General features: G+C 71.7%; 119 protein-coding genes, 3 tRNA genes and 1 pseudogene (2 of these 123 only partly in view). 47 read left to right on the top strand and 76 right to left on the bottom strand.

Going from position 1 to position 109,951, the window contains the following annotated elements; genetic code table 11:
* The 7 genes from AB0J55_RS10585 to AB0J55_RS10555 form a co-directional block, all read right to left on the bottom strand.
* Nucleotides 1–252: the 5' portion of a bifunctional uroporphyrinogen-III C-methyltransferase/uroporphyrinogen-III synthase gene (locus AB0J55_RS10585; protein ID WP_364245635.1), read on the bottom strand. Its footprint begins 1,281 nt before the window's first position; only the first 252 of its 1,533 coding nucleotides appear in the window; its start codon is at nt 250–252; the stop codon falls past the left edge of the window.
* A gap of 82 nt (nt 253–334) precedes the next feature.
* A complete protein-coding gene (gene hemC / locus AB0J55_RS10580; RefSeq protein WP_364246024.1) occupies nt 335–1,264 on the bottom strand; it encodes a hydroxymethylbilane synthase in 930 nt (309 codons plus the stop codon).
* A 20-nt stretch (nt 1,265–1,284) separates the two neighbouring features.
* A complete protein-coding gene (locus tag AB0J55_RS10575; RefSeq protein ID WP_364245632.1) occupies nt 1,285–2,592 on the bottom strand; it encodes a glutamyl-tRNA reductase in 1,308 nt (435 codons plus the stop codon).
* Nucleotides 2,589–3,512 (bottom strand): redox-sensing transcriptional repressor Rex, encoded by a 924-nt coding sequence (locus AB0J55_RS10570; protein ID WP_364245629.1) that lies wholly within the window; start codon nt 3,510–3,512, stop codon nt 2,589–2,591. The genes AB0J55_RS10575 and AB0J55_RS10570 overlap by 4 nt, the downstream gene beginning before the upstream one ends.
* Nucleotides 3,513–3,752: 240 nt before the next feature.
* Nucleotides 3,753–5,309: a molybdopterin-dependent oxidoreductase gene (locus tag AB0J55_RS10565; RefSeq protein WP_364245626.1), complete on the bottom strand. Its 1,557-nt coding sequence runs from the start codon at nt 5,307–5,309 to the stop codon at nt 3,753–3,755.
* A gap of 57 nt (nt 5,310–5,366) precedes the next feature.
* Nucleotides 5,367–5,606 carry a glutaredoxin family protein gene (locus AB0J55_RS10560; protein WP_103351881.1) on the bottom strand — a complete coding sequence of 80 codons (240 nt, stop codon included), beginning with the start codon at nt 5,604–5,606 and terminating at the stop codon, nt 5,367–5,369.
* 10 nt (nt 5,607–5,616) lie between these two features.
* Complete coding sequence (locus AB0J55_RS10555) at nt 5,617–7,128, bottom strand: long-chain fatty acid--CoA ligase (protein ID WP_364245623.1); 1,512 nt, start codon at nt 7,126–7,128, stop codon at nt 5,617–5,619.
* Nucleotides 7,129–7,441: 313 nt separating this feature from the next.
* On the opposite strand from AB0J55_RS10555, the gene AB0J55_RS10550 reads away from it, so the two are divergent.
* From AB0J55_RS10550 to AB0J55_RS10535, 4 genes are all read left to right on the top strand, one after another.
* Nucleotides 7,442–8,134: a sigma-70 family RNA polymerase sigma factor gene (locus AB0J55_RS10550; protein WP_364245620.1), complete on the top strand. Its 693-nt coding sequence runs from the start codon at nt 7,442–7,444 to the stop codon at nt 8,132–8,134.
* A 115-nt stretch (nt 8,135–8,249) separates the two neighbouring features.
* Nucleotides 8,250–9,323: a DUF5667 domain-containing protein gene (locus AB0J55_RS10545; protein ID WP_364245617.1), complete on the top strand. Its 1,074-nt coding sequence runs from the start codon at nt 8,250–8,252 to the stop codon at nt 9,321–9,323.
* A gap of 88 nt (nt 9,324–9,411) precedes the next feature.
* Entirely contained in the window at nt 9,412–10,299 is an 888-nt protein-coding gene (locus AB0J55_RS10540) for an HAD-IB family hydrolase (protein WP_364245614.1), read from the top strand.
* A gap of 102 nt (nt 10,300–10,401) precedes the next feature.
* Complete coding sequence (locus tag AB0J55_RS10535) at nt 10,402–11,298, top strand: type II CAAX endopeptidase family protein (RefSeq protein ID WP_364245611.1); 897 nt, start codon at nt 10,402–10,404, stop codon at nt 11,296–11,298.
* A 22-nt stretch (nt 11,299–11,320) separates the two neighbouring features.
* On the opposite strand, the gene AB0J55_RS10530 is transcribed toward AB0J55_RS10535, so the two are convergent.
* From AB0J55_RS10530 to AB0J55_RS10475, 12 genes are all read right to left on the bottom strand, one after another.
* Entirely contained in the window at nt 11,321–12,307 is a 987-nt protein-coding gene (locus tag AB0J55_RS10530) for a lysophospholipid acyltransferase family protein (RefSeq protein ID WP_364245608.1), read from the bottom strand.
* 101 nt (nt 12,308–12,408) lie between these two features.
* The gene (locus tag AB0J55_RS10525) at nt 12,409–13,452 is read right to left on the bottom strand and encodes an NAD-dependent epimerase/dehydratase family protein (protein ID WP_364245605.1); all 1,044 of its coding nucleotides are present in this window, start codon (nt 13,450–13,452) and stop codon (nt 12,409–12,411) included.
* A 256-nt stretch (nt 13,453–13,708) separates the two neighbouring features.
* Entirely contained in the window at nt 13,709–13,810 is a 102-nt protein-coding gene (locus AB0J55_RS10520; RefSeq protein ID WP_007030867.1) for an AURKAIP1/COX24 domain-containing protein, read from the bottom strand.
* Nucleotides 13,811–13,965: 155 nt separating this feature from the next.
* Nucleotides 13,966–14,181, bottom strand: a complete 216-nt coding sequence (locus tag AB0J55_RS10515) for a helix-turn-helix domain-containing protein (protein ID WP_013222402.1) — start codon at nt 14,179–14,181, stop codon at nt 13,966–13,968.
* A 193-nt stretch (nt 14,182–14,374) separates the two neighbouring features.
* Nucleotides 14,375–15,187 carry a pyrroline-5-carboxylate reductase gene (gene proC, locus AB0J55_RS10510; RefSeq protein WP_364245603.1) on the bottom strand — a complete coding sequence of 271 codons (813 nt, stop codon included), beginning with the start codon at nt 15,185–15,187 and terminating at the stop codon, nt 14,375–14,377.
* A 221-nt stretch (nt 15,188–15,408) separates the two neighbouring features.
* Complete coding sequence (locus tag AB0J55_RS10505) at nt 15,409–16,227, bottom strand: thioesterase family protein (protein ID WP_364246021.1); 819 nt, start codon at nt 16,225–16,227, stop codon at nt 15,409–15,411.
* 142 nt (nt 16,228–16,369) lie between these two features.
* The gene (locus AB0J55_RS10500; protein WP_364245600.1) at nt 16,370–17,182 is read right to left on the bottom strand and encodes a sugar phosphate isomerase/epimerase family protein; all 813 of its coding nucleotides are present in this window, start codon (nt 17,180–17,182) and stop codon (nt 16,370–16,372) included.
* Between the two features lie 69 nt (nt 17,183–17,251).
* Entirely contained in the window at nt 17,252–18,889 is a 1,638-nt protein-coding gene (locus tag AB0J55_RS10495; RefSeq protein WP_364245597.1) for a hypothetical protein, read from the bottom strand.
* A 157-nt stretch (nt 18,890–19,046) separates the two neighbouring features.
* On the bottom strand, nt 19,047–20,030 hold the full coding sequence (locus AB0J55_RS10490; RefSeq protein ID WP_364245594.1) for a Ppx/GppA phosphatase family protein: 984 nt from the start codon (nt 20,028–20,030) through the stop codon (nt 19,047–19,049).
* A 113-nt stretch (nt 20,031–20,143) separates the two neighbouring features.
* The gene (locus tag AB0J55_RS10485) at nt 20,144–20,833 is read right to left on the bottom strand and encodes a response regulator transcription factor (RefSeq protein WP_329052728.1); all 690 of its coding nucleotides are present in this window, start codon (nt 20,831–20,833) and stop codon (nt 20,144–20,146) included.
* A complete protein-coding gene (locus AB0J55_RS10480; RefSeq protein WP_364245591.1) occupies nt 20,830–22,071 on the bottom strand; it encodes an ATP-binding protein in 1,242 nt (413 codons plus the stop codon). The genes AB0J55_RS10485 and AB0J55_RS10480 overlap by 4 nt, the downstream gene beginning before the upstream one ends.
* Nucleotides 22,072–22,217: 146 nt before the next feature.
* Complete coding sequence (locus AB0J55_RS10475) at nt 22,218–23,078, bottom strand: oxidoreductase (protein WP_364245588.1); 861 nt, start codon at nt 23,076–23,078, stop codon at nt 22,218–22,220.
* Between the two features lie 67 nt (nt 23,079–23,145).
* Here AB0J55_RS10475 and AB0J55_RS10470 point away from each other — a divergent pair, with 67 nt between their 5' ends.
* Together AB0J55_RS10470 and AB0J55_RS10465 are read left to right on the top strand one after the other, a co-directional pair.
* Complete coding sequence (locus AB0J55_RS10470) at nt 23,146–23,784, top strand: DNA-binding response regulator (RefSeq protein WP_364245585.1); 639 nt, start codon at nt 23,146–23,148, stop codon at nt 23,782–23,784.
* Nucleotides 23,781–24,662: a hypothetical protein gene (locus AB0J55_RS10465; protein ID WP_364245583.1), complete on the top strand. Its 882-nt coding sequence runs from the start codon at nt 23,781–23,783 to the stop codon at nt 24,660–24,662. Before AB0J55_RS10470 ends, AB0J55_RS10465 begins: the two co-directional genes overlap by 4 nt.
* Before the next feature lie 43 nt (nt 24,663–24,705).
* Here the strand turns inward: AB0J55_RS10465 and AB0J55_RS10460 are convergent, their stop codons facing one another.
* The 7 genes from AB0J55_RS10460 to AB0J55_RS10430 all read right to left on the bottom strand — a co-directional run bounded on the left by AB0J55_RS10460 (nt 24,706) and on the right by AB0J55_RS10430 (nt 31,937).
* Complete coding sequence (locus AB0J55_RS10460) at nt 24,706–25,455, bottom strand: phosphoglyceromutase (RefSeq protein WP_364245580.1); 750 nt, start codon at nt 25,453–25,455, stop codon at nt 24,706–24,708.
* A gap of 434 nt (nt 25,456–25,889) precedes the next feature.
* Nucleotides 25,890–26,753 (bottom strand): DUF4349 domain-containing protein, encoded by an 864-nt coding sequence (locus tag AB0J55_RS10455; protein WP_364245578.1) that lies wholly within the window; start codon nt 26,751–26,753, stop codon nt 25,890–25,892.
* A 71-nt stretch (nt 26,754–26,824) separates the two neighbouring features.
* Complete coding sequence (locus AB0J55_RS10450; RefSeq protein WP_364245575.1) at nt 26,825–27,337, bottom strand: YbjN domain-containing protein; 513 nt, start codon at nt 27,335–27,337, stop codon at nt 26,825–26,827.
* Nucleotides 27,334–28,638, bottom strand: a complete 1,305-nt coding sequence (gene mshA / locus AB0J55_RS10445; protein WP_364245573.1) for a D-inositol-3-phosphate glycosyltransferase — start codon at nt 28,636–28,638, stop codon at nt 27,334–27,336. Before mshA ends, AB0J55_RS10450 begins: the two co-directional genes overlap by 4 nt.
* Before the next feature lie 19 nt (nt 28,639–28,657).
* Complete coding sequence (locus tag AB0J55_RS10440) at nt 28,658–29,473, bottom strand: alpha/beta hydrolase (protein WP_364245570.1); 816 nt, start codon at nt 29,471–29,473, stop codon at nt 28,658–28,660.
* 3 nt (nt 29,474–29,476) lie between these two features.
* The gene (locus tag AB0J55_RS10435) at nt 29,477–30,655 is read right to left on the bottom strand and encodes an Ig-like domain-containing protein (protein WP_364245567.1); all 1,179 of its coding nucleotides are present in this window, start codon (nt 30,653–30,655) and stop codon (nt 29,477–29,479) included.
* Nucleotides 30,656–30,881: 226 nt separating this feature from the next.
* On the bottom strand, nt 30,882–31,937 hold the full coding sequence (locus AB0J55_RS10430) for a UDP-N-acetylmuramate dehydrogenase (RefSeq protein ID WP_364245564.1): 1,056 nt from the start codon (nt 31,935–31,937) through the stop codon (nt 30,882–30,884).
* 24 nt (nt 31,938–31,961) lie between these two features.
* Here AB0J55_RS10430 and AB0J55_RS10425 point away from each other — a divergent pair, with 24 nt between their 5' ends.
* The 5 genes from AB0J55_RS10425 to purU all read left to right on the top strand — a co-directional run bounded on the left by AB0J55_RS10425 (nt 31,962) and on the right by purU (nt 35,368).
* Complete coding sequence (locus tag AB0J55_RS10425; RefSeq protein WP_364245562.1) at nt 31,962–32,468, top strand: DUF2505 domain-containing protein; 507 nt, start codon at nt 31,962–31,964, stop codon at nt 32,466–32,468.
* Complete coding sequence (locus AB0J55_RS10420; protein WP_364245559.1) at nt 32,447–33,247, top strand: class I SAM-dependent methyltransferase; 801 nt, start codon at nt 32,447–32,449, stop codon at nt 33,245–33,247. Before AB0J55_RS10425 ends, AB0J55_RS10420 begins: the two co-directional genes overlap by 22 nt.
* A 63-nt stretch (nt 33,248–33,310) precedes the next feature.
* Nucleotides 33,311–34,012: a VTT domain-containing protein gene (locus AB0J55_RS10415; protein ID WP_364245557.1), complete on the top strand. Its 702-nt coding sequence runs from the start codon at nt 33,311–33,313 to the stop codon at nt 34,010–34,012.
* Nucleotides 33,909–34,478: a maleylpyruvate isomerase family mycothiol-dependent enzyme gene (locus AB0J55_RS10410; RefSeq protein WP_364245554.1), complete on the top strand. Its 570-nt coding sequence runs from the start codon at nt 33,909–33,911 to the stop codon at nt 34,476–34,478. Before AB0J55_RS10415 ends, AB0J55_RS10410 begins: the two co-directional genes overlap by 104 nt.
* A gap of 23 nt (nt 34,479–34,501) precedes the next feature.
* Entirely contained in the window at nt 34,502–35,368 is an 867-nt protein-coding gene (gene purU / locus AB0J55_RS10405) for a formyltetrahydrofolate deformylase (RefSeq protein WP_364245552.1), read from the top strand.
* Between the two features lie 20 nt (nt 35,369–35,388).
* Here the strand turns inward: purU and AB0J55_RS10400 are convergent, their stop codons facing one another.
* On the bottom strand, nt 35,389–36,438 hold the full coding sequence (locus AB0J55_RS10400; protein WP_364245549.1) for an NAD(P)-dependent alcohol dehydrogenase: 1,050 nt from the start codon (nt 36,436–36,438) through the stop codon (nt 35,389–35,391).
* 85 nt (nt 36,439–36,523) lie between these two features.
* Between AB0J55_RS10400 and AB0J55_RS10395 the strand changes: the two genes are divergently transcribed.
* Nucleotides 36,524–37,135 carry a TetR/AcrR family transcriptional regulator gene (locus tag AB0J55_RS10395; protein WP_364245546.1) on the top strand — a complete coding sequence of 204 codons (612 nt, stop codon included), beginning with the start codon at nt 36,524–36,526 and terminating at the stop codon, nt 37,133–37,135.
* Nucleotides 37,136–37,151: 16 nt separating this feature from the next.
* On the opposite strand, the gene AB0J55_RS10390 is transcribed toward AB0J55_RS10395, so the two are convergent.
* Nucleotides 37,152–37,490 (bottom strand): helix-turn-helix transcriptional regulator, encoded by a 339-nt coding sequence (locus AB0J55_RS10390; RefSeq protein WP_364245543.1) that lies wholly within the window; start codon nt 37,488–37,490, stop codon nt 37,152–37,154.
* Nucleotides 37,491–37,560: 70 nt separating this feature from the next.
* Between AB0J55_RS10390 and AB0J55_RS10385 the strand changes: the two genes are divergently transcribed.
* On the top strand, nt 37,561–38,184 hold the full coding sequence (locus tag AB0J55_RS10385) for an HAD family hydrolase (RefSeq protein ID WP_364245540.1): 624 nt from the start codon (nt 37,561–37,563) through the stop codon (nt 38,182–38,184).
* Here AB0J55_RS10385 and AB0J55_RS10380 read toward each other — a convergent pair.
* Both AB0J55_RS10380 and AB0J55_RS10375 read right to left on the bottom strand, forming a co-directional pair.
* Nucleotides 38,181–39,188: an NADP-dependent oxidoreductase gene (locus AB0J55_RS10380; RefSeq protein WP_364245537.1), complete on the bottom strand. Its 1,008-nt coding sequence runs from the start codon at nt 39,186–39,188 to the stop codon at nt 38,181–38,183. The genes AB0J55_RS10385 and AB0J55_RS10380 overlap by 4 nt on opposite strands.
* Before the next feature lie 96 nt (nt 39,189–39,284).
* Nucleotides 39,285–39,719: an SRPBCC family protein gene (locus AB0J55_RS10375; RefSeq protein WP_364245534.1), complete on the bottom strand. Its 435-nt coding sequence runs from the start codon at nt 39,717–39,719 to the stop codon at nt 39,285–39,287.
* 220 nt (nt 39,720–39,939) lie between these two features.
* On the opposite strand from AB0J55_RS10375, the gene AB0J55_RS10370 reads away from it, so the two are divergent.
* Complete coding sequence (locus tag AB0J55_RS10370) at nt 39,940–40,410, top strand: MarR family transcriptional regulator (protein ID WP_364245531.1); 471 nt, start codon at nt 39,940–39,942, stop codon at nt 40,408–40,410.
* A gap of 29 nt (nt 40,411–40,439) precedes the next feature.
* Nucleotides 40,440–41,216: a class I SAM-dependent methyltransferase gene (locus tag AB0J55_RS10365; protein ID WP_364245529.1), complete on the top strand. Its 777-nt coding sequence runs from the start codon at nt 40,440–40,442 to the stop codon at nt 41,214–41,216.
* 100 nt (nt 41,217–41,316) lie between these two features.
* On the opposite strand, the gene AB0J55_RS10360 is transcribed toward AB0J55_RS10365, so the two are convergent.
* Nucleotides 41,317–42,237: an ABC transporter substrate-binding protein gene (locus AB0J55_RS10360; RefSeq protein WP_364245526.1), complete on the bottom strand. Its 921-nt coding sequence runs from the start codon at nt 42,235–42,237 to the stop codon at nt 41,317–41,319.
* Nucleotides 42,238–42,375: 138 nt separating this feature from the next.
* Between AB0J55_RS10360 and AB0J55_RS10355 the strand changes: the two genes are divergently transcribed.
* Both AB0J55_RS10355 and AB0J55_RS10350 read left to right on the top strand, forming a co-directional pair.
* Nucleotides 42,376–43,068 carry an ABC transporter permease gene (locus tag AB0J55_RS10355; RefSeq protein WP_364245523.1) on the top strand — a complete coding sequence of 231 codons (693 nt, stop codon included), beginning with the start codon at nt 42,376–42,378 and terminating at the stop codon, nt 43,066–43,068.
* A complete protein-coding gene (locus AB0J55_RS10350) occupies nt 43,065–43,775 on the top strand; it encodes an ABC transporter permease (protein ID WP_364245520.1) in 711 nt (236 codons plus the stop codon). The genes AB0J55_RS10355 and AB0J55_RS10350 overlap by 4 nt, the downstream gene beginning before the upstream one ends.
* A 242-nt stretch (nt 43,776–44,017) precedes the next feature.
* On the opposite strand, the gene AB0J55_RS10345 is transcribed toward AB0J55_RS10350, so the two are convergent.
* On the bottom strand, nt 44,018–44,581 hold the full coding sequence (locus AB0J55_RS10345; protein ID WP_364245517.1) for a cadmium resistance transporter: 564 nt from the start codon (nt 44,579–44,581) through the stop codon (nt 44,018–44,020).
* Between the two features lie 60 nt (nt 44,582–44,641).
* On the opposite strand from AB0J55_RS10345, the gene AB0J55_RS10340 reads away from it, so the two are divergent.
* The gene (locus tag AB0J55_RS10340) at nt 44,642–45,319 is read left to right on the top strand and encodes a hypothetical protein (RefSeq protein WP_364245514.1); all 678 of its coding nucleotides are present in this window, start codon (nt 44,642–44,644) and stop codon (nt 45,317–45,319) included.
* A gap of 426 nt (nt 45,320–45,745) precedes the next feature.
* On the opposite strand, the gene AB0J55_RS10335 is transcribed toward AB0J55_RS10340, so the two are convergent.
* From AB0J55_RS10335 to AB0J55_RS10310, 6 genes are all read right to left on the bottom strand, one after another.
* On the bottom strand, nt 45,746–47,194 hold the full coding sequence (locus AB0J55_RS10335; protein ID WP_364245512.1) for an aromatic amino acid lyase: 1,449 nt from the start codon (nt 47,192–47,194) through the stop codon (nt 45,746–45,748).
* The gene (locus AB0J55_RS10330) at nt 47,191–48,198 is read right to left on the bottom strand and encodes an ornithine cyclodeaminase family protein (RefSeq protein WP_364245510.1); all 1,008 of its coding nucleotides are present in this window, start codon (nt 48,196–48,198) and stop codon (nt 47,191–47,193) included. The genes AB0J55_RS10335 and AB0J55_RS10330 overlap by 4 nt, the downstream gene beginning before the upstream one ends.
* Nucleotides 48,195–48,737 (bottom strand): YbaK/EbsC family protein, encoded by a 543-nt coding sequence (locus AB0J55_RS10325; protein WP_364245508.1) that lies wholly within the window; start codon nt 48,735–48,737, stop codon nt 48,195–48,197. Before AB0J55_RS10325 ends, AB0J55_RS10330 begins: the two co-directional genes overlap by 4 nt.
* A 235-nt stretch (nt 48,738–48,972) precedes the next feature.
* The gene (locus tag AB0J55_RS10320) at nt 48,973–49,266 is read right to left on the bottom strand and encodes a DUF2516 family protein (protein ID WP_364245505.1); all 294 of its coding nucleotides are present in this window, start codon (nt 49,264–49,266) and stop codon (nt 48,973–48,975) included.
* An 84-nt stretch (nt 49,267–49,350) separates the two neighbouring features.
* Nucleotides 49,351–50,040, bottom strand: coding sequence for a hypothetical protein (locus AB0J55_RS10315; protein WP_364245503.1), 690 nt, complete (start codon nt 50,038–50,040; stop codon nt 49,351–49,353).
* Nucleotides 50,037–50,435: a helix-turn-helix transcriptional regulator gene (locus tag AB0J55_RS10310; protein WP_364245500.1), complete on the bottom strand. Its 399-nt coding sequence runs from the start codon at nt 50,433–50,435 to the stop codon at nt 50,037–50,039. Before AB0J55_RS10310 ends, AB0J55_RS10315 begins: the two co-directional genes overlap by 4 nt.
* A 143-nt stretch (nt 50,436–50,578) precedes the next feature.
* On the opposite strand from AB0J55_RS10310, the gene AB0J55_RS10305 reads away from it, so the two are divergent.
* Nucleotides 50,579–51,727 carry a methyltransferase domain-containing protein gene (locus AB0J55_RS10305; RefSeq protein WP_364245499.1) on the top strand — a complete coding sequence of 383 codons (1,149 nt, stop codon included), beginning with the start codon at nt 50,579–50,581 and terminating at the stop codon, nt 51,725–51,727.
* Here the strand turns inward: AB0J55_RS10305 and AB0J55_RS10300 are convergent.
* The 3 genes from AB0J55_RS10300 to AB0J55_RS10290 are packed head-to-tail and all read right to left on the bottom strand — an operon-like array spanning nt 51,720 to nt 53,074.
* Nucleotides 51,720–52,334 (bottom strand): AAA family ATPase, encoded by a 615-nt coding sequence (locus tag AB0J55_RS10300; RefSeq protein WP_364245496.1) that lies wholly within the window; start codon nt 52,332–52,334, stop codon nt 51,720–51,722. The two genes, AB0J55_RS10305 and AB0J55_RS10300, sit on opposite strands and share 8 nt — an antisense overlap.
* 1 nt (nt 52,335) lies before the next feature.
* Nucleotides 52,336–52,698, bottom strand: a complete 363-nt coding sequence (locus AB0J55_RS10295; RefSeq protein WP_364245493.1) for a zf-TFIIB domain-containing protein — start codon at nt 52,696–52,698, stop codon at nt 52,336–52,338.
* Nucleotides 52,699–52,705: 7 nt separating this feature from the next.
* Complete coding sequence (locus AB0J55_RS10290) at nt 52,706–53,074, bottom strand: VOC family protein (protein ID WP_364245490.1); 369 nt, start codon at nt 53,072–53,074, stop codon at nt 52,706–52,708.
* An 82-nt stretch (nt 53,075–53,156) separates the two neighbouring features.
* On the opposite strand from AB0J55_RS10290, the gene AB0J55_RS10285 reads away from it, so the two are divergent.
* Nucleotides 53,157–53,618, top strand: a complete 462-nt coding sequence (locus AB0J55_RS10285; protein ID WP_364245488.1) for a CGNR zinc finger domain-containing protein — start codon at nt 53,157–53,159, stop codon at nt 53,616–53,618.
* A gap of 213 nt (nt 53,619–53,831) precedes the next feature.
* Here AB0J55_RS10285 and AB0J55_RS10280 read toward each other — a convergent pair whose 3' ends face one another.
* The gene (locus AB0J55_RS10280) at nt 53,832–55,130 is read right to left on the bottom strand and encodes a DUF445 domain-containing protein (RefSeq protein WP_364245485.1); all 1,299 of its coding nucleotides are present in this window, start codon (nt 55,128–55,130) and stop codon (nt 53,832–53,834) included.
* Nucleotides 55,131–55,159: 29 nt separating this feature from the next.
* On the opposite strand from AB0J55_RS10280, the gene AB0J55_RS10275 reads away from it, so the two are divergent.
* Both AB0J55_RS10275 and AB0J55_RS10270 read left to right on the top strand, forming a co-directional pair.
* Nucleotides 55,160–56,326, top strand: a complete 1,167-nt coding sequence (locus tag AB0J55_RS10275) for a pyridoxal phosphate-dependent aminotransferase (RefSeq protein ID WP_364245483.1) — start codon at nt 55,160–55,162, stop codon at nt 56,324–56,326.
* 826 nt (nt 56,327–57,152) lie between these two features.
* Complete coding sequence (locus tag AB0J55_RS10270; protein WP_364245480.1) at nt 57,153–58,304, top strand: hypothetical protein; 1,152 nt, start codon at nt 57,153–57,155, stop codon at nt 58,302–58,304.
* Nucleotides 58,305–58,797: 493 nt separating this feature from the next.
* Here the strand turns inward: AB0J55_RS10270 and AB0J55_RS10265 are convergent, their stop codons facing one another.
* Nucleotides 58,798–60,249: a PLP-dependent aminotransferase family protein gene (locus tag AB0J55_RS10265; RefSeq protein WP_364245477.1), complete on the bottom strand. Its 1,452-nt coding sequence runs from the start codon at nt 60,247–60,249 to the stop codon at nt 58,798–58,800.
* Nucleotides 60,250–60,310: 61 nt separating this feature from the next.
* Here AB0J55_RS10265 and AB0J55_RS10260 point away from each other — a divergent pair, with 61 nt between their 5' ends.
* Nucleotides 60,311–60,949, top strand: a complete 639-nt coding sequence (locus AB0J55_RS10260) for a hypothetical protein (RefSeq protein WP_364245475.1) — start codon at nt 60,311–60,313, stop codon at nt 60,947–60,949.
* Here the strand turns inward: AB0J55_RS10260 and AB0J55_RS10255 are convergent.
* Nucleotides 60,928–61,455 carry a Clp protease N-terminal domain-containing protein gene (locus AB0J55_RS10255; protein ID WP_364245472.1) on the bottom strand — a complete coding sequence of 176 codons (528 nt, stop codon included), beginning with the start codon at nt 61,453–61,455 and terminating at the stop codon, nt 60,928–60,930. The genes AB0J55_RS10260 and AB0J55_RS10255 overlap by 22 nt on opposite strands.
* Nucleotides 61,455–61,664, bottom strand: a complete 210-nt coding sequence (locus AB0J55_RS10250; RefSeq protein WP_004559389.1) for a sigma factor-like helix-turn-helix DNA-binding protein — start codon at nt 61,662–61,664, stop codon at nt 61,455–61,457. The genes AB0J55_RS10255 and AB0J55_RS10250 overlap by 1 nt, the downstream gene beginning before the upstream one ends.
* A gap of 91 nt (nt 61,665–61,755) precedes the next feature.
* Between AB0J55_RS10250 and AB0J55_RS10245 the strand changes: the two genes are divergently transcribed.
* Both AB0J55_RS10245 and AB0J55_RS10240 read left to right on the top strand, forming a co-directional pair.
* Nucleotides 61,756–62,541 (top strand): protein phosphatase 2C domain-containing protein, encoded by a 786-nt coding sequence (locus AB0J55_RS10245; RefSeq protein ID WP_364245470.1) that lies wholly within the window; start codon nt 61,756–61,758, stop codon nt 62,539–62,541.
* 36 nt (nt 62,542–62,577) lie between these two features.
* Nucleotides 62,578–63,144, top strand: a pseudogene (locus AB0J55_RS10240) (DUF998 domain-containing protein); the annotation flags it as partial.
* Between the two features lie 78 nt (nt 63,145–63,222).
* Here AB0J55_RS10240 and AB0J55_RS10235 read toward each other — a convergent pair.
* Nucleotides 63,223–64,251 (bottom strand): D-cysteine desulfhydrase family protein, encoded by a 1,029-nt coding sequence (locus tag AB0J55_RS10235; RefSeq protein ID WP_364245468.1) that lies wholly within the window; start codon nt 64,249–64,251, stop codon nt 63,223–63,225.
* 84 nt (nt 64,252–64,335) lie between these two features.
* On the opposite strand from AB0J55_RS10235, the gene AB0J55_RS10230 reads away from it, so the two are divergent.
* The 3 genes from AB0J55_RS10230 to AB0J55_RS10220 are packed head-to-tail and all read left to right on the top strand — an operon-like array spanning nt 64,336 to nt 67,120.
* Complete coding sequence (locus tag AB0J55_RS10230) at nt 64,336–65,712, top strand: amidase (RefSeq protein WP_364245465.1); 1,377 nt, start codon at nt 64,336–64,338, stop codon at nt 65,710–65,712.
* Complete coding sequence (locus tag AB0J55_RS10225; protein ID WP_364245462.1) at nt 65,679–66,254, top strand: TetR family transcriptional regulator; 576 nt, start codon at nt 65,679–65,681, stop codon at nt 66,252–66,254. Before AB0J55_RS10230 ends, AB0J55_RS10225 begins: the two co-directional genes overlap by 34 nt.
* Nucleotides 66,254–67,120, top strand: coding sequence for an oxygenase MpaB family protein (locus AB0J55_RS10220; RefSeq protein ID WP_364245459.1), 867 nt, complete (start codon nt 66,254–66,256; stop codon nt 67,118–67,120). Before AB0J55_RS10225 ends, AB0J55_RS10220 begins: the two co-directional genes overlap by 1 nt.
* A 247-nt stretch (nt 67,121–67,367) precedes the next feature.
* Here the strand turns inward: AB0J55_RS10220 and AB0J55_RS10215 are convergent, their stop codons facing one another.
* Nucleotides 67,368–67,943 (bottom strand): CGNR zinc finger domain-containing protein, encoded by a 576-nt coding sequence (locus AB0J55_RS10215; RefSeq protein ID WP_364245456.1) that lies wholly within the window; start codon nt 67,941–67,943, stop codon nt 67,368–67,370.
* A 53-nt stretch (nt 67,944–67,996) separates the two neighbouring features.
* On the opposite strand from AB0J55_RS10215, the gene AB0J55_RS10210 reads away from it, so the two are divergent.
* From AB0J55_RS10210 to AB0J55_RS10190, 5 genes are all read left to right on the top strand, one after another.
* The gene (locus tag AB0J55_RS10210) at nt 67,997–68,851 is read left to right on the top strand and encodes an alpha/beta hydrolase (RefSeq protein WP_364245454.1); all 855 of its coding nucleotides are present in this window, start codon (nt 67,997–67,999) and stop codon (nt 68,849–68,851) included.
* Nucleotides 68,852–68,946: 95 nt separating this feature from the next.
* The gene (locus AB0J55_RS10205) at nt 68,947–70,344 is read left to right on the top strand and encodes a hypothetical protein (protein WP_364245451.1); all 1,398 of its coding nucleotides are present in this window, start codon (nt 68,947–68,949) and stop codon (nt 70,342–70,344) included.
* A complete protein-coding gene (locus tag AB0J55_RS10200; protein ID WP_364245448.1) occupies nt 70,341–70,733 on the top strand; it encodes a FixH family protein in 393 nt (130 codons plus the stop codon). The genes AB0J55_RS10205 and AB0J55_RS10200 overlap by 4 nt, the downstream gene beginning before the upstream one ends.
* 11 nt (nt 70,734–70,744) lie before the next feature.
* On the top strand, nt 70,745–71,887 hold the full coding sequence (locus tag AB0J55_RS10195; RefSeq protein WP_364245446.1) for a hypothetical protein: 1,143 nt from the start codon (nt 70,745–70,747) through the stop codon (nt 71,885–71,887).
* On the top strand, nt 71,880–72,425 hold the full coding sequence (locus tag AB0J55_RS10190) for a hypothetical protein (RefSeq protein WP_364245443.1): 546 nt from the start codon (nt 71,880–71,882) through the stop codon (nt 72,423–72,425). Before AB0J55_RS10195 ends, AB0J55_RS10190 begins: the two co-directional genes overlap by 8 nt.
* A gap of 117 nt (nt 72,426–72,542) precedes the next feature.
* Here the strand turns inward: AB0J55_RS10190 and AB0J55_RS10185 are convergent, their stop codons facing one another.
* On the bottom strand, nt 72,543–72,797 hold the full coding sequence (locus AB0J55_RS10185; RefSeq protein ID WP_103354900.1) for a DUF397 domain-containing protein: 255 nt from the start codon (nt 72,795–72,797) through the stop codon (nt 72,543–72,545).
* Between the two features lie 300 nt (nt 72,798–73,097).
* On the opposite strand from AB0J55_RS10185, the gene AB0J55_RS10180 reads away from it, so the two are divergent.
* Both AB0J55_RS10180 and AB0J55_RS10175 read left to right on the top strand, forming a co-directional pair.
* Nucleotides 73,098–73,220, top strand: a complete 123-nt coding sequence (locus AB0J55_RS10180) for a hypothetical protein (RefSeq protein ID WP_364245441.1) — start codon at nt 73,098–73,100, stop codon at nt 73,218–73,220.
* Nucleotides 73,221–73,223: 3 nt separating this feature from the next.
* Entirely contained in the window at nt 73,224–73,478 is a 255-nt protein-coding gene (locus AB0J55_RS10175) for a hypothetical protein (RefSeq protein ID WP_364245438.1), read from the top strand.
* A 193-nt stretch (nt 73,479–73,671) separates the two neighbouring features.
* On the opposite strand, the gene AB0J55_RS10170 is transcribed toward AB0J55_RS10175, so the two are convergent.
* The 4 genes from AB0J55_RS10170 to AB0J55_RS10155 form a co-directional block, all read right to left on the bottom strand.
* The gene (locus tag AB0J55_RS10170; protein WP_364245435.1) at nt 73,672–74,280 is read right to left on the bottom strand and encodes a class I SAM-dependent methyltransferase; all 609 of its coding nucleotides are present in this window, start codon (nt 74,278–74,280) and stop codon (nt 73,672–73,674) included.
* Entirely contained in the window at nt 74,277–75,125 is an 849-nt protein-coding gene (locus tag AB0J55_RS10165; protein ID WP_364245433.1) for an SAM-dependent methyltransferase, read from the bottom strand. Before AB0J55_RS10165 ends, AB0J55_RS10170 begins: the two co-directional genes overlap by 4 nt.
* Nucleotides 75,122–75,949 (bottom strand): SAM-dependent methyltransferase, encoded by an 828-nt coding sequence (locus AB0J55_RS10160; RefSeq protein WP_364245430.1) that lies wholly within the window; start codon nt 75,947–75,949, stop codon nt 75,122–75,124. The genes AB0J55_RS10165 and AB0J55_RS10160 overlap by 4 nt, the downstream gene beginning before the upstream one ends.
* A gap of 102 nt (nt 75,950–76,051) precedes the next feature.
* Complete coding sequence (locus tag AB0J55_RS10155; protein ID WP_013222333.1) at nt 76,052–76,915, bottom strand: helix-turn-helix transcriptional regulator; 864 nt, start codon at nt 76,913–76,915, stop codon at nt 76,052–76,054.
* Between the two features lie 235 nt (nt 76,916–77,150).
* Here AB0J55_RS10155 and AB0J55_RS10150 point away from each other — a divergent pair, with 235 nt between their 5' ends.
* Nucleotides 77,151–78,071: an MBL fold metallo-hydrolase gene (locus AB0J55_RS10150; RefSeq protein ID WP_364245428.1), complete on the top strand. Its 921-nt coding sequence runs from the start codon at nt 77,151–77,153 to the stop codon at nt 78,069–78,071.
* A gap of 86 nt (nt 78,072–78,157) precedes the next feature.
* Complete coding sequence (gene gndA, locus AB0J55_RS10145; RefSeq protein ID WP_364245425.1) at nt 78,158–79,597, top strand: NADP-dependent phosphogluconate dehydrogenase; 1,440 nt, start codon at nt 78,158–78,160, stop codon at nt 79,595–79,597.
* 123 nt (nt 79,598–79,720) lie between these two features.
* On the opposite strand, the gene AB0J55_RS10140 is transcribed toward gndA, so the two are convergent.
* The 6 genes from AB0J55_RS10140 to AB0J55_RS10115 are packed head-to-tail and all read right to left on the bottom strand — an operon-like array spanning nt 79,721 to nt 85,202.
* Nucleotides 79,721–80,458, bottom strand: a complete 738-nt coding sequence (locus AB0J55_RS10140) for a Clp protease N-terminal domain-containing protein (protein ID WP_364245423.1) — start codon at nt 80,456–80,458, stop codon at nt 79,721–79,723.
* 52 nt (nt 80,459–80,510) lie between these two features.
* Complete coding sequence (locus tag AB0J55_RS10135; protein WP_364245420.1) at nt 80,511–81,683, bottom strand: 4-hydroxybenzoate 3-monooxygenase; 1,173 nt, start codon at nt 81,681–81,683, stop codon at nt 80,511–80,513.
* Nucleotides 81,680–82,894, bottom strand: coding sequence for an FAD-dependent oxidoreductase (locus AB0J55_RS10130; RefSeq protein WP_364245418.1), 1,215 nt, complete (start codon nt 82,892–82,894; stop codon nt 81,680–81,682). The genes AB0J55_RS10135 and AB0J55_RS10130 overlap by 4 nt, the downstream gene beginning before the upstream one ends.
* A 54-nt stretch (nt 82,895–82,948) precedes the next feature.
* Nucleotides 82,949–83,731, bottom strand: a complete 783-nt coding sequence (locus AB0J55_RS10125) for an IclR family transcriptional regulator (protein ID WP_364245416.1) — start codon at nt 83,729–83,731, stop codon at nt 82,949–82,951.
* A gap of 11 nt (nt 83,732–83,742) precedes the next feature.
* A complete protein-coding gene (locus AB0J55_RS10120; protein WP_364245413.1) occupies nt 83,743–84,063 on the bottom strand; it encodes an NIPSNAP family protein in 321 nt (106 codons plus the stop codon).
* The gene (locus AB0J55_RS10115) at nt 84,063–85,202 is read right to left on the bottom strand and encodes a 5-methyltetrahydropteroyltriglutamate--homocysteine S-methyltransferase (RefSeq protein ID WP_364245411.1); all 1,140 of its coding nucleotides are present in this window, start codon (nt 85,200–85,202) and stop codon (nt 84,063–84,065) included. The genes AB0J55_RS10120 and AB0J55_RS10115 overlap by 1 nt, the downstream gene beginning before the upstream one ends.
* Nucleotides 85,203–85,321: 119 nt before the next feature.
* Between AB0J55_RS10115 and AB0J55_RS10110 the strand changes: the two genes are divergently transcribed.
* Complete coding sequence (locus tag AB0J55_RS10110) at nt 85,322–86,644, top strand: nucleobase:cation symporter-2 family protein (protein ID WP_364245408.1); 1,323 nt, start codon at nt 85,322–85,324, stop codon at nt 86,642–86,644.
* Here the strand turns inward: AB0J55_RS10110 and AB0J55_RS10105 are convergent.
* Nucleotides 86,631–87,170: a TetR/AcrR family transcriptional regulator C-terminal ligand-binding domain-containing protein gene (locus tag AB0J55_RS10105; RefSeq protein WP_364245406.1), complete on the bottom strand. Its 540-nt coding sequence runs from the start codon at nt 87,168–87,170 to the stop codon at nt 86,631–86,633. The two genes, AB0J55_RS10110 and AB0J55_RS10105, sit on opposite strands and share 14 nt — an antisense overlap.
* Before the next feature lie 87 nt (nt 87,171–87,257).
* On the opposite strand from AB0J55_RS10105, the gene AB0J55_RS10100 reads away from it, so the two are divergent.
* The gene (locus AB0J55_RS10100) at nt 87,258–87,710 is read left to right on the top strand and encodes a pyridoxamine 5'-phosphate oxidase family protein (RefSeq protein WP_364245403.1); all 453 of its coding nucleotides are present in this window, start codon (nt 87,258–87,260) and stop codon (nt 87,708–87,710) included.
* Here AB0J55_RS10100 and AB0J55_RS10095 read toward each other — a convergent pair.
* The gene (locus AB0J55_RS10095) at nt 87,697–88,233 is read right to left on the bottom strand and encodes a hypothetical protein (RefSeq protein WP_364245400.1); all 537 of its coding nucleotides are present in this window, start codon (nt 88,231–88,233) and stop codon (nt 87,697–87,699) included. The two genes, AB0J55_RS10100 and AB0J55_RS10095, sit on opposite strands and share 14 nt — an antisense overlap.
* 169 nt (nt 88,234–88,402) lie before the next feature.
* Here AB0J55_RS10095 and AB0J55_RS10090 point away from each other — a divergent pair, with 169 nt between their 5' ends.
* Together AB0J55_RS10090 and AB0J55_RS10085 are read left to right on the top strand one after the other, a co-directional pair.
* Entirely contained in the window at nt 88,403–89,149 is a 747-nt protein-coding gene (locus AB0J55_RS10090) for a rhomboid-like protein (protein WP_364245397.1), read from the top strand.
* A gap of 40 nt (nt 89,150–89,189) precedes the next feature.
* Entirely contained in the window at nt 89,190–91,514 is a 2,325-nt protein-coding gene (locus tag AB0J55_RS10085) for an EAL domain-containing protein (RefSeq protein WP_364245394.1), read from the top strand.
* On the opposite strand, the gene AB0J55_RS10080 is transcribed toward AB0J55_RS10085, so the two are convergent.
* The 8 genes from AB0J55_RS10080 to AB0J55_RS10045 all read right to left on the bottom strand — a co-directional run bounded on the left by AB0J55_RS10080 (nt 91,508) and on the right by AB0J55_RS10045 (nt 95,071).
* Nucleotides 91,508–92,299, bottom strand: a complete 792-nt coding sequence (locus tag AB0J55_RS10080; protein ID WP_364245392.1) for an arylamine N-acetyltransferase — start codon at nt 92,297–92,299, stop codon at nt 91,508–91,510. The two genes, AB0J55_RS10085 and AB0J55_RS10080, sit on opposite strands and share 7 nt — an antisense overlap.
* A 33-nt stretch (nt 92,300–92,332) precedes the next feature.
* Nucleotides 92,333–92,683: a YciI family protein gene (locus AB0J55_RS10075; protein WP_364245389.1), complete on the bottom strand. Its 351-nt coding sequence runs from the start codon at nt 92,681–92,683 to the stop codon at nt 92,333–92,335.
* Between the two features lie 97 nt (nt 92,684–92,780).
* Nucleotides 92,781–93,353, bottom strand: coding sequence for a class I SAM-dependent methyltransferase (locus tag AB0J55_RS10070; RefSeq protein ID WP_364245387.1), 573 nt, complete (start codon nt 93,351–93,353; stop codon nt 92,781–92,783).
* 147 nt (nt 93,354–93,500) lie between these two features.
* Nucleotides 93,501–93,574: transfer RNA gene (locus AB0J55_RS10065), tRNA-Phe, on the bottom strand.
* A gap of 31 nt (nt 93,575–93,605) precedes the next feature.
* Nucleotides 93,606–93,679: transfer RNA gene (locus AB0J55_RS10060), tRNA-Asp, on the bottom strand.
* 21 nt (nt 93,680–93,700) lie between these two features.
* A tRNA-Glu gene (locus tag AB0J55_RS10055) sits at nt 93,701–93,773 on the bottom strand.
* A 99-nt stretch (nt 93,774–93,872) separates the two neighbouring features.
* Nucleotides 93,873–94,667: a hypothetical protein gene (locus AB0J55_RS10050; protein ID WP_364245384.1), complete on the bottom strand. Its 795-nt coding sequence runs from the start codon at nt 94,665–94,667 to the stop codon at nt 93,873–93,875.
* 149 nt (nt 94,668–94,816) lie between these two features.
* Complete coding sequence (locus AB0J55_RS10045; RefSeq protein WP_003097372.1) at nt 94,817–95,071, bottom strand: hypothetical protein; 255 nt, start codon at nt 95,069–95,071, stop codon at nt 94,817–94,819.
* 1,191 nt (nt 95,072–96,262) lie between these two features.
* Here AB0J55_RS10045 and AB0J55_RS10040 point away from each other — a divergent pair.
* Nucleotides 96,263–96,703 carry a hypothetical protein gene (locus AB0J55_RS10040; protein ID WP_364245381.1) on the top strand — a complete coding sequence of 147 codons (441 nt, stop codon included), beginning with the start codon at nt 96,263–96,265 and terminating at the stop codon, nt 96,701–96,703.
* A 77-nt stretch (nt 96,704–96,780) separates the two neighbouring features.
* Here the strand turns inward: AB0J55_RS10040 and AB0J55_RS10035 are convergent, their stop codons facing one another.
* Nucleotides 96,781–96,984, bottom strand: a complete 204-nt coding sequence (locus tag AB0J55_RS10035; protein ID WP_003097368.1) for a cold-shock protein — start codon at nt 96,982–96,984, stop codon at nt 96,781–96,783.
* Nucleotides 96,985–97,453: 469 nt separating this feature from the next.
* Between AB0J55_RS10035 and AB0J55_RS10030 the strand changes: the two genes are divergently transcribed.
* From AB0J55_RS10030 to AB0J55_RS10015, 4 genes are all read left to right on the top strand, one after another.
* Nucleotides 97,454–98,653, top strand: a complete 1,200-nt coding sequence (locus AB0J55_RS10030; RefSeq protein WP_364245378.1) for an Ig-like domain-containing protein — start codon at nt 97,454–97,456, stop codon at nt 98,651–98,653.
* A gap of 159 nt (nt 98,654–98,812) precedes the next feature.
* Nucleotides 98,813–99,121 (top strand): hypothetical protein, encoded by a 309-nt coding sequence (locus AB0J55_RS10025; RefSeq protein ID WP_364245375.1) that lies wholly within the window; start codon nt 98,813–98,815, stop codon nt 99,119–99,121.
* Between the two features lie 4 nt (nt 99,122–99,125).
* A complete protein-coding gene (locus tag AB0J55_RS10020; protein WP_033263345.1) occupies nt 99,126–99,680 on the top strand; it encodes a SigE family RNA polymerase sigma factor in 555 nt (184 codons plus the stop codon).
* A 5-nt stretch (nt 99,681–99,685) separates the two neighbouring features.
* Nucleotides 99,686–100,153, top strand: a complete 468-nt coding sequence (locus tag AB0J55_RS10015) for a hypothetical protein (RefSeq protein WP_364245371.1) — start codon at nt 99,686–99,688, stop codon at nt 100,151–100,153.
* A gap of 79 nt (nt 100,154–100,232) precedes the next feature.
* On the opposite strand, the gene AB0J55_RS10010 is transcribed toward AB0J55_RS10015, so the two are convergent.
* On the bottom strand, nt 100,233–101,567 hold the full coding sequence (locus AB0J55_RS10010; protein WP_364246019.1) for an MFS transporter: 1,335 nt from the start codon (nt 101,565–101,567) through the stop codon (nt 100,233–100,235).
* A gap of 237 nt (nt 101,568–101,804) precedes the next feature.
* Here AB0J55_RS10010 and AB0J55_RS10005 point away from each other — a divergent pair, with 237 nt between their 5' ends.
* The gene (locus AB0J55_RS10005; protein WP_364245368.1) at nt 101,805–102,398 is read left to right on the top strand and encodes a PaaI family thioesterase; all 594 of its coding nucleotides are present in this window, start codon (nt 101,805–101,807) and stop codon (nt 102,396–102,398) included.
* Between the two features lie 54 nt (nt 102,399–102,452).
* Here the strand turns inward: AB0J55_RS10005 and AB0J55_RS10000 are convergent, their stop codons facing one another.
* From AB0J55_RS10000 to AB0J55_RS09975, 6 genes are all read right to left on the bottom strand, one after another.
* On the bottom strand, nt 102,453–105,092 hold the full coding sequence (locus tag AB0J55_RS10000) for a tetratricopeptide repeat protein (RefSeq protein WP_364245365.1): 2,640 nt from the start codon (nt 105,090–105,092) through the stop codon (nt 102,453–102,455).
* A gap of 55 nt (nt 105,093–105,147) precedes the next feature.
* Nucleotides 105,148–106,122, bottom strand: coding sequence for a glutamate ABC transporter substrate-binding protein (locus tag AB0J55_RS09995; protein ID WP_364245362.1), 975 nt, complete (start codon nt 106,120–106,122; stop codon nt 105,148–105,150).
* Entirely contained in the window at nt 106,119–107,534 is a 1,416-nt protein-coding gene (locus AB0J55_RS09990) for a hypothetical protein (RefSeq protein ID WP_364245359.1), read from the bottom strand. The genes AB0J55_RS09995 and AB0J55_RS09990 overlap by 4 nt, the downstream gene beginning before the upstream one ends.
* A 237-nt stretch (nt 107,535–107,771) precedes the next feature.
* On the bottom strand, nt 107,772–109,037 hold the full coding sequence (locus AB0J55_RS09985; protein WP_364245356.1) for a GAF domain-containing protein: 1,266 nt from the start codon (nt 109,035–109,037) through the stop codon (nt 107,772–107,774).
* Nucleotides 109,038–109,123: 86 nt separating this feature from the next.
* Complete coding sequence (locus AB0J55_RS09980; RefSeq protein WP_364245353.1) at nt 109,124–109,870, bottom strand: thiamine pyrophosphate-dependent enzyme; 747 nt, start codon at nt 109,868–109,870, stop codon at nt 109,124–109,126.
* On the bottom strand, nt 109,867–109,951 hold the 3' portion of the coding sequence (locus tag AB0J55_RS09975) for an NAD(+)/NADH kinase (RefSeq protein ID WP_364245350.1). It continues 950 nt past the right edge of the window; the window shows 85 of its 1,035 coding nt (coding positions 951–1,035); the start codon falls outside the window, past its right edge; its stop codon occupies nt 109,867–109,869. Before AB0J55_RS09975 ends, AB0J55_RS09980 begins: the two co-directional genes overlap by 4 nt.

The following is a 109,951-nucleotide window of genomic DNA, read 5'->3' as shown; positions in this document are numbered from 1 at the left end:
GCGCAGCACCAGCCGGCCGGCCTTGGCCTCGGTGGTGAGGTCCTTGGCGACCTCGGCCGCCTCGCCGACGGCGGGCCGGACCTCGGCACCCTCGGCGGCCATGGCCAGCACGGCCTGCGGCACGTCGGGGTCGGTCACCACGACCTCGGCCTTGGTCAGCAGCTCCTGGGCACGGACCGTGAGCAGGCCGGCGTCGCCGGGGCCGGAGCCCACGAACGCTACGCGCCCGGTGGTCTTTCGCGCGGGGGTCATCTGTGCGTTTCTCCTCTTGCGGCGGCCGTGCCCGATCGCCTGGCCGCAGGTCTCCTACGTCTTGAAAGCGCTCGCGAGAGCGCTACTGAGCGGGGCCGGAGAAGGCTCCGGCTCCCAGGTCCAGCAGCTCGGCGGCCAGGTCCTTGCCCAGCTGGGCGGCCTGGTCCTTGTCGGCCAGCGCGGAGGCCCGGACCATGTCCACCGCGCCGTTCTCGCCTTCGGCCGCGGCGGTGCCGCGCAGCGAGATCCGTTCCACGACCTTGCCCTCGGCGTCGAGATCTTCGACGATCTCGGCCAGCGCGCCCACCGGCGCACTGCACCCCGCCTCGAGCGCGGCCAGCAGAGCCCGCTCGGCCGTCACCGCGGCCCGCGTGCCCTCGTCGTCCAAAGTGGACCGCAGCAGCTGCTCCAGGTCCACGTCGGCGGTCCGGCACTCCACCGCCAGCGCGCCCTGGGCGGGCGCGGGCAGCATCTGGATCGGGTCGAGGGTCTCGGTGATCGCCTCGACCAGGCCGACCCTGGCCAGACCGGCACGCGCCAGCACCACGGCATCCAGCTCGCCGTCGGTCACCTTCCGCATGCGGGTGTCGATATTGCCGCGAATCGGCACGATTTCCAAACCGAGACCCAGCGCGCGCAGCTGCGCGGTGCGCCGGGCGGCGCCCGTGCCCACCGTGGAACCCGGCGGGAGCTCGCCCAGAGTCAGCCCGTCGCGCGCGATCAGCGCGTCCCGCGGGTCCTCGCGCGGCGGCACCGCGGCCAGCGTGATGCCGGGTTCCGGGGCCGTCGGCAGGTCCTTGTAGGAGTGGACGATGACGTCGACCTCGTTGCGCAGCAAGGCTTCCCGCAGCGCGGAGGTGAACACGCCGACCCCGATCGTCGCGATCGGCGCGAGCGACTTGTCACCGGGCGTGGTCACCTTGACGATCTCGACCTCGACGCCGGTGGCGCGCAGGGCGTCGGCCACGGTCCCGGTCTGGGTGAGCGCGAGCTTCGAACCGCGCGTGCCCATGCGAATGACTCTGGTCACCACTACTTCTTCTCTGAGGGGGGCTTCGGGCTCGCCACCGCGGCGGGGGCCTGCGGGTCGAGGCAGAACAGTTCGCGCAACGCGTTGGCGTAGTCGGTCTCGGCCGTCTCGGCGGCCAGCTGCTTGACCCGCACCGTCGGCGCGTGCAGCAGCTTGTCGACCACCCGGCGGACCGTGCGGCCGACCTCTTCGCGGACGGCGCCGTCCAGGTCCGGCAGCCGGTTGTCCAGCCGGAGCAGCTCGGCGTCGACGACCTCGGCCGCGCGGCGGCGCAGCGCGGTCACCGTCGGCGTCACCTCGGCGCTGCGCTGCCCGGCGAGGTAGTCGCGGACCTCGTCGAGGACGATCCCGGTCGCCTTGGCCGTCTGGCGTTCGGTGGTCGGCGTGCCCGCCTCGCGCATCCGGCGCTGGATGGTGGCCAGGTCGACGACCCGGACGCCGGCCAGCTCGCCGACCGCGGGGTCGACGTCCCGGGGTAGGCCCAGGTCGCAGACGACCAGGTCCCGGCCGCCGCGGGGCAGCACGTGCTCCGGGGCGAAGACGGCGTCCTGCGCGCCGGTGCAGCAGATCACGACGTCGGCGTCGCGCACGGCGCCGGCGACCCCGGACAGCGGGATCGCGCGGGCCGGCACGCCCTGCTCGGTGACGTTCGCGGCGAGCCGGCGGGCGCGGGCGTCGGTGCGGTTGGCCACGGTGATCTCGCCGATCCCGGCCTTGCGCAGCTGCGACGCGCTCAGCGCGCCCATCGAGCCGGCGCCGACGATGACCGCGTGCTTGCCGCTGACGTCCCCGGCCGCGGCGAGCGCCTCGGAGACGACGGACGCGCCGAGCTGGTCGAGCCCGGTCTCGGTGTGCACGCGCTTGCCGACGCGCAGGGTGGTCTGGATCAGCTCGTGCAGCGTGCGGCCGACCGTGCCGGCTTCGCGCGCGGTGGCGTAGGAGGAGCGGACCTGGCCGAGGATCTGCGTCTCGCCGACGACCATCGAGTCCAGGCCCGAGGCGACCGAGAACAGGTGCTCGACCGCGGCGCCGGCGTAGTGGACGTACAGGCTGTCGTAGAGCTCGGCGGGTTCCATCCCGGCCTGGCGGGACAGCACGCGGGTGACGTCGTCGAGGCCGCCGTGGAAGGTCTCGACGACCGCGTAGACCTCGATCCGGTTGCAGGTCGAGACGAGCATGACCTCACTGACGTGCTCGGCCTGCTGCAGCTCGTCGAGGACCTTCCCGATCTCGGGCGCGGGGATCGCGACGCGCTCGAGCGTGCTCAGCTCCGCACTCCGGTGCGAGAGACCGACCGCCAAGACGCTCATGAGCGCACCACCATTCCCCGTCCGCCGTCCGGACCCGTGCCGTTCCGCCTGCCGTTCCCATTTTCGGAGGGCGCCACCGCGCCGGGTAATCCGGAATTGCCCTGATTCCCGGCGGCTAGAGCCTCACTGTCCGCTCGGCGGGCCACATGGAACGAGAGTATCTGCAGCTCCACGGCCAAATCCACTTTCCGGACCTCAATGTGAGCGGGAACCTGCAGCACGACGGGGGCGAAGTTGAGGATGCACTGGACACCGCCTGCCACCAGACGGTCACACACCGATTGCGCGGCGGTCGGCGGGGTGGCGATCACGCCGATCGAAATCCCCCGTTCGGCGCAGATCCGGGGAATGTCGTCCATGTGCGACACCGGCAGCCCGCCGACCGGCACCCCGATCAGGTCCGGGTCCAGGTCGAACAGCGCTTCGACCGGGAAGCCGCGGCCCGGGAAGCCGCCGTAGTTGGCCAGCGCGTGGCCCAGGTTGCCGATCCCGACCACGGCGACCTTGTGCTGCCGGGTCAGGCCGAGGATGCGCTCGATCTGGCTGACCAGGACGCCGACCTCGTAGCCGACCCCGCGGGTGCCGTAGGAGCCCAGGTAGGAGAGGTCCTTGCGCAGTTTCGCGGAATTGACCCCGGCGGCCTGCGACAGCTCTTCGCTCGAAACGGTCGTCGCGCCCTGTTCGGACATTCCGGACAACACGCGGAGGTAGACAGCGAGCCGGGCAACCGCAGCTTCGGGAATCGACTTCGCCCGGACGGCCTCGGGGGCATCCCCGTTGCGGCCCGGCTCACCGGCGGGTACCGCGGGCATTTCGGCGGTCGGGGCGTTGTCGGCGTCCGGGGTGACCGGACGGCGGGGCCGTCGCGGCGCCCGGCCCGGGGAGTCCGCCGCGTCGCGCCTCCCCCGCTGTGTCACCACGCCGTCGTCTCCTGCCCGCTGTGCACCCGGCGGCCATCGCCACGGCCGTACCGAACTGTGTCTTGACCCCGGTCTCGGAGTCCGGTTCGATGCCGGACACCCGGGGGCGATGGCCCTACGGTAGACCACTTGTGAACGCACGCACAAAGTCACAGGTCGGAGGCGGTTCCGGGGCCGCGTGACCGCCCCGGGGATCACGACACCGCGTCAGAATCCTTGCCGGACAAGCACTCTGCCGCGTCAGCCGGCGTGGAGGGTCACCGAGTGCCAGCCGGTGGCGCCGTCCGGGACCGGGTCCGCGCGGTTCTCCGTCTGCGTGTAGCCGTCCTGGTCGGTCGCCCGGACGAACGCCTGGTGCGTGCCCGCCGGCACGTCGAGCTCGATCCACCACATCCGCCAGGTGTCCTTGCTCACCTCGGCCGAGAGCACCGCCGGCTGCCACGGCCCCTGGTCGAGCCGGACCTCGACCTTCGCGATGCCGGTGTGCTGCGCCCACGCCGTGCCGGCCAGCCGGACCTTGCCCGCCGTGACGCTGGAGAACGCGTGCGGCGTGTCGATCCGCGATTCGGTCTTGATCGGCGCCTGTTCCGCCCACCCACGGCTGAGCCAGTACGCCTGCCGGTCGTCCCACCGGGTGAATTCCAGGGACTTGACCCACTTCGTCGCCGACACGTAGCCGTACAGGCCGGGGATGACGATCCGCGCCGGGAAGCCGTGCTCGACCGGCAGCGGCTCGCCGTTCATCCCGATCGCCAGCATCGCGCCGCGGGTCCGGTCGAGCGCGACGTTCGCCGGGGTGCCGCACGTCCAGCCGTCGACGCTGGTGGCGAACATCTGCTGCGCGCCCGCCTGCACCCCGGCCTCGTCGAGCAGGTCGGCGAGGTCGACGCCGAGCCAGGTGGCGTTCGAGATCAGCGGGCCGCCGACCTCGTTGGACACGCACGTCAGCGTCACCCGGCGCTCGACCAGCGGCCGGCTGCGGATGTCGGCGTAGGAGAACGTCACCTCGCGGTCGACCATCCCGTGGATCTTCAGGCTCCAGTCCTCGGTGCGCAGCTGCGGCACCACCAGCGCGGTGTCGATGCGGTAGAAGTCCGCGCTGGGCGTGATGAACGGCGGGGAGCCGAGCTTCGCGAAGTCGGCGTCCGCGGGCAGCGGCGGCGCGGTGCGCGCGGGCACGAGCGGCCCGACGGCGGCCCGCGAGTCTTCGGCGTCCGAGCTGGTCCCGGCGACCTGGCCGACGACGGCCGCGACCCCCGAGCCCGCCACGACACCGACCCCGGCGCGCAGGAACTTCCGCCGGTCGAAGCCCCGGTCGTGGACCACGTCGGGCGGCAGCGCGAGCCGGTGCAGCCCGGTGAACACGGCGAGCCCGGCGACCAGGGCGGCGACCGGCGCGAGCAGCGAGATCTGCCCCAGGTCGCTGCGCACGAACACGGCGGCGACCCCGGCGGCGCCGAGCAGGAGGACGAGCGCCTGCCCGGCCTGGGGCGTCCGGCGCGAGAGCTGCCCGGCCAGCAGCGCGAACAGGACCAGCACCACGCCCAGCCCGAGCTTCAGCACCGGCTTGTCCCAGGTGCCCAGCGTCCGCTCGGCCCACTTCACGATCGCGGTCGGGCTGTGGTCGATGACGTAGTTCGCCACCGCGATGAACGGCGACGCGGTGTACCCGACGAACCCCGCCACCAGGTGCCCGACCCCGAGCGCGGCGGCCAGCGCGAGGAGCCCGATCAGGGTCGCGACCGGCAGCGAAAGCCGCCGGGGTGCTTCGGGCGGCGCTTCCTGCAGTGTGCTCACGTCTCCATCTTCGGAGCGAGCGCGTGAAGTGGCTGCCCGATGTGGCTTACGGACGTGTTACGGCTGCAGCGCCCGCCGCAGCCGGTCCTCTTCGACGCGCCAGTAGCCGTGCTCGGCGCCGTCGACGAGGATCACCGGGACGCGGTCGCCGTACTCCGCGCGCCACTCCGGGTCGGTGTCGACGTCCTCGGCCTTCCAGGCGACGCCCAGCTCACCGCAGATCCGGGCGACCTCGGCCTCCGCGACCTCGCAGAGGTGGCAGCCGTCGCGGCCCATCACCGTCACTTCGTGCGCCATGCCGTCCTTCCTACCGCAGCCGCACGCGGCGCAGCTTCCCGGTGGCCGAATGCGGCAGCGACTCGGCGAACTCGACCAGGTGCGGCACCTTGTACCCGGCGAGGTGGGCCGCGCAGTGGTCGACGACCTGCTGCTCGGACAGCGCCGCCCCGGCCGCCGGCACCACGAACGCCTTCACCGCTTCGCCGCTGCGCTCGTCCACGACCCCGACGACCGCCGCCTCGGCCACCTCCGGCAGTTGCCCGATGACGTCCTCCACCTCGCGGGGGAAGACGTTGAAGCCGTTGACGATGATCAGGTCGTTGGCCCGGTCGACCAGGTGCAGGTCGCCGTCGGTGTCCAGGTAGCCGACGTCGCCGGTGCGGAACCAGCCCTCGTCGTCGGGCCCGTGGTCACCGTCGGGCCAGTAGCCGGAGAAGAGGTTGGCGCCGCGGATCGACACCAGCCCGGTCTCGCCGACGGCTTCGAAGACGTCGCCGACGTCGTCCGGGTCGAGCGGCACGGCCTGGTCGGTGCCGTCGCTGTCCACCAGCCGCAGCTCGATCCCGGGCAGCGGCCGGCCGACCGAGCCGGGCTTCGGATAGCCGGTGACCAGCGTCGACGTCACCACCGGCGCGCATTCGGTGAGGCCGTAGCCCTCGTAGACGTCGAGGCCGGTGGCCTCGCGGACGGCGGTCAGGACCTTCGGGTGCAGCGGTGCCGCGCCCGACGTCATCCGGCGCACGGTGGCCAGCCCGCGGCGGAGTTCGTCGGCGCCGAGGGCGGCGAACTCGCCGTACATCGTCGGGACGCCGGTGATCGACGTGACGCCGTGTTCGGCACAGTCGTCCAGCGTGCGCTGGGCTTCGAAGCGCTCCGAAAGGATCGCGGTCGCGCCCACGGCGACCGCCTGCAGCAGCCCGGGCCCGAGGCCGTAGACGTGGAAGAGCGGGATGGTGATCAGCACGCGGTCGTCGTGTTCGAGGACGCCTTCGACCCCGCTGATCTGCTCCAGGTTCGCCAGCAGCGCGCGGTGCGACAGCATCACCCCGCGCGGCGGCCCGGTGGTGCCGGACGTGTACGAAATGACCGCGATGTCCTCCCCGGACCGGGGGAATTCGACGGATTCGACTACCCCGTCCGAGGCAACCGAGGGCGTGACACCGCTCACGCCGTCCGGCAGGTCCGTGTCCGCGTCGCGCTGGACGACGACCTTCGCGCCGCTGTGCTCCAGCAGCTTCCCCAGTTCGGGCCCGGGCACCTGCGGCGACAGCGGGACCACCACGGCCCCCGCCCGCAGCGCGCCGAAGAAGGCGACCACGAAGTCGACCGACGTCGGCAGCCGCAGCCCGACCCGGTCGCCCGGCGTGACGCCGGCCTCCGCCAGCCGCCCGGCCTGGACCTGGGCGGCGGCGGCCAGCTCGCGGTAGCTCAGGCCGCGTCCGCTGCCGGTTTCGCGGACGGCCGGGTGGTCCGGCCACGTGGCCGCGGCCCGCGTGAGCAGCCCGCCGACTCCCGACTGCGTCTCCGTTCCGGCGCTCACCCGCGGCCCACCTCTCCTCGCCCGACCGAACCGTTGCAAGTCTGTCATCTGAAGCGACGTCATGGGTGCTGACCGCGAGCGTTCCGTTTGCGCAACCCCGGAACCACTACCTACTTCGCGGTAACAACACGTATGCTGCACTGCGTCGCGCCGGTGTCGTTGATCACCGCCGCGACCGGAGAGAGGGAGTCGCCGTGACGAACTTGCCTGCCCACGAGGTCGTGGGGCACGCGAGCCGGCAGGCCCCTGCTCATCCGGGTTCCGGGGGTTCCGTGGCCCGCAGGGCCAGCTTCGCCGCCGGAGGTGCCGCCCGATGACCTTCCCGACCGCCGTGAGCCGCGGGCCCGTCTTCATGTTCGCCGAGCGCGTCTTCGGGCGCCCCTCGGCCGTACCGCTGAGCCGGCAGGCCTCCGACGACGAGCGCGCCGAGGCGGCCAAGGCCGAGGCGTGGGAGCTGGTGCGGGCCGCGCAGGACGGCGACTCGTCCGCCTTCGGCCGGCTCTACGACCGCTACGTCGACGTGGTCTACCGCTACGTGCTGTTCCGGCTCGGCGACCGCGACCTGGCCGAGGACGTCACCAGCGAGACGTTCCTGCGCGCGCTGCGCCGGATCACGTCGGTGAGCTACCAGGGGCGTGACGTCGGCGCCTGGTTCGTCACCATCGCCCGCAACCTCGTGCTCGACCACGTCAAGTCGAGCCGGTTCAAGCTCGAGGTGGTCACCGACGAGGTGACCGAGCCGGGCTCGGCGCCGTTCAGCGTCGGCGCGACCGCGCAGGCGGGCCCCGAGCAGGAGGCGATCAGCCGCGCCACCCGCACCGAGCTGCTGCGCTGCGTCGCGGAACTGGGCGAAGACCAGCGCGAATGCATCGTCCTGCGGTTCCTGCAGGGGCTGTCGGTGGCCGAGACGGCCGAGATCATGAACCGCAACGAAGGCGCGATCAAGGCGCTCCAGCACCGCGCGGTACGCCGATTGGCACAACTTCTGCCCACCGGATTGCGCTGAACCCGCGAACTTTTCCGGTCATCGGCCGAAACCGGTAACCCTCGCGGCTTCTGGATCGTTACCCCACGCAGACCGGTGTCAGGGCCGGCCGTGGCCCGAGAGGAAGAGCAGCGCCGTGAGGTTTGCGCGTGAGCGAGCCGAGAGCGAGCGGTTCGCGCGTGCTCTGGAACCGTCACCGGTACGCCGGGACGGGGAGTTCGCCGACGAACTCGCGCTCGTCGGCGCGCTGCGTGAGCTCGGCGCGGCCGCGGCCCCCGACCTGGAGACGCGGCAGCGGATCCGCGCGGAGATCGCCGGCCGCCTGGAGACGGCGGCGGCCACCACCCCCCGTCGGAGGTGGCGGCCGCGGACCGCCGACCTGGTGGCCGCCGCGCTCTTCCTCTTCCTCGTCCTCTCGGGGCTGACGCTGGTGCTCTCGCGCACCGCGTTGCCCGGTGACCCGCTGTACGGCGTCAAGCGGGCCGGCGAGTCGACGGCGCTGGGCCTGACGTTCGGCGACCAGGAGAAGGCGCGCAAGCACCTCGAGTTCGCCACCAACCGGATCACCGAGCTCGGCGAGCTGGCCGCCGAGGGCGGGAGCGCGGCCGACTACCGGACCGCCTACGACGACTTCGCCGCCGACCTGCGGGCCGGCGTCGCCCAGATGTCCGCCGCGGCGACCAGCGACGGCGGCGGCACCCAGGCACTGTCGGACGTCCGGCTGTGGGCGCGCAACCAGGCGGCGCGGCTGGGTTCGCAGCCGCTGCCGGCGGATGCGGCGCCGATCTTCGGCGACGTCCGCGACCTGCTGGGCAAGGTCCAGGAACGCACGAGCGGCCTGGTGGCGCGGATGAACTGCTACCAGATCACCACCGGCGCGTCCGACGAGCTGGGGCCGGTCCCGGCGACCGGCGAGTGCACGCAGCGGCCCGCCCCCGCCGCCGGCGGGCAGCCGACGGCGGTGCCGGTCGCGCCTTCGGCGTCGGACAGCACTGCGCCGACGCCGACCGGCACGCAGCTGCCGCCGTCGGACGCCGCGGCGACCCCGGGCATCCCGGCGCCGACCGGCGGCGTGACGCCGCCCCCGGTGTACGGCCAGGTGCCGTCGACGTCGCCGCGGCCGCCGTCGACGACGACCACCACGGCCCCGCCCCCGCTGGTTTCGATCCCCCCGTTGCTGCCCGGTCTGCCGCCGATCGTCATCGGCTGAGGTCCGGGCCACACCTGCGACGACGCAGTGGGCGGCTCGCTACGCTGTGCGAAGGACCCGGACGTGCGCGAACGTGGAGGCGGTGTGCGTGTCAGCTTGGCGTGGCAGGGATAAGAGTCAGGAGCTCGAGCGGCTCGCCGCGCTCGCGGGCGAGGCATCGGCCGAGGCCGCTCAGGTGGCGGCCGGCCCCGTCGCGCCGCCCGCCCCGCCGGACCTCACCGCGGCCGCCTTCTTCGACGTCGACAACACGATGATGATGGGCGCGTCGATCTTCTACTTCGCCCGCGGCCTCGCGGCGCGCAAGTTCTTCACGTCGGCGGACCTGGCCGGGTTCGTCTGGGGCCAGATCAAGTTCCGGCTCGGCGGCCGCGAGAACAAAGAGGACATCAAGACCCACCGCGAGCGCGCACTGTCCTTTGTGGCCGGCCGCACGGTGGCGGAGCTGACGTCGATCAGCGAAGAGATCTACGACGAGCTGATGGCGGACAAGATCTGGTCGGGCACCCGCGCGCTGGCCCAGATGCACCTGGACGCGGGCCAGCGGGTGTGGCTGGTGACGGCGACCCCGATCGAGCTGGCGGCGATCATCTCCCGCCGCCTCGGCCTCACCGGGGCGCTCGGCACGGTCGCGGAGACCCGTGACGGTGTGTACACCGGCCGCCTGGTGGGCGACCTGCTGCACGGCCGCGCGAAGGCCCACGCGGTCCGGGCGCTGGCGTCGCGGGAGGGCTTGAACCTCAAGCGCTGCACGGCGTATTCGGACTCGGCGAACGACATCCCGATGCTGTCGGTGGTGGGCACGGCGGTGGCGGTGAACCCGGACGGCGGGCTCCGCGACGTGGCCCGGGCCCGCGGCTGGGAGATCCGGGATTTCCGGACGGGCCGCAAGGCCGCGAAGATCGGCGTGCCGTCGGTGCTGGGCGCGGGCGCGCTGGCCGGTGCCGTGGCGGCCGGGATGGCCTACCGCCGCCGGTAGCGCCAGCGCTACCACACTTCGGGTGCTCGCGGGAATGACCCGCCCGCCGCCGGCTGGTGTGCTTTTCCCATGGAAAAGCGACTTCGGCGAAGGGGCAGCGCGGTGGCGACCCGAGTGGACATCGAGGACCGAACGGGCGGCGGAGGCGGCCTGCGGGACAGCATCCGCCGGCACCCGCTGACCTGGTTCTTCGTCCTGGCCAACCTGCTGAGCTGGGTGGCCTGGACGCCCTACATCCTGTCGGAGAACGGACTGGGCGTCCTGCACTTCCGGTTCCCGGAGGTGCTCGGTACCGCGCAGTTCGCCGGCGTCCTGCCGGGCGCGTACCTCGGCCCGATCTGCGCGGCGTTCGTCGTCACCGCGATCGCCGACGGGCGCATCGGTCTCCGCCGGTGGACCGCGCGGCTGTTCAAGTGGCGGGTCAACTGGCTTTGGTACGTGGCGGTCGTGCTGAGCGTGCCGGCCGCGCTCACGATCGCCACGATCGCGTTGTCGGAGCAGAACCCCGTGTTGCCCGCCGTGGCGACGCTGGTGGCCTACGTGCCCGGCCTGCTGCTGCAGATGGTCACGACCGGGCTCGCGGAGGAACCGGGCTGGCGGGACTTCGCGCTCCCCCGCCTCCAGCAGCGCTTCGGGCCGCTCGGCGGCACGCTGGTCCTCGGCCCGCTGTGGGGGGTGTGGCACCTGCCGCTGTTCTTCAGCGAGTGGGGCGGCTGGCCGGACGTCACCTGGCTGACGGCGGTCGAGTTCGTCGCCACCTGCGTCACCTTCAGCATCATCATGACCTGGGTGTTCAACCGCACCGGCCAGAGCCTGCCGCTGGCCATGCTGCTGCACACCAGCGTCAACAACTTCTTCTCGCTCGCCTGGTCGGAGATGTTCCCCTCGCTGCCGATGCGCTACACGACGCACGCGTTCCTGCTCGCGTCGACCGTGATCGCCCTCGTGCTGCTCGTCGCGACCCGCGGACGGCTGGGGTACCGGCCGAACGCCACCTGACCCGGCAGGTGGCGGGAGCGGCTCAGCCGCGGAAGACCGACTTCCGCTGCGAAAGGCGCCGGTACAGCGTCTGCTGGATCGACTCCCGCACCTGGTCCGTCAGCTGGAACACCAGCATCGGGTCGTCCACCGCGTCCGGGCCGTACGAATCCGTCGCGATCGGCGCGCCGAACTCGATGCTCCACTTCGTCGGCAACGGGACCGCGCCGAGCAGGCCCAGCATCGGGAAGAACGGCGTCACCGGGAAGTACGGCAGGCCCAGCATCCGCGCCAGCACCTTGATGTCGCCCAGCTTCGGGTAGATCTCCTCGGCACCGATCACCGACACCGGGATGATCGGCACGCCCGCCTTCAACGCGGCCGACACGAAGCCGCCGCGGCCGAAGCGCTGCAGCTTGTAGCGGGAGGCGAACGGCTTGCCGACGCCCTTGAAGCCCTCCGGCCACACCCCGACCAGCTCGCCCTTGCCCAGCAGGCGTTCGGCGTCCGCGTGGCAGGCCAGCGTCTGGCCGGACTTGCGGGCGAACGACCCCACCAGCGGCACCTGGAACACCAGGTCGGCGCCGAGGCCGCGCAGGTGACGGCCGCCGGTCTCGTCGTGCACCGCCACCGCCGTCATCAGCGAGTCGAGGGGGATCGTGCCGGAGTGGTTGGACACCAGCAGCGCACCGCCCGACGCCGGCAGGTTCTCGACGCCGTACGTGTCGACGCGGAACCACTTCTTGTACAGCGCGCGCAGCGGCGGTAGGAACACCGCCTCGGTCAGCTCGGCGTCGAAGCCGAACTCGTCGACCGTGTAGTCGCCGGTCAGCCGGTCGCGGATGAAGCCGAGCGCCGAGCGTGCCGCGTCCGACAGCGGTTCTTCGGGCGTCGGCCGGTCGACACCGCCGGGGAAGGCGACGACCGGTGCCTCCTCCCGCTCGCGGAGGTCCCGCCCGGCCTCCGCGGCTTCCGGCTTTTCCCGGCCCGGTCCGTGCAGGGGGATGACCTGCGCTTCGGCACCGCCCACCGTCTCCGCCTCGCTTCCGAAGTAGTCGTGTGGCCTGGCTGCAACAACCGGAGCTCCGCTCCGGGCCGGGGGCTCCGCCACCCGGAACCCCCGGAAATCGGTCATCGGCTCTGCCCGGTGGCCGCGGCGACGAGCACTTTCCCGGCCAGGCCGGCCAGCTTGCCGCCGTCGAGCACCGGGCGGAGCCCGCGTCCGACGATGTAGTCGTCGAACGCCTCTCGCGTGGTCCACCGCGGGGTGTACCCGAACTCCTGCTTCAGCTTGGCGATGTCGACGACCCGGCCGAAGTTCAGCAGCCGGACCTGGTCGGCGGAGAAGTCCACGACACGGGCGCCGCGCAGGACCTTGCCCACCGACGGCACCACGCTCCGCGGCATCGGCAGCTCGACCCGGCCGGCTCGCCGGATCGCCTGCGAAAGGGTGAGTACCCCTTCCGCGCCGACGTTGAACACGCCCGGGTGATCGGTCAGGGTGGCCCGCTCCAGCACCGCCAGCGCGTCCGCGGAGTGCAGCAGCTGGATGCGCGCGTCGAAGCCGAAGACCGTCGGCACCACCGGCAGCGCGAAGTAACGGGCCAGGACGGTGTCGGTCTCGGGCCCGATGATGTTGGCGAAGCGGAACAGCGTCGTGGTGATGTCGGGACGGCGGCGCACCAGGCCGCGGACGTACCCCTCCATCTCGACGGCGTCCTTCGCGTACCCGCTGGTCGACGTCGGGATCAGTTCGGAGTCCTCGGTGAACACCGCCTGGGAGCGGGCGTCGGCGCCGTAGACGGCCGCGGTCGACTTGACCACCAGCTTCTGCACGAGCGGAGAGCGCTGGCAGGCGGCGAGCAGCCGCATGGTGCCGATGACGTTGACTTCCTTGATCGCCGTGCGGCGGCCCGGCCCGGCCGGGTGCGCGGTGCAGGAGGCGTGCACCACGGTGTCCACTTCGGCCGTGCTGATCACCTTGGCGATCAACGGGTTCCTGATATCTGCGCGGACGAACTCCGCGTGCCCCATGCGCTGCAGGACGGTCTTGTCCGGCGGGACCGTGTCGACACCGATGACCCGCTCGAAGTCGGGGTTGTTGCCCAGCCGGGCGAGCAGTTTCCCGCCCAGTTCCCCGGCGACCCCGGTGACGAGCACGATGTTCGACGGCATGCGACTCCCTGCGGCGTAGGGCGTGTAGGGGGTGGACGGTCACCCGAGGCGCGCGAACCTGCACTCACTGGAAGCATCGCGCGGACGCCCTTGAGATGTTACCGCTCTTCAGTGGTAGCTCAGGGCCGTCTCACGTGCTATTAACACCGGTTTCCCCGGAAAGCGACGAACGCCTCACTCGAACGGGCGGTACGTGCCCACCACATGGACGTGGCCCGTCCAGAGACTGGACGGGCCACGATTACGCTCAGCAGGCTTACTTGCCGGCCTTACGACGCTGAACGCGCGTACGGCGAAGCAGCTTGCGGTGCTTCTTCTTCGACATGCGCTTGCGGCGCTTCTTGATCACAGAGCCCATGGGCGCTCCTTAGGTCGACGTCGGTCACGCTGCCCGGCGCAGCGTCCAACGGGTGGAGCGCACAGGCACGAGCGGTTTTCCAGGTTACCCGTCTCCTGTGGCGGGCCGGTCAGCGGGCACGTCGTAACCCGGCGTGCCGCTGGCCGGGGCGTGGATCAACCCACGTCGTAATACGCGCCCTGGAGGTACTCGTGCACTGCTTTCTCCGGCACCCGGAAGGACTTCCCGACCCTGACGGCGGGCAGCTCACCCGAGTGCACGAGACGGTAGACGGTCATCTTGGAGACCCGCATCAGCGTGGCCACTTCGGCGACCGTCAGGAACTGGACCTGCCCGACGGCGGGCAAATCCTCCTTTTTGTTCGGCGACATGTTTACCGCGTCCTTCGACACGTGTCGCGCCACGAGGCTTCCCCACCTGTGGTATCGACACGCACGTGCTCTATCGAGAGTAGCGGGACTGGTGGGACTAATGCGACGCCTGTCACCGAGATGGGCTCCTACCAGCGCTAACGCACAAGCGCCCGCGCGTGCAAGAGCCGGGGAATCGCCCTTTCCGGCGAAATCAGGCTTCGTCGTGCGCCTTGCCGAGCTCCACCGAGCGGTCCTTCGCGGCCTCGATGGCGGCCAGCAGCGCGGCGCGGACGCCGTGCTTTTCGAGCTCGCGGATGGCGTTGATGGTGGTCCCCGCCGGCGAGGTGACGGCCTCCCGCAGCAGCACCGGGTGCTCGTCGGATTCGGCGAGCATCTTCGCGGCGCCGACGGCCGACTGGATGATCAGCTGCCCGGCCAGCGCCCGCGGCAGGCCCAGCAGGATCCCGGCGTCGATCATGGCCTCGACCAGGTAGAAGAAGTAGGCGGGCCCGGACCCGGACAGCGCGGTGACGGCGTCTTGCTGCGCCTCGGGCACCTCGACGACCTGCCCGACGTGCGAGAGCAGGTCCCGAACGACGGCGAGGTGCTCGGCGGTGGCGTACCGCCCGGCGGAGATGGCGCTCATGGCCTCGTTGACCAGCATCGGCGTGTTCGGCATGACCCGGACGACGGGCACGCCCTCGGCGAGCCGCCGTTCGTAGAGCGAGGTGGGCAGCCCGGCGCAGAGGGAGACGACGAGCGACGACGGCCCGAGCAGCGGCGCGAGCTCGTCGAGCACGGGCTCGATGTCCTGCGGCTTGACGGCGACGACGAGGATGTCGGCCCGCTTGGCGGCTTCCTCGACCTCGACGCCGCGGATGCCGTAGCGGGTGGTGAGCTCTTCGACGCGGGCGTGGTACCGCTCGGTGAAGAGGAGGTCGCCGGGTTCGTGGCCGCCGTGCAGCAGCCCCGAGAGCAACGCCTCACCGATCTTGCCCGCACCCAGCACCGCGATGACCGTCATGCGCCCAAGCGTGCCAAACGGGGCCGAGCGCCGCGGTGCCGGGGCCAGCCCGCGTCGTCTCCCCAATCACGCGTGATGCCCCCTCAATCACGCGTGATGCCCCTCCAGTCACACCTGATGCCCCTCGGCGCCCACGTGATGCCCTCCGGGGCTCGCGTACCTGGAGTGTCGGTTCGCGGACCTGGAGGGTCGGTTTGCGGACCTGGAGCGTCGGCCGGAGCTCAGCCGCCCGGGGCCGGTGCCAGGCCCAGCTGGCGGGCCTGGCACACCAGCCTGCCCTGGGCGTCGATCACCGTCGCGTCCGAGTCGAACCACGCCTCGTGGACCGACCTCGACTCCACCACCACCCGCAGCCAGCCCGGTGCCGGCCGGGTCCGCAGCAGCGCCGTCAGCTGGACCGTCGGGGCCCAGCCGATGCGGCCGAGGTTCATCACCACCGGCGGGTTCACGTCCGAGGCCAGCAGCGTGAAGAACGGGTCCACCAGGCTGTGCCGCGGCCGCACCCACAGCCGCATCCGGGGCGGCTCGCCCGTTCGCCCCGCCAGGTAACCCGCCGTCGCCGGGTCCAGCCGGACCTCGCAGCCCTTGGCCAGGTTGAACGGCCCCTCCGTGCTCTCCGCCATCGCCAGCGCTCCGGGCGGCGGCTCGGCCGGCATCGACGGCACGTCCGTCCACTCCGGGCGGCGCATCGGGAGGCGGCCCGTCGTCACCCTGGCCTCGACGCAGCTGCGGCCGCGCTGCTCCAGCCGGACCTCGACCACCGTCGCGCGGCGGCCGACCTTGCGGACGTCCGTGCGCAGCAGCACCGGGCCCAGCGCGGGCGCGTGCAGGAACTCCGCGCTGACCACCAGCGGCTCGGCGTGTGGCTCGCCGCGCTCGTGCAGCGCGGAGATCGCCGCTCTGGCCAGCAGGGCGAGCAGGAAACCCCCGTGCGGGTGCGAGCCGATGGCCCATTCCGCACGCAGCACCGCGGTGAAGGTGCCGTCCCCCAGCGACCGCGCCGCACTCGCCGTGTCGAAGGACACGGCGGTGCCGTCGATTCCGCTCACGAACGGTCCGCGCCGATCCGGTAATTCCGGCAGGTGACGATCAACGAGAGCGACGGTTTCACGGTCCGAACTTTACGGGTTGGAACCGCGGAAATGCACTCGGGAGTAGTGTGTCCGGCCGGAACGTGCCCGGTTATTGCCCGAGGTGGAACCGCGCGAACAACAGCGCCTCGGCGAGATCGCGGACGCGCTGGGCCGCGGTGACGGCGTGGCGGGTGTTGATCTCCAGCACGATCTGGCCGGCGAAACCGTTGCTGACCAGCTTCTCGAGCAGCTCGGCGCAGGGCTGGCCGCCGCGGCCGGGCACCAGGTGTTCGTCCTTCGGGACGCCGGTGCCGTCGGCCAGATGGACGTGCGAGAGGCCGTCCCCCATCCGCTGCGCGAGCGCCAGCGCGTCCATCTCGGCTGCCGCTGTGTGGGACAGGTCGAGCGTGTAGTGCCGGAACCCGACGTCCGTCGGGTCGATCGACGGCCGGAACGCGGAGACGCGGGAATTCTTGGAACCACCGGGCGGCCGCACCTTGAACATGTTTTCGACCGCGATTTCGACGCCGCTCGACTCCTCCAGTTCGGCGACCAGATCGCCGAATGCGTCGCCGTACCGGCGCTGCCAGCGGAACGGCGGGTGCACCACCACCGTGCGCGCGCCGAGCTCGAGGGCGGCGTCGACGGACATCCGCAGCCGCACCACCGGGTCCGGCGACCAGATCCGCTGCGTGATCAGCAGCGACGGCGAATGGATCGACAGCACGGGCACGCCGGTGCGCCGGGACAGGCGCCGCAGCGCCGTGACGTCCTGGCTGACCGGGTCGGCCCAGACCATCACCTCGACGCCGTCGTAGCCGAGCTCGGCGGCCAGCTCGAAGGCCGTCCCCGCCTTGAGGGGCCACACCGACGCCGTGCTGAGGCCCACCGGGACCGGCTGCTCGTCTGTCACGCGCGCCATCCTGCCTCGCCCGCGCCAGGGGCGCGGCACCGCCGGGCCGCCAACGCGACGCGAGTCACCGCCTCGGCATCAGCGCCCGACGAGCAGCAACGCGGCCGGCGACACCGTCACCACCAGGCCCACGAGCACCGCGAGCACCGTCGTCTGCAGGTCCTCGGCGCGGCGGATCTTCCGCACGATCCACACCAGTGCGACGACCACCAGCAGCGCGGCGACCAGGGCGGCGGCCGGGATGTTCACCCACAGCCAGTTGAAGCCCAGCCAGACGGCGGCGCCACCGACCACGCCCATCGCGAGCTGGCCGGCCAGCGCCAGCCACTGCTTGCCGGGCGAGGCCGCGGGCTCCGGCTCCGCGACCGGCTCGGGGACGTCGTCGTACTCGTCGTCCTCGTAGCCTTCGCCCTGTTCGTAGGCGTAGTCGTCCTGCTCGAAGTCCGGGCCGTCCGCCGGGTAGCCGTCGGCGAACTCGCGCTCGTAGGGCTCGAGGTCGTCCGGGATCGGCGCCCGCGACGCCCGGTCGCCGGGCGCGAACGGCATCGGCGGCGGGTACGCGCCGGTCGGGGGCCCGGCGTCGTAAGCGGCCTGGTAGCCGCTGCTCTCCGGGGCGAAGCCGTCGGGCTCGAAGTCGTCCTCGGGGTAGCCGTCGCCGGGGGCGTCGGTGGGCACCGCCGGCATCACGCCGATCTCGGTGTCCTCCATCTGCTCCTTCTGGCGCCGCTTGCGCCAGTTCGCCAGGCCCGCGGGCGAGGACGGCTCCGGCGGCTCCGGCTTCTTGCCCTTCGGCGGCACCGGCGGGGCCGGCGGCTCGTCGTCGGGGATCGCCGAGAACTGCTCGGTGTGGTCCTCGCGCTTCGGCTCGGGACGGCGCGCCGGGGCGCGGCGCGGGCGGCCGGGCGCGGCGGGCGGCGTCGCGAAAGTTCCACTGGCCATCGGGCCGGGCGGGACGTCGATTTCGGCGTCCGGGGTGCCGTTGAGGCCGTCGAGCCGGGCCGACAGCGGGGCGCTGGGCGGCGGCGGCACCGGCAGCTGCTGCGACGGCTGGGGCGGCGTCGGCAGCTGCTGGGACGCCTGCGGCGGGCCGGGGCGGCGCCGGACCGGCGGGACGGCGCGGGTCTCCTCGGCCGACGGCGGGACCGGCAGCTGCTGCGACGGCTGCGGTGGGGCCGGCGGCTGCCGCCGGGGCGCCCCGCGCGGCGGCACGGGCAGCTGCTGCGACGGCTGGGGCGGGGCCGGCGGCGCGAACTGGCCGGATTCCTGCGGCGGCCGGGCGAACTGCCCGGACTCCTGCGGGACCGGGCGCGCGTACTGGCCGGACTCGGCGCCGCCCGGGGCGGGCCGCGCCGGGGGCGGCGGCACCGGCCGCGGCAGCGGCTGGGAGTCCTGGGGCACCGCACGGGGTGCGGGCGGCGGCGGGGGCGGCGGCTCGGCGCGCCGCCGTCCGGCCGGACGGGCGGGCGGGGCCGGCGGGGGCGGGGTGCCCTCCGCGGCCACCCGGTCGATGATCGCCTGCGGTCCGGTGTCGCTCACGCCGGGACGCCGGTGCGAGCCGGTCGCGCCGGGCGGGGCTTCGGGGGTGCCGGGTTCGTCGTCGTCATCGGCCGCGCGCCGACGGCGACGGCGTCCGCCGTCGACCTGGGCACCGTGCTGGGCGAGCAGCTCGGCCACCGTCTTCTGCGGCGGCTGGTCGCCTCCGGTCTGGTCCGTCATACCTGGTAATCCCCTGCGCGCTCCGGGTCCTCGGCACCTCGCGGGGAGGTCCCCGACGGCAGCTCGGCGGCGCAGCGCGCGCTGTACGCCGTCCTCTGCATGTCCGTCACCTCTCCACCGTGCCCATCCTCTGCGTGCGAAGTCCAGCCGTGTGCTTTCACCGGTCCTCCTGTGCGCCGAAGCGCCCGGCGAGGGCGGCTCCAGTCTCATCCGCGCCGTTGGAATGGTCCAGCCGCCGCAGGATGACACCCTCTCGCAGAGCCCACGGGCAGATCTCGAGTTCCGCCACGCCGAGCGCCCGCATCGTGGCCTGCGCGACGAGCGCACCCGCCACGAGCTGGTGCGACCGGCTCGAACTGACGCCCTCGAGCTGTGCGAGATCGGCCGACGGCATCCGCGAGATGAAGGCCAGGAGCTGGCGCAATGCGGTGTCCGTGAGCGTACGTCGCACGCGCGGGCCCGCCGCCGAGGGGGCCGCGCCGGTCAGCCGGGCGAGAGAGCGGAACGTCTTCGACGTGGCGACGACCCGATCGGGTTCACCCCATTTGGCGACCTTGCGCGCGAGATCGGTGAGCTGGTCGTCCAGCCACGCGGACGTCGCGACGAGCTCCGAGCGCGTCGGCGGGTCGTGCTTGAAGCGGGTGCGGGTGGTGCGCCCGGCGCCCAGGGGCAGCGATTCGGCCAGCACCGGCTCCTCGTCGCGGCCCATCGCGATTTCGAGGGAGCCGCCGCCGATGTCGAGCACCAGCAGCTGCCCGGCCGACCAGCCATACCACCGCCGGACGGCGAGGAAGGTGTGCCGGGCCTCGTCGACCCCGGAGAGCACCTGCAGGTCGACGCCGGTTTCCTCGGCCACCCGGGCGAGCACCTTGGCGGAGTTCTTCGCCTCGCGGACCGCCGAGGTGGCGAAGGCCATGACTTCTTCGCAGCCGAGCCGCGCGGCGGCTTCCTTCGCGGACTGGACGGCGGTGCAGAGCTCGTCGGCACCGGCCCGGCTGAGCTCCCCGCTCCTGGTGATCCGCTCCGCGAGGCGCAGCACGGACTTTTCGGAATGCATCGGCGTCGGGTGGGCGCCCCGGTGGGCGTCGACCACGAGCAGGTGGACGGTGTTGGAACCGACGTCGAGTACCCCTAGGCGCACGGGTGTCCACGGTACCGGGCCCAGCGCCAGGTCTCGAACATGTAACCGAAAACACTCGGTGCGGCCTCGCCCCGGCGCGCCTCCCCGCCGGGACGAAGCTGCCCAAAGAGGACTTACGTCTCGAACTTGTAGCCCAGCCCGCGAACCGTCACCAGGTGCCGCGGCGAACCCGGGTCCGGTTCGATCTTCGAGCGCAGCCGCTTCACGTGGACGTCGAGCGTCTTCGTGTCGCCCACGTAGTCCGCGCCCCACACCCGGTCGATCAGCTGCCCTCGCGTCAGCACCCGGCCGACGTTGCGGAGCAGGTACTCCAGCAGGTCGAACTCCTTGAGCGGGAGCGACACCTCCGCGCCGTCGACCGTCACCACGTGCCGCTCGACGTCCATCCGGACCGGGCCGGCCGCGAGGACCAGCGGGGCCAGCTCGCCGTCCGTGCCCGGCTCGCCGCCGCGCCGCAGCACCGCGCGGACCCGCGCGATCAGCTCGCGGGCCGAGTACGGCTTCGTCACGTAGTCGTCCGCGCCCAGCTCCAGGCCCACGACCTTGTCGATCTCGCTGTCGCGGGCGGTCACCATGATGACCGGCACGGCCGAGCGCTGGCGCAGCTGCTTGCAGACGTCGGTGCCGCTCATCCCGGGCAGCATCAGGTCGAGCAGCACGATGTCGGCGCCGTTGCGGTCGAACTCCTCCAGCGCCGCCTGGCCGGTGCCGGCGACGGCCGCGGTGAACCCTTCCTTGCGCAGCAGGAAGGCGAGGGGGTCGGCGAACGACTCCTCGTCCTCGACGATGAGAACCCTGGTCACAGGTTTCCTCCATGATCTGGGCTGTCCTGCCCGGTAACCACGAGCCTCTGGGTGCGCTCGGGGGTCTTCTCCTGCCGCGGTGCCGGCGAGGTCTTGGCCGCCCGCGCCGGCTCGAGCGCCGGGTCGGGACGGACGTGCGCGGGGATCCGCAGGGTGAACGTCGAGCCGGTGCCGGGCCGGCTCCACAGCCCGACCGAGCCGCCGTGGTTGGCCGCCACGTGCTTGACGATCGCCAGCCCGAGGCCGGTGCCGCCGGTGGCGCGCGAGCGGGCCTTGTCGGCGCGGTAGAAGCGCTCGAACACGCGCTGCTGCTCCTCTTCCGCGATGCCGATGCCGCGGTCCGTGACGGCGATTTCGACCATCCCGTCGGCGAGCCGGCGTGAAATCGACACCGGGCTGCCCGCCGGCGAGTACGCGACCGCGTTCTCCAGCAGGTTCGACAGCGCGGTGACCAGCAGCGTCCGGTCGCCCTCGATGAGCAGGCCGCTGGCCGCGTCGGTGGTGATGCTGATGTCGGCGGACTCGGCCGACAGCGTGGTGCGGCCGAGCGCTTCGCGGACGACCGCGTCGACCTCGACGACGTTGAGGTCGGGCAGCCGTTCGGCGCCCTGCAGCCGGGACAGCGCGATCAGCTCGGTGACGAGCTGGCCGAGCCGGGTGGACTCGCGCAGGATCTTGCCGCCGAAGCGGCGGACCTCCTCGACGTCCTCGGCGGCGTCGAGCACGGCCTCGGTGAGCAGCGCGATCGCGCCGACCGGGGTCTTGAGCTCGTGGCTGACGTTGGCGACGAAGTCGCGGCGCACGGCCTCCAGCCGGATGGCCTCGGAGTGGTCGACGGCCTCGACGACGGTGAAGCCGTCGCCGAGCGGCCGGACCTGGCCGAGCACCGCCTCCGGCTGGCGGCCGCGTGCTTCGAGCGGCGAGAGATCGATTTCCAGCGGTTCGTCGGTCTCGACGACCTGTTCGGCGGCCTTGCGGGCCCGCGGATCGGCCCGGTTGACCTTCACCAGGCCCAGCTCGTAGGCACGCGGGTTGTGCAGCACCATGTCGCCGAAGCGGTTGAGCACGACGACGCCGTTGTTCGACGAACGGACCAGTCGTTCCAGGAGCTCCGCGACGGTCGGGCCCGGCGGCCGGGCGGTCTCCCGGCGGGTGCGGGCCCGCGCCAGGAAGTAGCCGACCACCGCACCGGCCACCAGTGCGCCGATGGCCAGTGCGAGTGAAACAGGCGTGGTCACGGGCCGATCGTAAGCTGAGAAGTGGCCCTTCGGCCTAGCGTTGTCCGCCTTGTCGTGAGCACCGCGACACCTGCAGAGGACATGTTCGCCGGGGCTTCAGGCGGCGTTCACCCGATCGAATCCCCGGCGAGACATTCCGGGTGAATTCACCCCAGGGCCGCCAGGTCGTCGGCGGTGAGCTCGAGCGCGGCCGCGGCGACGTTCTGCTCGAGGTGCCCGACGTCGCCGGTGCCCGGGATGGCGAGCACGTGCGGGCCCTGGTGCAGGGTCCACGCGAGCCGCACCTGCGCGGGCGTGGCGTCGTGACGGCGGGCGACCTCGGCGACCCGGGCGTCCTCCCCGGTCCCGCTCGCGACGGCGAAGAACGGCACGAACGCGATCCCCCGCTCGGCGCACATCCGGACGAGCTCGTCGTCCTCGCGGCGGGCGCTCAGGCCGTACTGGTTCTGGACGCAGACGACGGGCGCGATGGCCAGGGCCTCGGTGAGGTGCTCCGGGCCGACGTTGGAGATGCCCAGCTCGCGGATCAGCCCGGCTTCGCGCAGCTCGGCGAGGGCCCCGAAGCCCTCGGCGAGGGAGCCGGTGCCGCGGTCGAGGCTCTGGCCGATCCGGTAGTTGACGACGTCGAGGTGGTCGAGGCCGAGCTCGCGCAGGTTCTCCTCGACCTGGGCGCGCAGCTGGTCCGGCCGGGCCGTGTAGAAGTTGCCCTCGTAGTCGCGCCCGGGACCGATCTTGGTGGTGATGACCAGGTCGTCGTAGGGCGCGAGGGCGGTGTTGAGCAGTTCGTTGGCCGAGCGCGGCCCGGCGAAGTAGAAGGCGGCGGTGTCGAAGTGGTTGACGCCGAGCTCGACGGCCCGGCGCAGCACGGCGAGGGACGTCTCGCGGGCGCGGATGCCGCCGTCCGTGGTGGACATCAGGCGCATGGCGCCGAACCCGAGGCGGTTGACTTCGAAGGAGCCGAGCTTCCAGGTGCCCGCCGCGGCGGCGGGGAGCGTGTTCGTGGTCATGCCTCCAGCGTTCCGGCGAGGGGCGGCTGACCTCCGGGTTTGGCAGTTTGCTGCCACACTGGAATACGTGGAGAAGGTCACTGACGTCGTCATGGTGCGGGGCGAGGCCGAGCTGTTCGAGCGGACGGCGCACCTCTTCGAGGCCGCGACGGAGATTTCGTGCGCGGCCCGCGACCTGCACACGTGGTCGGTGGCGCACCCGGCGGCGCCCGTGCGCGAGCACTCGGTGCGCGGGATGAAGATCCGCAAGGTGTACCAGCCGGGCGTGCTGTTCGACCCGGCGCTCGCCGAGCACCTGCGGCGGATGGCCGCCGGGGGTGCGGGCATCCGGATCACCGAGCGCGAGATCAACGAGACGATCCTGCTCGACCGCCGGATCGCGATCGTGGCCGGCGACCACGTCGGCGGGGTCCGCGGCTACACCGTGATCAGCAGCCCGGCCCTGGTCCAGGGCATCCAGTCGCTGTTCGAGGCGGCCTGGCACAGCGCGACCGACCTGGAGTCCTACCAGGCCCGGTTCACCGAGCTGGGCGCGCGGGAGATCCTGGAGCAGCTGGCGTCCGGCTGCAAGGACGAGACGGCGGCCCGCGCCCTCGGCGTGAGCCTGCGGACCTACCGGCGGCGGGTGGCGGAGCTGATGGAGCTGCTCGGGGCGTCTTCGCGTTTTCAGGCCGGCGCCCGGGCCCGCGAAGCCGGGCTGCTGTGAGGCGTGCGCTGCCGGCGCTGGTCCTGCTGACGTCCGCGTGCGCGGTGACCGGCACGGCCGTGCCGGTCGGCCCCAACCTCGCGCTGGTCGACGCCGGCCGCACCGGCGCGGCCCTCGACGCGGTGAAGGCGGCCGCCGAGGCGGTGTTCAGCTACGACTCCGGGAACCCGGGCGCCTTCGACCAGGCCGTCGCGGCGAACGTCACCGGGGCGGCGAAGGACCAGCTGGCCCGGCTGTTCGAGCAGGTCAGGAAGGGCCCGCAGCCGGTGCACCTGGTCACCCGGGTGCGGGAGGCGGCGGCCCTGGAGTTCACCGGCGACCGGCTCCGGGACCTCGCCGTGCTCGATCAGGACAGCGGCCCGTCGAAGGGCGTGGCCACGGTCGCGTTCACCGCGATCCGGGACGGCGGGCACTGGCGGCTGTCGGACATCGCGGTGAACCCGGCTCAGCCCGCGCCGGCGCCCCAGCCGGACGACGGCAGCGCGGGCGGGACACGCGACGCGGCGCTGGCGGGCGCCCGCGCCGCGGCGGCCGGGCTGTTCACCGCCGACAGCGCCGACCCGGAAGGCAGCTACGCGCGCGCCGAAGCGGTGGTGGCCGACCCGCTGCTGACCGCCTACCTGGCGAAGAAGACCTACTTCGTCGACACGGTCCGCCGCAGCGGCACGAAGACCGTGCTCGGCCCGCAACCGATGGCCGGGGTCCTCGCGCTCACCGGGGAGCGGGGGGTCGTGCTGTTCTTCACGACGCTGCAGGTCACCGACGTGACGGGCAAGACCACCAGCCGTCCGTTGACGGCCGAGCTCGACGTCGTCCACACCGGCGGCACCTGGAAGGCGACCGCCGTCCACCCGGTCACCGCAGCCGGAAAGCCGTGAAGGCCGCCTCGAGTCCCCTCGATGCGGCCTTCACGGACCCTGCTCAGCGGCCCTGGTTGGCCACCGCGGCCGCGGCTTCCTTGGCGGCCTCGGGGTCGAGGTACTCGCCACCGGCCTTGACCGGCTTCAGGTCGGCCGTGAGGTCGTAGCGCAGCGGGATGCCGGTCGGGATGTTCAGGCCCGCGATGTCGGCGTCGGAGATGCCGTCGAGGTGCTTGACCAGCGCGCGCAGCGAGTTGCCGTGCGCGGCGACCAGCACGGTCTTGCCCGCGCGCAGGTCCGGCACGATCTCGGACTCCCAGTACGGCAGGAGCCGCTCGACGACGTCCTTGAGGCACTCGGTCAGCGGGGCGTCGTCGCCGAGGTTCGCGTAGCGGGCGTCGCCGGCCTGGCTCCACTCGTCCTTCGGGTCGATCGCCGGCGGCGGGGTGTCGTACGAGCGGCGCCAGAGCATGAACTGCTCTTCGCCGAACTCCTCGAGGGTCTGCTTCTTGTTCTTGCCCTGCAGCGCGCCGTAGTGGCGCTCGTTGAGGCGCCAGTCGCGCTTCACCGGGATCCAGTGCCGGTCGGCGGCGTCCAGCGCGATGTTCGCGGTGGCGATCGCGCGGCGCAGCAGCGAGGTGTGCACCACGTCCGGGAGCAGGCCGGCGTCGGCCAGCAACCGGCCGCCCTGGCGGGCCTCGCCTTCGCCCTGCTCCGACAGCGGCACGTCCACCCAGCCGGTGAACAGGTTTTCCGCGTTCCACGTGCTCTGCCCGTGCCGCAGCAGCACCAACGTCCCGAGTTCAGCCATGGGCCCCAGCCTGCCAGAACGCACCACGCGGCCGACTGGTGACCTCCGCCGCACCGCGCGTCCTACCCAGAGTGTGTTACTCCGAAGTAACACTTCACTCTTCGACAAGGCGGTTCGCCAACAACGCGCAAAATTCCGAGGACAGACTGCGCACTGTTATCGCTCAGCGGCAAATTCACTCGAACGGGCTAGCCAGTAGCCTTGTGATTACCGGGCGGGATCTGACAGGTTGACTACGTCCCGAGCGGCCGGATTCCACGCACTCCCCGGCCGGTTTCGGGCTTTGACCGCGGCTCGTCTCCCCCCTGCCGAGCCGCGGCCCGCCCGGCCCCGTTGGCACCCCCCTCGTCACCGGGTCCTGATCGGCGGGAACTTCAGCGGGGCGGCTCGAGATCGCGACTCCCCCCTCCCTCGAGCCGTCCCGCCTGTTCCGCTCAGCTCTCGCCCGGCTCCGGCGCCGGGACGCGGCGGCGCCGGTGCAGCCACCACACGAGTCCGCCCAGCGGCGCGAGGAACAGCAGGAACGGCGCGATCGCCCCGAGCACCGTCAGCAGGGCGCCGCCGAAGATCAGGAACGCGTGCCAGCCACCGGCCAGCCCGCCGAAGAACCCGCTGTGGTCCTCCCCGGGCGGCGGGGGCGCGGCGACGCTGCGGACGGTCATCGCCACGGTCGCCATCGCCACGCTGCCCGCCAGCGAGTTCCGCTGCTGCTCCAGGGACTCGAGAGCCGCCTCGCGGCTGGTCAGCTCGCTTTCGACCGACGCGATCTCCGACACCGAGGTCGCCCGCGCGAGCAGCGCGCGGATCCGCTCCACCGATGCCCGCTGCGTCGCGAGCCGCGCTTCGACGTCGACGACCTGCTCGGTCACGTCCTGGGTGTTCAGCTCGCGCTTCACCAGGCGCGTGCCCAGGTGCGAGAGCTGGTCGAGCACGCCGTCGAGCTTGTCCGCGGGCACCGCGAGGCTGAGCGTCGCCGACTCGTCGCCGGTGCTCTCCTGCCCGGTGTAGCCGCCGGCGCCCTGCGCGATCCCCCGGGCCTGCGCGACGACGTCGGTGACCTTGGTGGCGGCCAGTTCGAGCCGGGCGCTGCGCGAGAGCTTGCGGTCGGTGGCGCCCGCCTGCGGCGGGGTCACCTTCTCCGCCCCGGATTTGCCGCTGCCCTGCTGCGGCGCGGCCGGGACCGGCCCGGACCCGGCACTGTCCGCCGTGGACGATGCCCCGTTTCCCGCCGCCGAGCACCCGGCCAGCGCGAACGCCACCGCAGCGGCCGCCAGCCCGGCTCTCCATCGAGTCCGCATTCCGCGTCTCCCTCCAGTTTCGACTGGCAAGGAGACGGATGTCCGGTTCAAGGCCGTTGCACGGCCTTCGGTCACGACTCGGTCAAGCCCGGTTCGTGCGGCTTCCCGGGTGCCACGAGGTGCTTGAACGCCTGGAGGTTGGCCAGTGATTCGCCGCGGGAGACGCGCCAGTCCCACTCACGCTTGATCGACGTCGCGAAGCCCAGCTCCAGCAGCGTGTTGAAGTCGCCGTCGGCCGCTTCGAGCACCTGGCCGAGCACCTTGTCGAGCTCGTCGGCGGTCAGCGTGTCCTTGCCGAACCGGCCGACCAGGTAGATATCCCCGAGACTGTCCACTGTGTAGTGAACGCCGTAGAGCTTGGCGTTGCGCTGCAACAGGAACCGGTAAACGTCCTCATGGGACTCATCGGGACGGCGGCAGACGAAGGCTTCCACCGAGAACGCGTGGTCGCCGTCGACCAGCCACGCGTTCGTCTGCAGCTTCTTCGTGCCCGGCAGCGTGACGAAGTACTTGCCAGGACCGCGCTTGTCGTACTCCAGCTCCGCTGAGTCCAAAGTAGACTGGATCAGCTCGTCCAGGCTCACACCGCCACCTCCGTGCGCAGGTCCAGTGCGCGGGTGAACGCGCTGGTGGCCTGAGCATAGATGTCCAGCAGCGCATCCGTCGTGCGGCGCCAGGAGAACCGGCGCGCGTGCACGACGGCGTTGGCGGCGAGCTCGGCACGCCGGTCCGGGCGCAGCGCGACCGCGGCCAGCGCGTCCGCCCACTCGTCGGCGCCGTGCCCGGGCACCAGCAGCCCGGAGACGCCGTGCGGCACCGCCACCGGCAGCCCGCCGACCTCGGCCGCGACCACCGGCGTCCCGCACGCCTGCGCTTCGAGGGCGACCAGGCCGAACGACTCGTTGTAGCTGGGCACCGCGACGACGTCGGCGGCGCGGAACACCCGGGCGAGCGCCTCGCCCGGCTGCGGCGGCAGGAACCGGACCTGCCGCTCGATGCCCAGCGAACCGGCCAGCTCACGCAGGGCCTGCGGCTGCTCCAGCCCGGTCCCGGACGGCCCGCCGACGACCAGCACGACCAGCTTCGGCGCCAGCTCGGGCCGGCGGCGCAGCATCGCGGCCGCGGCGTGCAGCAGCACGTCCGGCGCCTTCAGCGGCTGGATCCGGCCCGCGAAGGCGAGCACGACGTCGTCGTCGGCCAGGCCGAGCTCCGCGCGGGCGAGGGACTGCGAGCCCGGGGTGAAGCGTTCGAGGTCGACGCCCGGCGGCACGACGTGCACCGCGTGTGGCTCGGCGTCGTAGAGGTCGATGAGCTGCCGCGCTTCGACGGCGGTGTTGGCCACCAGCCGGTCGGCCTCGGCGACCACCTGCTCCTCGCCGATCACGCGGGTGCGCGGCTCGGGCTTGTCACCCTCGGCGAGCGCGGCGTTCTTCACCTTCGCCAGCGTGTGCGCGGTGTGCACGAGCGGCACGGACCACCGGTCGCGGGCGAGCCAGCCGACCTGGCCCGACAGCCAGTAGTGCGAGTGGATGAGGTCGTAGTGGCCGGGCTCGTGGAAGGCCTCGGTCCGCAGCACGCCGGAGGTGAAGGCGCACAGCTGGGCGGGCAGCTCGTCGCGGCCGAGCGGCTCGAACGGGCCGGCCTGCACGTGCCGCACGGTCACCCCGGGCGCCAGCTCGGCCACCGGCGGCTGGCCGGACGCGGTCGCGCGGGTGAACACCTCGACCTCGACGCCGCGGCGGGCCATCTCGGTCGCGGTCTGGCTGACGTAGACGTTCAGCCCGCCCGCGTCGCCCGTTCCGGGCTGTTCGAGTGGCGAGGTGTGCACGGACAGCACCGCGATCCGGCGCGGCGCAGCGCGGAACCTTCGGATGTTGCTGGTCACCTGGTCACGTCTCCTGCGTTCAGCATTCCTCGGCGAACTGCCGGAGCACCGCGTCGAACTCGGCCGCGGACTCGGCGAAGGGCGCGTGCCCCCCGTCAACGAACCAACGCCCGATGGCACCCGGAATCTTCCCGAGGGCGTGTTCGGCCGCCGAGGGCTCGATCACGCGGTCGGCCGTGCCGTGCACGACCAGGGCCGGGACGTCGATCCCGGCCAGCACGTCTTCGCTGCCGGCGTCGCGGCGGAACAGGGCCGACCGGACCGACGGCGGCACGCTCAGCGAGGCCCCGAGCAGGGCCTGGGCCTGCGCGCCGGGTACCGGGCCGGCCACCATGCCGCGGCTGAACGCGGTGAGCGCCGGGACCGCGATGTCCGGATCGTCGGAAAGCATCGACCGCATGTGCTCGCGCATCAGCGCGCCGACGCGGCCGCCCGGCCGGTCGCGGCCGATTTCGGTGATGGCCCCCACCAGCACGATCCCGCGCAGCCGGGCGGTGCCGTGCACCCGGATGTGGTCGGTCAGCACCAGGCCGCCGTAGGACCAGGCGACGACGATCGCGTCCGGGCCCGCGAAGTCGAGCACCGCGGCGAGGTCGTCCGCCCAGACCCGCGGGTCGTCGTAACCCGCGGCGGGGACGTCGGAGGCGCCGTGACCGCGCAGGTCCACCGCGACCAGCCGGAACCGCTCGGTCAGCGCGGGGTCGGCGAGCTGCGCGGCCCAGCAGCCGCCCGACTGCGCCCAGCCGTGCACGAACACGATCGGCCTGCTGTTCCCGGTGCCCTCGACCCGCAGGCCGAGCCGGACCCCGCCGTGCCCGACGACTTCGGTGCGCACGGGTTACTTCGCACCCAGCCCTTGCCAGGCCGCCCAGCTGAAGTTCCAGTCCTTGACGTCCGAGTTCATCGGGGCACCGAGCTTCGAGCCGGTGATCTCGACCGGGTCGCCGATCAGCGCGGAGTCGAAGTAGTCCTTGGCGTCGGCTTCGAGGAGGTTGACGCAGCCGTGGGAGTTGTTGTTCTTCCCGATGTTGGCCGCGTTGTCCTGGTTCTCGTGGATGTACTCGCCGTGGTTGGAGAACCGGCAGGCCCACTTCTTGTTGACGTTCGTGTAGCCGTAGCGGGCGTTGTCGAACACCGCGGTCGGCTCCCGGGTCATGATGATGTAGGTGCCGTTCGGGGTGTTGCGGTCGACCTCGGCGTCCAGGCCGTTCGCGCACGGGTAGCTCTTGTACTGGGCGCCGTTGCGGTAGACGCGCATCTGGTGGTCCGGGGTGTTGACCTTGACCACCTGGTTGCGGCCGATCTTGAACTTCGTCGTGACGTCGGCCTTGCCGTACGCGCCGCCGCCCAGGTCGACGCCGTACAGCTTCGCCTCGACGTTCACCGTGATGTTCTGCGGCCAGTACTCCTTGGGCCGGTAGTCGACCTGGCTGTCCGACAGCCAGCCCCAGGCGCCTTCGACCTCCTTGTCCGTCTTCACGGACAGCGCCTTCTCCACCGCCTTGCGGTCCTTGACCGGCGACGCGAACTTGACGCTGATCGGCATGGCGACGCCGACGGTCTGGTTGTCGGCCGGGTTGAGGGTCGCCCGGACCTGCTTGGCCGGGCTGATCGTGGTGAAACTGCCCTTGAACTCGACCGGCTTGCCGTCGGAGCCGGTGGCCTTGGCCGAGTAGGTGTAGGTCTTGCCGTAGCCGAGCGGCTCGGAGCTGGTCCAGGTGAGGCCGTCGGGCGCGAGGTCGCCCTTGACGTCCTTGCCGCCGTCGGCGCTCAGCTTGCACTCGGTGAGCTTGCCGTCGGCGACCTTCAGCACGGCAGGCTTGAGCACCGGCACGTCCTTGGCGTCGGCGGCGGGCTCGGCCGTGATCTTCGCCACGGGCTGCGAGCCACCCTCGCCGTCGGCGCCGGCCGCGCCGGTCGGCAGCGCGTTGCCACCGTTCTCGCTCGAACACGCGGCGGCGACCAGTGCGGCCCCAGCCGCCAGGGCAGCCTTGAAGACCGTACGCCGTTCGATCACCGAAACCTCCTGTGTCTTACGGGGGCCGAGCCCCCGCGCCCCGCCGTGGGGGCTCCGCCCCCCGGACCCCCCGAAGCGTGCGAATCCCCCGCGACCAGCGGGCACACGCCTTTAGCGCTGGCAGCGCAGCCGACGTTACCCGCTGGAAGGTCAGAACCAACCAATCAGGTGGCGTCGCCTTTGTCGACAAAGACGTCCCAGACACGGACGGGTTGCCCGGTTTGGCTCAAATCACGCAGTTGATCAGCAGCGGTTCGGGGTGCAGGAGGACGCCGAAGCGCTCGAAAACGCCGTCCCGGACCGTCCTGGCCAGCGACAGCAGGTCTTCGGTCGTCGCGTCGCCGCGGTTGGTCAGCGCCAGGGTGTGCTTGGTCGACAGCGAAACACGGTTCCCCAGACCGGGGTACCCCTTGGCGAAGCCGGCGCGCTCGATCAGCCAGGCCGCGGACAGCTTGACGCCGCCGTCGGCCGGGTACTGCGGCACCTCGGCCCCGACGGCCGACGTGATCCGCGCGAGGACGGCCTCGGCGTCGGCCGAAGGCACGATCGGGTTGGTGAAGAACGAGCCCGCGCTCCACGTGTCGTGGTCGTCCGGGTCGAGCACCATGCCCTTGCCGCGACGCAGCCCGAGAACCGCGGAGCGCGCTTCGGCGGCCGGGACGCGCGCGCCGATCTCGACGCCGAGCGTGCGCGCCAGCTCGGCGTAGCGGATGGGCGCGGAGAGGCCGTCTTCGCGGACCTCGAACCGGACCGAGAGGACGACGCCGGTGTCCGTGCCCTTGAGGACGCTGGTGCGGTAGGCGAAGCCGAGCTCGTCGGCCTTGAGCGTGCGCACCTCGCGTGTCACGCGGTCGTAGAGCTCCAGGGAGACGATCGATTCGGCGACCTCGCAGCCGTACGCGCCGACGTTCTGGATCGGCGTCGCCCCGACGCTGCCGGGGATGCCGGAGAGGCACTCGAGCCCGCCCAGCCCGGCCTCGACCAGGGCGGCGACGAACGCGTCCCAGTTCTGGCCCGCCTGGACCTCCACGACGTTCCCGTCGCGCCGCCAGCCGGTGTTCGCCACCTCGACGAGCGTGCCGTCGAACCCCGCGTCGCCGACCACCAGGTTGGAGCCGCCGCCGAGCAGCAGCACCGGCTCGCCCGCCGCGTCCGCCTCGCGGACGGCCGCAACGAGGTCTTCGCTGGTCACGGCGCTGACAAAGCGGCGGGCCGGGCCGCCGAGGCGCAGCGTGGTGTACGCGGCGAGCTTCGGGAGGGCGGGAGTTCGGGCGGAGTTCACGGGTCTGACGGTACTGTCCGGCTCATGGGATCCCGGATCGAGCACCGCGCTGAGTTCGCCGCCGACGTCGCGTCCACGTACGCGGCCGTCGCCGGCGAAGACGCGCTGCGGGCCCGCCTGGAGGAGATCGGCGGCCACGGCGCGGCGCTGCTGGCGTACGAGGTGTCGGGCACGGACCTGCGCTACCAGCTGCGGCAGGGCATCAGCGCGGACAAGCTGCCGCAGGCGGTGCGGACGCTGCACAAGGGCGACCTGCTGGTGACGCGCACGCAGACCTGGCGCGTCAGCAACGACGGCACCGGCCGCCAGGGCAACGCGTCGGTCGAGGTCGGCGGCGTCCCGGGCGAGATCACCGCGCGGACCGCGCTGCTGGCCAACGGCGACCAGACCGTGCACCGGACCAGCGGCGAGGTGACCGTCCGGATCCCGCTGTTCGGCGGGAAGCTGGAGAGCGTGATCGCCGAGCAGGTCACGAAGCTGCTGGAGCGCGAAGCCGAATTCACCGCGAAGTGGCTCGCGCAAGCAAACTGACCCCGGTCGGCGCGCCGACCCGCGGCACCACCAACCCCAACCGCCTGCGCCGGGTCGACCGCTGGATCGCGGCCGCGCCGCCGACGTCCCGGCTGCTGCGGGCGACCGAATCGCCGCTGGTCGTCGACCTCGGCTACGGCGCTTCCCCGGTGACGACGGTCGAGCTGGCGCGGTGGCTGCGGCGGGTCCGCCCCGACGTCCGCGTGCTGGGCCTGGAGCTGGACCCGGATCGAGTCGCCTTCGCCCAGTCCGCCGCGTCGCCGCCGCTGCTGGAATTCCGCCGCGGCGGCTTCGAACTGGCCGGGACGAGGCCGGTGCTGGTGCGGGCGTTCAACGTGCTCCGGCAGTACGCGGAGGACGAAGTCGCGGGCGCGTGGAACTTGATGCTGGACTCGATGCCCGCCGACGGTCTCCTGGTCGAGGGCACGTGCGACGAGATCGGCCGGCTGTCGACGTGGGTCCTGGTTTCCCGGTCCGGCCCGGTGTCGCTGACGCTGTCGATGCGGCTGGCGGCCCTGGACCGGCCGTCGACGATCGCCGAGCGGCTGCCGAAGGCGCTGATCCACCGGAACGTGCCCGGTGAGCGGGTGCACGACCTGCTGGCCGCGTTGGACGCCTGCTGGGCGGCGGCGGCACCGCACCAGGCGTTCGGCGTGCGGTCGCGGTGGCTCGAAGCGGTCCGGCTGCTGACCGCGCGGAACTGGCCGGTGCTGGGCCCGCCGTCCCGCATCCGGCTGGGTGAGCTGACCGTGCCGTGGGCGTCGGTCGCCCCCGCCTGAACGTTCACCAGCCCACCCCCGCTGCGTCACCCCGAAGTGACCTTCGGTGATCACCATTGAGCCGTGGAACTCCTGGGGCACGTCACCGAGCTGCTGCGCGACGCGCTCGGTTCGCCGTGGCTGTGGGTACTCGTCTTCGCCGTGTCCGGGTTGGACGCGCTGCTGCCCTTCATGCCCAGCGAGACCACCGTCGTCACCGTGGCCGTCCTGCTCGGACCCCATCCCGCGCAGCTGGCCCTGCTCGCCGCCGTCGCGGCCGTCGGCGCGTGGGCCGGCGACTGCCTCGGGTACGCCGCCGGCCGGTCCGCCGGGCCGCGGGCGATCGCGCGGCTGCAGCGCGGGCCGGAGGGCCGCCGCCGGTACGAATGGGCGCGGGACCAGGTGCGCCGCAACGGCGGGCTGCTGATCATCGCCGCCCGCTACCTGCCCGGCGGCCGCGTCGCCAGCGCGCTCGCCAACGGCAGCCTCGGCTACCCGCTGCGCCGGTTCGTCCCGCTCGACGCGGCCGGCGCGGCGATCTGGGCGGTGTACAGCGTGCTGATCGGCCTCGCGGGCGGAGCCGCCTTCGCCGACGAACCGGCCAAGGGCCTGCTGCTGTCCTTCAGCCTGGGCCTGGGATTGGTGTTCGCCATCGAAGCCGGACGGCGGCTACGGTCGGCTCATGCTCGAAGCGATCGACGTCCACGCCGACGGGCTCAAGCGGGCGGCGCTGGCGGCCGGGCCGGCGGCGCCGGTGCCGAACTGTCCGAAGTGGACTGTCCATGACCTGGTGACGCACATCGCGCTCGTGCACGACACCATCACCAGCCTGGCGATGGGCCGTGAGCCCCGCCCGGAGCCGCCGCCGGACTGGGAAGACGTCCTCGGGTGGTGGGACGGCCGGCGCCTGGGCCTGCGCGAAGCACTGGCGCGCAACCCGGACACGCCGTGGACCCGCCGGATGGCCCACGAGACCGCGATCCACCGCCTCGACGCCGAATCCGCCCTCCCGGACCCGGTGGAGACCCGCTTCTCCCCCGAGTTCGCCAACGACGGCATCGACGAGTTCCTGACCTTCGTCGTCCCCCGCCGCGGCTTCGCCGTCAACGTGCGGATCACGACGCCGGAGCGGACGTGGACGGTCGGCACCCCGGGGACCGAGGTGACCGGCGACGCCGACGACGTCTACCGGGCGGTGTGGGGCCGCCCGCACCGGGCGGCGATCAGCGGGGACCGGCTCCCGGCCGTCTGACCTGCGCGGGGGACAATGCCGGGGTGACCGCTCCCGAACGCCGCTACGTCATCACCTTCGGCTGCCCCGACCGCACCGGCATCATCGCCCGGATCTCCGGGTTCCTCGCCGAGCACGGCGGCTGGATCGTCGAGGCGGCCTACCACACCGACCCGGACACGGGCTGGTTCTTCACCCGCCAGGTCGTCCGGGCCGACTCGCTGCCCTTCGACGCCGCCGGGCTGCGCGCCCGCTTCGGCGAGGTGGCCGCGGAGCTGTCCGCGGAGTCGAGCTGGCAGGTCAGCGACACCGGCGAGCGGCGCCGCGCGGTGATCCTCGTCTCGAAGGCCGGGCACTGCCTGTACGACCTGCTCGGCCGGGTCGCCTCCGGGGAGCTGGACGTCGACATCGCCGCGGTGATCGGCAACCACGACTCACTCGCCGACATCACCCGCGCGCACGGCATCCCGTTCCACCACGTGCCGTTCCCGCCCGGCGACAAGGCGGCGGCGTTCGAGCAGGTCCGGAAGCTGGTCGACGAGCACGACCCGCACGCGGTCGTGCTGGCCCGGTTCATGCAGATCCTGCCCGCGGACCTGTGCCGCGAGTGGGCCGGCCGGGCGATCAACATCCACCACAGCTTCCTGCCGTCGTTCATCGGCGCGAAGCCGTACCACCAGGCCCACACGCGCGGGGTGAAACTGGTCGGCGCGACCTGCCACTACGTGACGGCGGACCTCGACGCCGGCCCGATCATCGAGCAGGACGTCATCCGCGTCGGCCACGGCGATTCGGTGGAGGACATGGTCCGCAAGGGCCGCGACATCGAGAAGGTGACGCTGGCCCGCGGCCTGCGGTGGCACCTGGAGAACCGGGTGCTGGTGCACGGCAACCGGACCGTGGTGTTCTGATCCGGTTGCCGTGCCTCGGGTCAGGCGCCGATCGTCTTGGCGTCGATGACGAAGCGGTAGCGCACGTCGGAGTTCTCGACGCGCTCGTAGGCCTCGTTGACCTTGTCGGCGGAGATGGTCTCGATCTCCGCGCCGATGCCGTGCTTCGCGCAGAAGTCCAGCATCTCCTGGGTCTCGGCGATGCCGCCGATCATCGAGCCGGCCAGCACCTTGTTGCCGCCGAGCAGCGAGAAGGCGTTGTAGGAGAGCGGCTCGCCCGGCGCGCCGACGTTCACCATCGCGCCGCCGACCCGCAGCAGGCCGAGGTAGGCGTCCACCGGCAGCTTCGCCGACACGGTGTTGAGGATGATGTCGAACTTGCCCTTGAGCGTGTCGAACGTCGACTCGTCGCTGGTGGCGTAGTAGTCCTTCGCGCCGAGCTTGAGGCCGTCCTCCTGCTTCTTGAGGCTCTGGCTCAGCACGGTCACCTCGGCGCCCATGGCGGCGGCGATCTTGACGGCCATGTGGCCGAGCCCGCCGAGGCCGATCACGGCGACCTTCTTGCCGGGGCCGGCGCCCCAGTGGTGCAGCGGCGAGTAGGTGGTGATGCCCGCGCACAGCAGCGGCGCGGCGACGTCGAGGTCGATGCCCTCCGGGATGCGGCAGACGAAGGCGTCCTTCACGACGATCTGGTTGCTGTAGCCGCCGTAGGTGTTCTCGCCGTCGAAGCCGACGCCGTTGTACGTCTGGACGTTGCCCTTGACGCAGAACTGCTCGGTGCCGGCCAGGCAGTATTCGCACTCGCCGCAGGAGTCGACCATGCAGCCGACGCCGACGCGGTCGCCGACCTGGTACTTCGTGACGTCCGAGCCGACCGCGGCGACGACGCCGGCGATCTCGTGGCCCGGGACCATCGGGAAGATCGCCTGGCCCCAGTCCTCCTTGGCCTGGTGGATGTCGCTGTGGCAGATGCCGGCGTAGGCGATGTCGATCAGCACGTCGTCGGGACGCAGGTCACGGCGCTCGATCGTGGTCGGCGCCAGCGGCGCGCCCGGCGCCGGAACGGCGATGGCGTGCGTGGTCGTGCTCATGGAACCCTCCAAGTTCAAGTACCGTCGTAAGAGGTCTCATACATGTCCTACGTAAGAGGTCTCTTACATATTCCGAGCGAAAGATGTGAGCCAGGTCATGGGCGGCAAGTACCACCACGGCGACCTCCGCGGCGAACTCGTGCGCGTCTCCCTGGACCTGATCGCCGAGCAGGGCATCGGAGGCTTCTCGGTCGCGGAAGTCGCACGGCGGGCGAAGGTCAGCCCCGGCGCGCCCTACCGCCACTTCGCCTCCCGGGAAAGCCTGCTGGCCGAGGTGGCGGGCAACATCGCCTGCCAGCTCGCCGACCGCGTCACGGCGGCAGCGGGCGAGCACGACGACCCGGTGGACGCCCTGGCCGCGGCGGCGGGTGCGTACACGCGCTACCTCATCGAACGCCGGGCGGGGATGAACGTGATCTACGCCGACGGCCTCCACGGCCCGCAGCACACCGGCCTGCACGAGCAGACCCGGCGGCTGACCGACGAGTTCCTGCTGCGCTGCCTGGCGGTCGCCCCCGACCCGGCGACCGCGCTGGAGCTGATGGAGCAGCTGTTCACCCAGGCCCACGGCTACGGCACGTTCCAGCTCGACGGGGTCTTCGTGAAGCACGGCTATTCGACGGACCTGGTGGTGCGGAAGTCCTCCGAGGCCGCCCGCGCGGCCATCGTGGGCCGGATTGTCGGTGGTGACCGCTAGCTTGGCGGCATGGGGATCATCGGCCACTCGGCAAGTGCGCCGACCGAGCAGCACTGAGCCCGGCGACGACGTCGAGCAGCCCGGGGAACTTCGCGCCGAACTCGGGGCGCAGCCGGACGAACGTGCCGTTCCCCGCGTCACGCTGCCGCACCAGGCCGGCTTGGCGCAGCACCTTCCAGTGGTGCGTGCGGGTCGACTTGGCGAGCGGCAGCGGGAACGACGAACACGCGCGCTCGGTGCCGTCGCCGGCCACCAGTTCCAGCACCACCGCGCGGCGGTGCGGGTCGGCAAGGGCCGACAGCACCGTGCCGAGGTCGACGTCGGCCATCTCCGGGACGGGCAGTTCACCGGGCATGCTGGACATGGTACGACAGCTGTCGTACCTTCGGCGAGGTACGAACAACTTCGAACCTCCGGAGCCCGGCATGCTGTGCGTGTTCGACGTCAACGAGACCCTGCTCGACCTCACCCCGATGGATGCGCTGGTCGGCGGGCCCCAGCTGCGGCGCGAGTGGTTCGGCCTGGCCATCCACACCGTCCTGACCGTGACGGCGACCGGCGGCTACCGCGACTTCGCGGGCATCGCCGGCGACGCCGCGGTCGAGGTCGCCGCCCGGCACGGGCGGGAGCTCGATCTCGCGGCGATCGGCGAAGGGCTGCGGACCCTGCCTGCCCACCCCGATGTCGAAGCCGGGCTGCTCAAGCTGCGCGAAGCGGGCCACACCGTCGTCGCGCTGACGAACTCGCCGCTCGCGACGGCCGAGGCGCAGCTGCAGAACGCCGGGCTGGCTCCCCTGCTCGACCGGATCTTCTCGGCCGAGCAGGTCGGCCGGCTCAAGCCGGCGCCGGAGCCGTACCGCCAGGTCGTGGCCGCCTACCCCGGCGAAACACCGGTGATGGTCGCCGCGCACGACTGGGACATCGCGGGCGCGCAGGCGGCCGGGCTGCGGACGGCGTTGCTCGCCCGCCCCGGCGTCCGCCCGCTGCCCGGCTCACCCGAGCCGACGTACACGATCCCGGCCCTGACCGAGCTGGCCGAACTGCTCTAGTCGGCGATCCGGACCAGCATCTTGCCGGTGTTGGCGCCCGACAGCAGGCCCAGGAACGCCTCGGGCGCGTTGCGGATGCCGTCGACGAAGGTCTCCGAGTACTTGATCTCGCCGGAGTTGACCAGCGGCGCGACCTCGCTGACGAACTGCTGCTGCAGGCCCCAGTGGTCGAGCACCAGCAGGCCGCGGATGGTCAGCCGCTTGGCGATGACCTGCGCGAGGTTGCGCGGCGCCGGCGTCGGCTCGGTGTCGTTGTAGGTGGAGATCATCCCGCAGATGGCGATCCGGCCGTGCACGGTGATCGCGTCGATCGCGGCTTCGAGGTGCTCGCCGCCGACGTTGTCGAAGTAGACGTCGATGCCCTCCGGCGCCGCCTTGTGCAGCTGCTCGACGACCGGGCCGTCCTTGTAGTTGAAGGCGGCGTCGAAGCCGAGGTCGTCGAGCAGGTGGCGGACCTTCTCCGCCGAGCCCGCCGAGCCGATGACGCGCTTGGCGCCCTTCAGCTTCGCGATCTGCCCGACCAGCGAGCCGACCGCCCCGGCTGCGCCGGAGACGAACACGGTGTCGCCCGGCTTGAACTCGGCCGACTCCAGCAGGCCGGCGTACGCGGTCAGGCCCGGCATGCCGAGCACGCCGAGGTAGGTGGACAGCGGCGCCGCGGTCCCGTCGACCTTGACGTACCGGCCCGCGTCGAGCACGGCGTGGGTGCGCCAGCCGGCCTGGTGCAGCACGTGGTCACCGGGCTTGACGTCGTCCACGTCGGACTCGACGACCTCGCCGACCGCGCCGCCGGACATGACCTCGCCGACCTGGAACGGCGGCGCGTAGGACTTGACGTCCTTCATGCGGCCGCGCATGGCCGGGTCGACGCTCATGATCAGGTTGCGGACCAGGATCTGGTTCTCACCCGGAGCCGGCACCTCGGTGTCGACGATCTCGAAGTTGTCGTGCGTCGGAACACCTTCCGGACGCGAGGCCAGCCGGATTTCGGTCGCCGTGCTCATCGTCGGATCTCCTCCAAGTTCTCGAAGCGGGGCAGGCGCCCCGGATTCCACCCGATGTAACCAGCTAACCGGGGCGCAGATTCCGATTGTGAGGCGTCACACGATCTCGGCGAGCTTCTCCAGCACCCCGTCGTAGATCTTCTTCAGCCCACCCGGCGCGAACGTCTTCTCGAAGAAGCCGCCGATGCCCCCGGCACCGTCCCACGTGGTCTCGATCTTCACCACACTGCGTTCACCCGCCTCGGTGACCGTCCAGGTGGTGACCATGCTGGAGTTCGCGTCGGTCTCGACCAACGTGCCCGGCCGGGGCTCGGTGACGGTCGCCTTGACGTCGCGGACGCGCTTGGACGTCGCCTGCAGCTTCCAGCCCGCCTTGGTCCCGGCGCCGACGCCGCCCTCGGTCACCTGGTAGTCCCGGTAGTGCTCGGTGAGCAGCTTGGGGCGCGTTTCGGCGTAGTCGGCGACGAGCGCGCGGACCTTGTCGGCCGGAGCGTCGATGGTGCGCTCCGCGGTGGCCGTGACCTTTCCCATTTCACTCCTTCTCCCGGCGTACGAGTCAGGGTCCACGATTTCACCGCGCGCCGCACCACCGGCGGCCGCCCTCGGACGTCCCGGATGGTGAGCGGCGGAAGTCCGCTCTGGACAGCCGTTTCCGGGGTCGGCGGCTCGCGATGAGCTGCGGTTGGCCCTGGCTCGGACGCCGACGTCCGCGCGTACACGAGGATGGCGCCCGGCGGTTAGGCTGCCCGGCATGGGTTCGGGAGCGCACCGCCGGTCGACGGTGGCGGTGAAGGAGTCGCTACGAGAGCTGCGCAACCAGCTGTCGCTGCTGAACCACCAGGTCAGCGCCCACTTGGCGCTGAAGGACGTCGACCTGGACTGCCTCGAGCTGATCGGCAGGCACGGCCCGCTGAGCCCGAGCGCGCTGGCCCGCCGCGCGGGCCTGCACCCGGCGACGATGACGGGCATCCTCGACCGCCTGCAGAAGGGCGGCTGGGTGGTCCGCGAGCGCGACCCGGAGGCGGCCGACCGCCGGTCGGTGGCGGTGCGCGCGGTCCGCGGCCGCACCGGCGAGCTGTTCCGGCTGTACGCCGGGATGAGCACGGCGATGGATGACCTGTGCGCGGGTTACAGCGAGGAGGAGCTCGAGCTGATCGCCGGGTTCCTGCGCCGCGCAACGTCGGCGGGCCACACGGCCACCGGGGAACTGGCCAACGGCTGACCAGCGGTTTTTGTGCTGTACTGCGTCGCATGTGGCAGTCGGGTGACGCGTACGAGGCATTCATGGGCCGGTGGAGCCGCCGGCTGGCGGAGACGTTCGTGCGGCGCCTCGACGCCCCGCCGAGCCGCCGCTGGCTCGACGTCGGCTGCGGAACGGGTGCGCTGACGGCGGCGGTGCTGGCCGCGGCCGACCCGGTGGAGGTGGCCGGAGTGGACCCGTCCGAGGGATTCCTGGCGTCCGCCCGCGAGCGAGTTCCGGATCCCCGGGTGTCGTTCACCGTCGCCGACGCCCGAGAGCTGCCCTTCCCGGACGACCGCTTCGACGTGGTGGTGTCCGGCCTGGTCCTCAATTTCGTCCCCGACCCACCGGCAGCCGCGGCGGAGATCAAGCGGGTGACGGCCCCAGGCGGCCAGGCGGTGGCGTACTTGTGGGACCTGGCACAGGGAATGGAGCTGCTCCGCAGGTTCTGGGACGCGGCGGCCGAGGTCGACCCGGCGGCCGCGGAGCTGCACGAAGGCCGCCGGTACCCCTTGTGCCGCCCGGAGCCGTTCGGCCGCCTGTGGACGAACGCGGGCCTGACCGAGGTGACGATCGACGAGATCACGATCCCGACGGTGTTCACGAATTTCGACGACTACTGGCAGCCATTCCTCGGCCGCCAGGGCCCCGGCCCGGCGTACCTCGCGACCCTGCCGGAGGGGCAGCGGGACCGGATCCGCGAGCTGCTGCGAAGCCGGCTGCCGACGAACCCGGACGGGACGATCCCGTTGACGGCCCGCGCATGGGTGGCCCGGGGAACGGCGTGACTGGCGGTCCTGCAGCGGCCACCGGGTGACTGCCTGAGGACCGCCGGCCGCACACCTGACCACCGCCGGCCGCCCCGTTCGGGCGGCCGGCGGTGGCGGGTCAGAGGCCGGCCTGGGCCAGCCAGTCCTTCGCGACGTCCGCGGCCTGCTCGCCGTCGGAGTCGACCTTTTTGTTCAGGTCGCGCATCACGTCGGTCGTGAGCTTCGCGCTGACCGCGTTCACCGCGTTGGCGAAGTCCGCGCCGCGCTCGTCGAGCACCTTCTTGTTCACCGCCGGCACGACGTTCTCGGTCGGCACGATGTTGAGGTCGTCCTTGAGCACCGTGTACTTCGAGTCACCGGTCAGCGGGCTGACCGAGTCGACCGGGATGACCGTGACGGCCCCGGACTTGAGCTGCTCGACGCGCGGCCCGGCCTCCTGGATCGTCTGGAAGGTGATGTTCGTCAGCTTGTAGACGTCCTTGAAGCCGAGGAAGCACGGAAGGCGCTTCTCGCACTCCGGCGGCCCCGCCATGACGACCTTGTCGAGCTTCTTCAGGTCGCTGATCGACGCGATGCCCTTGTCCTTGGCCAGGTCGGACTTGATGATGTAGGTGTTCTTGTCCTCGGCCGGCGCGAAGTTCAGCAGGCCGATGCCGCTGGGCTCGAACAGCTTCGCCAGCTGGTCGTGCTCCTCCTGCGCGGACTTCCCCGCCTCCTTGCCGAAGCCGGTGGTGATCGCCGCGCCCTGGTACTCCGGGATGAACTGGAGTTCGCCGGACTTCAGGGACGGGTAGATCAGCTCCCGAGAACCCAGGTTCAGCTTGCGCGTCACCGGGTAGCCCTTGGCTTCCAGCGCCTGGGCGTAGATCTCGGCGAGAATCTGGCTGTCGGTGAAGTTGAAGGACGCGACGACGATCGGCGCCCCGCCCTTGCCCTGCGCGGCGGGCTTGTCACCGCTGTCGCTGCCACCACAGGCGGCCAAACCGAGCGTCGCCGCGACGGCCACCGCCACCACCGACGCGTTCCGGAACCAGCGCACGAATCCCCACTCCCTCGTCACTCGAACAGACGAAAGGACCCTAGCCCGGCCCACCGACAGAAATCCACATGCTGGGACGAACCGGCTCAAATTCCCAGCCTGCGGAATTATGCCGCCCGATCGGGGTAGGGTCGGCCGGTGCACGTGACCGCGGTGACGCCACGGGCCGCCGACAGCGGGCCCCCGATCTTCCAGTGGCGGTGGGTGGACCGCAACGCCGACGCCATCGTCGACCGGCTCCTGGAGCACATTTCCCTGACCGGGGCCGCGCTGGGCATCGGCCTGGTGGTGTCGATCGGGCTGGCGGTGCTGGCGCTGCGTTACCGCTGGTCGTACGGGATCATCCTGGGCACGGCGGGCGCGCTGTACGTGATCCCGAGCCTGGGCGCGTTCGCCTTGCTGGCGCCGTTTTTCGGGCTGACGTTCGTGACCGCGATGATCCCGCTCGCGACGTACACGCTGCTCATCCTGGTTCGAAACATCGTCACCGGCGTCGACCAGGTGCCCAAGGAGGTCCGCGAAGCCGCGATCGGGATGGGCTACACGCGCACGCGGATGCTGTGGCAGATCGAGCTGCCGCTGGCGCTGCCGGTGGTGATCGCCGGCCTGCGCGTGGCCGCGGTGACGACGATCGGCCTGGTCACGGTGACGTCCATGCTCGGACTGGGCGGCCTCGGTTACTTCATCCGCGCCGGCATCCAGAACACCACGCCCAACCCCACGGAGATCATCGTCGGCATGGGCCTGTCGGTGGTGCTGGCGGTGGTCGTCGACCTGCTGCTGTGGCTGGGCGAGCGCCTGCTGACCCCTTGGACCCGGAAGGCGCGATGAGCTTCCTCGACCAGCTGAACGCGTGGCTAGCCGACCCGAACCGGTGGAGCTGGACGGACCGGGCGGGCGTGCCGTACCGGACGTTGGAGCACCTCAGGTTTTCCCTCCTGGCGCTGGTGATCGCGGCGGTGCTGACGATCCCGGCAGCGTTGTGGCTGGCCCACTACCGCCGCGGCGCGTTCCTCGCGAGCAGCGCGGTGAACATCGGCCGCGCGATCCCGAGTTTCGGGTTGATCATCCTGTTCTGGTTCCTGGCCAGCCGCTGGGAGTGGGACACGACGTTCTGGCCGTTGCTGCTGGCTCTGGTCGCGTTGGCGATGCCCCCGTTGTTCACGAACACGTACGCGGGCGTGGTGTCGCTGGAGCAGGAGACGGTCGACGCGGCCCGGGGAACGGGCTACCGGGAGTGGCAGATCATGCTGCGCTTGGAGTTCCCGTTGGCGTCCCCGGTGATTTTGGCGGGCGCGCGGGTGTCGTTCCTCCAGCTGATCGCCACGGTGGCAATCGGAGCCATCGTCAACGACGGCGGCGGCCTGGGCCGCTACATCGTCGACGGCTTCGCGGTGGGCGCCCAGGGTTATGGCGAGATTTTCGCCGGAGGTCTGGCTGCGGTGGTGCTGGCGCTGGTGTGCGATGGGGCATTCGCCCTGCTGACCCGGGTGGCTACGCCGCGGGGGCTGGCTTTGCAGAACGCGCGCCGCGACTAGAGCCGTTCTGTAGGTCATCGGAGCCAGAGGGCGATGGTGGCTTTGGCTTGGTCCCGGCCGGAGACCGTGAAGGCGTACTCGCGTCCCTCGTCCCGCGGGCGATGCAACATCGGCAGATCACCTTCGTCCGGCTGGATCAGGACCGACTAAATCGTCCGCGCGTCGCCACGTGCTCCCGTGGTGGAGCGTCCGCCGGCACGATTTCAGGGCCCTCCCCCTCCCCTCCACCGCCAAACTGTCGCCTAGAACGCGCCGATCAGAATCAGCACGCCGAGCGCGATCAGGACGGCCGGTAGCACCACGTGGCCCCAGCGGGCGAGTACGTGGGCGACGCCCTGCCGGGTGGCTAGGAACCGGCCGATCACGCACCACACCGCCACGCTCGTCAGGAACACCGCCGCGTAGCCCGCCAAGCCCGCGGGACCGGTGGCCGCGAACGCGGGGACGTACACGCCGACGTTGTCGCCGCCGTTGGCGAAGCACACCAGTGCGATCCCGAGCAGGCCCGTTGCCGGGGGCGGCTCGTCGTCGTTCTGGTGCCAGGCCTGCCAGGCCGCGCGGACTCCGAGCAGGACCGGTAGCACGCCCAGCCAGCGGACGGCGCCATCCGGGAGCAGCCCGGCTCCGAGCGCGCCCGCGAAGGAGACCGCCAGGATCGCCGCGAAGCCGAGGAACTGGCCGCCCACGACCTTGAGCTCGCCGCGGCGTCCGGCCGCCTGGCCGAAGAACACCGCGAGCAGGACCAAGTCGTCGACGTTAGTCACCGCGAACATCGCGGCCGCGCGTCCGAGCAGTCCGGCGTCCACACCCGCCCTTCCGGTAAAACCGCTTGGCGAAGGCCGGCGCGGCACAGGACGATTCTGCCCATGCCCGTCGTCGCGCGCCGCGGCTACACCGGTCCGGCCGACCTGCGGGCCATGCAGAGCCTGGCCCAGCGGATCTGGTCGAAGGCGAGTTCGGTGCACGTCGGGGATCTCGCGTGGCAGCGGTTCCAGCACGCCGGCCGGGAAACCGAGTGGCCGACCGTGCTGTGGGAAACGGGTGGCGAAGTCGTTGCGTGGGGGTGGATTTCGCTACCCGGTGAACTCGCGCTGCTCGTGGACCCGGCACGCCCCGGCCTCGCGTCCGAGGTGCTCGGCTGGTTCGAAGCCACCGCCTCCGCCGACGAGCTCGCTGTCACCGTGCTCGACGCCGAGAAGCATGTCGTCGCCGCTCTGGAGCGAAGCGGTTACGCGCTTCGGGAAGGTGCCGTTTTCCAGTCGTATATGTATCGCCTCCTCGTGGGTCTGCCCGAGCCTGTGGTGCCCGGTGGGTTCACCGCCTGGCCGTACCGGGCCGGGCTGGATTGGGTCGCCGAAGCATCCGACGGCCGGTTTGCCGCCCAGTGCCTCATCTGGCTCGACGAGCTCAATGCCGTCGGCGAGCTGGAGCCCGTCGGAACCTTGCCGGAGTTCCGCCGAACGGGCTCGCCCGCGCGGTGTGCCTCGCCGCGCTGCACGCGGCCCGCCACGCCGGCGCTCGCGAAGCCGTCGTGTACCCGGTGATCGGTCATCCGAAGTCCGTGGGTGCCCTCCCGTTGTATCGCGATCTCGGCTTCCGTCCGTATGCCCGCACCCTCACCTTCACGCGAACCCGCCGTCGTATCCCTCCTTCCCCGGGGTCCGCGTCCCCGGAGGGCGCTCACCGGCAAACGTAGCGCGCCGTCCGATCCGGCTGTCCGTTTCGGCGGCCTCCGGAGGCTGGTTGTCCACATCTGGGCAAAGCTGTGGACAACCCCGTGGATTTCCCCGGCACGGCCCCGAAAATGTCGGTCGCGCGCGATAGTGTCGAGACGGGGGGCGCCCCCGCGGGCCGAGGGGCGAGGAGGCGCGCACAAGGCGCACTGAGAACGCTGAAAGGTGCTGCTGCGCAAGGGAACTCCGCACCGTGATTCCGCAGTAGACAACGAAAACGTATGCGAGTTCGAAAAGTCAGGTAAGAGTGGCCAAGTCGTCGAAGAACGCCGCCCGGCACGCCGTGATCAGCCGCTCGATCTCCGGCCCGAGCGGGCGGTCCTCGTCGACCGGCGGTACCACCGACCGCACCCACCGATAACCCGCTCGCAGCCCCGGCACCCCGTCACCACCAGCCAAATACCGCGCCTGGGAGGCCGTCACCAGCTCGCACGCGGTGATCGCGAAAACATGACCAGCCGCCGCGCGCAGCTGCTCGCCGGCCGCGGTGGCGAACGCCTGGACGTCCTCCTGGCCCGCCGATGTGTCGATCGAACCGAGCGTGGCCGGTGCCGCCAGCCGGCGCAACGCCTGCAGTTCGCCCGCCGCTCGCTTGTGCAGCGGGGCCAGGCCCGCCTGGGGTCCCGGGTCCGCCGTGAGCTGCGCCGGGAGCCCGGTGAACCGCTCGTCCAGCAGGCGGTGCGTCCGCTGCACCGAAATCTCGCCGAGGTGCACCAGCGCCGCAGTCACCGCGTCCATTCGCAAGCCCAGGTCCACCGCGTGGTAACCCGTTCCCGGCACGAACGAGCCGTCGACGAAAGACGGCGAATCGCCCGGCATCGTCCCCCAGCGCCGCCACGTCTCGTGCAGGTCCGCGTTGACGCGGGAAGCGTGGGCGAGCGCCCGCGGCGCCACGCGGACCGACAGCGGGGCCTGCACGATTCCGTGCCGCACCGGGCCGATCCCGACCAGGGAATTCAGCTCGTGCAGCAACGTCCGCAGGTGGTCGTCGCCGCCCGCCATGACCGGGGCGAAGACCTCGCGCGGTGCGCCGAGCACGTCGATCGCCATCGCCTCGGTGAGCGTTTGCAGGTCGATGACCTGCTGGGTTTCGGTCCAGCCGCGCTGCGCGTGCATCACGGCGAGCGGAGACCCCTGAAGCAGCGAAGCGCCTTCTTTCGGCCCGAGGACATAAGGCGTGGCACCCCGGCGGGCGAGCGCCGACGCAGCCGGCACTTCGGCGCCGTCCTCCAGGACCGTGCCGATGCCGAGGAACGTCTGGAATGCGTGCGACAGCGCGATGATCTCGCCCGAACTGCCGAGGCCGAACCGCGGGACCGCGGGGGTGAAGCCGTCGTTCAGGCGGTCCACCAGGAACTGCACCAGCTCCGGGCTCACCCCCGACCACGGCCGCAGGAAATCCCGCAGCCGGACGACGAGCAGCGCGCGGACGTCCTCGGGTGGCAGCCACGGCGGGCCGCCGACCGCGCGGCCGATCAGCAGGTTGCGCTGGTGCTCCGCCTGCTGCCGCGCGTCGAGGGCGACACCCGCGAGCCTGCCCATCCCGGTGTTGACGCCGTAGACCGGTTCCGCCCGCCCGGCAAGAGCTGTCAAGAGCTCTTCGCGGCGCCGCTTCAGGGCTTCTACCAGCGGTTTGTCCAGAATCAACCGTTCACTGTCAGCGAACTCGCTGTCGGAGACGATCATCGGTAGGGCAGCATGGTGCCGACGCCGGAAGCCTCGGCACGGGCGAGGATCATGTTCGCCACCGCAACGTCCGTTGTGGACAGTCCGCGGTGCCAGAACAGGATCCGTTCGGCGTCGTGCTCGCGGCCTGGCTTCTTCCCGGCCACGACGTCGCCGATCTCGGCGTGGACGTTGTCCTCGCGGAGGAGGCCGGCGTTGAGCTGCGGGCGCAGGGCGCCGAACCGCGGGTTGCCGGACCGCGATTCGCGCCAGTCGTCGACCACGACCTTGTCGATGTCGTCGAGCAGCGTGAGCTCGAGCGCGCTGATCGTGCCGTAGGGCACCAGGAAGGTGCCCGGCCGGAGGAACTCGCGCCGCACCAGCGGTTCGGGTTCGACCAGCCGGGAGGCCTCGACCTGGATGTCCGCGCCGTCCAGGGTCTCCTCGGCCGTGGCGCAGACGCGGACGTCCTTGCCGAGCCGTTCGGACAGCCGGCGGCCGAAGTCCTCGCGGGATTCCGGGCGTTTGCTGGTCACGCGGATCTCGGCGAAGTCGAACAAGGAGTCCAGCAGCACGACGTTCCACCAGGCGGTTCCGCGAGCACCGATGTGCCCGAGCACCCGGGAATCCGGGCGGGCCAGGTATTTCGCGCCGACGGCGGTCATCGCGCCGGTGCGGGCCTCGGTGATCATCGTGCCGTCGACGATCGCCCGCGGCATGCCGGTGTCCGGGTCCAGCAGGAGGATCAACGCCATTTCCGAAGGGAGGCCCCGTTCGAAGTTCCCCACGAAGTCACCGACGACCTTCACGCCACTGACCTGCTTCGCGGACAGGTGGCCGCGAAGGATGTTGAAGTGGCCCTTGCCGCCGTTGTCCGGCACGAGGTGCGTACGCGGCTCGAAGACGACCTGACCGCGGCCGTGGTCGGCGAGGACGTCCTCGACCGCCCCGACGATGTCGGCGTCCGTGACACCGAGCAAGTCGATGTCGGCGCCGGTGAGGTACCGGAGCCAGACGGACGTCACCGGGCGAGGTCCTCGATGACCTCGGCGCCGGGCAGGGCGGCCAGTGCGGCGCCGGAGATCAGCAGTTTGCTGCCGCGGATCCCGCTGCCGATGACCAGCTCGGGTGCGTCGGCGACGCGCCGGTCGATCAGGACGGGCCACTCGGCGGGCAGGCCGACGGGCGTGATGCCGCCGTACTCCATCCCGGTCAGCGAGACGGCTTCGTCCATCGGCGCGAACGACGCCTTGCGGACGTCGAGACGGCGCTTGATGACGCCGTTGACGTCGGCGCGGGTGGTCGCGAGCACGAGCGCGGCCGCGAAGCGGACTTCGCCTGCGCGCTTGCCGGCGACGACGACGCAGTTCGCCGACGCTTCGAGCGGCGAGCCGTAGGTCTCGCAGAAGGCGGCCGTGTCGGCGAGGGCCGGGTCGATCTCGGCGACGCCGACGGCATCCGGGTCGGCGAGCGCGGCCAGGGCCTTGGCCACGGGCTCGGCGAGCAGGTCAGTACGCGTGGGGGCGGGAACGACGGTGAGGCTCCCGGCGATCGTCCAGGTCACGACCCCATTAAAACAAGCGCGCCGCCGGGGCGGGTGGGGGCGGGAAGGAGGTGCGCCTCGGCCGAGGGGGGAAAGGGCTTGGCCGCTGCGAGGGGCAGGGTGAGCAGGCTCATGGAAGGGGCGGGAGGCTCGCCCGAGCGGACGGGGCGGGATGCTCGCCTACCTGAGCGAGCTCGTCTAGGGCAAGCCTGAGTGAGCCGGCCGGGTTGAGGTTATCCGGCGCGACAGGCGGCGTTCACCAGCTGGAGCCGCCGCGCTGGACCTCGATCAGCTTCGGGCGGACGTCCACGATGTAGACCAGCACCGCCGCCATGGCCGGGACCCAGAAGATCATTCCCGGGCCCATCACGTTGAACAACGCCATCGCGAGGGTTGCGCCGCCCGTGATCAGCATCCAGATGGGCTTGGTCTTGCGGTCGGCTGCCGAGTACGCGTCGGCGCGCTGGAGCAGCGCGTGCACGAAGGCGAAAAGCCCGACCAGCGCGCTGCCCCAGTGGATGACATTGAGGATCCAGATGGCGACTAGCACAGCGACAGCTTACGGCAAACCGCCCGAACGACCCCGGCCCCGCCACCGGGGGTCCGGGGACGGGGCCAGGAGTTCACAGCGTTGTCACTTGTCGGTCTTCGGCGCGGCCGGCTTCTTCGCGGCGGTGCTCGTCGTGGTCGACGTCGTCGTGCGGCGGGCCGGGGCGGCCGTCTTCGGGGCCGTCTTGTTCGCCACGCGGCGGCTGGCCGAACGGGTCTCGTGGGCCACGTCGTCGCCCAGCTCCTCGATGGCGTCGGCCGCCTCGCCGGCGACCTCGGTCACCTTGCGGGCCGTCTTCTCGCCCGCCGAACGGGTGCGCTTGGTCACCTTGCCCAGCACGCCGTCGACGCGCTCGCGGACCTCGGCGGTGACGCCCTCGACCTGGCCCTGCGCCGTGGTCAGCGCCTCTTCGAGCTGCTCGATGGCCTTCTTGACCTGCGGCTGCGCGGCGATCTTGTCCCACGCCTGCTCGCCCGACTCGGCCAGCTTGTTGTACAGCTTCAGCGCGGCCTCGGTGTACTCGTCGATGACCTTGCGCAGCTCGGCCGGGTCCAGCTTCTCGCGCAGGCTCTCGACGTCGGTCGGCAGCTCCTGCAGGTTCTTGCGGGCCGCCTCGCCGCTCTTGGTCACGTTCTCCTTGGCCTTCGCCACGGCGTCGGTGACGGCGTGGGTGGCCAGGTTGCCGGCGCCGAGCGCGGCGAGCAGCGGGGTGCGGACCTGGTCGAGGGCGGTGGTGACAGCCTTCTTCACGTCTTCGGTCTTGGGGGTGGTCATGCTGACTCCTCGGTGTTCGTGGCTGGGGCGGGAGCGGCGGCCGGCCGGGCCGCGGCGTTCTCCCGGCGGAAGGACTCGTAGACGTCGAGCAGGACCTGTTTCTGCCGTTCGGTCAGCTCGGCGTCGGCGCGGATCGCGTCGCCGACCGGGCCGCCCGTCGGCAGGTCGAGGATCCCGGCCTGCACGTACAGCGCTTCCGCCGAAATGCGCAGGCCCTTGGCGATCTGCTGCAGGATCTCCGCGCTGGGCTTGCGGACCCCGCGCTCGATCTGGCTCAGGTACGGGTTGGACACGCCGGCGAGCTTCGACAGCTGGCGCAACGAGATCTTCGCGGTGTTGCGCTGCTGGCGGATGTACTCGCCGATGTCGGAAGCGATGTCCGCGACCTTTTCCATGGGACTGCCGGATCCTGACGTCCCACCGGTCTCTGTCATCCGGTCACCTCCTCGCGACACTTCGACGGTACGCCCGAGTGCTAGCTATTGCAAGCACTCTGCTTGCAACCATCGGGTGTGATGCGCACCGCTACCGTGGTGCCATGACGCGCTCGGCCCGGCTGTGGCGGCGGCTCGTCGAGCACCTGCTCGACGAGGACGTCCTGCACGCCCCGGAGTGGATCGCCGCCTTCCGCGCCGTCCCCCGGCACGTCTTCCTGCCGCGGTTCTTCGTGCCCGCGGGCGGGCTGTGGGCGGCGGTCGCGCGCGGCGACCCGGGCTGGCTGGAGACCGTCTACTCCCGCGACGTGCTGGTGACGCAGCTGGACGACGACCCCGGCTGCTGGGAGCTCGCGCGGCGCACCGGGCCGGTGGCGGGCACGCCGACGAGCTCGTCCAGCATGCCGTCGATCATGGCGATCATGCTCGAGGAGCTGCGGGTGCGCGACGGGCAGTGCGTGCTCGAGATCGGCACCGGCACCGGGTACAACGCCGCCCTGCTGAGCCACCGCTGCGGCGCCGGCCAGGTGTCCACAGTGGACATCGATCCGGGGATCGTCGCGGCGGCGCGCGAGCGGCTGGCCGCGGCGGGGTACCGCCCGGCCTGCGCGGTGGGCGACGGCGCGCTCGGCTTCCCGGCCGGCACCGTCTTCGACCGGGTGCTGTGCACGGCGTCGGTGTCGCAGATCCCGGTGGCCTGGCTGGCGCAGACGAAACCGGGCGGGCTGATCGTGACGACGCTGAACCGCCCGATCGGCGCCGGGCTGGTCCGGCTGGTCGTCGGCGCGGACGGCACCGCTCAGGGCCGCGTCCTCGCGCGCGACGGCCGCTTCATGCCGCTTCGCGCGCACCGGCTGCCCGACGCCGGCCCGCTGCCGATGCCGTCGCGGGGCGACTGGGAGCAGACGCGGCTGCCGATGTCGGCGGTGCTCCAGCCGCGCCGGCAGTTCGAGTTCTTCGCGGGCTTGGCGCTGCCCGGCGTCCGGCCGGTGCGCGAAAGCGGTGACGACGAAGCGGCGGGCGTCACCCTGGTCCACCCGGACGGCTCGTGGGTCCGCCACCGCAAGCGCGGCGGCGCCGACGAGGTGGCCCAAGGCGGCCCGCGGGCGCTGTGGGAGGTCGCCGAGGCGGCCTACGTCGAGTGGTGCGAGCTGGGCAAGCCGGACCGCGACCGGTTCGGGCTGACGGTGACCGCCGGCCGCCAGGAGTTCTGGCTCGACACCCCGGACGGCCGCGCCTGGCCGCTCACCTAGGCAGCCGCGCGCGGATCCACCGCTCGACGTGGTCGGCCGTCGCCGCCGGGGAGACGTCCGTGGTGTCGAAGAGGTCGACGCCGAGGGCCGGCGCCGACGTCCGGAGCCAGTCGTTGAACTCCAGCATCTCGTCGATCCGCTCCTCGTCCCACTCGCGCCACGCCGGTCGCGCCCGCAGCCGGGCGCGCAGCGACGAAGGCGATCCGACCAGCGCCAGGTAGTGGATGTCGCTGAAGAACGCGCGCTCCGGCAACGGCTCGAACTCCGGTGGCGCCACCGTCCCGCACAGCACGACCGGGCGGCCGTTCTGGTGCAGCATCGCCGCCATCCGCAGCCAGACCGAGCGGAACGACGTGACGGCGTCGCGCAGGGCGTCGATCCAGAGGACGTCCTGGTCCAGCACCACGACGTCGCCGCCGAACCGCTCGGCCAGCAGTGGCCCCATCGTCGACTTCCCCGCCCCGCTCGGCCCGGTCAGGGCGAACAGCGGCAGCTTCCGGAACGGCCACTCGTGCCCGCACTTCGCGCACGCGACCACCGCGCCCGTGACGACCGGGCATTCGGCGAGCTCCCCGCAGGCCGGGCAGATCCGCAGGTCGAGACCCATTTCAGTCGAACAGGTTCTCGAGGAAGCTGCGCTTGCGGTGCCCGTGCCCGTACGGCCGCGGCGAGTCCGCGTGGCCACCGCGGTAGGGCCGCGGCGAGTCCGCGTACCCGCGGTGCGGCCGCGGGGAGTCCGGGTAGCCGCCGCGGTAGGGGCGCGGGGAGTCCGGCCGGCCGTGTCCGCCCTGGTACGGCGGCGGCTGGTGGCCGTAGAACGAGCTCTCCGCGCCGACGATCGCCTCGAGCTCACCGCGGTCCAGGAAGATCCCGCGGCAGCCTTCGCACTGGTCGATGTGGATGCCGTTCTTGTCGACGGTCCGCATCCGGTTCTGACACTTCGGACAAATCACACCGCAAAGCCTACGCAAAAACTCCTCAGCAGGCGCAGAGGCAGAACGGGTGCCCGACGGGATCGGCGTAGACGCGGAACGTCTCGGGCTTGTCGTCGAGCAGCTTCGCCCCCAGGCCGAGCACGCGCTCGTGCGCCGCCTCCAGGTCCGTGACGTTCAGGTCCAGGTGCAGCTGCTGCGGGTGGTCCGCGGACGGCCACGCCGGCGGCCGGTAGTCGGGCACCCGCTGGAACGCGATGCCCGCGCCGCCCGCGGGGTTGGCCAGCGTCACCCAGTGCCCGTCCTCGGCCACCTCGGGCGCTTCCCACTCCAGCACCGAGCGGTAGAACTCGGCGAGTGCCACCGGGTCGGGGCAGTCGAGGGCCACCACGCCCAGGGTCGGTACCGCACTCATCGTCGCTCCTTCGATCTTGAGTAACCAGTGAAGCGATTATGTGGGTTAGCACCCCCGGAGGCAACCGCCGTACAATCGGTAAGTGCACAGCGACGCCTCTCTCGTGGTGGAGTTCCTCAACACGGTCAACGTCGAAGAGGGCACTGACCTGCTCGAAGATCCCGGGCAGTGGCACGGGTGGGCGGCCGCGCACGCACTGGCGGCCAACCCGGCCGCCGAGGCGCGCGCGGCGCGGGACGCCCTGCGCGCGGCGATCGGCGACCCGCGGCTTCCCCACGGCAGCGTCGACGTGGACACCCGGATCTCCCTCACCGCCGAAGGGCCGGCGCTCGTCGCGGACGACGTCGTGGGGGCGGTGTTCGCGGCCTGCGCGCGGCTCGTCGTGCGCGGCGACTGGGTCCGCCTGAAGATCTGCCCCGCCGACACCTGCCTCTGGGCGTTCTACGACGAGTCGCGCAACCGCTCGCGGACGTGGTGCTCGATGCGCGTCTGCGGCAACCGCGAAAAGGCCCGGGGCTGGCGCGCCCGCGCGGCGGCGGGCTGAAACCCCTCATCCGAGCGGCGGACCCTCGATCGGCTGTGGACAACTTGGGGACGAAGCACCACATATCCACGCCCCGGACGGCCTCGCCCCCACACGTTGTGGACAGCCGTTAGGCCATCACCGTGAAAAGTTGTGGATAACCCCGGGGATAACTCAGGTTCCTGTGGACAACTGGTTTGAAACCCCCCGGGGTGTGGTATACGACCCGGCCCCTCAGAACAGCAGCTCCGCCACGGCGTAGATGACGAGCCCGGCGAGCGCGCCCACCACGGTGCCGTTGATCCGGATGAACTGCAGGTCGCGGCCCACCTGGAGCTCGATCTTGCGGGACGTCTCCTCCGCGTCCCACCGCTCGACCGTGTCGGTGATGATCGTGGTGATCTCCCGTGAGTAGTTCCGCACCAGGTACGCGGCGGCCCCCTCGACCCAGCCGTCGGCCTTCGACCGCAGCTGGTCGTCGGTGATCAGCCGCTGCCCCAGCGAGGTGAGCCCGAGCCGGACGCGCCGGCGAAGCTCGCTCGACGGGTCCTCAGCCGCGGTGAGCAGCATTTCCTTCGCCGTGCTCCACGCCGAGCCGATCAGCCGCTGCACCTCCTCGTGGTGCACGATCTGGCCCTTGACCTGTTCGGCGCGGGCCATCACGTCCGGGTTCGTCTGCAGGTCCTGGGCGAACTCGCCGAGGAACTTGTCCAGCGCCAGCCGCATCGGGTGGTTGACGTCGGTCTTCACCGCCCACGCGAAGGACAGCACCTCGCCGTAGACCTTGTCCGCGAGCATCTCGTCGACGAACTTCGGCGACCAGCTCGGCGCCCGGTCCGAGACCACGCGCAGCATCGTCGTGTGGTTGTCGCGGACCCACTCGTAGGCGCGGTCGCACATCAGGTCCACGAGCTTGTGGTGCGCGCCGTCGGCGAACACGCCCTGCAGGATCTTGCCCAGCGGCGGGCCCCACGGCTTGTCGATGATCCGCCGCGCGACGGCCTGCTCCATGATCGCCTGGATGTCCTCGTCGCGGAGGACCTTCACGGCGGCGCGGACGGCCGTGGCCAGCTCGGACGTCACGCGCTCGGCGTTGTCCGGCTCCGCGAGCCAGCCGCCGAGGCGGCGGGCGATCTCGACGCGCTTGAGCTTGTCGCGCACGACCTCCTCGGACAGGAAGTTCGAGCCGACGAAGTCGCCGAGGCTGTTGCCGAGCGCGTCCTTCTTGTTCGGGATGATCGCCGTGTGCGGGATCTTCAGCCCGAGCGGGTGCCGGAACAGCGCCGTGACGGCGAACCAGTCGGCCAGCGCGCCGACCATGCCGGCTTCGGCCGCGGCCCGCACGTAGCCGACCCAGCCCGGCCAGCCGGCCGACTGTGCCCAGCTGGTCAGCAGGAACACGAGCGTGGCGCCGAGCAGGAACGACAGCGCGACCAGCTTCATCCGGCGCAGCGCACGCCGCTTTTCCTCTTCACCGGCCGCGCCGCCCGGTGGGTCGGCGGGCGTCACCTTCGCGGGGGTCAGTTGCTCCACATCGCCATTGTCCGTGAGGATGGCTGATCGTGCGCGAACCTGCTCTCGTCCCCCGCCTCCGGCCGTTCACCTCGACCATCTTCGCCGAGATGACGGCGCTGGCCGTCAAGCACGACGCCGTCAACCTCGGCCAGGGCTTCCCGGACACCGATGGCCCGGACGGCATGCTCGAAGCGGCGAAGAACGCGCTGTTCGGGGGCGCCAACCAGTACCCACCCGGCCCCGGGCGGCCGGAGCTGCGGGCCGCGATCGCGCGGCACCGGCTGCGGTACGGCACCGAATACGACCCGGACACCGAGATCCTGGTCACCGCGGGCGCGACCGAGGCCATTGCGGCAGCGTTGCTGGCGCTGACCGAGCCCGGCGACGAGGTCATCGTCATCGAGCCGTACTACGACTCCTACGCCGCCGCGGTCGCCATGGCCGGCGCCGAACGGCGGGTCGTCGGACTGGTCGAGGGCCCCGACGGCCGGCTCGGTCTCGACGTGGAGGGTCTGCGCGCCGCGGTCACGCCGCGGACCAGGGCGATCCTGGTGAACTCGCCGCACAACCCGACCGGGACCGTGTTCACCCGGGCCGAGCTGGACGCGCTGGCCGCGCTGTGCGTCGAACACGACCTCATCGCGATCTGCGACGAGGTCTACGAGCACCTGGTCTTCGACGACGCGGAGCACATCCCGCTGGTCGCGCTGCCCGGCATGCGGCCGCGGACGGTGAGCATCTCGAGCGCGGGCAAGACGTTCAACTGCACCGGCTGGAAGATCGGCTGGGTCTGCTCGACGCCGGAGCTCGTCGCCGCGGTGAAGGCGGCGAAGCAGTTCATCACCTTCGTGTCGGGCGGTCCGCTGCAGCCGGCCGTCGCGTACGCGCTGGACCACGAGCTGCCCTGGGTCGACGGCCTCCGCGCGTCGCTGCAGGACAAGCGGGACCGGCTTTCGGCCGGGCTCGCGGACGCGGGGTTCGCCGTGCGGCCGACGGCGGGGACCTACTTCGTCTGCGTCGACGTGCGGCCGCTCGGGTTCGCCGACGCCGCCGACCTGGCGTGGGAACTGCCGGGCCGGGTGGGGGTGGCGGCGGTGCCGGTGAAGGTCTTCACCGATCACCCGGACGAGTGGAAACACCTGCTGCGTTTCGCGTTCTGCAAGCGCAACGAGGTGATCGACGAGGCCATCACCCGATTGCGCAAACTGGTCTGACGACCGCGCCCGGGTCGAGTAGACCCGTTCGCGGTCCGTTTCCGCGGCGGTACCGAGGGCGGGCGGGACGGCGGCCGGTCCTGGGGGCGCCGGGGCCGGCCGGGCGGCCGTCCACCACTTGCCGCCACCTGCCGTCACGCTCCGCAATCGACGTGATCGGCTTCCCGCGGCGGCTTCAGCAGCCGGAGACGTCCGCGGCGCGCGTCTCCGCCTGCCGACGCTTCGCCGCGCTTGACGCCGTCCGGCGTCGCCGGGACACCTGGTTCGCGATCACGGACCGCAGCCGGATTCCCCGCCGCCGCGAGGAAAACATTTCCGGCACAACACAACCGAAGCCGCGCGTGGAACCCGTTCGGCCCAGTGACCGTCCCACATCCCGGACGTATTTCCGGTCACTTGGCCGGAACCCGGGTGCGCCCACGGAACGGAACCGTGTCGGCACGCATCGCGATCGACACTCGGGAAACATCAGGTCAGCCCGCGCAGCGGCAAATGGCATCGCTCCTCCGAATGGCCGCAGCGAAGCACCCGAACGGCACTGAGAGTGATCAACTTTCCGGCCGCAGATGCCTTGCCCGGGAGGGCCGTTCCGCCTTGCGGGCTGGATCGAACGCGGGAGAGATGAAAGACTCCCGAGCGGTGCTAGAAAGAGTGCAGCCCCGGGGGAACTGCGACCTGGCCGGAGAAAGACACAGCAAGCACAGGCTCGACGCGAGAGCCTCAGGCGCGGACGGTGGTGGTGGCGGTGAGCAGCACGGCGGACGTGCGCCACGGCGCCCCCGCTCGGCCTGCCCTCACTCGGGGTGAAACCGCCTCGTACGCGCGCGTGCGAGCTCCGCGCCCGTGGGCGGCCTCCCTGCAGCGGCCCGCCGCCAAGATCCTGTTCGCCGGCGGCCTGACCCTCGCCGGCTGGCTGCTGGGCGCCGCGCTGACCGGCAGCACCGCGTCGGCCGCCGACGCGCCGACCTGCCCGGAAGCCCCCGCCGTTTCCACTGTGGACCCTGCCGCCCACCCCCTCCTGCTCGGCAGGCACCGCAAGAGCCACCACGAGACCGACGCCGCCGCGTGCCCGGTGCAGCCGAAGGCCGACACCGCCGAGCCGCCACCGGCCGAGGAGACCACAAAGGACACCGAGGTCCCGAAGGCCACGAGCAGCACCCCGGCCGAGACCACAAAGGACACCGAAGAGCCGGCTACCACGAAGGCCACGTCCTCCGGCGGCCTGGTCAACGGCCTGGTCGGCGGCACGCTCAACGCGGTCGGCGGCGTGGTCGGGACCACAAAGGACACCACGACGGCCGCGCCGGCCGGCGGTGGCCTGGTCGGCGGGCTCGTCGGCGGCGTCCTCGACGTGGTCGGCGGGACGGTCTCCACCGTCACGGGCACCCTCGGCGCCGTCACGGACACGGTCGGCACCCTGACGGACACGCTTTCCCACACCGTGCTCGCGCCGCTGACCCAGCCGTCCCCGAACTACCCGGGCGCGCCGGTGCTGCTGCCCCTCGACGACGTGCTGGGCCCGGTGCTCGGCAGCTCGAACCCCGGCGGCGTCACCACGACGGTGCCGGTCGTGACCATCACCGGCGTCACGCAGGCCACGGCCGTCGAGCCGGTCCAGGCCGCGGTCGCCACGACGGCGGCGGACCAGCAGGCCACCCGGTTCGCGGGCACGCACCTGGTCGTCCGGCACGCGGAATCGCTGCCTGCGGTCCAGGACCAGCCGCGCGACTCCGGCACCCACGCCACCACCGGCGGCGGCGACTCGACGCCCGGCCTGCCCGGCGGCACCACCGCCCCGAGCGCACCGGCCCCGACCGTCACCCCGGGCCACGACGGCCCCGGCGGCGTGCGCCACGCGTTCGCCGTCCACACCGACGACGTCACCACGACGCAGCTCAAGCTGATCGGCACCAGCCGCGACCACGAGGTCGACGGCGCCGGGCGGGAAGCCGCCCTCCCCACCACCTCTCCCGACTGACCCCGACCCGGGCAGCCGGGGACAAGTGCGCCCAAAACAAGATCGTTTGCGCGCGCCCGCACGCCGTCGAGGCGTGAGAATCCCCAGCTCCAGTACGTAATCCGTGGTTCTTTCACGTCTCGTGGCGCCGCCGCGCGCCCGACGTACCCCAGGGGCGAAAACCATGCGAAACCCCCGTCTTTCCGACCGGCCGACCGCGCCCGGCCGGGTCGGATCCCGGTCCCGGCGTCGCGCTGCCCCCGCGACGCCGGGACCCACACCGGGCGCGCTCCGGGAGTCCTTGCTCACCGCGCCGAGCGAGGACTCGCAGTACCGAGAGCGCACCTGAACCGCCGGCTTCCCGGCACGTCGAGGGGCGGTGCCGGGAAGCCGCGGTACCCGCGAACGGGGTCACGTCCGTGAGCGGGGGTGTGGAACAACGAACCGGTGCGCTGGATGCACCCGAACGCCGCCCATCCCTGGGAGCAGGCTCGCATCCAGCGCACCGGTTCGTTCATGCGATGGGCGCGTCCAGCGAGGCCGGCGTTCCCCGCACCGACGCCTCGGCCGCGCTCAGCCGGCGGATCGCCTCGTGGATCTTCTCCGGCGGCAACGCGAACGGCAGCCGGAGCCAGCGCTCCATGCCGCCGTGGACGCCGAACCGGGAGCCCGGCGCCACCTGGATCCCGTGGCTCGCCGCCGCCACCGCCAGCCGGGAGCTCACCGGTTCCGGCATCCGGCACCACAGCGACAGGCCGCCCTTCGGCGGGGTGAACGTCCAGTCCGGCAGGTGCTGCTCCACCGCGTCCGCCAGCGCGTCCCGATGTACCCGAAGCTCCGAGCGACGGCGGGCCAGCGCCGCCCAGCCGTCGGCCTCCAGCAGTTCCGAGAACACGACCTGCTCGAACACCGGTGAGCCGAGGTCCACGGCGTAGCGCGCCGAAACCAGCCGGCCGAGCAGGTCTTCCGACGCGCGGATCCAGCCCAGCCGCAGGCCGCCCCAGTGCGACTTCGACGCCGAGCCGACGCAGATCACCAGGTCGCCGCCGAACGCGGCCAGCGGCGGCGGCCCGTCCAGCGGGTCGCCTTCGAGGTCCAGCTCGACCAGCGTCTCGTCCACCACCACCGGCGTCCGGGCCCGGGCGAGGACCGCGCCGAGCCGTTCGCGGCCTTCGGCGTCCAGACGAAGGCCGGTCGGGTTCTGGAAGTCGACCACGAGGTACGCCAGCCGCGGTGACGCCTGGCGCAGCGCCGCGTCGATGCCGGCGATGTCCCAGCTGCGGGTGCCGGTCGGGTCGAGCGCGACCGGCACCGGGATGGCGTGCGCGGCGCGGATCGCTTCCAGGGCGTTCGGGTAGGTCGGCTGCTCGACCAGCACCCGGTCGCCCGGGCCGGTCAGCATCCGCAGGACCAGCACGAACGCGTGGTGCGCGCCGTTGGTGACCATGATCTGCGCAGCCGTCGTCGGCAGGCCGCGCTCGGTGTAGCGCCGGGCGATCTTCTCTCGCAGGCCCAGCAGGCCGCGCTCCTGGTAGCCGTGCTGCCCGAGGTGGTCGACGAGCGCGCAGCGGGCCGCGTCGACCGCCGCGACCATCCCGGGCGGAGCCGCCGGCGAGGCGTGGGCGAAGTCGATCAGGTCGTCGCCGTCCGGGACCACGGCGTCCCGGCGGCGCCGTCCGGGTGCGGTGATCCACGAACCGGCGCCCCGGCGGCTGGCGACGAATCCGTTCTCGCGCAGCCGGTCCAGGGCCGCGCCGATCAGCGTCCGGCTCGCCCCGAGCGCGTCGGCCAGCTCGCGCTCGGCGGGCAGCCGCGTGCCGAGCGGGAGCTGGCCGTCCAGCACCTGCAGCTCGATGGCCGCGGCCAGGTCCGCCGCGCCCTGCCGGGAGCCTTGGCGCCACGAGCCCAGCATGACGGCCAATCGCGGACCGGAGATGCGTCCACCCAGCGGGATCAGCGGTTCCATAAGACCAATATTCCAGAATTGGCTATGGTTTACCAGGCCACTCGCCGTCAATAGTGGGCACGTGGCTCAGATTGATCTCCGTCCCGTCCGGATCACCCGCAACCCCGCCCGGCGCAGCGTCCAGCTGCTCGCCGGGCTCGCCCTCTACGGCACCAGCGTCGCCATGCTCACCCGCGCCCACCTGGGGCTCGAGCCGTGGGGCGTGCTGGCCGAGGGCGTCATGAAGCACACCGGCCTGACGTTCGGCACGGTGACCGGCGTGATCTCGGTGGCCGTGCTGCTGCTGTGGATCCCGCTGCGCCAGCGCCCGGGGATCGGCACGGTGGCGAACGTCGTGGTCATCTCGGTGACCGTCGACCTGGTCCGGGCGGTGCTCCCGGACGCCCACGACCTCGGCTGGCAGATCGCGCTGCTGGCCGGCGGGGTCGCGCTGAACGGCTTCGCGACCGCCACCTACGTCGGCGCCCGGCTGGGCCCGGGCGCCCGCGACGGCCTGATGACGGGGCTCGCGGCGCGCACCGGCCGGTCGGTCCGGCTGGTGCGCACCGGGATCGAGGTCACCGTGGTCGTCGGCGGCTTCTTCCTCGGCGGGACGGTCGGCGTGGGCACCGTGCTCTACGCCCTCGCGATCGGCCCGCTCACCCAGGCCCTGCTGCCGCTGGTCGTGTGGCGCGAACGTCAGCCGGCCTTGCGCTCCTGAACGACCCGGCGCAGCGTCGCGTAGTCGGCGCCGCGCCGGGCGAGCACCTCTTCGGTGCCGCGCTGCTGCGCCAGCGCCAGCAGGATGTGCTCCTGCCCCAGGTGCTTGTCCCCCATCCGGACGGCTTCCTTGAGGCTCAGTTCCAGGGTCTTCTTCGACTGCGCGGTGAACGGCAGGTGCCCGCGCTTGGCCGGGCCCAGCCGTCCGGCCAGCGCCCCTTCGCCGTGGGTCTGCTCGACGCGTTCGACGATCTGCTCGACGTCGATGCCGAACTCGGTCAGGGCTTCGGCGTCGGCGTCGCTGACCCCGCCGCGGCGCCGGGTGCGGGCCAGCTCTTCGGCGATGTCGTCGGCGGAGACACCCACCGCGGTCAGCAGCGGGACGTCGGCCTTGACCAGCCCGGCCAGCAGGTGCACCGGCCCGATCTCCACCGACCCGGACTGCCGCGCCACGATCTGCGCCTCGACGACGGCCATCCGCGCCTCGTCCGTGAACCTCTCGAACATCAGTGCCTCCCGTACTTCTTGTGCACGGCCTGCCGGCTGACCCCCAGCTCGGCGGCGATCTCCTGCCACGACCAGCCGTGCACCCGCGCACTGCGCACCTGCACGGCCTCCAGTTGTTCCAGCAGCCGCCGGAGCGCGGCGACCGCACGCAGTCCCACCCGGGGATCGCGGTCACCGGCCCGGGCGGCCAGGTCCGTTGCTTCGGTCATGCTTGTCAACCTACGTTGACATCCGGCGCGTGTCAACTGCGGTTGACACGTTCAGCGCGAAGCCACCGGACGGGGGACGTACAGTCGGGTGATGCCCGAGATCGCGATCGCCGAACGGGCCGGGGTGGGCGCGGACGGCCACCCACGCCCCTCCGAGGACCACGTCGTCGTGCTGGACAACGCCGTACTGGTCCTCGACGGCGCCACCTCTTCGGACCCCTCGCAACCCCCGGGCGGCTGGTACGCCGAACGGCTGGCCAGGCGCCTCGCCGACGACCTGCGCGCCACCCCCGAAGCCGACCTGGCCGGCGTCCTGACCAGCGCGATCGCCGCGGTGACGACGGAAAACGACCTGCGCCCGAACCAGTCGCCGTCGAGCACCGTCGCCGCCGTGCGCTGGGCCGGCGACCGCGTCGACGCGCTCGTGCTGGCCGACAGCCCGGTGGTCGGCTTCGGCGGCTTCGGGGTCGACGTCGTCTCGGACGACCGGCTCGCCCGGCTGCGACGGCGCGGGATGCTGCAGACCGGCGCCGACGTCCGGCGCCGGCGCAACGCCCACGACGGCTTCTGGGTCGCCGAAGCCGATCCGGGCGCCGCCGCGCACGCAGTCCGGCGCAGCTGGCCGCGGGCCGAGGTCGACGCCGTCCTGCTCGCCAGCGACGGCGTCTCCATCGGTGTCGACCAGTACGCGCTGTTCGGCTGGCCGGAGGTCCTGGCGACCGCCCGCGCCGACGGCCCCGACGCCGTTCTGGACGCCGTCCGCACCGCGGAGAAGCAGGATCCGGACGGCGACCGCTGGCCCCGGCCGAAGCGCCACGACGACCAGGCGCTCGTCCTGGTCGACTTCACCTCCGGGGGAATTCAGGGTCTTCCCTGATCACGGGCGTGCCGCCCGGGCGGGAACCTGGACGGCATGGGGATGGAACAGGGGAAACGCACCAGACCGTGGCGGCTCGTCGCGCTGGGCGCGATCGGGTGGGGCCTCTTCACCGCCGTGGTGCTGCACATCGTCAGCTCGCGCAACCCGGTGTACGACACGCTGTCGAGCTACACGGTGACCGACCGCGGCGAGGGGATGCTCGCGGCGAGCGTGCTGTCGCTGGCCGTCGGGTCGCTCGCGGTGCTCGGCGCGCTGCAGGTCGCCGGGGTACCGCTGTCGCGGACGACCCGGCTGCTGCTCGCGTTGTGGGCGCTCGGGCTGGCCGCGGCCGCGATCTTCCCGGCGAGCTACCCCGAGGCGCCGGACCCGGTGAGCGGGGAAATCCACCTCTACGCGTGCCTGGTCGCCTTCTGCAGCCTGCCCGGCGCGGCGATTTCGCTGCTGGAGCCGCTGCGGGGCCGGCCCGAACGCGCCGCGCTGGTCCAGGCGATCCGGCTGTCCGCGGGGGCGTTCGCGCTGTTCGCGCTGAGCTTCCTGTTCGTGCGGCTGAGCGAGGCCGGGATCGAGCCGTTCCGCGCGGTCTCCGACGCCTTCCCGATCGGCGTCATGCAACGGCTGCTGCTGCTCGCCGACGTCGTGCTGCTGGGCACGCTGCTGTGGCTCGCGACCCGGCTCGAGTCAGCCTTCGACGGCCGCCGCGAATTCGGGCGCGTAGCCGTACAGGCCGGGCATGCCGCCGGTGTGCAGGAACACCACGTGGTCATCCGGGGCGAAGTGGCCGGCCCACTCGACCAGCGCGGCGGCCACCTTGCCGGTGTAGACCGGATCGAGCACCACGCCCTCGGTGCGCCCGAAGAGCCGTAGGGCGTTCCAGACGGCGTCGGTCGGGATGCCGTAACCGGGGCCGAGCGTGGAGTCGCCCAGTCTCGCGTGCGTGAACGGCGGCGGTTCGACGCCGAGGAGTTTGGCCGCGCCGCCGACGAGTTCGTGGAGGTTCTCCGTGGCCTCGTCGAGCGGGTGGCTGACGCAGGCGATGCCGACGCCGAGGCCGCCGAGGAGCCCGGCGGCCAGCGTCACCCCGGCCGCGGTGCCGCCGCTGGCGTGCGGGACGACGAGGTGGGCGCGCTCGATGCCGCGTTCTTCCAGCTGTTTCGCGAGTTCGTGCGTGGCGCGGACGTAGCCGAGGGCGCCGAGGTCGTTGGAGCCGCCCACCGGGACGGTGAAGGCCTTCCGCCCCTCGGCGGCTGCTTCGGCGACGAGCCGGTCGTAGGTGCGGCCGGTCTCTTCGCCGTCCGCGCAGACGTGGACGTTCGCGCCGAACAGCTTGTCGAGCGGGATGTTGCCGCCGCGTTCGTACGCGTCGCCGTCGCGCGGGACCTTCGCGGTGAGGACGAGTTCGCAGCGCAGGCCGAGCTTCGCGCACGCGGCGGCGGTCTGGCGGCCGTGGTTGGTCTGGAGCGCGCCGAAGGTGATCACGGTGTCCGCGCCGGCCGCCTTGGCCGCACCGAGGTGGTATTCGAGCTTGCGGAGCTTGTTGCCGCCGGCGCCGAGCGGGTGGACGTCGTCGCGCTTGAGCCAGAGGTTGCGCAGGCCGAGCGCTTCGCCGAGCCGGGGTGCCTGGTGCAGCGGCGTCGGCCAGCCGCCCAGGTCGACGCGGGGGATGGCGGCGAGTGCGGCATCGGGGAACCCGGCGAAGTCGAACGTCATGGGCCCCAGTCTGCCGCACGGGTGGCCGGAGACCGCCAGTATCCGGTAACGTTCGTTCGAACGAACGAGAACCCGGGAGGTGCCATGACCGCCACGAGCCTCGACTTCACCGGTCTCGCCGCGCAGGCCGCGCAGCTCGCCGCGGGCGAAGTCACCTCCGCCGAGCTCACGGCGACCGCGCTCGGGCGCGCGCACGCGAGCCAGCCCACGCTCAACGCCTTCAAGCACCTGCGCGACGACGCCGCTCTCGCCGAAGCGGCCGAGGCGGACCGGCAACTGCGGGCCGGCGAGCGGAAACCTCTGCTCGGCGTGCCGGTCGCGATCAAGGACGACGTCGACCTCATCGGCCTGCCCACGTCGTTCGGCTGTGCCGGCGAATTCCCGTGCGCCACCTCTGATGCGCCCGCCGTCGCGCTGCTGCGCGCGGCCGGAGCGGTGATCATCGGCAAGACGAACACCCCCGAGCTGGGCCAGTGGCCGTTCACCGAAGGCCCGGCCTTCGGCGTGACGCGCAACCCGTGGCACCCCGGCCACACCCCCGGGGGTTCTTCGGGCGGGAGCGCGGCCGCGGTGGCGTCGGGGGCCATCGCGGCCGCGCTCGGGTCCGACGGCGCCGGCTCGGTGCGCATCCCGGCCGCGTGGACCGGGCTCGTCGGCATCAAGACCCAGCGCGGCCGGATCCCGACCGACGGCGAACTGTTCCACGGCCTGACCGTGCTCGGCCCGCTCGCCCGGACCGTCGAAGACGCGGCCCTGCTCCTCGACGTCGTCGCGGACACCGGGAGCACGTTCCGGACCGCCGCGGCCCGCGAACCCGGCCGGCTGCGGATCGGGCTGTCGACGCGGATCCCGTTCACCGCCACCAAGACCCGGCTCGACCCGGTCGTCGAAGCTTCCGTGCGCCGGCTCGCCGAGTCACTGGCCGGGCTGGGCCACGAGATCGTCGAGGTCGAACCGGACTACGGGCTGATCGGGCTGACGTTCCTGCCGCGCTCGCTCACCGGCGTCCGCGACTGGACGCTGCGGGTGCCCGACCGGACCGGGCTCGACCCGCGCACCCGCAGCAACGCCGGCCACGGCCGCCTGCTGGCCGGGCCCGCACTGCGGCTGGCGCGGGCCCTCGAGCCGGGCCTGCACCGGCGGATCGGCTCGGTGTTCGGCCGCGTCGACGTCCTGCTGACGCCGACCACCGCGACCCCGCCGCCGCCGATCGGGACGTTCGACGGGCTGTCCGGCTGGGAGACCGACCAGGCCATGATCGCCGCCTGCCCGTACGCTTGGCCGTGGAACGTGCTGGGCTGGCCGGGGGTCAACGTCCCGGCCGGGCTGACGGCCGGCGGGCTCCCGCTCGGGGCCCAGCTGCTCGGCCCCTCGCACGCCGAGGAGCGGCTGATTTCGCTTGCCGCGCAACTGGAAGAGGTCGAACGGTGGCCGGAGCGGCATCCCGAGACAAGCTGGTAAGCACCCGGGACGCCATCCTGCGCGGCGCGCTGACCGTCGTCGGCGAGCACGGCGTCGGCGGGCTGACGAACCGCCGGATCGTCGCCGCCGCCGGGGTTTCGCTCGGCACGCTGACCTACCACTTCCCCAGCCAGACGGCGTTGCTGCGCGAGGCGATGCTGCTGTTCGCCGAGGAGGAGACGGCGAAGCTCGGCGCGATCGTCGACGGCTACCGGTCGGAGGGGCTGAGCCTCGAGCAGGCGGCTTCGGTGGTCGAGCACGTGATCGCACAGCTCCCGTTCGGGGCCGACGAGCTCGGCGCGCACGAGCTGTACCTGCAGTCCGCGCGGGATCCGGAGCTGCACGAAGCTTCGTCGCGCTGCTTCGCGGCGTACGACGAGCTGGCGGTGACGATCCTGGCGGCGCTGGGCGTCCCGGAGCCGCGGCGGCTGGCCGGGCCGGTGGTGGCGCTGATCGCCGGGTTGCAACTGCGCCGGCTGGCGACGGGCGAGACGGACACGCCGGTGGCCGAGCCCCTGATGATGCTCATCCGCGGCGCTTGATGGCCCCGCCGGTCGTCCGCGGCACGGCGGCGTGGCGGTACTTCGGCGACGTCCGCGACGCGCTCCTGGCCGGTCAGGTGCTGGTGCTGCAGGTGGCGCACCCGGTCGTCGCGGCGGGCGTGCGGGACCATTCGGACTACCGGTCGGATCCCTGGACGCGCCTGATGCGGACGGTGGCGTCGCTGTCGATCTACGTGTACGGAGGGACGGCGGGCGCGCAGGTGGAGGCGGCGCGGCTGCGGTCGCTGCACCGGTCCTTCACGGGCTCTTCGGGCGGACGGCGGTACAGCGCCCTGGATCCGGCGGCGTATGCGTGGGTACACGCGACCCTGGTGAAGGCTCCGGTCGACGCGCAACGGTTTTTCGGCGTGCCACTGTCCGATGTGGAGCTTGAGGAGTACTACGCGCAGATGTGCGGCATCGGGCGGCTGCTCGGGGTCCGGGAGCGGGATCTGCCGCCGGACTGGGCGGCGTTCGAGCGGTACTACGACGCGATGGTGGCGGGTTTCGGGTCCAATCCGACGATCGAGACGCTGCTGGAGACGTTCCGGACGGTGCCGAAGCCGGTGGCGTGGCTGCCGGATTCGTGGTGGCGGGCGGTGCAGTGGGGGCAGCTGTTCTTGATCCGGGCGACTTTGCCGCCTCGGTTGCGTGCTGCTTTGGGTCTGCAGTGGACGGACGCGGATCAGCGGCGGTTCGCGCGGTTTGCGGCTTGCGTGCGGGTGGCGGGCAGGCCGATCCCGGCTTGGTTGCGGACGGCGCCGATGCGGTGGGTGGGGAAGCTCAACGTGTGGTTCCGTGCGCACCCGAAGGTTTACGAGCGGCTGATCGGCGGCAACGGCCCCGGCTCGGCGCAAGGGGCGTGAGTGTTCAGGCGAGTTAGAACTCGCCTGAACACTCACGACCCCGCGCGCCGGCAAGCCGAACTCGCGTGACTGCAGCCGCAACTCGCGTGATTGGGCGGGCATCACGCGTGACTGAAGGGGCATCACATGTGATTGGCGGGTCGACGCGGGGTTGGCGAGGGTGGTCAGCCTCGGGTGGGCCCGCGGGGGCGCCCCCCGGGTCCAGCGTATCGGCCGCCTATGACAAAACTGGCGGCCGCGGAGCGTGCTAGGCCGGGTTGTCCACATCTCGCCTTGCCTGTGGACCGGTGCGGGCGTAGTGGGCTCGGGCCTTCGCGCGGTTTCCGCAGCGCGCCATCGAGCACCACTGGCGGTTCCGCCGCGGTGAAGCGTCGCAGAACCGCAGGCCGCAGTCGTCCGCCGCGCAGATCCTGACCTCTGCCTCGCTGGTCGCCAAATCGATCGCGTCCGAAGCGAGGGCCGCGAACGCCGCCGCCACCGGGTCCTTCGGGGCCGGGACCTCCCGGCGCAGGGAACCGCCCGCCAAGGCCAGGCGCGGCGGGGGTGCCGGCGCCGAGGCCGCCGCGTTGTTGACCAGCTCGACGTCCATCTCCGACGGCTCCTCGGGCGGCAGCAGCACCCGGTCGATCGCCTCCCGCAGCGCCTTCGCCGCCAGCACGTTGCCCGCCGTCACCGGCACCCGGCCCGTCGTGAACCCCGCCAGCGCGAGCCACTCCGCCAGCGCGTCCGGGCCGGTCAGCAGCTCCACGCCCTCCTCGTGCCTGCTGCGCATCGTGTTGACGAGGTCGAGGCACGGCCGTCCGCCGTCGAAGACCCACTCCATGCCACCACTCTAACCCTTGAAGACAGTTAGAAGCAGCGCTACCGTCTAACCCTATGAACCGGTTAGACAACATCGCCACCGTGAACGGCATCCGCATGCACTACCTCCGAGCCGGCGACGGCCCGCCGCTGTTCCTGCTGCACGGCTGGCCGCAGACGTCGCACTGCTGGCACAAGGTCCTCCCGAAGCTCGCCGAGACGCACACCGTGATCGCCCCCGACCTGCGCGGGTACGGCCGCACCGACAAGCCGAAGTCCGGCTACGACAAGCGCACGATGGCCGCCGACGTCGCCGCGCTCGCCGAGCACCTCGGGTTCGCCACCACCGCCGTCGTCGGGCACGACCGCGGCGGCCGCGTCGCCCACCGCTGGGCCCTCGACCGCCCGGACCAGGTCGAACGCCTCGCCGTGCTCGACATCGCGCCCACCCGCGCGATGTGGCAACGCCTCGACGCCGGCATCGCGAAGGCGTACTGGCACTGGCTCTTCCACCTGCAGCCCGACCTGCCGGAACTGCTCGCCGGCCAGAACATCGCCGGCTACCTCGGCTACTTCTTCGAACGCTGGACCCACCAGCGCCACGCCCTCGACGCCGAAGCGCAGGCCGAGTACGTCCGCGCCTTCTCCCAGCCCGGAGCGCTCCGGGCCGGCTTCGACGACTACCGCGCCTCCTTCCCCGACGACGCCGAACTCGACGACGCCGACTTCGAAGCCGGAAAGCGCCTCACCCAGCCCCTGCTCGCCCTCTGGGGCGCGAACGGCCTGCTCGGCACGCTCCCCACGCTCGACATCTGGCGCGAGTACGCGGACGACGTCACCGGCGAAGCCCTCGCCGAGTGCGGTCACTTCCTCCCCGAGGAACAACCCGAAGAAACCGTCGCCCACCTGCGGCGATTCCTGCGGCCCTGAGATTCCCGGGGGCACCGGTCCCCCGCACTGGGGACCGGCTTTCCCTCGGCGCCGTGACGCCCGCCACCGGTTACGCCGGTTAGGTTCGGCCCACCATGGGGACCAAACCGAAACTGGCGCTGCTGATGCTGCTGGCCGTCCTGGGGATCACGGCCGGCAGCGGGACCGCGCACGCCGACGGCGCGCCGTCCGGCGCCGACGTCCAGGTGGCGCAGACGCTCGGCGCCCGCGAACTGACCGTGATCATCCGCCGGGTCGCCACGACGCCGTCGCCGCTGCGGGTCGACGTCGTGACGCACCGCGGCACCGCGCCCGGCACGCTGCACCTGACCGCCGCGGCCGACGGTGTCACGGTGTCCCGCGCCGACGTCGTCCTCGGCGCCGAACCCGGGATGTACGCGGGAAATCTCCAAGTCGACAAACCGGGCCCGTGGGAACTGACGCTGAGCGACGGCGCCGGGCCGCCGGCGACCATCCCGTTCCTCGTGCCCGCGCGGGTGGTGCCGCCGTGGGAGAAGGCGACCTACGGCGGGTTCGTCGCCGCGGGAGCCTTCCTGCTGCTGGCCCTGATCGTCGGTGTGCGCGCCAGGAAGACGGCGTTCGCGCTGATCCCGGCGGGTGGCGCGGTCGCCGCGATCGCCGTCGCCGTCACCGGCGCGCTGCTGTCGGCGAGCACCCCGCCGCCACCCGCGCCCGGCAGCCTGCTCGACCCGACGTTCGACAACGTCACCGACCCCTACGCCAGCGCCCAGCTGTCTACTGTGGACTATTCACGCCCGCCGGTGAACCTCGCCGTCGAAGCCGAGCAGGACAACCTGCAGCTCGGCCTCACCGACGGCGCCACCGGACGCCCGGTCGACGACCTGCTGGTCCACGACAACGCCCTCATGCACCTGGTGCTGGTTTCGCCGTCCGGACGGATGAGCCACCTGCACCCGGTGCGCGTCGGCCCCGGCGACTACCGCGTCCGCCTCGCCGACCCGGAGGCGGGCACGTACGCCGTCGCCGCGGAACTCGCCCGGCGCGGTGGCGGCGTCCAGCTCGTCCGGTCCACAGTGGACATGAAGGGCACCGCCGCACCGGCCCCCGAACCACCCGCCGCCGGCCCGCGGACGATCGACGGCACGCCGGTCGACCTCACGATCACCCCCGGCCCGCCCGCCACCATCACCGCGCACTTCCCCGCCCGCGACCTCCAGCCGTGGCTGGGCATGCTCGGCCACCTGATCATCACCGGCCCGTTCACCGGCCCCGCCGGCGAAGGCGCCGCCAAGGCCCCGACGTGGGCGCACGTCCACGCCATGATCCCGCCGGTCGCCGGCCAGGCCGACCGTCCCGATGAGACGGTCGCCGCGTACGGGCCGGACGTCGCCTTCACCTACACCTTCGCCACGCCCGGCCGGTACCGGATCTGGCTGCAGGCCGAACGCGGCTACCAGGTGCTCACCGTCCCCGCCGTGGTGGACGTCCCGGCGACCGGAGCCGGCCGGTGAAACGCCCGACCGTGCTGATCGCCGTGGTCGCGCTGGTCGTCGCGGCCGGCGCCGCGTGGCTGCTCTGGGGCGGCGGCGGCGCGAAACCCACCACGCAGCAGGCCGTTTCCGGGCCCTACACCGTGCAGTTCTCCGCGGACCGGCCGCGGATCGGCGGCAACACGTTCGCGGTGGCGGTGACCGGGCCCGCCCCCGACACCGTCACGGTCGCGCCGGTCATGGCGCAGATGGGGCACGCGCTGACACCGGTGCCCGCCGGGCCGGACGGGCCCGGCCGCTTCCGCGCCGCGGACGTCGGGCTGCCGATGGCCGGGCAGTGGGAGATCACCGTCGCGCTGACCGGCCCCGGCGGGCCGGCTCAAGTCGTCTTTCCGTTGTTGGTCAAGTAGAAGGAGGGGGAATGGATCTCACCGCATCGGGCGTGCACACCGCGGCCGTGGCGAAACCGGCGCGCACGGGGTTGCTGCCGGCGAACGTCGTCCTCGGCGGGTCGCTGCTGTCGCTGGTCGGGCTCACCTGGGACATCCAGTGGCACAGCGACGTCGGGCCGGACACGTTCTTCACGCTGCCGCACCTGTTCCTGTACGCGGGCAGCGCGGTCGTCGGCCTCGCGAGCCTCGCCGTCGTGCTGCTGACGACGGCGGCGCGGCGCGCGGGACGGCCGGTCGACCCGCGGGTCGGCGGGCGCGTGGTCAACGTCTTCGGCCGGACGTTCGCCGCGCCGCTGGGCTACCTGGTCTCCGGCGTCGGCGCGGCGACGTTCCTGCTGTACGGGCTGTGGGACCAGTGGTGGCACGGGCTCTACGGCTTCGACGCGGTCATCGACTCGCCGCCGCACATCGGGCTGCTGCTGTCGATCACGGTGTCCCTGATCGGCACGACCGCCGTGTTCGCCGCGGCGCGCGAACACCGCTGGGGCTGGCTCGGCACGGTGGCGTCGCTGGCCGTGCTGCTCACCTTCGGCCCCGTGCTGGCGCTGGGGTTGCAGCAGGTGCCGGACGACTACGCCGACGCCGTCTCGATCGGGACGTCGATGATGGCGGTGCTGCTGGTCGCGGTCGGTGCCGGGTTCCTCCGCCGTCCGGGCGGGGCGGTCGGCACGGCGGCGCTGGTCGCGGCCATCCAAGCGCTCTTCTGGTGGTTCTCGCCGTGGGCGGCGCGGGCGTACGCGGACCTCGTCGGCCTGCCGATGCGCGACGCGATCTCCGGGGTGCCGGAAATGCCGTCGCTGGCGCCGATGGCGCTGCTGCCGGTGGCCGCGCTGATGGAGCTGGGCTACCTGGCCGGCCGGCGCCGGGGGTGGCCTGCGGGCCGCGTTTCGGTCGTCGTCGGCGGGATCGCCGGGCTGCTGATCGGGCTGAGCCTGCCGGTGCAGCGGACCCTGCTCTACACCGGCGCGCACCTGCCGCCGGCCTGGTACCTGACGACGACCGCCGTGCTCAGCGCGGCGCTGGGGCTGCTCGGCGGGTTCGCCGGGTGGCGGTTCGGCGGGATGCTCTGCCTGCTGGCACCCGCGAAGAAGGGGGAAACCGCTGATGCGTAAAGCACTTATGGCCTTCGCGGCCGTCGCCGGGCTGTTGTTCGCCACCGCGGCACCGGCGAACGCCTACGAGCCGGTGAACATCGTGCACACCGAGCGGGTGCAGGCCGGGCCGTACGGCCTGACCGTCGGGTTCAGCACCTGGCCGCTGAAAGCCATGCAGTCACTGGACTTCACCTTCATCCCCGACGGCGGGATCGAGGACAAGTCCGGCCGGCTCACGATGCTCGGCCCCGGCGGCACGCAGCGGCGCGCCCAGCCGCTCGTGCGGCACCCGCGCAAGCGGGAGGTCTGGGGGCTGGACGTCCGGTCGCTGCCGCAGCCGGGCGACTGGACGTTGCGCTTCACCGTCAACGGCCCCGCCGGGTCCGGCACCGGCGAGCTGCGTTCGCTGCCGGTGCTGGACCAGCCGGGGCCGCCGATGGGGGTGAGCTGGGCGATCAGCACGCTGCCGCTGATCGGGCTCGTGGTGCTGGTCGTGGTGGCGTGGCGCCGGACCCGCGGCCGGTTGCGAGGCGGGGAGCTTCCGGCGATCGGGTGAGATTCCGCTCACATTCGGCGCTCGGACGTATCCGGGGCGTCGTGGAGGCCTCCTTCACCGCAGGACGGGAAGGGGGCCTCCACCATCTTTTCTCCACGAGCAGCCGGACGGACGGGCTCAGGCGGGCAGGTCGAACTGCCCGGCCTTGACCGCGATCAGGAACGCTTCCCACTCGGCGGTGTCGAAGACGAAGACGGGGCTGGTGGTGAGCTTGGTGTCGCGGACGCCGATCAGGCCGTCCCGGCCGAGGTTGACCTCGACGCAGCTGCCGCCGTTGGGCTCGCTGGCGAACGACTTCTCCCAGGCGGCCTCTTCGAACATAGACACGGCCGTGTTCGGATCGTAATCCGCGAACGACGGATAATCCGCCATGGGTCGTACCTCCGAGGATCGATGGGGTCGCGGCCGCGAACTGGTCTGAATGCACCCGCTCCCGGCTACTCAGTGTCTCAATGGCGCAAGCCACAGGGCCAAGCGGGTGATCAACTAGCTCCGGCCTCGACATGAAGATTATTCCAGGAGTAGGATTAATCGCATCGGCCGGGGCGCCGGCGTCGGTGAATGACTGCCTGCTCGCGGCGGGCGGTCGTCGACGCGGGTCGAAGTGCCGGAATGACCAGCCCCGGGCCGGATAAACCAAGCCGCCGCACGACCTCATGGGGGAGGATCAGCGTGATCGTCGAGGACAGGCCACACGTCTCCGGACGCGCCGCCACCGCCACGACCGGGCTGATCCGCGCGCACCTGACCGGCGGCGAACCCGCCCGGTCACCGCGACGAGAGCTGGGGGTGTAGACGATGGCCGTCCGGGTGAACTCGCTGTTCCGCCGGGAGGACGAAGAACACCGTGGCCGCCGGGGCATCGGCAACGAGCTGCGGAACCGCTTCGGGTTCAGCCTGATCCAGGCACCGCTGCGCAAGACGACGACGTGGGCGACGGACCAGGACCTGCCGCTGCGCCGCCACTCCGACGGGGTCCGGACCACCCGCCCGCTGGAGGCGTCGATCGACCTGACGCCGCTGCTGCGCGGCCGCCTCGGCTCCCGCGTCTAGGAGTTTCCGGGGGTCCGGGTGGCGGAGCCCGGGCCCGGGGCGAAGCCCCGGTTGTCACTGTCCTGGCTTTTCGGGGGTCCGGGTGGCGGAGCCCCCGGCCCGGGGCGGAGCCCCGGTTGTCACAGTCCTGAACTGCCGTACCACCACCGAGAGCCCCGGTTTCCTGCGGAACCGGGGCTCTTTCCGTGCCGGGCTACGGTTTCCGGAGCAGCAGGCTGCCGTGCCGCATCGGCCGCTCCCCCGTCACCGGCTCGCGGTACACCCGTCCCACCTCGGCAAAGCCCGCCGCAGCCCCGAATCCGGCCAGTTCGTCCATCGGCCAGCAGTAGGCCGTCGTCACCTTGTGGTCGAACGGCGTCAGCGGGCCACCCCCGGATTCGAAGCACCCCAACAGAACGTGACCGCCGGGTGCCAACATCCGGGCGAATTCGGCGAACTGCGCCGGCACTTCCGCCGGCGGCGTGTGGATCAGCGAGTACCACGACAGGATCCCGCCCAGTGACGCGTCGGGCAGGTCCAGCGCCGCCATCGAACCCACGTCGAACCGCAGGTCCGGATGGGCCGCCCGGGCGAGCTCGACCATCGCCGGGGACAGGTCGACGCCGAAGCTGTCGAGCCCGAGCGAACGCAGGTGCGCCGTCAGGTGGCCGGGCCCGCAGCCGAGGTCGGCGACCGGGCCGCGGCCGCGGACGGAATCCGCGAACGCGGTCCACACCGCCCGCTCGAGTGGGTGGTCGTCCCAGATCCCGGCGACGAATTCGGCGTACTGGACAGCGACCGCGTCGTAGGCGGCGGCCGTCACGGCTTGCGGCCGAGGCCGCAGAGGTGCCCGACGAACGCCGGGTCGTTCGCGAGCTTCTTCGTGGCCTTGGACTCGATCTCCTCGGGGTGCCACTCCGGCAGGTAGACGATGCCGGGCTCGACGAGCTCCAGCCCTTCGAAGAACGTCGTGAACTCCGCCCGGGTGCGCAGGTGCAGCGGCGTGCTCGACTGGTTGTACTGCTTCATGATCGACTCGCGGCTGTCCGCGTCGGCCATCTCCTGCAGATCGTCGCTCGTCAGGTGCGAGGACAGGAAGTACGAGCCGGACGGCAGCAGCGACAGGTACTTCCGGATGGTCTGGGCCACCGGCTCGTCGGGGCCGAGGAAGTACAGGACGCCGACCATGATCAGGCCGATCGGGCGGTTCGGGTCGAGGACGCCGGTGTCGAGCGCGCGCTTCCAGATGTCGGCCGGGTCGCGCAGGTCGCCCTGCAGCACCGCGTGCCGGTCCGCGATCCCCTCCTGCTCCAGCAGGATCTGCGAGTGGGCGACCGCGACCGGCTCGTTGTCGACGTACACGCACCGGGCGTCCGGGTTGACGTCCGTCGCGACCTCGTGGACGTTGCCGACCGTCGGGACGCCGGAGCCGAGGTCGAGGAACTGGTCGATGCCGTTGCGCGCCAGGTACCGGACGCCGCGGCCGAGGAAGTCGCGGCCGGCCCGGGCGACGGTCTTGATCATCGGGAAGGTCTTGACGGCCTGCTCGCCGAACTGGCGGTCGATGGCCCAGTTGGCGTCGCCGCCGAGGAACCAGTCGTAGATGCGGGCCGCGTTCGGCCGGTCCAGGTCCACGCCTTCCGGTGCTTCGGGGTCCTGCGTAGTCATTGCGTCCTCCAGGCTTTGCGGCCGACACCGCCGACCACGCTCGCGAGGGGGACCGTGGCGGCGCCGGGCTCCGGGCGCCACTCTCCCACAGGCACGATCCCGGGCTCGACGACGTCGAAGTTACCGAAGAACGCGGCGATCTCGTCGAGGGATCGGGAAACCGCGGGCGAACTCGACCGCTCGGACAGCTTCACCAGCCGCCGGATCTGCTCCAGCTCTTCGCCTTCGACGCCGGATTCGGTCGCGTGCGAAAGTACGTACGCCGACCCGGGCGCCAGGAGCGTCCGGTAGTCGCGGATGGCTTCGCGGACGCCCGTGACGTCCGGCAGGAAGTGCAGCACCGCCACGGTGAGCAGGCAGATCGGCCGGTCCGGGTCGAGCACGCCGGTCGCCAGGGCGGCGTCCCAAACCTCTTCGGCGTCCCGCAGGTCGGCGTGCAGCACGGCGTGCCGGTCCGGGTCGCCGGCTTCCTCGAGCAGCATCCGCCCGTGCGCGACGGCCACCGGTTCGTGGTCGACGTAGACGCAGCGGCTGTCGTCGGCGTAGTCGTCGGCCACCTCGTGCACGTTGCCGGCCGTCGGGATGCCGGAGCCGAGGTCGAGGAACTGCGTGATGCCCTCGGCGAGGCAGTAGCGGACGGCCCGGCCGAGGAAGTCGCGGTTGTTGCGGGCGAGGACCTTCGCCAGCGGGAACGCCTGCACCGCCTGCTCGCCGTACTGCCGGTCGATGGCCCAGTTCGCGGTGCCGCCGAGCGCCCAGTCGTAGATCCTCGCCACGTTCGGGCGGTCGAGATCGATGGCTTCGGGGAGGAAGTCGGGGTCCACGATGTCCCCTTCGGGCGGGCAACTTCCGGTGGTTTCAAGCGCAACAGAGTGACTCTACCGAAAGTTGTTCACAGGTCGGGACAGCTGACGCCGCCATTCGCCCTATTGGAGCTGCTGCATCTGCGCGCGGTAACCCTCCGCGAGCTCCTTCAGGAACTGCCGGGTCTCCTGGCGCTCCAGCGCGGCTCCGCGGAGCCGGTCCCACGAGTCGACGAAGATGTTGAAGTCCTTGACGTCGTCGAGGTACAGGCCGCCGGCGGAGTGCTCGATGTAGACGAAGTCGCGCGTGCGGTCCGGGAACCGCATGATCGTGAAGTCGTTGGGCACCGCGGCCAGCCGCGCGCCGAACGGCAGTACGTGCACGTAGACGCGCGGGTGCTTCTCCAGCGAGAGCAGGTGCTCGACCTGGTCGAGCATCACCGCGGGCGCGTACCCGCCGGGCGCCCGGCGCAGCGCGCCTTCGCTGATGATGAACCGGTAGTACGGCGGCTGCTGCTGCTCGAACACGGCCTTGCGGTCGAGGCGGTTGCGCACCAGCGACGTCACGTCCGTCGCGCCGGCCTCGGTGAACTGCTTGAGCATGTAGTGCTCGGACTGCAGCGGGCCCGGGATGCGCTCACCGTGCCAGGTGAGGATCTCCGCGGCCGCGGGCTCCAGGTCGGTGAAGGTGCGGAACCAGTGCGGCACCACCGAGCGGTAGCCGGACCAGTGGCCGCGCTGCCCGGCGGCGGCCCGCGCCAGGTTCATCAGCGTGTCGGCCTCTTCGCCGTTGATCCCGAACGCGTTCAGCATGGATCGCACATCCCCGAGCTTCACCCCGACGGCACCGGACTCGATCTTGTTGACCTTGCCCTGGGTGCAGCCGAGGACCTCGGCGACCTGCTGCTGTGTCATCCGCGCCGCGGTGCGGGCATGCCGGAGCTCGTTCCCGAGCTGCTTCCGGCGCGAGGTGACGGTGCTGGCCATCGCCCTGCTCTCCCGGACCACTACCAAGCGACGACGGCCACCGGCCGCCGTCGCACGCGAACTATCGAACCCACCCAGGTTAGTGCTTCACCTTGCGGATCTCGATGATGACATCGCGCAGCGTTCCAGGAAACGCCGCAGAATGCCAGTCACCTGCGCTATCACTCGCCTGGACCAGTGAAATTCCGAATTATTCGGCCAACCGGCGGAGCCCCCTCTCGGGCATAGTGACCCCGTGACCGATCGCTCCCCATCCGCCGCCGCCGTCACCCGGCTGGCCGACCGGGTCCACGGCTACGTCCAGCCGGACGGCTCCTGGTACATCAACAACTGCGGGTTCGTCGACGCCGGCGACCACACCGTGCTCATCGACACGTGCTCGACCGAGCGCCGCACGCGGGCGCTGCTCGAGGCGGTCGAAGGCGCCACCGGCAGCCCGGTGACGACGCTGGTGAACACCCACCACCACGGTGACCACACCAACGGCAACTACCTGGTCGCGGGCGCGGCCGTGGTCGGCCACCGCAAGACCCGCGAGCTGATGGTCGCCGAGGGCATCCAGAAGTTCGAGGGCATCTTCGTCGGCAGCGACTGGGGCGCGCTGGAGTCGCGGCCGCCCGAGATCGTCTTCGACGACCGGCTGACCGTGCACGCCGGCGACGTCGAGCTCCAGCTGATCCACCCCGGCCACGCGGCCCACACGACCAACGACGTGCTGGTGTGGCTGCCCGCGCAGCGCGTGCTCTACGCCGGTGACCTGGTGTTCCACGGCGGCAGCCCGTTCGCGCTGATGGGCTCGGTGGCCGGCTGGCGCAAGGGCCTCGACATCATCCGCGAGCTGGAACCGGAGGTGATCTTGCCTGGTCACGGCGGCCCGTGCGGGCTCGACATCGTGGACAAAGTGGACGAGTACCTCGCCTTCGTCCAGAAGACAGCCGAGCGCGGGAAGGCCGCCGGGCTGTCCCCGCTGGAGCTGGCGAAGGAGACCGACCTGGGTGACTTCGCGTCACTCAGCGAACAGGAGCGGCTGCCGGGGAACCTGCACCGCGCGTACGCCGAGCTCGACGGCGCCGAGTGGGGCGCCGACATCGACCTCGTCGCGGCGATCACCGACATGCTCGCCTTCAACAAGGGGCCGATCCGCTGCTTCTCCTGAACTAGGTGAGCTGCTCCTCCGTGCCCTCCCTTGAGGCGTCGATCGGACTAGGGTCTGAATCGAGAGAGTTCTTCGGAAGGATTCGGATGAGCAAGAAGGCGAGCATCGGGGTCACCGGCCTGGCGGTCATGGGCCGCAACCTGGCCCGCAACCTGGCCCGGCACGGCCACACGGTGGCCCTGCACAACCGGTCCGAGGAGCGGACCCGCGCGCTGGTGGAGCAGTTCGGCGACGAGGGCGACTTCATCCCGGCGTACTCCGCGCAGGAGTTCGTCGACGCGCTGGAGCGGCCGCGGCAGGTCGTGATCATGGTCAAGGCGGGCGGCCCGACGGACGCCGTCATCGAGGAGTTCGCGCCGCTGCTCGAAGAGGGCGACGTGATCATCGACGCCGGCAACGCGCACTTCGCCGACACGCGCCGCCGCGAGAAGGCGCTGCGCGAGCGCGGGCTGCACTTCGTCGGCAGCGGCGTCTCCGGCGGCGAGGAGGGCGCGCTGCACGGGCCGAGCATCATGCCCGGCGGCTCGAAGGAGTCGTACGAGTCGCTCGGGCCGCTGTTCGAGGACATCTCGGCGAAGGTCGACGGCGAGCCGTGCTGCACGCACATCGGCGCGGACGGCGCCGGCCACTTCGTGAAGATGGTGCACAACGGCATCGAGTACGCCGACATGCAGCTGATCGCGGAGTCGTTCGACCTGCTCCGGCACGCGGGCGGCTACGCACCCGCCGAGATCGCCGACGTGTTCCGCACCTGGAACACCGGGCGGCTCGACTCCTACCTGATCGAGATCACCGCCGAGGTGCTCGCGCACGTCGACGGTTCTTCGGGCAAGCCGTTCGTGGACGTCGTCGAGGACGCCGCCGAGCAGAAGGGCACCGGCCGCTGGACCGTGCAGATCGGCCTCGACCTGGGTGTCCCGATCTCGGGCATCGCCGAAGCCGTCTTCGCGCGTTCGCTGTCCGGGTCCAAGTCGCTGCGCGCGGCGGCCCGCGGCCTCGGCGGCCCGTCGGCGGCGCCGCTGTCGGGTTCGTCCCTGGAGCGCTTCGCCGACGACGTCGAGCAGGCGCTGTACGCGTCGAAGGTCGTCGCGTACGCGCAGGGCTTCAACCAGATCCAGGCCGGCGCGACCGAGTACGGCTGGGACATCGACCTCGGCAAGGTCGCCTCGATCTGGCGCGGCGGCTGCATCATCCGCGCGAAGTTCCTGAACGACATCACCGCGGCCTACGCCGACGAGCCGGAGCTGCCGACGCTGCTGACGTCGGGCGGCTTCCGCAAGGCGGTCGAGGACGCGCAGGACTCGTGGCGCTCGGTGATCTCGACGGCGGTCAAGCTCGGCATCCCGACGCCGGGCTTCTCGACGGCCCTGGCCTACTACGACGGCCTCCGCGCGGACCGGCTGCCGGCCGCGCTGGTCCAGGGCCAGCGGGACTTCTTCGGCGCCCACACCTACCGCCGCGTGGACCGCGAAGGCTCGTTCCACACGGCCTGGGCCGCCGACGGCCGCCCGGAATCCGACGCCTGACGGCGAACGGGCCCTCCGCCGGGAGGGCCCGTTCGCGTTTCCGGGCGGACCCCCTGGTCCCGCCCGAGCTTCAGAGCAGCGTCACCAGCAGCAGCGCGAGGAGCACGGCGGCCAGCAGGAGTCTCACTGCCCGCGGGCGGCGAGGATCTCCGCCAGCACCTCCAGGATCTTCGCCTCGGCCTTGTCCTTCTTGACGCCCAGGCCGTCGAGCACCTCGAAACCGGTGCCTTCGCCCTGTTCCAGCAGCGCCAGCAGCATGTGCTCGGTGCCGATGTAGTTGTGGCCGAGCCGCAGGCCTTCCCGCATGGTCAGTTCGAGGGTCTTCTTCGCGGCTCCGGAGAACGGCACCGGGTTCGGCACCGGGTCCACCGGCCCGGGCAGGCGGGCTTCGGCGGCTTCGCGGACGGCGTCGAGCTGCACGCCCTGGGCCAGGATCGCCCCGGCCGCCAGCGCGGCGGGCTCGGTCAGCAGGCCCAGCACGATGTGCACGGTGTCGATCTCCGGGCTGGCGTGGTCGACGGCCGCCTTCTGGGCCTCCACGATGACGTGCCGGGCCCGGTCGGTGTAGCGGCCGAAGAGCCGTTCGATGCTGCCGCTCGGGTCGCCGCCGGGATCGACCTTCGGCACGAACCGCTTCTGCGCGGCCTGTTTCGTGACGCCCATGCTGGCGCCGATTTCGGTCCAGGACGCGCCGGACCGCCGGGCCTGGTCGACGAAGTGGCCGATCAGGTGGTCCGCCACCTCGCCGAGGTGCTGACCCACGTACACCGCGTCGGTCAGCTGGGCCAGTGCGTCCTTGTCGTGGTTGGCCTTGATGGCCTGGATGAGGTCGTCGAGCTTGATGTTGGTCGGCAGGGTCATGCCGTCAACTGTAGGTTGACGATCTCCCTGCGTCAACCGTGAGTTGACGATCTCAGGCGAACGGCAGCCCCACGTAGTTCTCGGCGAGGCTGGTCGCCGCCGCGCGCGACGACGTCGTGTAGCGCAGTTGCGACAGCTGCAGCTGCCGCGCGAAGCCGTCCGCGTGCGGGTCGGTGTGCAGCATCGTCGTCATGAACCACGAGAAGTGCTCCGCTCGCCACACGCGGCGCAGGCAGGTGTCCGAATAGGACGCGGCGAGCGATCCGTCGCCGCGCAGCAACGCTTCCAGGGCCCGCGACAGCACGCGGACGTCGGCGATGGCCAGGTTCATGCCCTTCGCGCCGGTCGGCGGGACGATGTGCGCGGCGTCGCCGGCCAGGAACAGCCGGCCGTGACGCAGCGGCTCGGCGACGAAGCTGCGCATCGGCGTGATGCCCTTGTCGAGGATCGGGCCTTCCCGGAGCGTGAAGTCGCCCTCGACCTCGAGCCGCGCGGTCAGCTCGGCCCAGATCCGGTCGTCGGACCACGCGTCGAGGGACTCCCCGGGATCGACCTGCAGGTAGAGCCGGGTGATCTCCGGCGTGCGCATGCTGTGCAGCGCGAACCCGCGCTCGTGGTGGGTGTAGATCAGCTCGTGGTGCGACGGCGGCGTCCGCGCCAGCACGCCGAGCCAGGCGAACGGGTACTCGCGCTCGTACACCGTCAAGTGGTCCGCAACGGACGGACGGCAGACGCCGTGGAAGCCGTCGCAGCCCGCCACGGCGTCGCACTCGATGACCTGGGCGTTGCCGTCCCTGTCGCGGTAGGCCACGCGCGGTCGTTGGGTGTCCACATCGGATAGTGAAACGCCCGAAACCTCGAAGGAGATCGGGTATCCGCGGGCCTCGTGCGCGTCGATGAGGTCCTTGACGATCTCCTGCTGCCCGTAGACGGTGATCGCCTTCCCAGTCAGCTCGGTGAGCGCGATCCGGTGGTCGGCGCGGTCGAACCGCAGCGACAGCCCCTCGTGCGGCATGCCCTCGGCCGCCAGCCGCTCGCCGAGCCCCAGCGACGTCAGGAGCTCGACGGTCGGCTGCTCGCACACGCCGGCCCGCACCCGCTGCCGGACGTACTCCCGGTCGCGGGCTTCCAGCACCACGCAGTCGATCCCGGCCCGGTGCAGCAGGAACGACAGCAGCAGCCCGGCCGGGCCGGCGCCGATCACCGCGACCTGCGTGCGCATCACGCGGCCCGCGACTTCAGGTGCGCCTTGAGGTCGAAGGCGCTGGCTTCCAGGTCGGCGTACGCGGGCTTCGGTTCGGCGGTGAACAGGCGGCGCGCGGCGATGTGGTCGGCCGGGCGGTTGACCGACTCGACGGCGATGAGCACGTCGTCGCGGAAGGACAGCACGGAGAACTTGCCCGCCGCCGGATCACCCGCGACCACCGTCCGGTCGGCGCCCGAGAGGATCCCGGCGATCTGCAGTTTCGCGCCCGCCTGGTCGGTCCAGAACCACGGCAGGCTCGCGTACGGTTCTTCGGTTCCGGTGATCGCCGCGGCCACGCAACGGGCCTGGTCGACGGCGTTCTGCACGGACTCCAGCCGCGTCTCGGCGCCCGCCTGCACGCACGGGAAGTTGGCGCAGTCGCCGATGGCGAAGATCTTTTCGTCCGCTGTCCGCAGGTGCGCGTCCACGACGACGCCGTTGCGCACCGGCAGCCCGGCGGCCTCGGCGAGCGACGTCTCGGGCACCACCCCGACGGCGACGACGACCAGGTCGGCGGGCAGCCGGGTGCCGTCGGACAGCTCGACCTCGCGGACCCGCGGGCCGCCGTGCATCGCGGCGACGCCCTGCCCGAGCAGGACCGTGTGCCCGGCGTTGCGGTGCAGGGCGGCGAAGTACGCGGAGATCTCCGGCGTCGCGACGCGGTTGAGCAGCCGGTCCTGCGCCTCGACGATCGTCACCGGGCGGCCGGCGTGCGAGGCGAACTCGAGCCCGATGAACCCGCCGCCGGCCACGACGACGTTCTCGGCTTGGGAGAGGGACGCTCGCAGCCTGTCGGCGTCGTCGCGCGTGCGCAGGGTCAGCACCCCCGGCAGGTCCGCGCCCGGCACCGGCAGCGTCCGGTTGCGGGCGCCGGTGGCCAGGACGAGGAAGTCGTAGCCGAGTTCGCGGCCGTCGTCGAGGCGCACCTTCGACGCGGCACGGTCGATCTCCGCGACCCGCCCGGAGACCAGCTCGATGTCCTTCTCGGCGAAGAAGTCCTCACCGCGCAGGTGCAGCTGCTCGAGCCCGGCCGTCCCGGCCAGGTACGCCTTCGACAGCGGCGGGCGCTGGTACGGCACGCCCGGCTCGTCCCCGATCAGCACGACCCGGCCGCCGAAGCCGCGGTCCCGCAGCGAAGCGACGGCCTGGAACCCGCTCTGACCAGCACCGACGACGAGAACGGTGGTCATTCCTGCTCCTCACCCGATCCGGCAACCCTCAGGTCTCATCCGACCACAACCGGCTCATGCCGTCGAGGAACCGCCGGCGGGCCGGGGCGCGCCCAGCACTCGCGAAATCCCCCGCGCCGCGGCCCGCACCGCCGGGACCAGCGTGCGCGGGTCCGTGCCGTCCGCCGGGACGACCACCGAGATCGCCGCCACGACCTCGTCCGCGGCGTCGCGGACCGGAGCCGCCACCGAGAGCGCGATCAGCTCGACCTGGCCGTCGCTGATCGCGTACCCGTCGCGGCGCACGTCCGCGAGCACCCGCCGCAGCTGGGCGGGCGCGCTGATCGTCTTCGGCGTGAACGTCTTCAGCGGGCCCGCGAGGACCTCCTCCTGGGCCTCGGCGGGGGCGTGCGCGAGGAGCACCTGGCCGACGCCGGTGGCGTGCGCGGGCAGCCGCCCGCCGACGCGGGTCAGGACGTTGACCGCGCCGCGGCCGGAGATCCGCTCGACGAACACGACCTCGGCCCCGTCGAGCACGGCGAGCTGCACGTTCTGGTGGGTGGCCTCGTAGAGGTCTTCCAGGAACGGCATCGCGCTCTCCCGCAGCTCGGCGCCGTGCGGGGCGAGGGAGGCGACTTCCCAGAGCCACAGCCCGACGCGGAAGGCGCCGGTCTCGTCGCGCACCAGGGCGCCGCGCCGGGTGAGCTCGCCGGCCAGCCGGTGCGTGGTCGACAGCGGCAGCCCCGCCCGGCGGCTGAGCTCGGACAGCGTGAGCCGCGGCCGCTCGGCCGTGAAGGCGCCCAGGAGGTCCAGGACGCGGTCCACGACCGAAGGCGGCCGCTGCGCGCTGTTTCTCACCCTGCTGAGCCTCAGACTTCGTCGTCGTCCGGCAGCAGCGGCCGCATGAACGTCCGCCGGTACCGCACCACGCACCCGCTCTCCTCGCGGATCTTGTCGGCCTCGATGAAGTCCGGGTCGACGCCGAAGAGCGTCCGGTAGCGCTCGTACGCGGCGAGGCTCTCGAAGCTGAACAGCGCCCGGGCTTCGTCGCTCGCCCCCTCCGCCGGCAGGAAGTAGCCGTGGTGGATGCCGCCTTCGCGCTGCACCAGCCGCATCCACGCGGCGGCGAAGCGTTCGAAGTCGGGCAGTTTCGCGGGGTCGATGACGTAGTCGACGACGCAGGTGATCATCAGTGGCCGCCCCAGACGCGGTCGGCCGTCGCGACGATCAGCTCCAGCTTGCGCAGCTGGTCGTCCGGGGTCAGGTCGTTGCCCTCCTCCGTCGAGGAGAAGCCGCACTGCGGGGACAGGCAGAGCCGGTCGACGTCGACGTACTGCGACGCCTCCTCGATCCGCCGGATCAGGACGTCCGGGTCCTCCAGCTCCGGCCGCTTGGTGGTGACCAGGCCGAGGACGACCTTCTTGTCCTTGGGCACGAACCGCAGCGGCTCGAACCCGCCGGAGCGTTCGTCGTCGTACTCCAGGAAGAACCCGTCGACGGCGAGCTCGCCGAACAGGGCCTCGGCGACGAACTCGTAGCTGCCCTCCGCGGCCCAGGACGAGCGGAAGTTGCCGCGGCAGAGGTGGGTCGTCACCGTGAGGTTCTCGGGACGCCCTTCCAGGGCCGCGTTCATCGTCGCGATGTTGCGCAGGTGCTGGGTGTCCGGGTCGCCGCCCATCCGCGCGACGAGCTCGCGCTGCGCCGGGTCGTTCAGGTAGGCGAGGCTCGTGTCGTCCAGCTGCAGGTACCGGCAGCCGAGGCCGTGCACCGCGGTGACCTGCTCCTTGTAGGCCGCGCTGAGATCGGCGAAGAACTCCTCGAGGTCCGGGTAGACGGTCTCGCTGACCGCGGCCCGGCCGCCGCGGTAGTAGACCATGCTCGGCGACGGGATGGTCAGCTTCGGCGTCACGCCCGGGTCCACATGGGACTGCAGGAACCGGAAGTGGTCGGCGAAGATCGGCTCGTCGAGCCGCACCTTGCCGTCGACCTGCAGTCCCGGCGGGCTGAACTCGAGGTCGCCCGCCAGGTTGTGGAACTTGACGTGCAGCCGCTGGTCGCTCTTCGAGACGCCGCCGAGCGCGTAGATGAAGTCCATGTGCCACGACGCGCGCCGGAATTCGCCGTCGGTCGCCGAGCTGAGCCCGGCCGCCTTCTGCATCTTGATCACGTCACGGATCGCGTCGTCCTCGACCGCGCGCAGCTGCTCCGCGCCGATCTCACCGCTTTCGTGCCGCCGTCGCGCGTCGCGCAGCACCGGGGGCCGCAGCAGGCTCCCCACGTGATCGGCGCGAAACGGCGGGCCCACCTGGGAAATGCCACCCGAAGTCATGCACCGATGGTCACACATTCCCGGCCTTCGCGCCGCCCCCCGAAACATGATCATCACGCCCGGGACTTGCCACCGTCACCGGCACCGCGTTGGCTGTGCCCGGGGAAAGGGGCGTGATCATGGCGAAACACCCGGTCGACGAGGTACTGCCCGCGGGACGGCTCGCGCTGCTCGGCCTCCAGCACATGGCGATCATGTACGCCGGCTCGGTCGCGGTGCCGCTGATCGTCGGCAGCGCGCTGAAGCTCGACCCGGCGACGATCGGGCTGCTGGTCAACGCGGACCTGCTGGTCGCCGGGATCGCGACGCTGATCCAGGCCATCGGCATCGGGAAGCTGCTGGGCATCCGGCTGCCGGTGGTGGCGGGGGCGACGTTCACCGTCGTCAACCCGATGATCCTGATCGCGTCCCAGTACGGCCTGCCCGCGGTCTACGGCGCCATGCTCGCGTCCGGGGTGTTCGGCCTGCTCATCGCGCGGCCGTTCGCGAAGCTGATCCGGTTCTTCCCGCCGCTGGTCACCGGGACCCTGCTGCTGGTCATCGGTGTCTCACTGCTCGGCCCGGGCGCGGCGATGATCGCCGGCCACGACAGCACGGCCCCGGACTACGCCGCGCCGTCGCACATCGGGCTGGCGTTCGGCGTGCTCGCGCTGCTCGTGCTGTTCACCCGCGTGCTGCGCGGGTTCGCCAACCAGATCGGGCCGCTGCTGGCGCTGGCGATCGGGCTGGTGGTGGCGATCCCGATGGGGCTGGTGCACTGGGACGGCCTGCGCGCGGCCGGCTGGTTCGGACTGGCTTCGCCGTTCCACTTCGGCGCGCCGGCGTTCCCGGTCGCGGCGATCCTGTCGATGTGCGTGGTCATGCTGGTGACGTTCACCGAGTCGACGGCCGACATGATCGCGGTCGGCGAGATCACCGGCCGCCCGCCGACCGACGCCGACCTCGCCCGCGGCCTGGCCACCGACGGCGTCTCGGCGGTGCTGGGCGGGGTGATGAACTCCTTCCCCGACACGGCGTTCGCGCAGAACGTCGGCCTGGTCCGGATGACCGGCGTCCGCAGCCGCTGGGTGGTCGCGGTGACCGGCGGGATCCTGGTGGTGATGGGCCTGGTGCCGAAGGTCGGCGCGTTCATCGCGGCGATCCCGGAGCCGGTGGTCGGCGGGGTCGCGGTGGTGATGTTCGCGATGGTCGCCGCGGTCGGCGCGCAGAACCTCCGGACGGTCGAGTTTTCCGGCAACCACAACACGTTCGTGGTGGCGGTGGCGTTGGGCGTCGGCTTGCTGCCGGCGTTCGCGCCGGACTTCTTCAAGCATTTCCCGGCCTGGCTGCAGACGATCTGCGGCAGCTCGATCACGGTGGCGGCGGTGCTGGCGTTCGTGCTGAACCTGCTGTTCAACCACCTCGGCCGGCGCGCGGAACCGGATCTGCTCAAGGCACCTTGAGCAGCCGGTCGACGAGCTTGGCCGCCGTCCCCGGCTCGACCGGCCGCCGGAACAGCACCCGCAGGTAGAGCGGGGCCAGGATGAAGTCGAGCACGTCCTCGACCGACGGCGCGGGTTCGCCGCGTGCCGTGGCCCGGTCGAGGGCGGCCTGCAGGTCTTCGCCGCGGGCGCGGAGGTGTTCGAGCGGCTCCTTCTCCGGCCCCAGGGTGGCGACGAGCGCGCGCAGCAGGATCTGGCCGCGGGGGTCGCGCATCGAGCGTTCGACGCCTTCGGCCCAGCCGAGCAGGTCGTCGTGCAGCGAGCCGGTGTCCGGTATCGGCGACGTCTCGCGCAGGCGCGTCACGGCGGCGTCGAGCAGGAGCTGCTCACGGTTGCCCCAGCGCCGGTAGACGCTCGTCGGGTTCACGCCCGCCTTCTCGGCGATCTTCGGGATCGCCGCGTTGATCTCGCCGATGACGAGCAGGTCCACGACGGCGTCGTGGACCGCGTCTCGCACGCGGGCACTGCGGCCACCCGGTCGGGTCATGGATCCATCCTAAAGCAAACCCGCTTGCTTTTGCAGGCCGGTCGTGACTATCGTTAAGGCAAATCGGATGGCTTTAAGGAGACCGGGATGGCCCGCAAGATGACCAAGGACGAACGCGAGAGCTTCCTCGCCGAACCGCGGGTCGGCGTGCTCAGCGTCGCGGCCGAACCCGGGCGGGCGCCGCTGACCACGCCGATCTGGTACCGCTACGAGCCGGGTGGTGACGTCGTCGTGATGACGTCACCCGGGTCGCGCAAGGCCCGGCTGATCGAGGCGGCCGGCCGGTTCGCGCTCTGCGTCCAGCTGCAGGACGGCGTCTACAAGTACGTCTCGGTCGAGGGCCCGGTGGTGGATTCGTGGCCGATGACGAAGGCCGAGCGGCACGAGATGGCCGCCCGCTACCTGCCGCCGGGGATGAGCGAGATCTACACCGACGCGACCGACGCCACCCACGGGAACAACATCGCGATCGTGATGCGCCCGGAGCGCTGGAACACCTCGGACTTCAGCGGCCTCGCGGACGAGCTCACCAGCAGATGATCAGGAAGCACGACGTCCGGGGCGGTGCCGGGGGCGTGCTCGGCGGGCGGCTGGGCGACGGCGGCGGGTTTCCCGTCGGCGTCACCGTCGGGGAACCCGTGGTCGACGGGTCAGAGCCGGACGGCGTCGCGGTCGGGGTCGCGGTTCCGGTGGTACCGGTTCCGGTGGGGGCCGGGTCGCGGCCCGGCACCTCGGTGACGGTGCCGCGGTGCTCGTTCGACGCCGTGACGACGTCGCCGCCGGTGCCGCCGCCGATCCCGCCGTCGGGCGGCGAGTCCGTGGCCTGGTCGGCGCCACCCAGCCCGGTGGTGCGCTGCGGGAACGGGATCACCTGGATCTGGTCGACCGGGGACGCGTCCTGGCGCTCCTTGCCACCGAAGGCGACCAGCGCCGCGGCGGCGCCGCAGCCGACGATGACGGCGAGCATCACCGCGACCACCCGCCAGCGTGACTGGCCGGGTCCCGGACGGTCGCCCCAGCCCTCGCGCATGAGCAGCTCGGCGACCGATACCTCGTCGTTCACCCCGACAGACCTTCCCGAGAGGCCTTTCGGCCGACATCGTGGCCGTATTCTTACCGTAAAAAGACCCCGAATGGGTGAAGTACCGGCAAAAAATCGTCACGTAACGCTCGTCTTGACGGTCAGTGACTTCCACAGCGTTTTCTAAGCCGGTGCTCGTGATACTCCCAGCATGACCACCGAGACTCGGCCCATGCTGCTCAAAGCCGCCCGGCCGATGCCCGCGGTCGCCGGTGCGCGCGGCCGGTGGCCGGTCCTGAGGTTCGTCCCGAACCCGAAGACGACACCGTTCACCTTCGGCTACCTGGTCGTCCTGCTGGGCACCACGCTGCTGCTCAAGTTCGCCGACCCGGGCCTGACCGAACGGCTGCTGCGGCTGTCGAGCACCGACGCCCACAACCTGTGGCGCCGCCCGCTGACCTCGCTGCTGACCAGCGCACTCTGGCTGTCCGACGAAGGCTGGCTCGCCTATGTCGTGATCTTCGCGATCGCCGTCGCGCCGCTGGAACGCCGGTTCGGCGCCCGCCGCGTGGCGACCGTGTTCTTCTCCGGCCACGTGCTGGCCACGCTCGTCACCGAGCTGCCGGTGATGGCCCTGATCAGCACGCACGTGCTCCCGGCCTCGGCCGGGCACTGGCTCGACATCGGCGTCAGCTACGGCTTCTTCACCACGGCCGGCGCCCTGGTGTTCCTGCTCGGCGGCCGCGCGCGGCTGCTGGCGCTGGCGGCGACCGAGGCGTTCATCGCGGTGATCTGGCTCAGCGACGACCCGGTGAGCCTCGACGCGATCGTCACGCTGCTCGGTCACGCGTTCGCCGCGCACTTCGGGCTGCTGTTCTGGGGGCCACGGCTGCGCCGCGCATCCGCAGGCCGGGAGCGGATTCCGCCGGGTAGGCACGAACCGGAGTCGGTGGTGTAATCGACGAGCCACACGCCGACCGCATGGGGGACGAACGCTCATGGAGGCAGACTCGCTCGCCGCGCTGGTCGAGCTGAGTCCGGACGCGATCTGCGTCCACGAGAACGGCGTCCTCACCTACGCCAACCGCGCTGCCCTGGAGACGTTCGCCGCCCGTTGCGCGGACGAGGTCGTCGGCCGGCGGTTCACCGACTTCGTCGCCGAGGAGTCGCGGGCCGGTGTGGTGGCGAAGCTCGCGCAGCTGACCGAGCCGGGGCAGGCGAGCGAGCCGGTCGAAGCGCTGATGTCCCGGCTCGACGGTAGCAAGTTCGCCGTGGAAGCGGTGTCGGTGCGGCTCGGCGCCCCCGGTGCCTACCAGGTCGTGATGCGGGACATCACGGCGAAGAAGGCGGCCGCCGACGCCCTCCGCTACCAGGCCGCGCTGGTGTCGCACGTCAGCGACGCCTTGATCGCGACCACCGGCGAAGGCGTCGTGACCAGCTGGAACCCGGCCGCCGAGGCGGTGTACGGGTGGACCGCGGCCGAAGCCGTGGGGCGGCGCGCGAGCGAGCTCGTCGGCGCGCCCCTCGACCTGCCGGCGATCCGGCGCGGCGGTGGGGTCGCGGAGGCGGTGCACCACCGCCGGGACGGCGCGCCGCTGGCGGTCCGCGTCTCGGCGGCCGAGATGAACGACGGCTACGTGCTGGTCTGCGCCGACGAAACCGCGCGGCGGCGGGCCGAGCAGAACTACCGGACAGTGGTCGCGTCCCTCGACGAAGGCGTCCTGGTGATGGGGCCGGCCGGGCTCATCGAAGCCGCGAACCCGGCGGCCTGCCGGATCCTCGGCGTCGCCGAAGCCGACCTGGTCGGCGTCCCCTGCCACACGCTGGTGCTGTTCACCGAGTCCGGGCAGTGGATCCCGCCGGACGAGCTGCCGTCGGTGCAGACCCGGCGGACCGGGGTGACGCACAACGGCCTGGTCGTCCGCCTGCGCCGGCCGGACGGCCGTGACGTCTGGGTGTCGCTGACCTCGCGCCTGCTCAACCCGGACGACCCGGCGGCGATGGCCGTGGTCACGTCGTTCACCGACATCACCGAGACCCGCGCGATCAGCGCGCAGCTCGCCCACGACGCCACCCACGACCCGCTGACCCGGCTGGCGAACCGGACCCTGGTGCTGGGCCGGCTCGACGTCCGCGAGCGGGGCGCGGTCACCGTGCTGTTCCTGGACCTGGACAAGTTCAAGGTGATCAACGACTCGCTCGGGCACTCGGTCGGCGACCAGGTGCTGCGGATCGTCGGCGAGCGCCTGCGCCGCAGCTCGGGCCGCGACGACCTGGTCGGCAGGCTCGGCGGCGACGAGTTCGTCGTCGTCACCGCCGAGGTCACCGACCCCGGCGAGGTCCGCGCGCTGGCCGAGCACCTGCGGGCGGCGCTGGCCGAGCCGATCGGCGTGCTGGGCCGGCAGTTGCACCTGGACGCCAGCATCGGCGTCGTGCTCGTCGGCCGCGACGACCGCCGCAGCGCCGAGGACCTGCTGCGCGACGCGGACGTGGCGATGTACCAGGCGAAGACGCTCGGGCGGGGCCGGCACCACTTCTTCGACGTCGGGCTGCGCGAGCGGATGCAGCGGCGGCTGCGGATGGAGCAGGACCTGCGCGACGCGGTGCACGACGGCCAGCTGTGGCCCGCGTACCAGCCGGTCGTCGACCTGCGGACCGGTGAGATGGTGGCGGTGGAGGCGCTGCTGCGATGGACGCACCCGCGGCACGGCGCGATCTCGCCGTCGGAGTTCATCCCGCTCGCCGAGGAGAGCGACCTGATCAACGTGATCGGCAAGGAGATGCTGCGCGCAACGACCCGCGAACTCGCCGAGCGGCGGATCCGGCAGGGCTTGGACCTGACGCTGAAGGTCAACCTGTCGACCCGCCAGCTCGACGACCCGCACCTGGTCCCGGCGGTCCAGGACGCGCTGGCGAGCACCGGGCTGCCGGCCGGCGCGCTGTGCCTGGAGGTGACCGAAAGCGCGTTGATGCGGGACCAGGAAGCGGCCGGGGAAGTGCTGGCGTCGCTGCGGTCGCTGGGGGTGCTGCTGGCGATCGACGACTTCGGCACCGGCTATTCGTCGCTCGCGCAGCTGCGCCGGCTGACGCTGGACACGCTGAAGATCGACCGTTCGTTCATCACGGGGATCGCCGAGTCACGGGACGCGGAGGCGATCGTCACGAGCATCATCGCGATGGCGCACGCGGTGGACCTGACGGTGATCGCGGAGGGCGTCGAGTCGGCGGAGCAGGTGGACCTGCTCCGCGCGCTCGGCTGCGATCAGGCGCAGGGCTACCACCTCGGCCGCCCGGTGCCGGCGGCCGAGGTGTTCGGTCAGTAGCCGGTTTTCAGGCGTTCCAGCTCGTCCGGCGTCAGCTCGACGCCGAGGTCCTTGAGGGTGGCGTCGAGTTCGTCCGGGGCGATGGTGGTGGTTTCGCTGCTGCCATCGGGTTTTTCGACGGTGAGCTCCCGGCCGAGCAGCTTCCGGCTGACGCCGGGTTCGAGGGTCATGATCACCAGCCGTCCGGTGAACGGCGACTTCGGGTGCGTCGAGGTGTAGTGGTGGTAGACCTCGTAGTCGATGGGGTGCATCTCGTTGAGCCGGAACTCGAGGATGTCCTCGCCGCCCTTCTCCAGCGTCCACCAGCCGTCGACCAGCTTGAGGCGCTGCGGCCAGCCGGCCTGGTCGACCTCGTGCCCGTCGACCAGCGGCATCGGGTCGAGGATCCCGGCCCCGTACCCGACGTCGGCGAGGAAGCTCTGCCCGTCGACGTCGACGACGAGGGTCATGTGGGTGTAGGGCCCGGGCCGCCGCGGCTGCACGCGCGCGGAGAGCCGGTGCACGGTGTAGCCGAGCTGTTCGAGAACGGCGGCGAAGAGGCCACTTTGTTCGTAGCAGTAGCCGCCCCGCCGCCGCCCGACGAGCTTCGCGCTCACGACGTCGAGCGAAATCCCTTGGTGCTGCCCGAGAACGACATCGACGTTTTCGAACGGGATGGCCTGGACGTGAGCCCGCATGAGGTCTCTGAGTGCGTCTTCGGACGGCGCCCGGCGCGGCTGCCCGATGCGTGCGAGGTAGGCGTCGAGATCGACGGCGCCGATACCCCATTCCCCTTGGCTGGTCATGGATCCATGATGGAACCTCGACCTTGCTGGAGGTCAACCTTCGTGCACGACCGGCCGCACCTCGACGGCGGTGTAGGCGGCATCGGGGATCCGCGCGGCCAGTTCGACGGCGCGGGCTTCGCTGTCGACGTCGACGACGTAGTAGCCGCAGAGGAATGCCTCGGCTTCGACGAAGGCACCGGTCTTGGTCTGGGCCTTGCCGTCCTTGACCTGGACGGTCTTGGTTTCGGCGGGTTCGGCGAGCGCCTTGGTCTCGACCATCTCCCCGGATTCGGTGACGAGCTTGATGAAGTCACCGTGTCCGGCGTAGACGGCGTTCTTCTGGTCGTCGGTGAGGGTGGCCCAGAGGGTGGGGTTCATGTGGAGGGTGAGGAGGTAACGCATGTCCGGCTCCCGGCGGGTGAGTGGTGGCTGCATTCGCCGGGTGGTCGGGGCAGTCCCCTGGGGCCGGACACGACGGTCGACGGTTCACTCGTTCGGCCTAGCGACTCACGAGCAGGTACCTCTCGTCCTCGATCGGACCGCCCCACAGAGCCGGGTCGTCGAGCCGGGTGACGGTGGCTTCGTTCCGGTGCGCGAGAACCAGCCGCTCGCACTCCGCCGCCGCGATCCCCGCCCCGGTGAACCACCGGCCTTCGACGAGCACCAGCCGCCCGCCCGGCTTCAGCGACCGCACCCAGGCGCCGAGCGCGGCGGCCGGGTCGGACATGGCCCAGAGCACGTGCCGCGCCAGCACGACGTCGTACGCGCCGGGCGGGCACGGTGGATCGGCCGCGTCACCGACGCGAAAGTCCACATCGACCCCGGCGGCCTTTTCCCGGGCGACGGCGAGCATGCCGCGGGACAGATCGACCCCGTGCACAACGTGCCCGGCTTCGGCAAGCAACACGGCCAGGCTGCCGGTCCCACACCCGAGATCGACGACGGCCGCGGGGGCCGCCGGCAGGAGCGGCAGGAGGAGGCCAGCCCAGGCGGCCCGCACGGCGGGGTCTTTCAAGCCGTGATCGGGTTGCTCGTCGAACGTGGCGGCTTCGGCGTCCCAGATGTTCGTCATACGACAAGGATCGGTCCAGTGGGGGGGGCGGGATGTGCGGAGTGCAACTAGCGACGGCCACCGCCGGTCGACAACGGCCACAACCGAGATCCACCTCAGACACAAGAAAACCGCCTTGACCGAAGTCAAGACGGTTTCCCGATGAGGTGGCCAGGGCCGGGGTCGAACCGGCGACCTTCCGCTTTTCAGGCGGACGCTCGTACCAACTGAGCTACCTGGCCGGGAACGCCGGCAAGGAGCCGAACGATCTTGCGACCCTGACGGGACTCGAACCCGCGACCTTCGCCGTGACAGGGCGACGCGCTAACCAACTGCGCCACAGGGCCTTGCTTCACTACAGTACTGCGTACTCCCAACGGGATTCGAACCCGCGTTGCCGCCTTGAAAGGGCGGAGTCCTAGGCCGCTGAACGATGGGAGCCCGGCCGGTTTCGGGTGACCGACCGACCGCGCTCTCAGGTTCCCCTGGGAGCGATTACAAGCATAGGGCACGCCGCCACCGCTTTGCACCGGGGGTTCCTTAAGCCTTCGGCAAGCCCGGGAGCTGCGCAAACGCCGCCAGTTCCGCCAGTCGGCGGTCGAGCTCGGCCCGCTCCGGCCCGGACAGGGCCGACACGAGCAGTTCGGCGATCCGGTCGTCGGTCAGGGCCTCCGCGTGGCGCCAGCGGTCACGCAGGTCCGGTTTGCGCTCCGCCGCCGCCGTCAGCTCGTTCGCCGCGTCCTCGGGCCACGCCGTGCGCAGCAGCCGCTCGCGGCCGCCCTCCGGGTCCGCGATCACCGCCTCCGGCACCGACAGGCCCACGGCCCGCAGGGCCGCGAAGTGGAGGCCGCCGCGCAACTCGCGGAACACCATCAGCGCGAAGCCGAGACGTTCGACGTCACCCTCGGGACGCTCGGCGTTCTTCCAGCCGGCGAAGAGCGCCAGCGCGCTGGCGTCCGCGGCGTCCACCACGCGGAACAGCAGCTCGGCCAGGCGGCCGGGGTCCGATACGGCCGAAAGGTTGACGCGGGACCACCGCGCCGATGACTCCGCGTAGGCGCGCACCGCGGCGGGCGCGTCGAGGACCGCCGTCGCCCGCGGCAGGACGAACTCGAACAGCCAGTGCGGGAAGATGCCGAACAGCTCGGCGGCCACCTTCGGCGGCACGTCCCCGAGCACCGCCGACCGCCCCCGCAGGTACAGCGAACGCGGCGGAAGGCCCACCTCCGCTTCCACCGCCGCCAGCTCCGGCGACGTCATGAACTTCCCGCCCAGCACCTGCACGACCGGCCTGATCCGGTTCGCCAGCTCCGCCACACCCTCGATCGCCGTCACGGCCGCCCCTTTCGACCCGACGACCGTAACACTGTTACGAAACTCGGGTCAACCAGGCGGCGAAGCCTCGCCAATCACTGCCGAAAAAGCGGCAGAACCTGCGGAAATATCACGGAACAGGCCCAGCGCGACCCGCCGGGCCCACCCGCTCAACGCTGAACCGGCGCCTGCCCGTCCTCATCCAGGTTCAGGCCCAGCATCTCCAGCAACTGAACACAGTCCTCGACCCCCAGCGCACCGTGCGCCACCGCCAGCCGAGCCCGCCGCACCTGATCATCCGACACCCGCTGCGCATCGGCCGCCCCGCTTCGCTGAGCCGGCAACGCCCCCGCAAACGGAGCACTCCCCCCATCGGCACCTTCGTACCGAAGGAGGAACTGCCGCACTTCAACAGACCCGCTCATAGCCCCTCCATACGGCTCACAACAACTTGGCCGCGAGGCTAACCAGCAGCGGCCACCACACACAGCCCCCCGGAGAGTGAACCTGAGGCCACGCTCCGCTCAACGCAGCGCAATCGGCACAACCGGAGAAGAACCCCAGCCGAACGAGCGTCACCCCACCCCGAAGTGACACCACACGGGGAAATTTCCCGCTCTCCACTCGCCCAGCCAGCCAACTCGTGCAACAATCGAAGTGCTGACACACCCCCGGTCAGCGCCTGTGGAGATCCCCTCCGACCCCCGCGTTCCTCCCCCTGGCGCGGGGGTCCTCCATTTTGTTGGGCTGCTCGGGCTTCGCCCTTCGCCGGCCAACAAATGTCGGCGTGCCGACCCGGGGGGCCGAGCCCCCCGGACCCCCCACGGTGCCTCGCGCTCGGCTTCCAGCGTTGTTGCGTTCGCTTCGGGCGCTGGGCGCCCTTGCTTGTCTGGTTGCGTTTGGGTTGAAGGTCGCGTTTCCGTGGGGTGCGCCTTGCGTCCGCGCCTCCGCTGACGCTTGTCCTGGGCGTTCTTGCGACACCGGCAGTCTTCACCCTCACCGCTGGTGTCGGCCTGCGCGGCGCCTACCGCCCTTCTGCTGGCGTCCAGGCCTGCGCGGGCCTCCTCCTCCTGCTGGTGTCCGGGCCGCGGCACCGCCTTGCGCTCGTCCCCCCTGCTGCTGGCGTCCGGGCCCGCGCAGCGCCCGCCTCCCCCTCCTACTGGCGTCCGGCCCACACGGCGTCCGCCTCCCGCCCTTCCCCCCCTGCCGCTGGCGTCCGGGCCTGCGGCACCCGCCTTCCACTCTTCCCCTCTTGCTGGCGTCCAGGTCTGCCCGGCGCCTGCCCCTCTCCTGCTGGCGTGCGGGCTGCGCGGCGCCTGTCTTCCGCTCTCCCCCTCCCGCTGGCGGCCGGGGCTGTGTGGTGGCGGCTTTCGCTCGGCGGCCTTCTCGTCCCCTCCGCGGCCTGCGGATCCGGCCTTTCGCCGTTCACCGCCTCTCGTCCGCCCGCCTCCGGGGTGCGGTTGGGGGGTGATCGACTCGGTGGGTTATTTGGGGGTTGCTTTGTGTTGTTGGGGGTTGGGCTGAATGGGTGGGGTTTGGGCTGAATGGGGAAGCTGGTTGGCGTGTTGTAGCTCACAGTGGTTTGTGTGGCGAGATCTAAACGTTATCGTGGCGTCGTGCCTCTTCCCTCCCTTGGCCGCCTGAGCAGCCGCACGAACCTGAAAGCCGCCGCGTCTTCCGGTCGTCATCGTGGTGCCGCGAAGCCTGCGGACGATGGTGTTGTCGAAGACACCGAGCTGACCTCGTACCTGGCCGCGCTCGCGCCCGACAACGACCTCGAGAGCACCGGCTCCGGCAAGCGGTTCGGCGAAGCGCAGGTCTACCAGCTGCGGATGAGCCTCATCGCCAGCCAGCAGCTCAAGGACATCGCCGCCGAACGGCAGATCTCGCCCCAGGCGCTCGCGCAGGAATGGATCCTCGAGCGGCTCAACTGGGAAGGCCAGGCCTCCTCGCTGCAGGACCAGCGGCAGCAGCAGGCCGGCGACCTCGGTGACCTCACCGACGAGTTCCACTTCCCGGCCGACGCCTTCGACGCCCCCGTCGCCGGACACCGCTGAAGACGCGAAGAGAAAGGGCCCCCGGCGAGAACGCCGGGGGCCCTTCACTCAGGCCTTGAAACGCAGAGGGCCTGCTGTCAGATCGCGCGGACCTTCTGGGCCTGCGGACCCTTCTGACCCTGGCCGACCTCGAACTCCACCCGCTGGTTCTCCTCGAGGGTGCGGAAGCCGCGGCCCTCGATCTCCGAGTAGTGAACGAACACGTCGCCTTCGCCGCCGTCCTGCGCGATGAAGCCGAAGCCCTTCTCCGCGTTGAACCACTTCACAGTGCCTTGCGCCACCGCTGTACTCCTCGTTACACAGATCCGCTTCGAATGCCACCGAAGCGGCACCCCGACCGTCCCGGGCGGTTCCAACGAGACGAGTCAAGAGCGGGTCGGCTCCATGGCTCGCGTCAGAAGTTCCGCGAGTGTGAAGCCACGAACACGCAAAACGACGGCCTGAGAGCAGACTACCGGGATCTGGCCAAAGTTGAACCCCGTGATCGAGGCGAAAACCGGCTCTGCGCACCAAGGTCACCGGAACGTCGTAGGGCTCCCGCCCCCTTCCGGTGGACCGCTCGGGCTAGTCTTGCGCAGCGCATCGGCTCCGTGATCACCGGATACGGCTCGGAGTCGGTCGTGCCCCCTCAGTGAGAGCCTTCACCGGTCAGTGTGACGCGCGTCACGTAATGGTTGCTCAACGTGCACGGTCCGTGAGGCGTCTCGAAGGGGGAGGCACCAAATGGGGCAAAGGGGAATAGGTGTGACGGTGAGGACTTCCACGCGGCGCCGGGGCGCTGCCGTGGCACTGGGCCTGGTCGCCGTGCTGACGCTGGGGGCGTGCAGCAGCGAACCGACGGTCTCCGCGAGCGGCACTTCGGGGGGCGGCCCGACCAGTTCGCCCGCCCCCAGCGCCCAGCCCGCGAAACTGACGGTGACGCCGGCGGGCGGCGCCCAGGACGTCGCGCCCGGCGAACCGGTCGGGGTCCAGGTCGCCGACGGCACCATCGTCTCGGTGACGCTGACCAACCCGGACGGCAAGCAGGTCCAGGGGCAGGCGTCGGCGGACAAGAAGAGCTGGAACACCACCGAGCAGCTCGGCTACGGCAAGACCTACACCTGGTCCGGCCAGGTGCAGGGCGCCGACGGCAAGAACGTCGCCATCGGGGGCGCGTTCACCACCGTCAAGCCGAAGCGGCAGATGTCGGCCAGCCTGAACGTCGGCGACGGCCAGACCTACGGCATCGCGATGCCGATCGCGCTGAGCTTCCCGAGCCGCGTCACCGACAAGGCCTCCGTCGAGAAGGCGCTGTCGGTCGAGACCACGCCGAAGACCGAAGGCTCCTGGGGCTGGACGAACGGCGACACCTCGGTGCACTGGCGGCCGAAGGAGTACTTCAAGCCCAACACGCAGGTGAAGGTCAACGCCAAGATCTACGGCGTCAAGATCGGCGACGGCGTGTACGGCAAGCAGGACGTCTCGGCGAGCTTCGCGATCGGCCGGTCCCAGATCGTCAAGGGCAACACCACGCAGCACACCATGCAGGTGATCCGCGACGGCCAGCAGATCGCGGACTACCCGGTGAGCTACGGCCTCGACTCCGACCCGGGCCGCGTCACCCACAGCGGCGTGCACGTCGTCATGGGCAAGCAGGCCACGTACGCGATGAGCAACCCGAAGTACCACTACGAGAACGTCGTGGTGCCGTGGGCGGTCCGGATCTCCAACAACGGCGAGTTCATCCACGGCCTGGCCGCATCGGTCTGGGCGCAGGGCAAGAAGAACATCTCGCACGGCTGCCTGAACCTGTCGCCGGCGCGGGCCAAGGAGTACTACGACGGCGTGCTCACCGGCGACCCGGTCGAGATCACCGGCAGCACGCAGACGCTGACCGCCAAGGACGGCGACTACAGCGACTGGACCTACGACTGGGCGAGCTGGCAGAAACTCTCGGCGCTCGCCGGCTGAGACCACTGAGGAACACCGGGCGGCCGGGAAGCCCACTGCGGGCTTCCCGGCCGTTCGTGCTTTCCGGCTGAATCCGGTGCAACCCCCGCGCCCACCCGCCGCATGAGTACGGGCAGAGGCGCAGCGATCCTGCCGCGCCCGCGAGAATGAGGAGCTGTCTTGCGTATCCGCATCGCCCTGACCCTCGGCGCGCTCGTGCTCGCCGGTGGCGCTCTGACCGGTGGCATCGCGCTGGCTTCCGAAGCCCAGGCGCCGGCCGCCCCGACGACCCAGGTGACCCGGCCGGGCGAGCCGACCGTGGCGCCCGCGCCGGTCACCACGCGGACCCGGCCCCAGCCGCCGATCGCCGTGCCCGTCCCGCGCGAGACGACGAATCCGCGCACGGGCGCGGCGCCGCGCGTCCCCCGCGCCGTCCCGGCCGGGCCGACCGGTGACCTGCACCTCCCGGCCGTGTGGGAGACCCGGTAACCCGGTGATCTCCCGCTCCCGTCCGTCGACCGGGCCGGGCTCGCCGTGGGACGGCGAGTTCGCCCGGTACTTCGGCGAGCGCGCGCACAGCCTGCGGTCGACCGCCTTCCTGCTCTGCGGGGACTGGCACCAGGCCGAGGACCTCACGCAGGCCGCGCTGCTCAAGCTGTACCTCGCCTGGCCGAGGCTGTCGCGCCACGACGCCTTGGACGCCTACGCCCGCAAGGTCGTGCTGCGCACGTTCCTCGCCGAGCACCGGCGCAGCAGGTGGAAACGGGAGCGGCTCACCGACACGCCACCGGAACTCCCGGTGGAACCGGCCGCGAGCGGTCAGGACGAACTCGTCCGGCAGGCTCTGGCCGTACTGGCACCGAAGCAGCGTGCCGTGCTGGTGCTGCGGTACTTCGAGGACCTGAGCGTCGAAGAGACGGCGAAGGCGCTCGGCTGCAGCACCGGCACGGTGAAGTCGCAGGCCTCCCGTGGCCTGGCGACGCTGCGCAACCGGCTCGGCCCGCACTACGGTGCGCTGACCTTCAGCGCACCCACGGAGGGGAGGTGACGAACATGGACCCCGAAGACGACGTCCGCGCGTTCCTGACCGGCGCGGCCGGCGGCCCGCAGCCGCCGATGCGCCTGGAAGCCACCGACGTGATCGAGCGCGGCGGCCGGGTCCGGCGACGGCGCAAGCGCCTGGCGGTCGCGGGCACCTCGGCCGCGACGGCGGTCGTCCTCGCGGTGGCCGGTTTCCTGGCCGGTCACCGCGGCGGGCTTCCGGAGCCGGTGCAGCCGGCCGGCCCCGGGCTGTCCACGGTCGGCACCACCTCCCCCAGCCCGTCCCCCACGGAGCTGCCGGTTCCGGCGACGTCGATCGCCCCGGCGGCGCCGTCGGCCCAGCCGGACCCCACCCGGTCCCGCCACCAGCGGACATCGGTTCCCCTGGCGCCGTCCGCGGGCCCTCGGGAGACGTCCCGGTCGCTGACGTCCTCGCCGACCCTCGCGACCCGGCCGGAACCGCCGACGGCTACGCGCTAGCCGTGGCGCGGATCACCTTCCGGCGCACGTGTGCCCCGCCCGGTGATCCGGACGGGGCACACGGCTTTCCGAAAACCGCTCAGCCGCGAGCGGTCGCGGAGGTCAGATTTCCGCTGTTGTCCTCGGTGTCGATCTGCTCCATCGGCACCTGCGAAGTCTCCGGGATCTTGATGATCGGGATGATCGCGATCAGCGCCGCCGCCATCAGGTAGTACGCCGGCCAGTCCTCGTTGCCGGTGCTCTTGATCAACGCCGTCACGATGACCCCGGCGGTGCCGCCGAACAGCGACGTCGAGATGTTGTAGCCGATCGCGAACGAGCCGTAGCGCACCCGGGTGGGGAACATCGCCGGGAACGTCGAGCCGATCACCGCGAGGATGAAGACCAGCAGGATCGCCACGATCAGGAACCCGACGAACAGCCACAGGATGCTGCCGGACTGCATCAGCTTGAGGCTGGGCCAGCTCAGCACCAGGAACCCGATGGCCGCGGTGAGCAGCAGCGGTTTCCGCCCGATCCGGTCGGAGAGCGCGCCGAGCGGGATGATGATCGCCATCTGGATCACCTCGACCGCGATGATGATCAGCGTCGCCGTGTTGTCGTTGATCTTCAACGTGTCCGTGAAGTACGTCGGCATCGTGGTCAGCAGCAGGTAGTCCGCGACGTTCAGCAGCAGCACGATGCCGATCAGGTTGAGGATCATCCGCCAGTTGCGGGCGAAGATTTCCTTCAGCGGCGCCTTCTTCGGTGCCTCGCCCGCGGCTTCCATCCGGCGGAACTCGGGGGTGTCCTCGAGCTTGTTCCGCAGGTAGAGCCCGATCAGGCCGAGCGGCAGCGCGACGAAGAACGGGATCCGCCAGCCCCAGGCGTCGACCTGCTCGGGCGACAGGGACAGCGTGACGGACAGCACGACGAGGTTGCCGAGGACGTACCCGCCCAGGGTGCCGAGTTCGAGGAAGCTGCCGAAGAAGCCACGGCGCTTCGTCGGCGAGTATTCGGCGATGAACGTCGCCGCTCCGCCGTACTCGCCGCCGGTGGAGAAGCCCTGGATGATCCGGAGCAGCAGGATCGCGATCGGCGCCGCGATGCCCATGCTGTAGCTGCCGGCGTACGTCGGCAGGACGCCGACCAGGAAGGTGCAGCCGGACATCAGCAGGATGGTGATGGCGAGCACCCGCTTGCGGCCGATCTTGTCGCCGAGCGGGCCGAAGAACGCCCCGCCGAACGGGCGCACGATGAACCCGACCGCGAGCAGCGCCAGCGACTTCAGGACCGCGTTGCCTTCGCCGGGGAAGAACAGCGTGCCGATGCTGGCGGCGATCGCGCCCGAGGTGAAGACGCCGTAGTCGTACCACTCGGTGGCGTTGCCCATGGCCGACGCCCACACAGCGCGCTTGACGGTTCTCTCGTCCACTGACGGTTTGCCCGTCGTTGCTGCTGGTTCGCTCATGCCGGCGACGACTCCTCCCGTGCAGTGCCCGTGGGGCTGTTCGAGCTCATCGGCCCAGTGTTGACCGGCTGTTGCAGGTCGGCAGCCTGAGCCGGGAATTGTCTACGGTGGGGAACTTTCCGGCTACTGACCGGTACGGTCGGTTCGCCGACGTCCCGGGGCGCGCGTGGCGGCTCCTTACCCGCCGGTTAACGTCAGCGCATGAGTCGTGTTTCTCAACCCTGGCCGCCGGTGGCGGTGGAGCCGGCGCTCCCGCACCCGAAGGCCCCGGCGCCGGGCACGGAGCTCGGCGTGCACTTCGCCGAGTGCTTCGGCTGCGGCGACGAGGCCGACGCCGGGCTGCACCTGCGGTCGACGGTCGGCGAGGGCCAGGTGGTGCACTCGCGGTTCACGGTCACCGCGGCCCACCAGGGTGCGCCCGGCCTCGCCCACGGCGGCCTGCTGGCCTGCGCGTTCGACGAGGCCCTCGGTTCGACGGTCGGCAACCTGATGCGCCGGCCGGCGGTGACCGGCAAGCTGGAGACGGACTTCCGGCGGCCGGTCCCGGTCGGTTCGACGCTGTTCATCGAGGCCCGCCTGGACGGCATCGCGGGCCGCAAGATCTACGTGAGCGCGGACGGCCGCCTCGACGCCGAGGACGGCCCGATCGCGGTGAGCGCGCGGGCGTTGTTCGTCGTCGTCGGTTTCGAGCACTTCAGCACCCACGGGGACCCCGAGGCGCTGAACAAGCTCGCCGCGCAGCACGAGAAGAACCAGCGGGAACGCGGCGAGCGCGACTGGGAGATCAATCCCTGACCCGCTCCCCCGCCGGTCGTGAGTGGTCAGGCGAGCTGACCACTCACGACGGCGTCAGGTGAGGGTGCGAGGCCGGATGGCGTTCGCCCGGTCGACGAGCTCGACGCGTTGCTCGATCGTGGCCGCCAGCCGGGCCAGGGCCCGGTAGCAGCGCTCAAGGCCGAACCGAAGCTCGCGTTCCTCGAGCGGGCAGCCCAGCACCCGCGCACCGGGTGTCGGCCTGCCGTGCTTGAGCCACTCGTGCGCGGCTTCGAGCACGTTCGCGCTCAGCCGGGTCTGGCGTTCGACGTCCAGGCGGAGCCGTTCGAGCCGGGCCGACGCGTCGAGCAGGTCGTTCTCGGTGACCGGGGTCTCGCGGCCGTTCGCCTTGGTCACCGTCGTCTTGATCTTGATCGCCGCGACCTGCGCGTCGACGTAGTGGGTCGACGACGGCGGCACCGTCTCGAGCACCTCGACCGCGCTCGCCCGCGCACCCTGCGCCAGGTACACGCGGGCGAGGCCGAAGGCGGCGCTGACGTACGTGCGGTCGGTGCGCCAGACGAGCTCGTAGAACCGCGCGGCGGCGAAGTAGTCTCCGACGCCTTCGGCGCTGATGCCGAGGGCGAGCTTCGGCGCGATCTCGCCCGGCAGGTCGTCGTACACCGCTTCGAACGCGACGTGCGCCACCCGCGAACGGCCGCCCGCGAGCTCGATGAGGCCGCGGTACCAGTCGATCCGCCAGTCGTGCGGGAAGCCGTTCTTGATCGCCAGGTACTGCGCCGCCTGCAGCTGCCGCTGCGCTTCGGCGAGCTCGCCGAGCTCGATCCGGGCGCGGACGATCCGCAGCCGGACCTCGATGGACTCCCGCGGCGCGCCGGCGAGGGCCTCGATGGCGGCGCGCGGGTCGAGCGCGGTCGTGGTGGCGAGCACGCCCGCCGCCGGGTCGTCCGTGTCGACCTGCGGGATCGGCAGGCCGGCGACGACCTCGTCCGCGCCGGGCAGCGGCACGCTGGCGCCGGCTTCGGGCACCACCAGCTGCACGCCGAAGGTGCGGCTCTCCGGGCCGAACACCGTGGACGCGCCCGGCCGCGGCTTGCCGGTGCCGAGCGCCATGATCTCGCGCAGCACCCCGGTGAGCTGGTCGGCCATCTCCTCGGCGGAGAGGAACCGCCGGTCCGGGTCGGCGTGCGTCGCGCGCCGCAGGAACCGGTAGTAGGAACCGAAGAGCGCAAACAGCGGGACCGCGTCCGGGCCGGGCAGCGTCGTCTTGAACTTGGTGGTGTAGCCGGTGAATTCGAAGCTCAGCACCGCGAGCGTACGGCCGACGGTGAACAGGTCCGACGCGATCGACGCGCCCTGCGTCGGGAGTTCCGGCGCGCTGTAGCCGGTGGTGAAGAACAGCGGGCTCTCGTAGTCGTCGGTGCGGCGGACCGCGCCGAGGTCGATCAGCTTCAGCTGTTCGTTCGTCTGGATGACGTTGTCGGGCTTGAGGTCGCAGTAGAGCATGCCCTGGCTGTGCAGGTAGCCGAGCGCGGGCAGGATCTCCAGCCCGTAGGCGATGACCTGGCCGATCGGCAGCGGCTCGGGACGGCGGCTTTCCCGGTGGTGCGCCAGGGCGAGCTGCCGCAGCGACTGGCCGCCGACGTACTCCATGACGATGTAGCCGGTGGTCGTCCCGCTGTGCGCGTCCGGGTGCTGCACGAAGTTGTGGATCTTGACGATGTTCGGGTGCTCGACCTCGGCGAGGAACCGCTGCTCGTTGGCCGCGGCCGCCATCGCCGTCGCGTCACCGGTGTCGATCAGTCCTTTGAGGACGACCCAGCGGTCACTGACGTTGTGGTCCTGCGCCAGGTAGATCCAGCCGAGGCCGCCGTAGGCGATCGCGCCGAGGACTTCGTACTGGCCGCCGACGAGCTCGTGGGGCTGCAGCTTGGGGACGAACGAGAACGGCGCGCCGCAGTTCTCGCACTTCCCTTCCGGCGAACCGGGTTCGCCGTCCTTGCCGCGGCCGACCTTGGCGTTGCAGCTGCCGCAGAACCGCTTTTCCTCCGACACCACGGGGTTCGTCAGCACGGCGGACGCGGGGTCGCGCGCGGGCACCGATGGCACCTCGACCAGCCCGGCGCCGAGCCGGCCGCGGCGGGACCGCGACGTCCGGGACGACGTCCGCCGCGAGGTGCCCGGGAACGAACCGGACCCCGAGACCGAGCCACTGCCCGATCCTGTCCCGGTTCCGGTGTGCCGTCCTTCGCTGGTGCGCTCGGGCAGGACGCTTTCGGTGCCCGGGTCCGGCAGCGGGGTCCCGGGCCCGGTGTCCGGCCGCGGCGTCGGCGGCATGATGCTCTGCGTCTCCGGCGCCGGCGACGCGAGCACGCTCGTCAGCTGCGGCTCGTCGGGCTGCGGCGGGCGGACGGCCTGCGTCGGCACCGGCTGGACCGGCGGCACGACGGGGTTCATGCTGCCGGGCGGCTTGGTCGGGTCGTCCGCGCCCGGGATCGGCGCCCCGCGCGGCGGCGTCGGCGGGCGGCGCACGGGGGCGTGGAAGACCGTCTCCTCACCGCCGGACGGCTCGCCCTCGTCGAGGCGGCCCGAGATCGACGGCTCCGGCGTCTCCCACCGCACCGGTGGCGGCGGCTGCCAGCTGCTGCCGGGCGTGGCCGGCTGCGGCCGGTCGTCCGGTGCGGCGTGCCGAGGACGGCGCGGCTCCTCCGACACTGCTACCTCCCAGATCCCCGACGACGTGCGGGAATCGATCCTAGTCGCGACCGGCTCACTGGTACTGCGGCTGCGGCGGTGACGCCGGCCCCAGCGACGGTTCCACCCAGTGGCGGTAGCTGTTCTGCCAGGCGCCGCTGTTGCGGATGTTCTCGAGCACGGCGTTGACGAACTTGACCATGTCCTCGTTGTCCTTCGGCACGCCGATGCCGTAGTTCTCCTGCGTGAACTGGTCGCCGACGACCTGCAGCGTCGGGTCCTGCGCGGCCATCCCGGCGAGGATGGTGTCGTCGGTCGACACCGCCTCGACCTGGCCCTGCTGCAGCATCACCAGGCAGTCCGACCAGTTGTCCACCGAGACCGCCACCGGCTTCGCCGGGTCCGTCGCGATCTTCGCCAGCGACGTCGACTTCTTCGCCGCGCACACCTTCTTGCCGCTCAGGTCGGCCAGCTTGGTCGCCTTCGACTCCTTCGTGACCAGCAGCCGCTGCCCGGCGACGTAGTAGACGGAGGAGAACTGGACGTCTTTCTTGCGCGCGCAGGTGATGCTGTAGGTCCGGACCACGATGTCGACCTGGTGCTGCGCGAGGACGTCCTGGCGCTGCGACGACGTGATCGCGCGGAACTGGACGTGGCCTTCGGGCGCGCCGAAGATCGAGCGGGCGATCTCGTTGACGAGGTCGATGTCGAAGCCCTCGAGGTTGCCCGAGGTCGGGTTGCGGAACCCGAACAGGTAGGTGGTCTGGTCGACGCCGGCGATGAGCTTGCCGCGTTCCTTGATCTTCGCCATGGTCGAGCCGTCGGGGATCGACGTGCCCTTGTCGGGCGCCAGGCTGGCCAGCGGGTTGCAGCTGGTGTCGCTGCCGCCGCCGGCCGCCGCGTCCGGGCCGCCGACGTGCGCGGGCTGCGGCCAGGCCGCGTCGCCGACCGGAGCCGGGTCGACCGGTTTGCCGGGGCTGCCGCAGGACGCCGCCAGCAGCGCGACGACCGCCAGCACGCCCGCCCGGACCGTGATGCCGCGCCTGTTCACCGGTACTCCCTCAGTCGCTCCCGGATGCCCATGGTGACACCGGCCGCGGCGACGATCGCGAGCACGGCGAGGCCGGGCGCGAGGAACGTCAGCGCGTTGTCGCCGCGGTGGGTGTCGTCGAGGAATTCCTGCCTGCCGACGTCGATGGCCGCCTGGAGGCTGTCGTCGAGGCGGCGGAACGCCGGTGCCGAGCCGTCGGTCTTGTCCTCCAGCACGGCGAAGTCGACGGCCTCCTGGTACTGCCCGGCGTCGTCCTGGGCGCGGACCACCTTGTGCGCCTTGAGCCAGTCGTTCGCGGCCTTGGTCGCGTCGGCGACCCTCGTGACGCCTTCGCCGTCCTTGATCAGCCCACGGGCTTCGCCGAGCAGGCCGCCTTGGCCGTCGGCGCCGACGAGCTGGGCCGCGTTGGCGCCGAAGTCCTTCTCGTACGCCCCGCCGTCGCCGCGGGCGACCAGCGTCAGCGTTTCGTCCGCGCGGGCCTGCAGCGCGGCGATGCGCGCGCGGACCAGCACGTCGACGCGGTGCGAGCCGTCGTCCTGGCCGCTGCCGACCAGGCTGCCCTGCACGACCAGCGCGACCGCGCCCCACAGGAGGGAGACCACGACGGCGGCCGTGGCGACGACGAGCCCGACGTTGAGCAGCCGGTTGGTGCGGCGGGTCAGGTAGACCTGCGCGACGACGAGCGCGGCCAGCAGCGCGACCATCAGGATGGCGGCGGCCCACGGGAAGCCCGTCGCGCTGTTCTGCTCGTCGATCAGGCGCGCGGTATCGACGCGGTAGAGGTCCTGCGCGGCCGGGAGGATCTTCGCCCGCATCAGCTCGGAGGCCTCGCGGAGGTAGGACGCGCCGACCGGGTAGCCGAGCCGGTTGTTCGCGCGGGCCGTCTCGACGAGCCCGGTGTAGACGGGCAGCGACTGGTTGAGGACGTCGACCGGGGCCGCGTCGGCGACGTCGGAGGCGTCGGACGCGGCCTTGGCGAGCGCGGCACCGGCTTCGGCGATGTCACGCTCGTAGCGCTGGCGCAGCTCCGGCGGTTCGGTGCCGATGGAGAGGAACGCGCTCGCGGCGGTCGCGTCGGCGTCCGAGAGCGAGCGGTAGACCTGCTGCGCGGCGGCGGCGAGGGGTTCGCGGTGGTCGATGACGCCGCTGATCGTGTCGTCGCGGTTCTGCACCGACAGCGTCGCGACGAGCCCGGCGATGAGGGACAGCAGCACCAGCCCGACGGCGATGACGGTGAGCCGGCCGGGGGTGGTCGCGGCGGACCGGACGATCGCGCGGACGCCCTGGCCGGGCAGGTCCAGCAGCCCCAGCAGGCCGCTGCGGCCCCCGGTGCGGTCGCGGCCGTCCGGTGGCGACGGTGGGGGTCCTGGCGCGGGCGCCGCGGGACCCGGGGCCGTCGCAGTGCTGGTCATCCCCGAATTCCTCCCCGTACCTTCCGGGGCTGCGGGTTTCCCCACCCCGGATCCCCCGAAAAGCTCTGTGAGCCGTACCCGCAGAAGGTAGCCGAGTCGCCGCGCGCGCAGCCACCGGCACCGCCCGCTGTCATCAGCACGTGATCTCGGCGTGCAAGCCGCTCACCCGCGCTTCACCTGTTCGAGTGACGTTCGTCGCGGCTCTCCGACGGGTGGCCACCCTTGTCCACAGTGGACTCAGCCGCGGATGGCCGGGGCGAGGGAGTGCGGGAGCACGGCTTCGGGCGTCGGCGGCCGCCGGACCACCACCTCGACCTCGTCGGCGAAGCGGTACGGCTTGGCGCCGAGGATGCCGCCGAAGTGGCGCCGCAGCCGGGACATCTCGGCGCGGACGGTGACAGTGCGCCCGGCGTCGCCGAACAGGTCCGCCGACAGCTCCGACGCCGAGCGGCCGCCACGGTGGCTGGCCAGCACGTACAGCATCTCGGCGTGGCGCGGGCTCAGCCGGTGCGTCCAGGTCCCGGCCGCGCCGGCCACGGTGAGCTCCGGCTCGCGCGGCGACCGGACGTCGAGCACGACGCGGGTGGGCGGGGCCGCTTCGGTCTCGGTCAGGCGGATCAGCCAGCCGCCGGGGACCGGCTCGACGGCGCAGCTGCCGTACGCCGGCAGCCAGACCCGGCCGGGCGTGAGGCCGGTGGGCAGCGCGATCCGGTCGACCGGCGCGAGCCCGGCGGCCGCGGCGACCCAGCCGTGCTCGTCGGCGACCACGGCCGGGCCGCCGCCGACCTTCGCCAGGACTGGCACGGCGAAGCCGCGGAGCCGTTCGAGTTCGGTGAGGTGGGTGGTGCGCAGCTGGGACTCCGCGAGCCGCGTCACGGCGTCTACCAGCGCCAACGTCGTCGCGTGGACCGTCGACGCCGGCCCGGAGAGGTCGACGACACCGAGCAGCCTGCCGTCGCGCGGGTCGTGCAGGGGCGCGGCCGCGCAGGTCCAGCCGTGCTGGGCACGGACGTAGTGCTCGGCGGAGTAGATCTGGATCGGGGTGCGCGCGACCAGCGCGGTGCCGATCGCGTTGGTGCCGACGGACTCTTCCTGCCAGTCGGCGCCTTCGACGAACCCGAGCCGGTCGGCGCGGCGGCGGACCGCGGCGCTGCCGTCGCGCCAGAGGACCGCGCCGCCCGCGTCGGCGATCACCATGATGTGCGCGGCCTGCTCGGCGAGGCTGATCAGGCCGTCGCGCAGCGTCGGCAGCGCCTCGGCCAGCCCGCTCGCGCGGCGGCGCGCTTCCAGCTGTTCGAAGCTCAGGACGGGAGCGGCGGCCCGGCTGTCGGGGTCCATGCCGAGGCGGCGCATGCGTTGCCAGGACGCGCCGATGACGGCCCGCGGGCGGCTGGGCGGCGGTTTGCCGCTCAGGGCCGCTTCGTGCACCTGCGCGAGGACACGGGCGTGCCGCCGGGGATCCGCCCCGGCCGGCAACGCCGCCTCGAGGTCTCGCTGCCCCAACCGCCGCTCCTTGTGCCTTTGCCTCCCCGGAGTCTGCCGTTTCGCTGCGGTGATCGGAAGGTGGCGCACATCGCGCTTTGCCCGGTTCAGTAGCGGGCGTAGACGTCGGTTCGCGGGCCGTCCGGCGCGGTTGTCGCGGTGGAGAGCGAGTCCTGGATGAGCTTCGCGACTTCGGTGTCGATGTCGTCGAGGACCTGTTCTGCCAGCTCACCGCTGTCGGTGACGCGGGCGCGGAACCGCTCGAAGCCGCCTTCACCCGGCGCGATCTCGATCAGGGTCGGGCCTCCGCCGCCGCGGGCGCGGCCGATCGCCTCGCCCGCCGCTTCGTGCACGGCGAAGAAGTCGGCACCGTCGACGATCACACCGGGCATGCCGAGCGCGGCCACCCGATCGGCGTAACCGCTGTCCTCCGCGACGAAGATGGCGGGGAGGTTCCAGGCGCACGCGAGGTTCAGCGCCTCCGACGTCGCGCCCGGGTGGCCGGCGCCGTCGCCGAGGAAAGCCACGCCGACACCGCCGTTGTCCTGCTGTTTCGCGGCGAGCGCGGCCCCGCAGACGAGAAGGGGGATGCCGCCGAGCGTGCCGTCGGCGACGCGGGTCCGGCGCCCGCGGACTTCCGCCATCATCGCCCTGACGTCGGCCCCTTTGGCGATGCGGTGACCGTGCCGGCGGTGGGCGCCGGCGATGACGTCCCGGCCGTCGAGGTGGAGGCAGACCCCGGCCGCGGCGGCCTCCTCGCCGGCGCTCCGGTCGCCGGTCTCCTGGCGGACGCGCTCTTCGAAGGCCCGGATGGTGCACATCACGCGATACGCACCCCGCAGGGCGTCAGTCATCTTCGACGCTCCTTCCCCTGTTCGGTCTCCGTGCGCAGCAGCCCTTTCCGCGCCGCCTCTGCCATCGCCGCCCGGACGTCG

The sequence above is a fragment of the Amycolatopsis sp. NPDC049688 genome, from assembly GCF_040674975.1.
Classification (GTDB): domain Bacteria; phylum Actinomycetota; class Actinomycetes; order Mycobacteriales; family Pseudonocardiaceae; genus Amycolatopsis.
Note: the sequence above shows the minus strand (reverse complement) of the source record. Positions and strands in the feature narration are given on the sequence as shown.

Excerpts from the sequence above, each read along its gene's own strand:
- AB0J55_RS10005 (WP_364245368.1), top strand. The coding sequence starts at position 101,805 with ATGAGTCGTGTTTCTCAACCCTGGCCGCCGGTGGCGGTGGAGCCGGCG.
- gndA (WP_364245425.1), top strand. The coding sequence starts at position 78,158 with ATGAGCAAGAAGGCGAGCATCGGGGTCACCGGCCTGGCGGTCATGGGC.
- AB0J55_RS09980 (WP_364245353.1), bottom strand. The coding sequence starts at position 109,870 with ATGACTGACGCCCTGCGGGGTGCGTATCGCGTGATGTGCACCATCCGG.
- AB0J55_RS10365 (WP_364245529.1), top strand. The coding sequence starts at position 40,440 with ATGTGGCAGTCGGGTGACGCGTACGAGGCATTCATGGGCCGGTGGAGC.
- AB0J55_RS10400 (WP_364245549.1), bottom strand. The coding sequence starts at position 36,438 with ATGAGCACGACCACGCACGCCATCGCCGTTCCGGCGCCGGGCGCGCCG.
- AB0J55_RS10460 (WP_364245580.1), bottom strand. The coding sequence starts at position 25,455 with ATGGCTGAACTCGGGACGTTGGTGCTGCTGCGGCACGGGCAGAGCACG.
- AB0J55_RS09990 (WP_364245359.1), bottom strand. The coding sequence starts at position 107,534 with ATGACCAGCACTGCGACGGCCCCGGGTCCCGCGGCGCCCGCGCCAGGA.
- AB0J55_RS10210 (WP_364245454.1), top strand. The coding sequence starts at position 67,997 with ATGAACCGGTTAGACAACATCGCCACCGTGAACGGCATCCGCATGCAC.
- AB0J55_RS10425 (WP_364245562.1), top strand. The coding sequence starts at position 31,962 with ATGGGATCCCGGATCGAGCACCGCGCTGAGTTCGCCGCCGACGTCGCG.
- AB0J55_RS10370 (WP_364245531.1), top strand. The coding sequence starts at position 39,940 with ATGGGTTCGGGAGCGCACCGCCGGTCGACGGTGGCGGTGAAGGAGTCG.
- AB0J55_RS10185 (WP_103354900.1), bottom strand. The coding sequence starts at position 72,797 with ATGGCGGATTATCCGTCGTTCGCGGATTACGATCCGAACACGGCCGTG.
- AB0J55_RS10515 (WP_013222402.1), bottom strand. The coding sequence starts at position 14,181 with ATGTCGCCGAACAAAAAGGAGGATTTGCCCGCCGTCGGGCAGGTCCAG.
- AB0J55_RS10140 (WP_364245423.1), bottom strand. The coding sequence starts at position 80,458 with ATGACCCTGCCGACCAACATCAAGCTCGACGACCTCATCCAGGCCATC.
- AB0J55_RS10085 (WP_364245394.1), top strand. The coding sequence starts at position 89,190 with ATGGAGGCAGACTCGCTCGCCGCGCTGGTCGAGCTGAGTCCGGACGCG.
- AB0J55_RS10165 (WP_364245433.1), bottom strand. The coding sequence starts at position 75,125 with ATGACTACGCAGGACCCCGAAGCACCGGAAGGCGTGGACCTGGACCGG.
- hemC (WP_364246024.1), bottom strand. The coding sequence starts at position 1,264 with ATGGGCACGCGCGGTTCGAAGCTCGCGCTCACCCAGACCGGGACCGTG.
- AB0J55_RS10560 (WP_103351881.1), bottom strand. The coding sequence starts at position 5,606 with ATGGCGCACGAAGTGACGGTGATGGGCCGCGACGGCTGCCACCTCTGC.
- AB0J55_RS10375 (WP_364245534.1), bottom strand. The coding sequence starts at position 39,719 with ATGGGAAAGGTCACGGCCACCGCGGAGCGCACCATCGACGCTCCGGCC.
- AB0J55_RS10380 (WP_364245537.1), bottom strand. The coding sequence starts at position 39,188 with ATGAGCACGGCGACCGAAATCCGGCTGGCCTCGCGTCCGGAAGGTGTT.
- AB0J55_RS10070 (WP_364245387.1), bottom strand. The coding sequence starts at position 93,353 with ATGACGAACATCTGGGACGCCGAAGCCGCCACGTTCGACGAGCAACCC.
- AB0J55_RS10075 (WP_364245389.1), bottom strand. The coding sequence starts at position 92,683 with ATGCGTTACCTCCTCACCCTCCACATGAACCCCACCCTCTGGGCCACC.
- AB0J55_RS10250 (WP_004559389.1), bottom strand. The coding sequence starts at position 61,664 with ATGACCGAAGCAACGGACCTGGCCGCCCGGGCCGGTGACCGCGATCCC.
- AB0J55_RS10500 (WP_364245600.1), bottom strand. The coding sequence starts at position 17,182 with ATGGCGCGCGTGACAGACGAGCAGCCGGTCCCGGTGGGCCTCAGCACG.
- AB0J55_RS10575 (WP_364245632.1), bottom strand. The coding sequence starts at position 2,592 with ATGAGCGTCTTGGCGGTCGGTCTCTCGCACCGGAGTGCGGAGCTGAGC.
- AB0J55_RS10080 (WP_364245392.1), bottom strand. The coding sequence starts at position 92,299 with ATGACCAGCCAAGGGGAATGGGGTATCGGCGCCGTCGATCTCGACGCC.
- AB0J55_RS10265 (WP_364245477.1), bottom strand. The coding sequence starts at position 60,249 with ATGGAACCGCTGATCCCGCTGGGTGGACGCATCTCCGGTCCGCGATTG.
- AB0J55_RS10235 (WP_364245468.1), bottom strand. The coding sequence starts at position 64,251 with ATGACGTTCGACTTCGCCGGGTTCCCCGATGCCGCACTCGCCGCCATC.
- AB0J55_RS10410 (WP_364245554.1), top strand. The coding sequence starts at position 33,909 with ATGCTCGAAGCGATCGACGTCCACGCCGACGGGCTCAAGCGGGCGGCG.
- AB0J55_RS10290 (WP_364245490.1), bottom strand. The coding sequence starts at position 53,074 with ATGAGTGCGGTACCGACCCTGGGCGTGGTGGCCCTCGACTGCCCCGAC.
- AB0J55_RS10045 (WP_003097372.1), bottom strand. The coding sequence starts at position 95,071 with ATGAGCGGGTCTGTTGAAGTGCGGCAGTTCCTCCTTCGGTACGAAGGT.
- AB0J55_RS10305 (WP_364245499.1), top strand. The coding sequence starts at position 50,579 with ATGACGCGCTCGGCCCGGCTGTGGCGGCGGCTCGTCGAGCACCTGCTC.
- AB0J55_RS10155 (WP_013222333.1), bottom strand. The coding sequence starts at position 76,915 with ATGGCCAGCACCGTCACCTCGCGCCGGAAGCAGCTCGGGAACGAGCTC.
- AB0J55_RS10195 (WP_364245446.1), top strand. The coding sequence starts at position 70,745 with ATGGATCTCACCGCATCGGGCGTGCACACCGCGGCCGTGGCGAAACCG.
- AB0J55_RS10300 (WP_364245496.1), bottom strand. The coding sequence starts at position 52,334 with ATGGGTCTCGACCTGCGGATCTGCCCGGCCTGCGGGGAGCTCGCCGAA.
- AB0J55_RS10115 (WP_364245411.1), bottom strand. The coding sequence starts at position 85,202 with ATGACTTCGGGTGGCATTTCCCAGGTGGGCCCGCCGTTTCGCGCCGAT.
- proC (WP_364245603.1), bottom strand. The coding sequence starts at position 15,187 with ATGACGGTCATCGCGGTGCTGGGTGCGGGCAAGATCGGTGAGGCGTTG.
- AB0J55_RS10315 (WP_364245503.1), bottom strand. The coding sequence starts at position 50,040 with ATGACCACCCCCAAGACCGAAGACGTGAAGAAGGCTGTCACCACCGCC.
- AB0J55_RS10340 (WP_364245514.1), top strand. The coding sequence starts at position 44,642 with ATGCCCGTCGTCGCGCGCCGCGGCTACACCGGTCCGGCCGACCTGCGG.
- AB0J55_RS10110 (WP_364245408.1), top strand. The coding sequence starts at position 85,322 with ATGGCGAAACACCCGGTCGACGAGGTACTGCCCGCGGGACGGCTCGCG.
- AB0J55_RS10215 (WP_364245456.1), bottom strand. The coding sequence starts at position 67,943 with ATGGAGTGGGTCTTCGACGGCGGACGGCCGTGCCTCGACCTCGTCAAC.
- AB0J55_RS10105 (WP_364245406.1), bottom strand. The coding sequence starts at position 87,170 with ATGACCCGACCGGGTGGCCGCAGTGCCCGCGTGCGAGACGCGGTCCAC.
- AB0J55_RS10175 (WP_364245438.1), top strand. The coding sequence starts at position 73,224 with ATGGCCGTCCGGGTGAACTCGCTGTTCCGCCGGGAGGACGAAGAACAC.
- AB0J55_RS10385 (WP_364245540.1), top strand. The coding sequence starts at position 37,561 with ATGCTGTGCGTGTTCGACGTCAACGAGACCCTGCTCGACCTCACCCCG.
- AB0J55_RS10310 (WP_364245500.1), bottom strand. The coding sequence starts at position 50,435 with ATGGAAAAGGTCGCGGACATCGCTTCCGACATCGGCGAGTACATCCGC.
- AB0J55_RS10205 (WP_364245451.1), top strand. The coding sequence starts at position 68,947 with ATGGGGACCAAACCGAAACTGGCGCTGCTGATGCTGCTGGCCGTCCTG.
- AB0J55_RS10520 (WP_007030867.1), bottom strand. The coding sequence starts at position 13,810 with ATGGGCTCTGTGATCAAGAAGCGCCGCAAGCGCATGTCGAAGAAGAAG.
- AB0J55_RS10100 (WP_364245403.1), top strand. The coding sequence starts at position 87,258 with ATGGCCCGCAAGATGACCAAGGACGAACGCGAGAGCTTCCTCGCCGAA.
- AB0J55_RS10390 (WP_364245543.1), bottom strand. The coding sequence starts at position 37,490 with ATGCCCGGTGAACTGCCCGTCCCGGAGATGGCCGACGTCGACCTCGGC.
- AB0J55_RS10245 (WP_364245470.1), top strand. The coding sequence starts at position 61,756 with ATGCCCGAGATCGCGATCGCCGAACGGGCCGGGGTGGGCGCGGACGGC.
- AB0J55_RS10350 (WP_364245520.1), top strand. The coding sequence starts at position 43,065 with ATGAGCTTCCTCGACCAGCTGAACGCGTGGCTAGCCGACCCGAACCGG.
- AB0J55_RS10015 (WP_364245371.1), top strand. The coding sequence starts at position 99,686 with ATGGACCCCGAAGACGACGTCCGCGCGTTCCTGACCGGCGCGGCCGGC.
- AB0J55_RS10190 (WP_364245443.1), top strand. The coding sequence starts at position 71,880 with ATGCGTAAAGCACTTATGGCCTTCGCGGCCGTCGCCGGGCTGTTGTTC.
- AB0J55_RS10120 (WP_364245413.1), bottom strand. The coding sequence starts at position 84,063 with ATGATCACCTGCGTCGTCGACTACGTCATCGACCCCGCGAAACTGCCC.
- AB0J55_RS10130 (WP_364245418.1), bottom strand. The coding sequence starts at position 82,894 with ATGACCACCGTTCTCGTCGTCGGTGCTGGTCAGAGCGGGTTCCAGGCC.
- AB0J55_RS10335 (WP_364245512.1), bottom strand. The coding sequence starts at position 47,194 with ATGATCGTCTCCGACAGCGAGTTCGCTGACAGTGAACGGTTGATTCTG.
- AB0J55_RS10495 (WP_364245597.1), bottom strand. The coding sequence starts at position 18,889 with ATGACGGACCAGACCGGAGGCGACCAGCCGCCGCAGAAGACGGTGGCC.
- AB0J55_RS10455 (WP_364245578.1), bottom strand. The coding sequence starts at position 26,753 with ATGCGGACTCGATGGAGAGCCGGGCTGGCGGCCGCTGCGGTGGCGTTC.
- AB0J55_RS10550 (WP_364245620.1), top strand. The coding sequence starts at position 7,442 with ATGACCTTCCCGACCGCCGTGAGCCGCGGGCCCGTCTTCATGTTCGCC.
- AB0J55_RS10475 (WP_364245588.1), bottom strand. The coding sequence starts at position 23,078 with ATGACCACGAACACGCTCCCCGCCGCCGCGGCGGGCACCTGGAAGCTC.
- AB0J55_RS10220 (WP_364245459.1), top strand. The coding sequence starts at position 66,254 with ATGGCCCCGCCGGTCGTCCGCGGCACGGCGGCGTGGCGGTACTTCGGC.
- AB0J55_RS10230 (WP_364245465.1), top strand. The coding sequence starts at position 64,336 with ATGACCGCCACGAGCCTCGACTTCACCGGTCTCGCCGCGCAGGCCGCG.
- AB0J55_RS10525 (WP_364245605.1), bottom strand. The coding sequence starts at position 13,452 with ATGCCGTCGAACATCGTGCTCGTCACCGGGGTCGCCGGGGAACTGGGC.
- AB0J55_RS10255 (WP_364245472.1), bottom strand. The coding sequence starts at position 61,455 with ATGTTCGAGAGGTTCACGGACGAGGCGCGGATGGCCGTCGTCGAGGCG.
- AB0J55_RS10090 (WP_364245397.1), top strand. The coding sequence starts at position 88,403 with ATGACCACCGAGACTCGGCCCATGCTGCTCAAAGCCGCCCGGCCGATG.